The organism is Gordonia sp. Z-3 (genome assembly GCF_036233855.1).
In the GTDB taxonomy this organism is placed as follows: domain Bacteria; phylum Actinomycetota; class Actinomycetes; order Mycobacteriales; family Mycobacteriaceae; genus Gordonia; species Gordonia tangerina.
Genome location: NZ_JAZARS010000003.1, coordinates 57,672 through 173,014, shown reverse-complemented (window position 1 = coordinate 173,014; position 115,343 = coordinate 57,672). Strand labels below are relative to the sequence as shown.

Annotated in this window: 109 protein-coding genes, 4 tRNA genes and 1 pseudogene (2 of these 114 cut by a window edge); 47 read left to right on the top strand and 67 right to left on the bottom strand. The window is 67.3% G+C overall.

Going from position 1 to position 115,343, the window contains the following annotated elements; all coding sequences use genetic code 11:
• The 3 genes in view from ruvB to ruvC are tightly spaced (at most 28 nt apart) and all read right to left on the bottom strand, a layout consistent with a single transcriptional unit that may run on beyond the window.
• A protein-coding gene (gene ruvB, locus VX037_RS04480) for a Holliday junction branch migration DNA helicase RuvB (protein WP_235722107.1) crosses the window boundary here: on the bottom strand, positions 1-911 show its 5' portion. Its footprint begins 178 nt before the window's first position; 911 of the gene's 1,089 nt are visible here — the first part of the coding sequence; the start codon lies at positions 909-911; its stop codon lies off the left edge, out of view.
• A gap of 28 nt (positions 912-939) precedes the next feature.
• Positions 940-1,539 (bottom strand): Holliday junction branch migration protein RuvA, encoded by a 600-nt coding sequence (gene ruvA, locus VX037_RS04475; protein ID WP_235722108.1) that lies wholly within the window; start codon positions 1,537-1,539, stop codon positions 940-942.
• A complete protein-coding gene (ruvC, locus tag VX037_RS04470; RefSeq protein ID WP_287015507.1) occupies positions 1,536-2,204 on the bottom strand; it encodes a crossover junction endodeoxyribonuclease RuvC in 669 nt (222 codons plus the stop codon). Before ruvC ends, ruvA begins: the two co-directional genes overlap by 4 nt.
• Positions 2,205-2,383: 179 nt before the next feature.
• Here ruvC and VX037_RS04465 point away from each other — a divergent pair, with 179 nt between their 5' ends.
• Positions 2,384-3,004 carry a hypothetical protein gene (locus VX037_RS04465; protein WP_328713362.1) on the top strand — a complete coding sequence of 207 codons (621 nt, stop codon included), beginning with the start codon at positions 2,384-2,386 and terminating at the stop codon, positions 3,002-3,004.
• Positions 3,005-3,010: 6 nt separating this feature from the next.
• On the opposite strand, the gene VX037_RS04460 is transcribed toward VX037_RS04465, so the two are convergent.
• The 13 genes from VX037_RS04460 to VX037_RS04400 all read right to left on the bottom strand — a co-directional run bounded on the left by VX037_RS04460 (position 3,011) and on the right by VX037_RS04400 (position 14,471).
• Complete coding sequence (locus tag VX037_RS04460) at positions 3,011-3,763, bottom strand: YebC/PmpR family DNA-binding transcriptional regulator (RefSeq protein ID WP_235722110.1); 753 nt, start codon at positions 3,761-3,763, stop codon at positions 3,011-3,013.
• Positions 3,764-3,859: 96 nt separating this feature from the next.
• Positions 3,860-4,489 (bottom strand): pyridoxal 5'-phosphate synthase glutaminase subunit PdxT, encoded by a 630-nt coding sequence (gene pdxT / locus VX037_RS04455; RefSeq protein ID WP_235722111.1) that lies wholly within the window; start codon positions 4,487-4,489, stop codon positions 3,860-3,862.
• Complete coding sequence (locus VX037_RS04450) at positions 4,486-5,340, bottom strand: acyl-CoA thioesterase (protein WP_235722112.1); 855 nt, start codon at positions 5,338-5,340, stop codon at positions 4,486-4,488. The genes pdxT and VX037_RS04450 overlap by 4 nt, the downstream gene beginning before the upstream one ends.
• A 54-nt stretch (positions 5,341-5,394) precedes the next feature.
• Complete coding sequence (locus VX037_RS04445; RefSeq protein ID WP_235722113.1) at positions 5,395-5,934, bottom strand: helix-turn-helix transcriptional regulator; 540 nt, start codon at positions 5,932-5,934, stop codon at positions 5,395-5,397.
• Between the two features lie 84 nt (positions 5,935-6,018).
• The gene (locus VX037_RS04440; protein WP_328713360.1) at positions 6,019-6,840 is read right to left on the bottom strand and encodes a PP2C family protein-serine/threonine phosphatase; all 822 of its coding nucleotides are present in this window, start codon (positions 6,838-6,840) and stop codon (positions 6,019-6,021) included.
• 26 nt (positions 6,841-6,866) lie between these two features.
• Positions 6,867-7,835, bottom strand: coding sequence for a pyridoxal 5'-phosphate synthase lyase subunit PdxS (gene pdxS, locus VX037_RS04435; protein ID WP_328713358.1), 969 nt, complete (start codon positions 7,833-7,835; stop codon positions 6,867-6,869).
• A gap of 79 nt (positions 7,836-7,914) precedes the next feature.
• Complete coding sequence (locus VX037_RS04430) at positions 7,915-8,451, bottom strand: LemA family protein (RefSeq protein WP_235722115.1); 537 nt, start codon at positions 8,449-8,451, stop codon at positions 7,915-7,917.
• Positions 8,452-8,463: 12 nt separating this feature from the next.
• Positions 8,464-9,588, bottom strand: coding sequence for a glycosyltransferase family 4 protein (locus VX037_RS04425; protein ID WP_235722116.1), 1,125 nt, complete (start codon positions 9,586-9,588; stop codon positions 8,464-8,466).
• Positions 9,585-10,574: a phosphatidylinositol mannoside acyltransferase gene (locus VX037_RS04420; RefSeq protein ID WP_328713356.1), complete on the bottom strand. Its 990-nt coding sequence runs from the start codon at positions 10,572-10,574 to the stop codon at positions 9,585-9,587. The genes VX037_RS04425 and VX037_RS04420 overlap by 4 nt, the downstream gene beginning before the upstream one ends.
• Positions 10,575-10,579: 5 nt before the next feature.
• Positions 10,580-11,278: a phosphatidylinositol phosphate synthase gene (gene pgsA, locus VX037_RS04415; protein ID WP_266062624.1), complete on the bottom strand. Its 699-nt coding sequence runs from the start codon at positions 11,276-11,278 to the stop codon at positions 10,580-10,582.
• Between the two features lie 34 nt (positions 11,279-11,312).
• Complete coding sequence (locus VX037_RS04410; protein ID WP_328713354.1) at positions 11,313-11,864, bottom strand: HIT family protein; 552 nt, start codon at positions 11,862-11,864, stop codon at positions 11,313-11,315.
• Positions 11,857-13,929 (bottom strand): threonine--tRNA ligase, encoded by a 2,073-nt coding sequence (gene thrS / locus VX037_RS04405; RefSeq protein ID WP_328713352.1) that lies wholly within the window; start codon positions 13,927-13,929, stop codon positions 11,857-11,859. Before thrS ends, VX037_RS04410 begins: the two co-directional genes overlap by 8 nt.
• 143 nt (positions 13,930-14,072) lie before the next feature.
• Entirely contained in the window at positions 14,073-14,471 is a 399-nt protein-coding gene (locus VX037_RS04400) for a TIGR02611 family protein (RefSeq protein ID WP_235722371.1), read from the bottom strand.
• Positions 14,472-14,813: 342 nt separating this feature from the next.
• On the opposite strand from VX037_RS04400, the gene VX037_RS04395 reads away from it, so the two are divergent.
• Positions 14,814-16,904, top strand: coding sequence for an FUSC family protein (locus tag VX037_RS04395; RefSeq protein WP_328713350.1), 2,091 nt, complete (start codon positions 14,814-14,816; stop codon positions 16,902-16,904).
• A gap of 48 nt (positions 16,905-16,952) precedes the next feature.
• On the opposite strand, the gene VX037_RS04390 is transcribed toward VX037_RS04395, so the two are convergent.
• Entirely contained in the window at positions 16,953-18,377 is a 1,425-nt protein-coding gene (locus VX037_RS04390; protein WP_266062621.1) for a carboxylesterase/lipase family protein, read from the bottom strand.
• 108 nt (positions 18,378-18,485) lie between these two features.
• Between VX037_RS04390 and VX037_RS04385 the strand changes: the two genes are divergently transcribed.
• Positions 18,486-18,893 carry a YybH family protein gene (locus tag VX037_RS04385; RefSeq protein WP_328713348.1) on the top strand — a complete coding sequence of 136 codons (408 nt, stop codon included), beginning with the start codon at positions 18,486-18,488 and terminating at the stop codon, positions 18,891-18,893.
• 55 nt (positions 18,894-18,948) lie between these two features.
• Here VX037_RS04385 and VX037_RS04380 read toward each other — a convergent pair whose 3' ends face one another.
• Both VX037_RS04380 and VX037_RS04375 read right to left on the bottom strand, forming a co-directional pair.
• Complete coding sequence (locus VX037_RS04380) at positions 18,949-19,419, bottom strand: FABP family protein (RefSeq protein ID WP_328713346.1); 471 nt, start codon at positions 19,417-19,419, stop codon at positions 18,949-18,951.
• An 81-nt stretch (positions 19,420-19,500) separates the two neighbouring features.
• A tRNA-Val gene (locus tag VX037_RS04375) sits at positions 19,501-19,572 on the bottom strand.
• Positions 19,573-19,804: 232 nt separating this feature from the next.
• On the opposite strand from VX037_RS04375, the gene VX037_RS04370 reads away from it, so the two are divergent.
• The 3 genes from VX037_RS04370 (at position 19,805) to VX037_RS04360 (ending at position 20,065) form a co-directional block, all read left to right on the top strand.
• A tRNA-Gly gene (locus VX037_RS04370) sits at positions 19,805-19,877 on the top strand.
• A 22-nt stretch (positions 19,878-19,899) separates the two neighbouring features.
• A tRNA-Cys gene (locus VX037_RS04365) sits at positions 19,900-19,973 on the top strand.
• Between the two features lie 17 nt (positions 19,974-19,990).
• Positions 19,991-20,065: transfer RNA gene (locus tag VX037_RS04360), tRNA-Val, on the top strand.
• A 145-nt stretch (positions 20,066-20,210) separates the two neighbouring features.
• Here the strand turns inward: VX037_RS04360 and VX037_RS04355 are convergent.
• Positions 20,211-21,155 (bottom strand): annotated as a pseudogene (locus tag VX037_RS04355) (alpha/beta hydrolase).
• A 196-nt stretch (positions 21,156-21,351) separates the two neighbouring features.
• Positions 21,352-22,005, bottom strand: a complete 654-nt coding sequence (locus VX037_RS04350) for a TetR/AcrR family transcriptional regulator (protein ID WP_235722126.1) — start codon at positions 22,003-22,005, stop codon at positions 21,352-21,354.
• A 79-nt stretch (positions 22,006-22,084) separates the two neighbouring features.
• Between VX037_RS04350 and VX037_RS04345 the strand changes: the two genes are divergently transcribed.
• From VX037_RS04345 to VX037_RS04335, 3 genes are read left to right on the top strand one after another with little or no spacing between them, the layout of a single operon-like run.
• The gene (locus VX037_RS04345; RefSeq protein WP_235722127.1) at positions 22,085-22,648 is read left to right on the top strand and encodes a VOC family protein; all 564 of its coding nucleotides are present in this window, start codon (positions 22,085-22,087) and stop codon (positions 22,646-22,648) included.
• 30 nt (positions 22,649-22,678) lie between these two features.
• Complete coding sequence (locus VX037_RS04340; protein ID WP_235722128.1) at positions 22,679-23,317, top strand: carboxymuconolactone decarboxylase family protein; 639 nt, start codon at positions 22,679-22,681, stop codon at positions 23,315-23,317.
• A gap of 40 nt (positions 23,318-23,357) precedes the next feature.
• Entirely contained in the window at positions 23,358-23,915 is a 558-nt protein-coding gene (locus VX037_RS04335; protein WP_235722129.1) for a GNAT family N-acetyltransferase, read from the top strand.
• 18 nt (positions 23,916-23,933) lie between these two features.
• Here the strand turns inward: VX037_RS04335 and zapE are convergent, their stop codons facing one another.
• Positions 23,934-24,947 carry a cell division protein ZapE gene (gene zapE, locus VX037_RS04330; protein ID WP_235722130.1) on the bottom strand — a complete coding sequence of 338 codons (1,014 nt, stop codon included), beginning with the start codon at positions 24,945-24,947 and terminating at the stop codon, positions 23,934-23,936.
• A gap of 36 nt (positions 24,948-24,983) precedes the next feature.
• Between zapE and VX037_RS04325 the strand changes: the two genes are divergently transcribed.
• The 4 genes from VX037_RS04325 to msrB all read left to right on the top strand — a co-directional run bounded on the left by VX037_RS04325 (position 24,984) and on the right by msrB (position 29,211).
• Complete coding sequence (locus VX037_RS04325) at positions 24,984-25,799, top strand: dihydrofolate reductase family protein (RefSeq protein WP_235722131.1); 816 nt, start codon at positions 24,984-24,986, stop codon at positions 25,797-25,799.
• A gap of 10 nt (positions 25,800-25,809) precedes the next feature.
• Positions 25,810-27,420 (top strand): alpha/beta hydrolase, encoded by a 1,611-nt coding sequence (locus VX037_RS04320; protein ID WP_372474955.1) that lies wholly within the window; start codon positions 25,810-25,812, stop codon positions 27,418-27,420.
• Positions 27,421-27,490: 70 nt separating this feature from the next.
• Entirely contained in the window at positions 27,491-28,777 is a 1,287-nt protein-coding gene (locus VX037_RS04315) for a glycosyltransferase family 87 protein (RefSeq protein WP_328713344.1), read from the top strand.
• Positions 28,774-29,211, top strand: a complete 438-nt coding sequence (msrB, locus tag VX037_RS04310; protein WP_235722133.1) for a peptide-methionine (R)-S-oxide reductase MsrB — start codon at positions 28,774-28,776, stop codon at positions 29,209-29,211. Before VX037_RS04315 ends, msrB begins: the two co-directional genes overlap by 4 nt.
• A 260-nt stretch (positions 29,212-29,471) precedes the next feature.
• Here msrB and hemQ read toward each other — a convergent pair whose 3' ends face one another.
• Genes hemQ through hemE form a run of 3 tightly spaced genes read right to left on the bottom strand, consistent with a single transcriptional unit; the run spans position 29,472 to position 32,692 of the window.
• Positions 29,472-30,167 (bottom strand): hydrogen peroxide-dependent heme synthase, encoded by a 696-nt coding sequence (gene hemQ, locus VX037_RS04305; RefSeq protein WP_235722134.1) that lies wholly within the window; start codon positions 30,165-30,167, stop codon positions 29,472-29,474.
• 37 nt (positions 30,168-30,204) lie between these two features.
• Positions 30,205-31,608: a protoporphyrinogen oxidase gene (hemG, locus tag VX037_RS04300; RefSeq protein ID WP_328713342.1), complete on the bottom strand. Its 1,404-nt coding sequence runs from the start codon at positions 31,606-31,608 to the stop codon at positions 30,205-30,207.
• A 16-nt stretch (positions 31,609-31,624) separates the two neighbouring features.
• The gene (hemE, locus tag VX037_RS04295; protein WP_287016012.1) at positions 31,625-32,692 is read right to left on the bottom strand and encodes a uroporphyrinogen decarboxylase; all 1,068 of its coding nucleotides are present in this window, start codon (positions 32,690-32,692) and stop codon (positions 31,625-31,627) included.
• Between the two features lie 68 nt (positions 32,693-32,760).
• On the opposite strand from hemE, the gene VX037_RS04290 reads away from it, so the two are divergent.
• Entirely contained in the window at positions 32,761-33,381 is a 621-nt protein-coding gene (locus VX037_RS04290) for a DUF3000 domain-containing protein (protein ID WP_235722137.1), read from the top strand.
• Between the two features lie 16 nt (positions 33,382-33,397).
• Entirely contained in the window at positions 33,398-34,702 is a 1,305-nt protein-coding gene (locus tag VX037_RS04285) for an HRDC domain-containing protein (protein ID WP_287016013.1), read from the top strand.
• A gap of 21 nt (positions 34,703-34,723) precedes the next feature.
• On the opposite strand, the gene dxs is transcribed toward VX037_RS04285, so the two are convergent.
• The 3 genes from dxs to VX037_RS04270 all read right to left on the bottom strand — a co-directional run bounded on the left by dxs (position 34,724) and on the right by VX037_RS04270 (position 40,228).
• On the bottom strand, positions 34,724-36,715 hold the full coding sequence (gene dxs / locus VX037_RS04280) for a 1-deoxy-D-xylulose-5-phosphate synthase (protein ID WP_328713340.1): 1,992 nt from the start codon (positions 36,713-36,715) through the stop codon (positions 34,724-34,726).
• A 173-nt stretch (positions 36,716-36,888) separates the two neighbouring features.
• The gene (locus VX037_RS04275; protein ID WP_328713338.1) at positions 36,889-38,208 is read right to left on the bottom strand and encodes a class I SAM-dependent RNA methyltransferase; all 1,320 of its coding nucleotides are present in this window, start codon (positions 38,206-38,208) and stop codon (positions 36,889-36,891) included.
• A 7-nt stretch (positions 38,209-38,215) separates the two neighbouring features.
• Positions 38,216-40,228, bottom strand: a complete 2,013-nt coding sequence (locus VX037_RS04270; protein WP_266062613.1) for an APC family permease — start codon at positions 40,226-40,228, stop codon at positions 38,216-38,218.
• A 176-nt stretch (positions 40,229-40,404) separates the two neighbouring features.
• Here VX037_RS04270 and VX037_RS04265 point away from each other — a divergent pair, with 176 nt between their 5' ends.
• Both VX037_RS04265 and VX037_RS04260 read left to right on the top strand, forming a co-directional pair.
• On the top strand, positions 40,405-41,070 hold the full coding sequence (locus VX037_RS04265; protein WP_235722374.1) for a potassium channel family protein: 666 nt from the start codon (positions 40,405-40,407) through the stop codon (positions 41,068-41,070).
• A gap of 20 nt (positions 41,071-41,090) precedes the next feature.
• On the top strand, positions 41,091-41,753 hold the full coding sequence (locus VX037_RS04260; protein WP_235722141.1) for a potassium channel family protein: 663 nt from the start codon (positions 41,091-41,093) through the stop codon (positions 41,751-41,753).
• Positions 41,754-41,780: 27 nt separating this feature from the next.
• On the opposite strand, the gene VX037_RS04255 is transcribed toward VX037_RS04260, so the two are convergent.
• Positions 41,781-42,488, bottom strand: a complete 708-nt coding sequence (locus VX037_RS04255; RefSeq protein ID WP_266062612.1) for a DUF3159 domain-containing protein — start codon at positions 42,486-42,488, stop codon at positions 41,781-41,783.
• Positions 42,485-42,862 carry an OB-fold nucleic acid binding domain-containing protein gene (locus tag VX037_RS04250; RefSeq protein ID WP_235722143.1) on the bottom strand — a complete coding sequence of 126 codons (378 nt, stop codon included), beginning with the start codon at positions 42,860-42,862 and terminating at the stop codon, positions 42,485-42,487. Before VX037_RS04250 ends, VX037_RS04255 begins: the two co-directional genes overlap by 4 nt.
• Positions 42,863-42,998: 136 nt before the next feature.
• On the opposite strand from VX037_RS04250, the gene VX037_RS04245 reads away from it, so the two are divergent.
• A complete protein-coding gene (locus VX037_RS04245) occupies positions 42,999-43,709 on the top strand; it encodes an alpha/beta hydrolase (RefSeq protein ID WP_287016016.1) in 711 nt (236 codons plus the stop codon).
• Positions 43,710-43,738: 29 nt separating this feature from the next.
• Here the strand turns inward: VX037_RS04245 and VX037_RS04240 are convergent, their stop codons facing one another.
• Positions 43,739-44,494, bottom strand: coding sequence for a DUF3710 domain-containing protein (locus VX037_RS04240; RefSeq protein WP_235722145.1), 756 nt, complete (start codon positions 44,492-44,494; stop codon positions 43,739-43,741).
• A gap of 5 nt (positions 44,495-44,499) precedes the next feature.
• Positions 44,500-45,033: a dUTP diphosphatase gene (gene dut / locus VX037_RS04235; RefSeq protein ID WP_235722146.1), complete on the bottom strand. Its 534-nt coding sequence runs from the start codon at positions 45,031-45,033 to the stop codon at positions 44,500-44,502.
• Between the two features lie 43 nt (positions 45,034-45,076).
• On the opposite strand from dut, the gene VX037_RS04230 reads away from it, so the two are divergent.
• Positions 45,077-45,661: a DUF3093 domain-containing protein gene (locus VX037_RS04230; RefSeq protein ID WP_235722147.1), complete on the top strand. Its 585-nt coding sequence runs from the start codon at positions 45,077-45,079 to the stop codon at positions 45,659-45,661.
• A 117-nt stretch (positions 45,662-45,778) separates the two neighbouring features.
• Here the strand turns inward: VX037_RS04230 and VX037_RS04225 are convergent, their stop codons facing one another.
• Complete coding sequence (locus tag VX037_RS04225) at positions 45,779-46,078, bottom strand: DUF4193 domain-containing protein (protein ID WP_235722148.1); 300 nt, start codon at positions 46,076-46,078, stop codon at positions 45,779-45,781.
• Between the two features lie 405 nt (positions 46,079-46,483).
• On the opposite strand from VX037_RS04225, the gene cei reads away from it, so the two are divergent.
• Positions 46,484-47,185, top strand: coding sequence for an envelope integrity protein Cei (gene cei, locus VX037_RS04220; RefSeq protein ID WP_266062608.1), 702 nt, complete (start codon positions 46,484-46,486; stop codon positions 47,183-47,185).
• Positions 47,186-47,364: 179 nt separating this feature from the next.
• Here cei and VX037_RS04215 read toward each other — a convergent pair whose 3' ends face one another.
• Positions 47,365-48,273: an inositol monophosphatase family protein gene (locus VX037_RS04215; protein ID WP_328713336.1), complete on the bottom strand. Its 909-nt coding sequence runs from the start codon at positions 48,271-48,273 to the stop codon at positions 47,365-47,367.
• A 183-nt stretch (positions 48,274-48,456) separates the two neighbouring features.
• Between VX037_RS04215 and ppgK the strand changes: the two genes are divergently transcribed.
• Together ppgK and VX037_RS04205 are read left to right on the top strand one after the other, a co-directional pair.
• Complete coding sequence (gene ppgK, locus VX037_RS04210; RefSeq protein ID WP_235722151.1) at positions 48,457-49,248, top strand: polyphosphate--glucose phosphotransferase; 792 nt, start codon at positions 48,457-48,459, stop codon at positions 49,246-49,248.
• A gap of 184 nt (positions 49,249-49,432) precedes the next feature.
• Positions 49,433-50,863, top strand: coding sequence for an RNA polymerase sigma factor (locus VX037_RS04205; protein WP_266062606.1), 1,431 nt, complete (start codon positions 49,433-49,435; stop codon positions 50,861-50,863).
• Here VX037_RS04205 and VX037_RS04200 read toward each other — a convergent pair.
• On the bottom strand, positions 50,851-51,267 hold the full coding sequence (locus VX037_RS04200; RefSeq protein WP_328713334.1) for a DUF952 domain-containing protein: 417 nt from the start codon (positions 51,265-51,267) through the stop codon (positions 50,851-50,853). The genes VX037_RS04205 and VX037_RS04200 overlap by 13 nt on opposite strands.
• A 300-nt stretch (positions 51,268-51,567) precedes the next feature.
• On the opposite strand from VX037_RS04200, the gene VX037_RS04195 reads away from it, so the two are divergent.
• Both VX037_RS04195 and VX037_RS04190 read left to right on the top strand, forming a co-directional pair.
• Entirely contained in the window at positions 51,568-52,542 is a 975-nt protein-coding gene (locus VX037_RS04195; RefSeq protein WP_235722154.1) for a TSUP family transporter, read from the top strand.
• A 266-nt stretch (positions 52,543-52,808) separates the two neighbouring features.
• On the top strand, positions 52,809-53,012 hold the full coding sequence (locus tag VX037_RS04190; RefSeq protein WP_160902505.1) for a DUF7455 domain-containing protein: 204 nt from the start codon (positions 52,809-52,811) through the stop codon (positions 53,010-53,012).
• A gap of 154 nt (positions 53,013-53,166) precedes the next feature.
• Here VX037_RS04190 and VX037_RS04185 read toward each other — a convergent pair whose 3' ends face one another.
• A complete protein-coding gene (locus tag VX037_RS04185) occupies positions 53,167-54,906 on the bottom strand; it encodes a DEAD/DEAH box helicase (RefSeq protein ID WP_266062603.1) in 1,740 nt (579 codons plus the stop codon).
• 394 nt (positions 54,907-55,300) lie between these two features.
• Here VX037_RS04185 and VX037_RS04180 point away from each other — a divergent pair, with 394 nt between their 5' ends.
• Entirely contained in the window at positions 55,301-56,563 is a 1,263-nt protein-coding gene (locus tag VX037_RS04180; RefSeq protein WP_372474956.1) for a YihY/virulence factor BrkB family protein, read from the top strand.
• Positions 56,564-56,585: 22 nt separating this feature from the next.
• Here VX037_RS04180 and VX037_RS04175 read toward each other — a convergent pair whose 3' ends face one another.
• Entirely contained in the window at positions 56,586-56,858 is a 273-nt protein-coding gene (locus VX037_RS04175) for a DUF3039 domain-containing protein (RefSeq protein ID WP_235722156.1), read from the bottom strand.
• A gap of 146 nt (positions 56,859-57,004) precedes the next feature.
• On the opposite strand from VX037_RS04175, the gene VX037_RS04170 reads away from it, so the two are divergent.
• Entirely contained in the window at positions 57,005-57,430 is a 426-nt protein-coding gene (locus VX037_RS04170; protein WP_235722157.1) for a DUF3099 domain-containing protein, read from the top strand.
• Positions 57,431-57,587: 157 nt separating this feature from the next.
• Entirely contained in the window at positions 57,588-58,616 is a 1,029-nt protein-coding gene (locus VX037_RS04165) for a sigma-70 family RNA polymerase sigma factor (RefSeq protein WP_266062601.1), read from the top strand.
• Positions 58,617-58,621: 5 nt separating this feature from the next.
• Here VX037_RS04165 and VX037_RS04160 read toward each other — a convergent pair whose 3' ends face one another.
• Both VX037_RS04160 and VX037_RS04155 read right to left on the bottom strand, forming a co-directional pair.
• Positions 58,622-61,480, bottom strand: coding sequence for a bifunctional acetate--CoA ligase family protein/GNAT family N-acetyltransferase (locus tag VX037_RS04160; RefSeq protein ID WP_328713332.1), 2,859 nt, complete (start codon positions 61,478-61,480; stop codon positions 58,622-58,624).
• Positions 61,473-62,738 (bottom strand): acetoin utilization protein AcuC, encoded by a 1,266-nt coding sequence (locus VX037_RS04155; RefSeq protein ID WP_235722159.1) that lies wholly within the window; start codon positions 62,736-62,738, stop codon positions 61,473-61,475. Before VX037_RS04155 ends, VX037_RS04160 begins: the two co-directional genes overlap by 8 nt.
• Positions 62,739-62,884: 146 nt before the next feature.
• On the opposite strand from VX037_RS04155, the gene VX037_RS04150 reads away from it, so the two are divergent.
• Positions 62,885-63,568: a metal-dependent transcriptional regulator gene (locus VX037_RS04150; RefSeq protein WP_235722160.1), complete on the top strand. Its 684-nt coding sequence runs from the start codon at positions 62,885-62,887 to the stop codon at positions 63,566-63,568.
• Between the two features lie 41 nt (positions 63,569-63,609).
• Here VX037_RS04150 and VX037_RS04145 read toward each other — a convergent pair whose 3' ends face one another.
• The gene (locus tag VX037_RS04145; protein WP_328713331.1) at positions 63,610-64,707 is read right to left on the bottom strand and encodes a DUF4192 domain-containing protein; all 1,098 of its coding nucleotides are present in this window, start codon (positions 64,705-64,707) and stop codon (positions 63,610-63,612) included.
• A gap of 116 nt (positions 64,708-64,823) precedes the next feature.
• Positions 64,824-65,624, bottom strand: a complete 801-nt coding sequence (locus VX037_RS04140) for a hypothetical protein (protein WP_287016024.1) — start codon at positions 65,622-65,624, stop codon at positions 64,824-64,826.
• Positions 65,625-65,830: 206 nt separating this feature from the next.
• Here VX037_RS04140 and VX037_RS04135 point away from each other — a divergent pair, with 206 nt between their 5' ends.
• Positions 65,831-66,877 (top strand): PAC2 family protein, encoded by a 1,047-nt coding sequence (locus VX037_RS04135; RefSeq protein WP_235722163.1) that lies wholly within the window; start codon positions 65,831-65,833, stop codon positions 66,875-66,877.
• Entirely contained in the window at positions 66,874-68,976 is a 2,103-nt protein-coding gene (locus VX037_RS04130) for a DEAD/DEAH box helicase (RefSeq protein ID WP_235722377.1), read from the top strand. Before VX037_RS04135 ends, VX037_RS04130 begins: the two co-directional genes overlap by 4 nt.
• Before the next feature lie 42 nt (positions 68,977-69,018).
• Here the strand turns inward: VX037_RS04130 and VX037_RS04125 are convergent, their stop codons facing one another.
• Entirely contained in the window at positions 69,019-69,948 is a 930-nt protein-coding gene (locus VX037_RS04125) for a hydrogen peroxide-inducible genes activator (RefSeq protein ID WP_235722164.1), read from the bottom strand.
• Positions 69,949-70,075: 127 nt separating this feature from the next.
• Between VX037_RS04125 and VX037_RS04120 the strand changes: the two genes are divergently transcribed.
• Together VX037_RS04120 and VX037_RS04115 are read left to right on the top strand one after the other, a co-directional pair.
• Positions 70,076-70,663, top strand: coding sequence for a peroxiredoxin (locus tag VX037_RS04120; protein ID WP_235722165.1), 588 nt, complete (start codon positions 70,076-70,078; stop codon positions 70,661-70,663).
• A gap of 11 nt (positions 70,664-70,674) precedes the next feature.
• Positions 70,675-71,208, top strand: coding sequence for a carboxymuconolactone decarboxylase family protein (locus VX037_RS04115; protein WP_235722166.1), 534 nt, complete (start codon positions 70,675-70,677; stop codon positions 71,206-71,208).
• A gap of 135 nt (positions 71,209-71,343) precedes the next feature.
• Here VX037_RS04115 and VX037_RS04110 read toward each other — a convergent pair whose 3' ends face one another.
• On the bottom strand, positions 71,344-72,573 hold the full coding sequence (locus tag VX037_RS04110) for an aminotransferase family protein (protein ID WP_235722167.1): 1,230 nt from the start codon (positions 72,571-72,573) through the stop codon (positions 71,344-71,346).
• Between the two features lie 109 nt (positions 72,574-72,682).
• Between VX037_RS04110 and hrpA the strand changes: the two genes are divergently transcribed.
• Positions 72,683-76,594, top strand: a complete 3,912-nt coding sequence (gene hrpA, locus VX037_RS04105) for an ATP-dependent RNA helicase HrpA (RefSeq protein ID WP_328713329.1) — start codon at positions 72,683-72,685, stop codon at positions 76,592-76,594.
• Here the strand turns inward: hrpA and nrdR are convergent.
• Positions 76,587-77,099, bottom strand: a complete 513-nt coding sequence (gene nrdR / locus VX037_RS04100; RefSeq protein ID WP_328713461.1) for a transcriptional regulator NrdR — start codon at positions 77,097-77,099, stop codon at positions 76,587-76,589. The two genes, hrpA and nrdR, sit on opposite strands and share 8 nt — an antisense overlap.
• A gap of 103 nt (positions 77,100-77,202) precedes the next feature.
• A complete protein-coding gene (locus VX037_RS04095; protein WP_235722169.1) occupies positions 77,203-77,490 on the bottom strand; it encodes a LysM peptidoglycan-binding domain-containing protein in 288 nt (95 codons plus the stop codon).
• A 562-nt stretch (positions 77,491-78,052) separates the two neighbouring features.
• Between VX037_RS04095 and lexA the strand changes: the two genes are divergently transcribed.
• A complete protein-coding gene (gene lexA / locus VX037_RS04090) occupies positions 78,053-78,829 on the top strand; it encodes a transcriptional repressor LexA (protein ID WP_287016026.1) in 777 nt (258 codons plus the stop codon).
• Between the two features lie 19 nt (positions 78,830-78,848).
• On the opposite strand, the gene ptsP is transcribed toward lexA, so the two are convergent.
• The gene (gene ptsP / locus VX037_RS04085) at positions 78,849-80,531 is read right to left on the bottom strand and encodes a phosphoenolpyruvate--protein phosphotransferase (RefSeq protein ID WP_328713327.1); all 1,683 of its coding nucleotides are present in this window, start codon (positions 80,529-80,531) and stop codon (positions 78,849-78,851) included.
• Between the two features lie 165 nt (positions 80,532-80,696).
• Here ptsP and VX037_RS04080 point away from each other — a divergent pair, with 165 nt between their 5' ends.
• The 4 genes from VX037_RS04080 (at position 80,697) to VX037_RS04065 (ending at position 85,029) form a co-directional block, all read left to right on the top strand.
• Positions 80,697-81,467, top strand: coding sequence for a DeoR/GlpR family DNA-binding transcription regulator (locus tag VX037_RS04080; RefSeq protein WP_235722172.1), 771 nt, complete (start codon positions 80,697-80,699; stop codon positions 81,465-81,467).
• A gap of 29 nt (positions 81,468-81,496) precedes the next feature.
• Entirely contained in the window at positions 81,497-82,519 is a 1,023-nt protein-coding gene (locus VX037_RS04075) for a 1-phosphofructokinase family hexose kinase (RefSeq protein ID WP_328713326.1), read from the top strand.
• Between the two features lie 66 nt (positions 82,520-82,585).
• Complete coding sequence (locus VX037_RS04070; protein ID WP_328713324.1) at positions 82,586-84,655, top strand: PTS fructose transporter subunit IIABC; 2,070 nt, start codon at positions 82,586-82,588, stop codon at positions 84,653-84,655.
• Positions 84,656-84,768: 113 nt separating this feature from the next.
• Positions 84,769-85,029: an HPr family phosphocarrier protein gene (locus VX037_RS04065; protein ID WP_266062589.1), complete on the top strand. Its 261-nt coding sequence runs from the start codon at positions 84,769-84,771 to the stop codon at positions 85,027-85,029.
• 58 nt (positions 85,030-85,087) lie between these two features.
• Here VX037_RS04065 and hflX read toward each other — a convergent pair whose 3' ends face one another.
• The 4 genes from hflX to VX037_RS04045 form a co-directional block, all read right to left on the bottom strand.
• The gene (hflX, locus tag VX037_RS04060; RefSeq protein ID WP_328713322.1) at positions 85,088-86,596 is read right to left on the bottom strand and encodes a GTPase HflX; all 1,509 of its coding nucleotides are present in this window, start codon (positions 86,594-86,596) and stop codon (positions 85,088-85,090) included.
• A gap of 78 nt (positions 86,597-86,674) precedes the next feature.
• A complete protein-coding gene (gene dapF, locus VX037_RS04055; RefSeq protein WP_328713320.1) occupies positions 86,675-87,598 on the bottom strand; it encodes a diaminopimelate epimerase in 924 nt (307 codons plus the stop codon).
• Positions 87,599-87,621: 23 nt separating this feature from the next.
• A complete protein-coding gene (miaA, locus tag VX037_RS04050; RefSeq protein ID WP_328713318.1) occupies positions 87,622-88,539 on the bottom strand; it encodes a tRNA (adenosine(37)-N6)-dimethylallyltransferase MiaA in 918 nt (305 codons plus the stop codon).
• Complete coding sequence (locus VX037_RS04045; RefSeq protein WP_328713316.1) at positions 88,536-89,294, bottom strand: hypothetical protein; 759 nt, start codon at positions 89,292-89,294, stop codon at positions 88,536-88,538. The genes miaA and VX037_RS04045 overlap by 4 nt, the downstream gene beginning before the upstream one ends.
• A gap of 191 nt (positions 89,295-89,485) precedes the next feature.
• Between VX037_RS04045 and VX037_RS04040 the strand changes: the two genes are divergently transcribed.
• Entirely contained in the window at positions 89,486-90,919 is a 1,434-nt protein-coding gene (locus tag VX037_RS04040) for a DUF349 domain-containing protein (RefSeq protein WP_372512442.1), read from the top strand.
• A gap of 25 nt (positions 90,920-90,944) precedes the next feature.
• Here VX037_RS04040 and VX037_RS04035 read toward each other — a convergent pair whose 3' ends face one another.
• The 3 genes from VX037_RS04035 to miaB are packed head-to-tail and all read right to left on the bottom strand — an operon-like array spanning position 90,945 to position 93,644.
• Positions 90,945-91,433 carry an acyl-CoA thioesterase gene (locus VX037_RS04035; RefSeq protein WP_287016031.1) on the bottom strand — a complete coding sequence of 163 codons (489 nt, stop codon included), beginning with the start codon at positions 91,431-91,433 and terminating at the stop codon, positions 90,945-90,947.
• Between the two features lies 1 nt (position 91,434).
• On the bottom strand, positions 91,435-92,055 hold the full coding sequence (locus VX037_RS04030) for an Rv2732c family membrane protein (RefSeq protein ID WP_235722181.1): 621 nt from the start codon (positions 92,053-92,055) through the stop codon (positions 91,435-91,437).
• Entirely contained in the window at positions 92,055-93,644 is a 1,590-nt protein-coding gene (gene miaB, locus VX037_RS04025) for a tRNA (N6-isopentenyl adenosine(37)-C2)-methylthiotransferase MiaB (RefSeq protein ID WP_442903635.1), read from the bottom strand. The genes VX037_RS04030 and miaB overlap by 1 nt, the downstream gene beginning before the upstream one ends.
• Before the next feature lie 159 nt (positions 93,645-93,803).
• On the opposite strand from miaB, the gene VX037_RS04020 reads away from it, so the two are divergent.
• From VX037_RS04020 to VX037_RS04005, 4 genes are read left to right on the top strand one after another with little or no spacing between them, the layout of a single operon-like run.
• Entirely contained in the window at positions 93,804-94,532 is a 729-nt protein-coding gene (locus tag VX037_RS04020; protein WP_328713458.1) for an amino acid ABC transporter ATP-binding protein, read from the top strand.
• A 1-nt stretch (position 94,533) separates the two neighbouring features.
• Positions 94,534-95,559, top strand: a complete 1,026-nt coding sequence (locus tag VX037_RS04015; RefSeq protein WP_328713314.1) for a glutamate ABC transporter substrate-binding protein — start codon at positions 94,534-94,536, stop codon at positions 95,557-95,559.
• Positions 95,560-95,580: 21 nt separating this feature from the next.
• Positions 95,581-96,264 (top strand): amino acid ABC transporter permease, encoded by a 684-nt coding sequence (locus tag VX037_RS04010; RefSeq protein ID WP_235722183.1) that lies wholly within the window; start codon positions 95,581-95,583, stop codon positions 96,262-96,264.
• A complete protein-coding gene (locus tag VX037_RS04005; protein WP_328713312.1) occupies positions 96,261-97,154 on the top strand; it encodes an amino acid ABC transporter permease in 894 nt (297 codons plus the stop codon). The genes VX037_RS04010 and VX037_RS04005 overlap by 4 nt, the downstream gene beginning before the upstream one ends.
• 30 nt (positions 97,155-97,184) lie before the next feature.
• Here VX037_RS04005 and VX037_RS04000 read toward each other — a convergent pair whose 3' ends face one another.
• The 7 genes from VX037_RS04000 to pgsA (VX037_RS03970) form a co-directional block, all read right to left on the bottom strand.
• Entirely contained in the window at positions 97,185-97,709 is a 525-nt protein-coding gene (locus VX037_RS04000; protein WP_235722185.1) for a regulatory protein RecX, read from the bottom strand.
• A 25-nt stretch (positions 97,710-97,734) separates the two neighbouring features.
• Positions 97,735-98,778, bottom strand: a complete 1,044-nt coding sequence (gene recA, locus VX037_RS03995; protein ID WP_235722186.1) for a recombinase RecA — start codon at positions 98,776-98,778, stop codon at positions 97,735-97,737.
• 244 nt (positions 98,779-99,022) lie between these two features.
• Positions 99,023-99,217 carry a DUF3046 domain-containing protein gene (locus VX037_RS03990; protein WP_235722187.1) on the bottom strand — a complete coding sequence of 65 codons (195 nt, stop codon included), beginning with the start codon at positions 99,215-99,217 and terminating at the stop codon, positions 99,023-99,025.
• A 24-nt stretch (positions 99,218-99,241) separates the two neighbouring features.
• Positions 99,242-100,432 (bottom strand): glycosyltransferase, encoded by a 1,191-nt coding sequence (locus tag VX037_RS03985; protein WP_328713310.1) that lies wholly within the window; start codon positions 100,430-100,432, stop codon positions 99,242-99,244.
• Positions 100,433-100,537: 105 nt separating this feature from the next.
• Entirely contained in the window at positions 100,538-101,353 is an 816-nt protein-coding gene (locus VX037_RS03980) for a PspA/IM30 family protein (RefSeq protein ID WP_235722189.1), read from the bottom strand.
• Positions 101,354-101,456: 103 nt separating this feature from the next.
• Positions 101,457-101,813 (bottom strand): helix-turn-helix domain-containing protein, encoded by a 357-nt coding sequence (locus VX037_RS03975; protein WP_235722190.1) that lies wholly within the window; start codon positions 101,811-101,813, stop codon positions 101,457-101,459.
• Between the two features lie 281 nt (positions 101,814-102,094).
• Positions 102,095-102,772: a CDP-diacylglycerol--glycerol-3-phosphate 3-phosphatidyltransferase gene (pgsA, locus tag VX037_RS03970; RefSeq protein WP_235722191.1), complete on the bottom strand. Its 678-nt coding sequence runs from the start codon at positions 102,770-102,772 to the stop codon at positions 102,095-102,097.
• 139 nt (positions 102,773-102,911) lie between these two features.
• Between pgsA (VX037_RS03970) and VX037_RS03965 the strand changes: the two genes are divergently transcribed.
• Both VX037_RS03965 and VX037_RS03960 read left to right on the top strand, forming a co-directional pair.
• Positions 102,912-103,493, top strand: a complete 582-nt coding sequence (locus tag VX037_RS03965; protein WP_235722192.1) for an amino-acid N-acetyltransferase — start codon at positions 102,912-102,914, stop codon at positions 103,491-103,493.
• Positions 103,494-103,538: 45 nt separating this feature from the next.
• Positions 103,539-103,823, top strand: coding sequence for a YciI family protein (locus VX037_RS03960; protein ID WP_328713308.1), 285 nt, complete (start codon positions 103,539-103,541; stop codon positions 103,821-103,823).
• A 29-nt stretch (positions 103,824-103,852) separates the two neighbouring features.
• Here VX037_RS03960 and VX037_RS03955 read toward each other — a convergent pair whose 3' ends face one another.
• On the bottom strand, positions 103,853-104,848 hold the full coding sequence (locus VX037_RS03955) for a TerC family protein (RefSeq protein ID WP_235722194.1): 996 nt from the start codon (positions 104,846-104,848) through the stop codon (positions 103,853-103,855).
• Between the two features lie 248 nt (positions 104,849-105,096).
• Here VX037_RS03955 and VX037_RS03950 point away from each other — a divergent pair, with 248 nt between their 5' ends.
• Positions 105,097-105,534, top strand: coding sequence for an MmcQ/YjbR family DNA-binding protein (locus VX037_RS03950; protein ID WP_328713307.1), 438 nt, complete (start codon positions 105,097-105,099; stop codon positions 105,532-105,534).
• Positions 105,535-105,548: 14 nt separating this feature from the next.
• Here VX037_RS03950 and VX037_RS03945 read toward each other — a convergent pair whose 3' ends face one another.
• The 6 genes from VX037_RS03945 to thyX all read right to left on the bottom strand — a co-directional run bounded on the left by VX037_RS03945 (position 105,549) and on the right by thyX (position 114,282).
• Positions 105,549-108,536, bottom strand: coding sequence for a DNA translocase FtsK (locus VX037_RS03945; RefSeq protein ID WP_328713305.1), 2,988 nt, complete (start codon positions 108,534-108,536; stop codon positions 105,549-105,551).
• Positions 108,537-108,636: 100 nt separating this feature from the next.
• Positions 108,637-109,269, bottom strand: coding sequence for a TIGR03085 family metal-binding protein (locus tag VX037_RS03940; RefSeq protein ID WP_287016039.1), 633 nt, complete (start codon positions 109,267-109,269; stop codon positions 108,637-108,639).
• 39 nt (positions 109,270-109,308) lie between these two features.
• Positions 109,309-111,252 carry a ribonuclease J gene (locus VX037_RS03935; protein ID WP_287016040.1) on the bottom strand — a complete coding sequence of 648 codons (1,944 nt, stop codon included), beginning with the start codon at positions 111,250-111,252 and terminating at the stop codon, positions 109,309-109,311.
• Positions 111,249-112,157 (bottom strand): 4-hydroxy-tetrahydrodipicolinate synthase, encoded by a 909-nt coding sequence (gene dapA, locus VX037_RS03930; RefSeq protein ID WP_235722199.1) that lies wholly within the window; start codon positions 112,155-112,157, stop codon positions 111,249-111,251. The genes VX037_RS03935 and dapA overlap by 4 nt, the downstream gene beginning before the upstream one ends.
• A 147-nt stretch (positions 112,158-112,304) precedes the next feature.
• Positions 112,305-113,234: an SMP-30/gluconolactonase/LRE family protein gene (locus VX037_RS03925; RefSeq protein ID WP_328713303.1), complete on the bottom strand. Its 930-nt coding sequence runs from the start codon at positions 113,232-113,234 to the stop codon at positions 112,305-112,307.
• A gap of 295 nt (positions 113,235-113,529) precedes the next feature.
• On the bottom strand, positions 113,530-114,282 hold the full coding sequence (gene thyX / locus VX037_RS03920; protein WP_287016043.1) for an FAD-dependent thymidylate synthase: 753 nt from the start codon (positions 114,280-114,282) through the stop codon (positions 113,530-113,532).
• Positions 114,283-114,599: 317 nt separating this feature from the next.
• Here thyX and VX037_RS03915 point away from each other — a divergent pair, with 317 nt between their 5' ends.
• Positions 114,600-115,343 carry the 5' portion of an alkaline phosphatase D family protein gene (locus tag VX037_RS03915; protein WP_328713302.1) on the top strand. 942 nt of this gene lie beyond the right edge of the window, so 744 of the gene's 1,686 nt are visible here — the first part of the coding sequence; it begins with the start codon at positions 114,600-114,602; the stop codon falls past the right edge of the window.

Genomic DNA, 115,343 nt, shown 5'->3' with positions numbered 1-115,343 from the left:
TCTTCGACTGTGGCGGGTTCCTCCCCGACTGCCACCGCGAGCGTCGAGACACCGACCGGCCCGCCACCGAATCCCCGCACCAGCGATCCCAACACGGCACGGTCCAGCCGATCGAAGCCGAGGTCATCGACGTCATAGACGGCGAGTCCGGCCCGTGCGATATCCACGGTGATCACGCCGTCGCCACGGACCTCGGCGTAGTCGCGGACGCGGCGCAGCAGACGATTGGCGATCCGCGGGGTGCCCCGCGACCGCCGCGCGACCTCGGTGGCCGCGTCGTCGCGCAACCGGATACCGAGGATGCCCGCCGATCGGCGCAGCACCTGCACGAGGTCGTCGGTCTCGTAGAACTCCATGTGCGCGGTGAACCCGAACCGGTCACGCAGCGGGCCGGTGAGTGATCCCGATCGAGTGGTGGCGCCGACGAGCGTGAACGGGGCGACGTCCAAGGGAATCGAGGTGGCACCCGGCCCCTTGCCGACGACGACGTCGACGCGGAAGTCCTCCATGGCGAGGTACAGCATCTCCTCGGCAGGACGGGCGATGCGATGGATCTCGTCGATGAACAGCACGTCCCCATCGACGAGGTTGGACAGCATCGCCGCCAGGTCACCGGCGCGTTCGAGCGCGGGCCCGGAGGTCACCCGGATGGCGGCCCCCATCTCGGCGGCGATGATCATCGCCAACGAGGTCTTGCCCAGCCCGGGTGGGCCCGACAACAGGATGTGATCGGGGGTGCTGCCCCGACCCTTCGCGCCATGCAGCACCAGCTCGAGTTGCTCGCACACACGGGGTTGACCAATGAAGTCGGCCAGCGATCGCGGCCGCAGCCCCGCGTCGAAGTCGCCGTCGGCATGCAACTCGTCGGGACTCACCGGGCGATCGTCGGGATCGGGCGAGGTCTCTGTCACGCGGTCTCCCCCGCTGTCACGTGGTCGTTCATCGGCTCTTGCCCATCAGGGCCAACGACTTGCGTAGCACGGTGGAGGCATCGGCATCGGGCTCGTCGGCGAGCACCGCCGTGACGGCCTTGTCGGCCGGTGCGGCGGTGAACCCCAACCCCACCAGCGCTTCGGCGACCTGATCACGAATCGACCCGGCGACCGGCGACGCGGCCACTCCCGCTTGGCCCGCCGTCGGCGCGTCGACCTTGTCGCGCAGTTCCACCACCAGTCGCTCGGCCACCCGTTTACCCACTCCCGGCACCGTGGTCAGTGCCTTGACGTCGGACTCGGCGAGCGCGCGGCGCAGCGAGGTGGGTTCGAGAACCGCCAAGACCGCCATCGCCAGGCGTGGCCCGACACCGGTGACGGTCTGCAGAAGGGTGAACAGCGCTCGCGCATCGGAGTCGGTGAACCCGTACAGGGTCATCGAGTCCTCCCGCACGATCATCGACGTGAGCAAGGTGGCTTCCTCGCCACGACGCACCGCGCCGACCGTCGCCGGCGTCACCAGCACTCGGTAGCCGACGCCCCCACAGTCGATGACGAGGTGATCGAGGGCCACATCCACCACTGGCCCACGCACCGACGCGATCATGCCACTCCCCCGTTCCCGGCTCGGGTCCTACCCGCCTGGCTCTTGTTCGTCTGGTTCGCGGACTGCTGGGCCCGGCCGCTCTGCGTCGCGCCGGGTTGCACTGCGCGTTCCCGACCAGCCTGGGCGATCCGCGACCGGTGTCGTCGGGCCAGCTCGTCGGCACGGCGCTGTGCCTGCGCCATCTTCTCCGTCATCGGCCCCCGCCAGCAGTGGCAGATCGCCAGCGCCAGCGCGTCTGCGGCATCGGCCGGTCGAGGTTTGGTCTGCATCCCCAGAATCCGCGTCACCATCGCAGTGACCTGGGCCTTGTCGGCGCGGCCACTACCGGTGACCGCGGCCTTGACCTCAGATGGCGTGTGAAACCGCACCGGGACGTCGCGCTGTCCTGCGGCCAGCGCGATGACCCCGCCGGCCTGCGCGGTACCCATCGCGGTCGACACCTGATTCTGGGCGAAAACGCGCTCGATCGCGACCACATCGGGTTGGTGCACGTCGAGCCAGTGACAGGCGGCGGTGTACACCGCCATCAGCCGGTCGGCGAGCTCCATGTCCGCGGAGGTCCGCACCACGTCGACGTCGAGCGCGGTGACCGTGCGCCCGCGTCCCGACTCGACCAGCGCGATCCCGCACCGCGTCAAACCGGGATCGACTCCCATCACGCGCACACGCACCTCCGTCACCGCTTCGATGTTCCGAACAGTTGTTCGAGATTCTATCGGCCGCATCCGACACCACCCGCGAACAACACGCAGTGACACGCATGCGCGCCGCACGAACTCGGACCGCACGAGTGCGGACTGCACGAGTGCGGACCGGTGAGCAACACGACACAATGGCGGACGCCATGGCCACCTATGAACCGATCACCCCCGACCGCCTCGAACAGATGTGTGCCGATGTCGCCGAACTCCACTCAGGCATCCACATCATGGCGATCGACGGTGCCGACGCGGCGCGACCGGTCGATCTTGCCGAACGGGTCGCCACCCGGCTCACCACACGGGGTCGTGCTGCGGCCGTCGTCTCGACGGCCGATTTCCTCCGGCCCGCCTCGCTCCGCCTTGAATACGGACACACCGACACCGAGAGTTACCGCACGATCTGGTTCGACCACGATGCCCTACGCCGTGAGGTGATCGACTCCGTCCGCGACCACGGTCGCTGGCTGCCCAGACTCTGGAATGCCCCGCGCGACCGATCATTTCGTGACGCTCCACGTCCGGCCGCCGCCGACCAGGTCATCCTCATTGCCGGCCCTCTGCTACTCGGTTCCGGACTCGACGTCGACACGACCATCGCACTGCTGATGAGTGAGGGCGCCCTGCGCAGACATACACCGCCCGGTATGGCCTGGACGATCCCCGCGCTGCTGGCCGGCGCGGAAGATGCCCCGCGTGCCGACATCGACGTGCGCTACGACCACCCGGACCGGCCGGCCATCCGCATGCGACGGCGTGCGGGATGACGCCGGTCAGGCGTCGAGTTCGGCGAGTACCTCGTCGCTGACGTCGACGTTGCTGTAGACGTTCTGCACGTCGTCGGAGTCCTCGAGTGCGTCGATGAGTTTGAACACCTTGCGCGCGCCCTCGGCGTCCACCGGTACGTCCACCGACGCCCGGAACGCTGCCTCGGCAGAGTCGTAGTCGATGCCGGCATCGACCAGCGCCGTTCGCACCGCGACGAGGTCGGTCGGTTCGCTGACCACCTCGAACGATTCGCCGAGGTCGTTGACCTCCTCGGCGCCGGCGTCCAGTACGGCCAGCAGAACGTCGTCCTCGGACTGCCCGTTCTTCTCCAGCGTGACCACACCCTTGCGGGTGAACAAGTACGCCACCGAGCCGGGATCGGCCATGTTGCCGCCGTTACGCGTCATCGCGGTGCGCACCTCGCCGGCCGCGCGATTGCGGTTGTCGGTCAGGCACTCGATGAGGATCGCCACCCCGTTGGGCCCGTAGCCCTCGTACATGATGGTCTGCCAGTCGGCGCCGCCGGCCTCTTCGCCCGCGCCGCGCTTGCGCGCACGCTCGATGTTGTCGTTGGGTACCGAGGTCTTCTTCGCCTTCTGGATGGCGTCGTACAGTGTCGGGTTGCCGGCCGGGTCACCGCCACCGGTCCTTGCCGCGACCTCGATGTTCTTGACCAGTTTGGCGAACATCTTGCCGCGCTTGGCGTCGATGGCCGCCTTCTTGTGCTTGGTGGTGGCCCATTTGGAATGGCCGCTCATGACACTCCCGCATCCGTATAGACGTCAATGACGAACGTGACCGTGCGATGACGATCCGCCCAACTCCTCGATCTTACCGGTGCGGGTTGTCGAGGCTCACACTCCCGACTCCCGCACCATCTCCACGAAGTAGCGGTGCACTCGGCGGTCCCCGGTCACCTCCGGGTGAAACGAGGTGGCCAGGACGTTGTTCTGCCGGACCGCAACGATCCGGTCCTTCGCGGGCCCCTCGGGCACCCGGGCGAGTACCTGCACGTCGGGCGTGATCGACTCCACCCACGGAGCGCGGATGAACACCGCCCGCATCGGCGGGTCACCCGCGGAATCGGTGACGCCATGGAACTGCAGATCTGTCTCGAAGCTCGCCACCTGACGCCCGAAAGCGTTGCGCCGCACAGTGATGTCCAATGCATCGAGATGACGGGCGTCGGGCCGGGTGTCGAGGATGGTGGTGGCCAGCATGATCATGCCGGCGCACGACCCATACGCCGGCATGCCGGCGGCCAGCCGCTCACGGAGCGGGTCGTACAGATCCAGGACACCGAGCAGGTGGCTCATGGTGGTGGATTCACCACCGGGGATGACGATGGCATCGACGTCGGCGAGTTCTGCCGGCCGTCGGACCGTCACCGGTTGTGCGTCAGCCTCGGACAGTGCCGCCAGGTGCTCACGGACATCACCCTGCAGTGCGAGCACACCGATCCGCGGATTTCCGACGGCGCTCACCGGTCCCGCCGCGCGTGCTGATCGGCCGGCATGTCGCGCCCCGTCCGACTCAGGCCTTCTTGGGTGACGGCGGCGACCATCCGACCCTCCAGATCGAAGATCCGCCCCTGGGTCAACGCACGCCCGGCGTCCGCGGAGGGCGAGGTCTGGTCGTACAGCAACCATCCGTCGGCGCGGAACGGCCGCATGAACCACATCGCATGGTCCAAGGATGCGGCTTGCGGTTCCACCCCCGGATGCGGCACCTTCGACGACCCCAACAGGGTCATGTCGCTCATGTAGGCGAGCGTGCCCACGTGGAACACCTGGTCATCGGGCAACCGACGGCGATGGCGGAACCACACACGCTGCTGCGCGGCGAAATAACTCGAGGTCGGCATCTGCTCGCGCGGCACCAGGCGCAGATCGAACTCCTGCCACTCCTTGAAGACTGCCTTCGCTTCGTCGGACAGCTCGTTCATCTGGTCGGGTAGATCGTCAGGCGACGGAACCGGGGGCATCCGGTCCTGATGCTCGATGCCGTGGTCGGTCCGCACATGAAACGACGCCGACATGGTGAAGATGGCCTCGCCCTGCTGGATGCCGGTCACCCGCCGCGTCGTGAACGACCGGCCGTCGCGAATGCGGTCGACGAGAAACACCGCCGGCAGGTCGGGGTTCCCCGGACGGAGGAAGTAGCCGTGCAGCGAGTGCACCGCGAAGTCGGCGTCGACGGTGCGCGTCGCCGACATGAGAGCCTGGCCTGCGACCTGGCCGCCGAAGGTGCGCTGCAGATGGCTACGGAACGCCGGCCCGCGGTAGATGTCGGTCTCGATCGCCTCGACCTGGAGGATCTCCTCGATGGTTGCCACGGGAAAACAGTATCGCGCGCACCGTCGCGATCTGTTCGGTGCGGTGGGGCCGCGTCAGAGTTCGTCGAGGGTGATCAAGCCATCCTGGACCGCCCGCGCCACCAGGGCCGCCTTTGTCGGCGCCGGCCGACCGACATCGGCGTACTTGGCCCGAATGCGCGTGAGATGGGTGTTCACCGTGCCGAGTGAAATGTACAACGATTGCGCCACAGCGGGTTTCGTCTCCAGCATCAACCAGGTCCGAAGCACCTCGATCTCCCGGACGGTCAGCGTGGGACTCTCGAGACCGGCGGCTGGGGCACCGCACATACAGCGCGACGATCCCACACCGGCCACCGCATCGTCGGTGACCAGCGTCATGGCGGTAGCCTCTCGTGACTCGTGACGCAGGCCGTCGGTGTGCTCAGCCGATCCCGGCAGCGGCATCCGACGCTGCGCGAGCCGCGCGAGCGCCTCCTGCCGCCTGCGCAGAGCCTCGGCTTCGCGACGGGCCTCGCGCGCACCGCCGACCCGATCGGCGCCACGCACTGTGCGATGAGTAGCGGGGCGAACAGCTGCGTGACGTGGCGCGATCTGATGGGCGATGCCGGTCATGATTGTCCTCACTCCTCGTGGGGCAGACGAGGTGTCTGGCCCGCTGTCGTGAGTTAGACGCAGCAGCCCGCCGTGAGGTTCCCGTCAATTTTCGTGGGCATCGACATCGTCGCCGTCGGCGGACGCCGCCCGTACGGCGACGACCACCACCGTCACGTTGTCGTGGGCGCCGAGCGCCAAGGCGGCGTCCACCAGTGCCGCGGCAGCCTTCCCGGCACCGTCGGCGTCGGCGAGGATCTCGGCGATCTCCTCGTCGGGCAGCTCACCGGTCAGACCGTCCGAACACACCAGGAGCGTGTCGCCGGGCAACGCCGGCATCGAGAAGAAGTCGGCCTCGGGCTCCACCATTCCCGCGCCCAGCGCGCGCGTGATCACATTGCGCCGCGGATCGACCCGGGCCTGTTCGGGGGTCAAGAAACCGGCGTCGACGAACTCCTGGACCTGCGAATGGTCGACGGTCAACTGGGTCAGCACCCCGGCCTGCATCCGGTAGGTCCGCGAATCTCCGATGTTGAGCACCAACCAGTGCGGTGCGTGGTCGTGTGTCACCAGCACCGCACCGGTGGCCGTCGTTCCGGCGCGGCGCTCGGTCTCGGTCGCGATCTCACCGATGCGATCCTGCGCCCGGGTGAGGGATTCGATCAGCTCGAGTTGGGTCTGCGTCTGATCGTGCAGGCTGTCGACGTCGGCCAGCGTCAGCAATGCCGTCTCACTGGCGACCTCACCGCTGTCGTGTCCACCCATCCCGTCGGCGAGCAGATACTTCCCCGGCGCGATGAGGGCGGCGTCCTCATTGGCCTCCCGGACCCGTCCCACATTGCACACGGCGGCCCAATCGAGATGCAGGCCGGCCAGGGTGTCGGTGCCGCAGCGGGACTCGTCCCGCACGATGGTCGCCGCGTCCATGATCAGCAGATCCTACGGCAGATCGGCTACCAGCCTCGTTCGGCGAGGCGGTGTGGCTGCGGAATGTCGTCGACGTTGATGCCGACCATCGCCTCACCGAGCCCGCGCGACACCTTCGCCAGCACGTCGGGATCGTCGTGGAAGGTGGTGGCCTGCACGATCGCCGCCGCACGCTGAGCCGGGTTACCCGACTTGAAGATCCCCGACCCGACGAACACACCCTCGGCACCGAGTTGCATCATCATCGCCGCATCGGCCGGGGTGGCGATACCACCGGCGGTGAACAGCGTGACCGGCAGTTTGCCGGCCTGCGCGACCTCGACGACCAGGTCGTAGGGCGCCTGCAGCTCCTTGGCCGCCACGTACAGCTCGTCTGTGGGCAACGACGTCAACCGGCGGATCTCATCGCGGATCTTGCGCATGTGCGTGGTCGCGTTCGACACGTCACCGGTGCCGGCCTCCCCCTTGGAACGGATCATCGCCGCACCCTCGGTGATCCGGCGCAACGCCTCACCCAGATTGGTGGCGCCACACACGAACGGCACCGTGAACGCCCACTTGTCGATGTGATTGGCATAGTCGGCCGGGGTCAACACCTCCGACTCGTCGACATAGTCCACGCCGAGGCTCTGCAGCACCTGAGCCTCCACGAAATGCCCGATCCGCGCCTTGGCCATCACCGGGATCGACACCGCCGAGATGATCCCGTCGATCATGTCGGGATCGCTCATCCGCGAGACACCACCCTGGGCACGGATGTCGGCCGGGACGCGCTCGAGCGCCATCACCGCCACCGCACCGGCATCCTCGGCGATCTTGGCCTGCTCAGCGGTGACCACATCCATGATGACGCCACCCTTGAGCATCTCGGCCATGCCGCGCTTCACCCGGGCGGTACCCTGCCCGACGGTCGGCGCCGGGTCGTGCCCGCCGTGGCCGTTGACGGTGTTCGGGGCGTCCGGTCCGGGAGTGTTCCCTGACTGGAATTGACTCACTGATGTCTCCTGATGTCGTCATTCCGGCACCTGGTGCCGGGTCCGCGTGAGGCGGACTGTCCCACAAGTCTAGGCGAGGTCAGGAACCGCTCGCCGGGGTGACCCGTTCGACGATCTCGAAGAACTGCGGCAGTTCGGCGGTGCCGCCCAGATGCAGCCACACCACGAGCCGACGCTCGGCCAGATTGCGGGTGTCACGCACCGCGTCGTTGTAGAACCGTCGGGCCATCATGATGCGGGTCTCGGCGTCGGCGAGCTCTACCACGAGGCCCTGCGGACGCGACCCGGTGTCGAGTTGGGCGAGCAACGTCGAGACGGCGTTCTCGGCCTGCTCCCGCGAGTCCGGCACAGCATGCTCGGCCTGATCGGCCGCGGCCGCCAGGTCCTGTCCCACCGCCCGGACCTGGTCGTCGTAGCCGGCGATCATCCCGGCTGCGATGGACCGGGCGACCACCGCGCGGCGCGCCAGCGCGGCGTCGAGAGCCTGGCGCGCCAGGTCGACGCGGACGTTGAGCCGGTCAAGTCGGTTCGCGGTCTGGAAGGCCCAGCCGGCGGCGAGCACGACGACGAACACGATCGCCACGATCAGCGCGACGGTCCAACCCGAGATGGTCATTGCGTGCCCTCCCTACTCGGCCACCACGACGGACCCGGCCCCCACGGTCACGGTCTCGTACACGCGCAGGATCTGATCGGCCACCCGCGACCAGTCGTATCGATCGGCGCGACGGCGACCCGCCGCGACGAGTTCGGCCCGCGCATCGTCGTCGGCGAGCAGGTCGACGAGGGCGGCGCCGAGTTCATCGACCGACCCGGTGGAGACCAGACGGCCGGCCCGACCGTCGTCGAGGACCCGACGAAATGCGTTGAGATCGCTCGCGAGGACTGCCGCGCCGGCGGCCATCGCCTCGACCAGCACGATCCCGAAGCTCTCACCGCCCAGATTGGGTGCGCAGTACACGTCTGCCGAACGCAGCGCCCGCGCCTTGGTCTTGTCATCGACCTGACCGAGGAACACCAAACGATCCGCGAGCCCACCGGCACGTCGGCGCAGGGCACGCTCGTTGCCGCCGCCGACGACGAGGACCCGGATGTCGGGGAACTCCGCGACGACAGCGGGTAGCGCACGCATGAGGATGTCGATGCCCTTGCGCGGCTCGTCGTAGCGTCCCAGGAACAGCACGGTGCGACCCGGCCACGGGTAGCCGTCGAGGGGTTCGGCGTCGGCAAAGGAGGCGGCGTCGATGCCGTTGGGGATCTCCACCGCGTCGGAGCCCAACGATTCCATCTGCCAGCGCCTGGCCAGTTCCGAGACGGCGATCTTTCCGGCGATGCGTTCGTGATAGGGCCGCAGAATGCCCTGGAACACCGACAGCCACATCGATCGGGTGGTCGAGGTGTGAAAGGTGGTCACGATCGGGCCGGACGCGACCATCAGCGACAACATCGAGATGCTCGGCGCGTTCGGCTCGTGAACGTGCAACACGTCGAATCCGTACTCGTCGATCCACGCTCGGAGTCGCAGATAGCCGGTCGGGCTGAAGTTCACGCGCGACACCGACCCGTTGTAGGGAATCGCCAGGGCCGGCCCCGCCGACACCACGTAATCGGGAAGCGGGGTCTGCGGCGCCGAGGGCGCCAGCACGCTCACTTCGTGACCGCGTTCGATGAACACCTGCGCGAGCTCGACGACGTGCGCCTGCACGCCGCCGGGCACGTCGAAGGAGTACGGGCAGATCATCCCGATCCTCATCGCCGCCACTCCTCGCGGCCGGTTTCGCGTGTCGGGGCCGCACTGCCCTCGCCTGCGGCCTCGATACGCGCACGCCGCGCCGCCGACCAGTCGGCCTCCCAGAGCGGCTGCAGCATGTGCCAGTCCTGCGGGTGGGCGGCGATGTTACGGGCGAACGCGTCGGCGAGCGCCTGGGTGGCCGCCTCCACCCCGCCGGAGACGTCGATCGGTGCGCCACAGGAGATGCGTGATGTGGGTGGCTCGGTGAACCAGTGGTGGACGGGTAACAGTGCTGCGCCGGTCTCGATGGCCAGCAGCGCCGACCCCGCCGGCATCCTTGTCTTCTCACCGAAGAAGTCCACGGGGACACCGTGGTGCGCCAGATCGCGTTCACCGAGGAGACAGACGATCCCGTTGTCGCGCAGCCGATCGGCGAGGAGCCCGAACGGCGGCTGCTCGCCGCCGCTGAGCGGGAAGATCTCGAAGCCCAGCGATTCCCGGTAAGCGACGAACCGCGTGAACAGCGACTCGGGTTCCAGACGTTCGGCGACGGTGGCGAATCGCCCGTAGTTCTGTACCAGCCAGACTCCGGCCATATCCCAGTTGCCGGTGTGCGGCAGCGTCAGGATCACGCCCTTTCCCCCGGCGAGCGCGGCGTCGACGTGCGCGCGGTCGGCGGGTGGAACGGTGACCGTGGACGCGGTCTGCGCGAGGTCCAGCGCCGGGAGCCGGAAGGCTTCGCACCAGTACCGGGCGTAGGAGCGGACCGCTGCGGCCACCAGGTCGTCGGGCACGTCGTCGGGGTCCACGCCGAGGACACGGGAGAGATTGCGCCGCAGTTGGTCCGGGCCACCGTGCCGTCGTCCGACGATGTTGCCCACGCGGTCGAAGGCTCCGCGCGCCAGTGATTCGGGTGCGTAGCGGACGGCCGCCCACCCGGCTGCATACCCGAGGTCGGACAATCGTGCGCTCAGCGAGATCGTCGAAGGGTTGTGACCGTCCCTCATGGGTGTCAGTGTGCCCCTGCCTCGCGTTGCGTGCCGGTCGGCGGCTCCTCGTCGGAATCCTCGGCATCCTCGGATTCCTGCGCGGCCAACGGAATCAGATCGCGCCCACCCGGCGATGAGTAGATCGACCACATGCGCTGGCCCACCGTGATCACCGACAGCACCGCGAGCACCCACATTGCGACATGAATTGCCCATCCGATACCCAGGCCGGTGAATCCGGTTCCGACGAGCACGATGATGAGTCGGTCCGGACGCTCGATCCAGCCACCGTCGCCGTTGAGGCCGCTGGCCTCGGCCCGCGCCTTCGCATACGAGATGACCTGGGAGGTCACCAGACAGATCAGCGTGGCGACGAGCAGCAGGTCGTGGGGTTCGGTGACCGCACACCACCACGCCAGGCCGGCGAAGATGGCGCCGTCGGCGATCCGGTCGCAGGTGGCGTCGAGTACCGCTCCGAACCGGGTGCCGCCGCCACGCGCCCGGGCCATCGCACCGTCGAGCATGTCGAACATCACGAACAGCCAGATGACCAGGGTGCCGACGAACAGATAACCCATCGGGAACAGCGTCAGCGCGGCGACGATCGTCGCCGTGGTGCCGATGAGGGTCATGATGTCGGGTGTGAGACCGGTGCGCAGGAGGGCCCGACCCAGCGGAAGGGTGACCTTCGACACCGAGGCCCGGCCTCGGATGCTCAGCATCTGCCCGCTCCTTTCCTCCCCCGACCGGCGTGCGTCACGACTGTTCGTGCCAGGCCGCGGCGAGCAGCGAACGGGTGTCGCGCAGCAACTGTGGCATGACTTTCGTCTCGCCGACAACCGTGATGAAGTTCGCGTCGCCGATCCACCGCGGCACGATGTGCTGATGCAGGTGCTCGGCGAGCGATCCACCCGCCGCGTGTCCGAGGTTGAGACCGACATTGAACGCGTTGGGGTTGGAGACCGCTTTGATGGTCCGCAGCATTTTCTGGGTGAACGCCATCAGCTCGGCGGATTCGTCGACGGTCAGCGCCTCGAGATCCGCGACCTGCCGATACGGCACGATCATCGTATGCCCAGGGTTGTACGGGTAGAGGTTGAGCACGGCGTACACAGCCTCGCCGCGCGCGACGATGAGCCCCTCCTCATCCGACATCGTCGGGATGTCGAGGAAAGGATGGCCCGTTGCTTTCTCCGACGGTGGCGGGTCGGCGGTGATGTAGGTCATCCGATGGGGACTCCACAACCGCTGCAGGCGATCGGGATCCCCGGTGCCGCAATCCCGGATCGTGCGATCGTCGTCAGCCATCGGCGGTGCCCGCCCGGTCCGCCGTGTCGATGGCCGCCTCCGTCGGAGAATCGTTGCGTCGCTGCGCAACCCAATCGGTGATGAGCGCCACCGCGGTGTCCACCGACACCCCGTTGACCTGCGACCCGTCGCGGAACCGGAAACTCACCGCGTCGGCGGTCACGTCGCGCTCGCCGGCCAGCAGCATGAACGGGACCTTGGCCTTGGTGTGGGTGCGAATCTTCTTCTGCATCCGGTCGTCGGAGTAATCGACCTCCGCGCGTATGCCGGCAACCTTGAGCCGGTCGATCACCCCCTGCAGATGATCGGCGAAGGCCTCGGCCACGGGGATACCGACCACCTGCACCGGAGCCAGCCAGGCCGGGAACGCCCCCGCGTAGTGCTCGGTGAGGACGCCGAAGAACCGTTCGATCGAGCCGAACAGCGCCCGGTGGATCATCACCGGACGGTGCTTGGCGCCGTCGGCGCCGGTGTACTCGAGTTCGAATCGTTCGGGCTGGTTGAAGTCGAGCTGGATGGTCGACATCTGCCAGTTGCGCCCGAGCGCGTCCTTCACCTGCACCGAGATCTTGGGGCCGTAGAACGCCGCACCCCCTGGGTCGGGCACCAGGTCCAGCCCGGACTCCCGGGCCACCTCGGCCAGGGTGTTGGTCGCGATCTCCCAGGATTCGTCGTCACCGACGAACTTCTTGGGGTCCTTCGTCGAGAGCTCGAGGTAGTAATCGTCGAGCCCGTAGTCGGAGAGCAGGTCGAGCACGAAGGTGAGCAGTGACCGCAGTTCGTCGCGCATCTGCTCGCGGGTGCAGTAGATGTGGGCGTCGTCCTGGGTCATGCCTCGCACGCGCGTCAGGCCGTGGACGACACCGGACTTCTCGTAGCGATACACCGAACCGAACTCGAACAGCCGCAAGGGGAGTTCGCGGTAGGACCGTCCGCGCGACCGGAAGATCAGGTTGTGCATCGGGCAGTTCATCGGCTTGAGGTAGTAGTCCTGGGCCGGCTTGCGGACCGACCCGTCCTCGTTGAACTCGGCGTCGAGCTGCATCGGCGGGAACATGCCGTCCGCGTACCACTCGAGATGGCCGGACATCTCGTAGAGGTGAGATTTGGTGATGTGCGGGGTGTTGACGAACTCGTAACCGGATTCGGTGTGCCGGTGCCGCGAGTAGTCCTCGAGCTCCTTGCGAATGATTCCACCCTTCGGGTGGAACACCGGCAGGCCGGAACCGAGTTCGTCCGGGAAGCTGAACAGGTCCAGTTCGGCGCCGAGTTTGCGATGGTCACGGCGTTCGGCTTCGGCGAGCAGCTCGAGGTAGGCGTCCTGGGCTTCCGACGACTCCCAGGCGGTGCCGTAGACGCGCTGCAGGTCGGCATTGTTCTGGTCACCACGCCAGTACGCAGCCGAACTGCGGGTGAGCTTGAACGCGGCGATGTATTTGGTGGTCGGCACGTGCGGGCCACGACACAGGTCGCACCAGATCGTCTCGCCGGTGCGCGGATTGAGGTTGTCGTAGGCCGTCAGCTCCGCACCGCCGACTTCCATCACCTCGCTGTCGGCGGCGGCCCCCTTGTCGTCGATCAGTTCGAGCTTGTAGGGCTCGCGCGCCAACTCCATCCGCGCGGCGTCCTTCGACGCGTACACGCGCCGCGAGAACCTCTGACCCGACTTGATGATTTGCTTCATCTTCTTCTCGAGAGCCGTCAGGTCCTCGGGGGTGAACGGCTCGGCGACGTCGAAGTCGTAGTAGAAGCCGTCCTTGATCGGCGGACCGATACCGAGTTTGGCGTCCGGGAAGAGTTCTTGCACGGCCTGGGCCAGGACGTGCGCACAGGAATGTCGGATGACGCTGCGACCGGCCTCGGTGTTTGCGACCACGGGCTCGACGTCGGTGTCGAGATCGGGGGTCCAGGACAGATCACGGAGCTGCCCGGCGGCATCGCGGACCACCACGATGGCCTCGGGTCCCTTGTTCGGCAGGTCGTGATCGCGCAGCGCCGTGCCCGCGGTGGTCCCGGCCGGCACGCGAATCGTGGCGGGGGCGGTGACCTGCAGATCGTCGGGCACGAGACGCTCCTCAGCAGTTGTGACACGGGGGTCGTGTCGATGGGCATGGGTTACTCAAGAGATCGTATCTGCGCCGTATCCGACGACCGGGAACCACCCGGAGGCGTCCCAGGAGGCTTTCGGTCAGGACAGTCTGCTTGCGGTCACGACAAGATGGGGCTCGACAGCCAATCGGCGTCGATGTTGAACCATCCGGCGACCATGCCGACCGCGCCGAGCAACCACAGGGTCACTACCACGACTGCGGCGGTGCCCAGCCAGAAGACGGCCTGGACCGACCAATGCTGCCGACCGATCCAGACCATCCAGGCGTCGTACTTGCCACGCGCGAACGTCAGCAGCCGGTGGGCCCAGCCGAACTCCGAGGCAAGGATCCCCAGGCCGACGAACACGATCAGCCACCCCGGACCTGGGTAAGGGATGGCGACGACGCCGCCGGCGAGTACCAGCGTGCCCACGACGCCGATGGCGACCCGGTACCCGAGGTTCAACGTTGGATTCTGCCGGATCACATATCGGCGTTGGCGCGCCCACACTCGCATCTTGGTCGCCACGCCACTCCGTTCCCTCGCCCGTCGGGCCGTCGCGGCCCGCCCTCCTCGTGACACAATCGATCCGCCGGTGCCCGTCTCGTCGATCACGGTCGGCAGATGGGCACCCCGGCGGATCACGGCGTCCAGGATACGTGGCAGTCCACCGGTGCCCCCATGCATGTGGACGCCGCGGCTCGAGTTCGCCGACACGCCGTGAACCCGTCCCGGCGGCGTTAACCTATCGATGTTCACGACAGTTGCCCCACGTCTCCGGGTGATCAACGGGTGGCCATGATGCAGACCGGACCTGACCTGCGCGCTCGCTCCGGCCTGCCCATCGGGCGGTGACCGGTGCTCTCGACTCTGCCGGCCGCGTTCGGCAACCACCTCCGTGTGCACGATCCCGATCACGATGCGCTACGCAGGGCCGTACGTGCCGGACTGATCATTCCGGTGTCATTTGCGCTCGGCCTGGCGGTCGGGGGTGCACAGACACCGTTGTTCGCCGCGTTCGGGTCGTTCGCGCTGCTGGTCTTCGCCGATTTCCCGGGCGACCGACGGGCGCGTGCCACGAGCTACCTCGGTCTCGGCGTCGTGGGCGCAGCGATGATTACCGTGGCCACTCTCGTGTCCCGGTCCGCGTGGCTCGCGGTAACCGCGATGTTCCTGGTCGGCGTGGTCGTGATCTTCGTCGGGGTACTCAGTGCCGCCCTCGCTGCGGCGCAGCGCTCGGTGCTGTTGACATTTGTGCTGCCGGTGGCGACGCCGGCGGCGCCCAGCGCCATCGGCGACCGGCTGCTCGGCTGGTTGATAGCACTGGTGTGTTGTGTTCCCGCCGTGCTCTATCTGCTCGCACCGCGTCATCACGACCGGCTGCGCAGGCAAGCCGCCCGGATGTGTCGCCTGCTCGCCGATCTGGTCACGGGCAACGGCGATCTCGACGAGGCACGCGCGACCATGCGGGATCTCCGGACGAGTTTCCAGGCGACCGCGTGCCGACCGGTGGGCCTGTCGGCCGGTAGCCGGGCACTCGTGCGTGTGGTCGGTGAGCTGGAATGGCTCACCGACCGTCTGACCCTCCCGTCGTCCGGAACCGTGGCGACCGGGTCGTCGCCGGCGACATCGGCACGGATGTTGCGTGCGGCAGCGGCGACACTGGGGGCCGACGGCTCCGAACTCCGATCGGCCATGCGCACTCTCGAGCAGCTGGTGGCAGAGCTGGATTCCGAACGTGACCAGGCCTTCGACGACTTCGCGGCGGCAACCGATCACCGCACGGCAACTGCCGTGCTCGCCTCGCACGCGGTGGATTCTGCGGTGGCCACCGTCGGGCGCATCGTCGCCTGGTCGGGGGCCGCCGATGCGCGAAGAACGATCGACCGGCTCCTCGGGCGGGGGCTGTCCGGCCGGGGCGCCGACGGCCGCATGATCCCGGCTCCATTGGTGTCACCGCACTACACCCGTGGCTATCTGCGCTCGCGGTCGGTGAGTCTGCAAAACAGTCTTCGCGGTGGGTTGGGTCTGGCCGCCGCAGTCGCGGTCACCGAGTTGCTCTCGATACAACACGGTTTCTGGGTCGTACTCGGCACGTTGTCGGTACTCCGCAGTTCCGCGCTCACCACCGGATCCTCGGTGCTGCGCGCCATCGTGGGCACCGTCATCGGGTTTGCGCTCGGCGCCGGGTTCCTCGCGATGGTGGGCACAGGTCCGGTGGCGTTGTGGCTCGCCCTTCCGCCTGCGATCTTCCTGGCCGCCTTCGTCCCAGAGGTGGTGTCGTTCATCGCGGGTCAGGCCGCCTTCACGGTGACGGTTCTGTTGCTGTTCAACGTGATCGACCCGGTGGGCTTTCAAGTCGGGCTGATTCGGATCGAGGATGTGCTGATCGGTTCGGCCGTGGCCGCCGTCGTGGCCGTGCTGCTGTGGCCACGCGACGTCGGTACCGCACTTCGAGCAGGCAGCGACGACGCGGCGGTGGCCTGCTCCCGTTTCCTACTCGCCGCGGTCCGACACATCACCCGCAAGCGGCCGCTCGATACCGCGGTCGTTGCCGACACTTATTCCGCGGCGAGGACGTTCGACGACGACGTACGCCAGTACCTGGCCGAGAACGGCGGCGGACCAGGGGCCCTCACGCCGGTGCTGGATGCCTCGACACGAGTGGTGCGGACCGTACTGGCCGCAGAAGCGATCGGGCGGCTCACGCCCGATTGCCGCGCACCTGCGGGCTCAGGGGTCGGAGAGGCGCTCGAACGGCATGCGGCACAGATCGCCATCTGGCTCACCGAGGGAGGCCGACGACGCGCGTCGGCCTCGGTCGGTGCCGACCTGCTCGATGTGCTCGGTGCCCATCGGGTAGGCGCCGACCTGCTCTGGACCGCAGCATATCTCAACGAACTGGAGTTGTTGTGGGACCATCAGACGCGGTCGGACCGACCGGTGTGAGGACGCCCGCCGGCAGTTGGCCGCCCACCGGCACGGCGTGCGCGAGGATCACACGAAACGCCGCACGCCCTCGCCGCCGCCATGTGCCGGCCACCCCGGGCCACCGGTGCTCGCGAACCTCACCCATGCGTCATGCATGTCGTCGGCGATACGTTGATCCGGCTCGGGTCCGACCAACGCATGGGCCGCGGCGAGATGGTCGAAGACGAACGGGATCTCCACCGCGTGGCCGGCCTGGATGTCGGCCTGCGGACTGCGGTAGCCGAACTCGTACAGGTACGTCGAACCCGTCGGCCGGGATTCGGCGATCTCCGTGGTCGGCGACGAGAAGGCCCGCGCGGTGAGCGCCTCGCTGAGCACATCACCGGCACTCGCCCCGGCAGCGAGCCGAGTGCGGAGATGGTCGAGGCCACCGGGCGCGCGACCCAGGACCGCTGCCGCGCCCTCCTCGGTGACGGCCTGCGCTCCGCCGGTCGCGACCATGAAGAAGCGGAATTCATCGGCATTCCAGCCCGCGAGCAACGGTATGTCGGCTCCGGCACCCGCGGCGATGGCCTGACAGGGAACCGCTGGGAGGACTTCGCCGTCGACGACCGGGAACTGTGACATGATCCCCATACCGACGTCGACGACCGTCGGCCCCCACACCTCCGGGTTCGGGTCGAGCATCAGTTCCAGCGCCACCGTCGATTGGGCGCGCAGCATGTCGTCGACGCCGATACGGCCCAAGGCCTCGACGGACGCATCGACGTCGAGGATCTCCGCGAGACGAGCAGTGACCTTGCGCGCGTCGGTCGGATCGGCCGCGGCAGAACCATTGCCGCTCTGCATTATCGCGCGCCGGAACAGACCGGTGGCCAGTGGCGAGGCCAGCAGTGACGCGATGCTCATCGCTCCGGCGGACTCGCCGAAGACCGTGACGTTGTCGGGATCCCCACCGAAGGCCGCGATGTTGTCACTCACCCACCCCAGCGCGGCGATCTGATCGAGCAGCCCACGATTGTCCGGCGCCCCCTCGATCGATGCGAAACCCGCTGTGCCGAGCCGATAGTTGATCCCGACACAGACGACGCCGTCACGAGCGAACGTGTCCCCGGCATACATCTCGATGCGATTGGAGCCACGCGTGAATGCGCCCCCGTGGATCCACACCATCACCGGCAGGCCGCCCGCGCTCGGGTCCGGGGTCCACACGTTGAGATTCAGATAGTCGTCGCCGAGCACGATCGTGTTGTCGAGCAACGCGGCGATCGGGGCCGGATAGCCGACCTGCGGAGCGGTCGGCCCGTACTCGGTGGCCGGTTGCACTCCGTCCCACGCAGCGGGAGGCGCCGGAGCAGCGAACGCCGCCGCGCCTATGGGTGGTGCGGCGTAAGGGATTCCGAGATAGGCGAAGATCCCGTCGGCACCCAGGCCGCGAACGCGGCCACTGGTTGTGTCCACCGCGGGAGCATCCACGTCAGCACGAGTCATACCGATCGACCGTACGCGACCGTGCCGGTTGTGGTGGCTCATCCTCGGAAGCCGATCCCCGTGGTCGACGCAGGTCTACCGTGGGCTCCAAGGGTGAATGGAGGAGTGATGGCCGACCCGACCACTGCCGTGCGTGATGTCGAGCAACGCTACGACGAGGCGTGGCAGCGGGGTGACCTCGACGGCATCCTCGCGTGCCTCCATCCCGCCGCCGTGCTGGTGAGCCCGCGTGACGAGGTGGCCCGCGGGCACCGTGAGATCCGAGCCGTGTTGGGCCGACTACTCAGCGGCGAGGCCGCCGGATCGTGTCACGAGAGCACCATCGACCGCGTCGAGTTCGTCACCGACGACGTCGCCGTTGTCGACGGGCGGGCGCGGGTGACGGGGGTTGCGCGCTCGCTCGGCGGCGAGGCAGCAGTTGTCGTGCACGGTTTCACCGACGTGCTCGTACGCAGCGACGAGCGGTGGGTCATCTCCCAGATCCGCGCCCATGGTCTGCATTCGCCCGAGCGGTGACGAGACTGCGTACCTGCCGGTCGATGGCGACTTCGGCCCTCTCACCCACCCCGGCTCAGGCGCGGTCCAACTGCGAGGTGAGGTGGTGGGTCATCGGCACACCGACCGCCGCCATCGCGAAGTCGGTGCGCAGGCTGTCGCCGTCGAGCCGATATCGACGTTCGGTTGCCTCCACCGATTTGGCCGTGGCCGTTGCGTTCACGACGCCGGACATCCTGAGTTCGACGACCCCGTCGATGACTTCCAGCGTGCCCGCGCACAGTTCGGTGTGCCCGGTCGGCTGTGCGAGGGTGAGTTCGACGACGCCGTCGGCCGGCACGCGCAGGAATCCGGATTCGGTGTGCAGCGGAACCCCTGTCGCCGAGCGAGTGCGCTGGCGGTAGACCAGGAAGGGTTTGCCGATGTTCTCGACGGTGATCGTCTCGGTGTAATCGAACGATTCGATCGTCGGATACTCACCGCTGCCCGGACCGGTCCAGGTGCCGACGAGAGAGGCGATTGGGGTCAGATTCGGGGCAAGATCCACCCTGCGAGGGTAATGCCGCACCGACGGCGAAACAGTGAGGCCCTCCCCGCAGAAAGCGGAAAGGGCCTCACTGGTCTCCTGTGGTCCCGGCTGGGATCGAACCAGCGACCTTCCCGGTGTGAACGGGACGCTCTTCCACTGAGCCACGGGACCGCGCGAGACGCCGTCGGCGCCTGTGCACGAGGCAGAAGATTACACGCTCACCACTCGCATCCCCAAATCGGCCCGTTGGGTGCGCCGAACATTCTCAAGCGGTCGGCGCCGCACATACGATTGGCCGCCCACAGCACTTTGACCAGGCGATTTGGCGAAGCGCGAGTACGTCGGATAGTGTTCCTCATCGCGTCGAGAGCAACAAAAGATCCACAAGATCGCTCCCGACCACGCGGATGTAGCGCAGCTGGTAGCGCATCACCTTGCCAAGGTGAGGGTCGCGGGTTCGAATCCCGTCATCCGCTCGAGGCGAGTCCTCTCGCATCTGGTGGTGTGGCCGAGTGGTGAGGCAACGGCCTGCAAAGCCGTGTACACGGGTTCGATTCCCGTCGCCACCTCCACACCAATTGCATATCCCGCGCGATTAGCTCAGTGGGAGAGCGCTTCCCTGACACGGAAGAGGTCACTGGTTCAATCCCAGTATCGCGCACCACGAAAAGCCCGCTGCCCCGCAGCGGGCTTTGTGCATCTGAAGGCTGGTGCGGCTCGAGCACCCCGGAAAGGCAACCGGGCCAAGGCCCTCGAGGATGTCGGACCCGACCTGGGGCCCGCCCCCTGACGCGCAAACCTTGAGTGGTTCAGCTCCCGATTCCCAAACCACCCGCGATCGTCGGCCACGCACGATGCAGGTCACGATTCCAGTAGCCCCACGAGTGCAGCCCCGGCCGGAAATCGTAGGTCGCGCTGACACCGGCTCTCTCGGCGCGCGCCTTGAAACCCAACGTGCACTGCAGGACGACACTTTCCAGGAGACCACCAACCGGCGACGCGAGGCCGGCGAGGCCCAGCGACGGGTCCGGCACGCCGTTTCCGCTGGAGATGTAGACGACCTTCCCTCGCAGGGCGGCCACATGAGCGGCAGGATCGTGGGCCGCCCACTCCGAGCCGCTCACCGGGCCCCACATGTTGTCCGGGTTGCCGCCGCGCGTTGCCACGGTCGCGGCGGTCGCCTGTCGGAACTCACTCGATCCCTGGTCGAGGCACCCGCTGAATGCGGCCACCGCCGTGTACAGGTCGGGATGGCGCACAGCGATCGACATGGCGCCGAGGGCGCCCATGGAGAGCCCACCGATGGCGTTCACGCCGCTACCCTGAAAACGCGAATCAATCAGTGGCGGCAACTCTTCGGTGAGAAACGTCTCCCACCGGTTGTTCCCGAGCACCGGGTCGGCCGTAGACCAGTCTGTGTAGTAGGAACCGGTACCGCCGATCGGCAGCACCACGTTGACCGCTTTGTCAGCCATGAACTCGGCGATATCGGTCTAGTAGGTCCAGCCGCTCTGGGTGTAATTGGTGTAGACGCCGCCGTCGATTCCGTCCAGGAGATACCAGGTCGGCCGCTCCCGGTCCCGCCGTGCGGGCACAAGAACCGACACGCGGATCGGTCGATCCATCGCCCGCGAATACACGGTCACCGTCGCGTGGTTAGGGGTCGTCATGGACATCGCGAGTATTCGAGACGGCCCGCGCGCATCGGGTACGGCCGCGGCGGGCCCGCCTGCCCATCCCCCCACGCCGATCATCAAACATGCTGCGACGACCAGAACGGCAGATCTCTGCCACATTGCTTGTCTCCCCCACAGAATCCCGACCACGGCCGGCCACCTCGCGGCCCCCACCGCCGAGATGATCAACGACAGTGAAACACGAATGCGTCGGCTCCGGGGGCAATACGGACATGCAGGCCCCACATGTCAACAGGGCCGACGATCATCCGAGTCAGTTGTCGGTCGCCAGACCCAGAGCGCCCAGGCACATCAGGTCGAGTGTGTCGAGCAGAGCGTCTTCGTCGGCGTCCTCCCCTTGGACGAGCCACAGGTAGAGCGTGTGGTCGACCATCGCCGCCATCGCGCGTGCCGCCATCACCGGATCCAGTGACGCCCGCACCCGACCCTGTTCCTGCCAGTGCGCGATGGCGCCGGCCGTCTTGTCGATCAGCGACGCACGATGCTCGTGGCGCAGGTGCCGGAACTCCTCGTTGAAGGTCGCCACCTGTTCGACGATGGCCATCATGCGAGCATGCCGCCGATACGCCTGGTAATAGGAACGATTGGTGGCGATGAGGCGCTCAGCTGGGGTCATTCCCGGAGCAGACGGTTCTTTGCGATGCACTTCGGTGAACAGCCGGGTGCTCAACTCCCGGAAGACGTCTTCCTTCGACACGAAGTATCGGTAAAAGGTCCCGTAGGAGACACCGGCCTCCTGAGCGATCAACTCCACTCGCGCATCGACGAATCCGATGCGCTCGAATACCCGCTGCGCACCGTCGAGCACGGCGTCGCGCGTGGCCCTGCCCCGCGGCGACAGAGCGTCGACCGGCGCCGGCACACCCGAGGTGCTTCCGGTGGACTTGTTGACAGCGAGCCTGGCCACGAACAAGACTCTTCAGCAAGTTGACATGACAGTCAAGTCATGTCACGGGTCGCCGATCATCTCCGAAAGGACGCTCCACATGCCGACCAACCCCAACTTCGAACTCCGCGGCATCAACCACCTCGCGCTCGTCTGCGCCGATATGCGCAGGACCATCGACTTCTACTCCGGTGTCCTCGGCATGCCCCTGGTGAAGACCCTCGATCTGCCCGGCAACCTCGGACAGCATTTCTTTTTCGACTGCGGCGGCGGCAACACGGTGGCGTTCTTCTGGCTCGCCGACTCGCCGGACGCCGCCCCCGGTATCGCCGCCCCAAAAGGACGCCCCGATGAGGGCGAACTGGCCAGCGCCATCGGCTCGATGAACCACGTCGCCTTTGCCGTGCCGCCCGAGGACTTCGACGACTACCGCAGCCGTCTCGAGGCCGCCGGCGTCGCGGTCAGCCCCGTTCTCAACCACGACGACAGCGCCGCCGGCGTCTCCCGGCATGTACATCCGGGCACATTCGTCCGCTCCTTCTACTTTCAGGACCCGGACGGAGTTCTGCTGGAGTTCGCTTGCTGGACACGCGAATTCACCGACGCCGACGTCGCCCACGAACCGAAGACGGCAGCGGACCGCCGCGTCGCCACCCCCTCCTGAGCCCACCAGAACGCCCACCGAGAGGAACTCATGCCACGCCTGCCCGAGGTCCATCGCGCCGACGTCACCGACGACAAGATCCGGTACTTCTACGACCGCCTGTTCGGCCCCGACAAGGACCCCGCGACCGAGCACGGGACGATCCATGCGACCCCCGGTGATTGGTGGACGGTGTTCGCCAACTCCCCCGAGGTGTTCGGTCACGCAGTTCGCGGCTTTGCGCTCTACCGCAATGCGACACTCGATCCCCTGCTGCGCGAACTCGGTCAGGGCCGCGCGGGTTATGCGCGCGGCAGCCAGTTCGTGTTCTCCCAACACTGCAAGCAGATGCGGTCACTGGGTATGCCCGAGGAAAAGATCGCGGCGATCCCCGCGTGGCAGGTCAGCGATCTGTTCAGCCCCCTCGAACGTGCGGTGCTGGCCTACGCCGACGGTCTGGTGCTCGACGGTGGACGAGTCCCCGACGCGGTCTTCGCCGTGCTCACCGAGCACCTCCCGGCCAACCAGATCCTGGAACTGACCTACATCACCGCGCTGTACGACATGCACGCCACGATGGCCAAGGCACTGCGACTGGAGTTCGACGACGTCCCCGAACGCGTCGCAGAGGTCCGGATACCCGAGGGCGTCAAGGTCGCCGACCTCTCGGCGGATCTGTCCGGAGAGTAGCCGGGCCCGCCTCACCACCGGCGCGGCGTACGCTGCGCATGTGCGAGCGCCCACCGTGATCGAGATCGTCGACGACCCGCGCCACGCCGCGGAGATCGCCACGCTGGCGGCAGCCACCTTTCCGTTGGCCTGCCCGCCCCACTCGACGACCGCGGACATCGCCGAGCACATCCGTGAGCACCTGCAGCCGGCGAACTTCGACCATCACATCACCAGCGCCGACAGTGACGTCGTGGTGGCGCGCGACGGGATCGAGGGACCGGTCATCGGATACAGCCTGGTGCTGCACACCGCGCCGGTCCACCCAGATGTCGCGGCGGTGGTGACGCAACGGCCGGTCACCGAGATCTCCAAGATGTACGTGGCACCGGACCATCACGCCCGCGGACTCACCGAGGCGCCTTCGCACATGCTGATGCAGACCGCACTCGAGGTGTCACGCTCCCGAGGCAGCGTGCTGGCATGGCTTGGCGTCAATCAGGAAAACGAACGCGCACAACGCTTCTACACCAAAATGGGTTTCGCACGGGCCGGAGTCAAGACGTTCGATCTCAACGGCTCCGTCGAGCACGACTTCATCTTTGTTCAGCAGCTGTGAAATCCGCGACGGCCGGCGTCAGACTGCGCTCTCGGCGAACCGCGACAACGCCAACAACCGCGACGTCGCACGCAGGTACTTCTTCTTGTATCCACCGTTGAGCATCTCTTCGGTGAAGATCTCGTCGAGCTTGCTGCCAGAAACGGTGACCGGGATGTTGGCGTCGTAGAGACGGTCGGCGAGAACCACCATGCGCAGTGCCACCGACTGATCGCGTGCGGCGTGCACATCGCTGATGCAGACCAGCGAGACACCGTCGACGAGATCCTTGTACTTCGACGGATGCAGCGTGCTCAGGTGATCACACAACTCATCGAAGTCGTCGAGGGTGGCACCGACGGTCGACTCGGCGAGTTCGGCGAGTTCGGCATCCGAGCGTGGATCGGGTGCCGGCGGCAGATCACGATGCCGGTAGTCGGGGCCGTCCACCCGGATCGTCTCGAACACCGCGGACAACTTGCGGATCTCGCGCAGGAAGTCCTGGGCGGCGAATCGCCCCTCGCCGAGCTGTCCCGGCAGCGTGTTGGATGTCGCCGCGATGGAGACCCCGTTCGTCGTCAACTCGGTCAGCAATCGAGACACCAGCATGGTGTCACCCGGGTCGTCGAGTTCGAATTCGTCGATACAGAGCACCGTGTGCTGTGAGAGTCGTTCGACGGCGTTGACGAAACCGAGGGCTCCGACCACGTGGGTCACCTCGACGAAGGTCGCGAAGGCTTTCGGCTCCGGCATCGAGTGGTAGATCGAGGCCAGCAGATGGGTCTTGCCGACACCGAATCCGCCGTCGAGATAGAGCCCGACGCCCTGCCCGGTCTTCTTGCGGGAGAACAGGCCACCCTTACCGCCACGCACCTTGGCCGCCCGGGCCACGAAGTCGCGCCCCTTGGCGACCGCCTCGGCCTGTGAGGGCTCGGCCGGATCGGGGATATAGGAGTCGAAGCTGACCGAGTCGAACGTCGACGGGGGCACCATCTCGTCGATCAGCGCCTCGGGTGCAACCGTCGGATTGCGGTCGCAGAGTCGTGCGGTCATAAGGGGCAGCGTAACGACCTCGGCCATGATGGAGTCATGTTCGGTCTACAGAAAGCGACCCAGCTCACACCTGCCGATGACCAGGCCACAACCCTGCGGTGGCTCGCCCAGCAGTATGCCTACCCACCGCTTCCCTCCCCTCCGCCCTGCCTGCCCCGACCCTTCGTGCGAGCGAACATGGTCGGGTCCATCGATGGTGCGGTGACAGTGGACGGTCGCTCGGGCGGGCTCGGCGGACCCGGCGACAAGGCGGTGTTCCGTGTGCTGAGAGCACTCGCCGATGTCGTCGTGGTCGGCGCGAGCACCGCGGTCACCGAGGGCTACCGACAACCGTCGGCCGACGACGAGTTCACCGCTGACCGCACCGCGCGAGACCAGACGCCCGCACCCGCGCTGGCGTTGCTGTCGCGGTCGTTGTCGATCCCCGACGACTTCGCGCCCGTGGCTCAGCTGCAGACCCTGGTTCTGACCTGCGCGTCGGCTCCCGCGGACAGGCGCTCGGCCCTGACCGACATCGGCGCGACACTCATCGACTGCGGCGACGACACCGTCGACCCGCACGCCGTCCTCGATGTGTGTGCCGAGCGCGGTTGGGTCCGGGTGTTGACCGAGGGCGGGCCGTCGTTGCTCGGCTCGTTGGCGCAGGCAGATGCGCTCGACGAACTGTGTGTCACCACCGCCCCCGTCGTCGTCGGCGGCGATGCCGGCCGCATCGTCTCCCACCGTGACGCCCTACCGACTCGGCCGATGCGGCCGGTGTCGATCATCACCGACGACGACGGCTACGTCTTCACCCGATGGGCGCGCACACCCACCGAAGACACGTACGGGCACCGCACCGACACCGACTAGGCTCGCGGTCATGCGACGAGCACCCCGGCGGCGGACCCGCGGATCCGAACCGAGGCGCACGGCGATGCCGGCCATCGCTGCGGCGCTGGTGACCGTCCTCGGCCTCGGTGGGTGTGCGGTCGGCCCGGACACCGGACCTCAAGTGGTGCACGGCGGTGGGGGCGGCGGCGAGCAGCCGTCGTCATCGGCGGCACCGACGGGCCTTCCGCCGATTCAGGCGCCACGCAATGACCTCGACTGGACCGACTGCGCACCCCAGACCGCCACCCGGTGGGGTGTCGACCGGCCAGACGGTGTCACGGTGCAATGTGCGGATCTGACCGTCCCCGTCAACCCCTACCGACCCACCGGCGACACCCTCACGGTCGGCCTCACCCGGGCACAGGTGGCGGCCACGCCCGACGACGCGGTGCCCGTCGTGTTGACCTCGGGTTCGGACCTGCCGTCCTCACGGACGCTGCTGATGCTGGCCGCCGGTCCGGGCCGCGCCCTGCTGGAACAGCATCCGGTGGTGGCAATCGACCGCCGTGGGGCACCGACCAGCGGCGAACTGGACTGTATGACCCGCGAGGAGCGGGCCGCGATACGCAGCAACGGCCTGGCCGGCGACGCCGACGCCACCCAGCAGCAACGGATCGACCGGCTGGCCGGGTCGGCCTCATCAGCCGCAGGTGGATGCACCGAGACCCTCGAACCGCATCAACTCGACTTCGGCGAGGCATTCGCCGCCGCCGACATCGAGGCCTTGCGTATCCGGTGGGGCGTCGACCAACTGGCGCTGGCCGGGGTCGGCGAAGGCTCCGACGTCGTCCTCGCCTACGCCGGGAACTTCTCGGGTCGCGCCGGACGCATCATCCTCGACACACCGACCCCGTTCGGCGCGAACGCCCGCGACCGCGCAGCCACCCGCGCTACCGGCGTACAGGCCGCCTTGCGGACCTTCGCCCAGCAGTGCAGCACCGCCGGCTCGTGCCCGCTCGGTGCCGACGGCACGGCCACCATCTCCGATGTCCTCGCCAAAGGCCGGGCCGGCCGGCTCAGCGGATTGTCCGACACGGAGGCATTGTCGGCGATCACCACGGCGGTGGCGCTGGCCCCCGACCGACCGGCCGCGACGACCGAGACCGCCGCGGCGATCGCGGCCGCCGATCGTGGCGACATCGGCGCGCTGACCACGCTGGCCGACCGCGCCGCCGCGCTGCGGCTCACCGACGGTCAGCTGGTCGCCCGCTGCAACGATGTGAGCGGGCCGGTGGGTCAGAACGAGATCCCGGGACTGATCGACGCCTGGAGCAAGCAGAACCCGCTCACCGGCGCCGACACTGCGCTGTCGCTGATGCGATGCAACGCGTGGGCGTCGTCGACGCCTGTGAACCCGCCGAGCGCGTTACCGGTCGACCCACTGGTACTCGACGGTGCCAACGACCCCATCAACGGCGGTGGCGGCGCCCAGGCACTCGGTGGTCTGTTCATCAGGGCCGGCACCACGCCGACGACGGTGAGCTGGGGTGGTCTGGGATATTCGGTCCTCGCCCGTAGTGCCTGCGCAGCCGACATCGTGACGCAGTACCTCGGTGACGAACCACTCGGTGAACCCACCGACCGTGGTTGCCCGAGCTGACTGCGGCGACGCGGCCCGCAACGTCGCAGGGCATGCGGTTTCGGCGCGCTGCTCGTAGTACGGTTCGCGGGTGGCGATTCTCGACAGGTACCTCCATCCGCAGATGACCTTTGATCGGATCATCCCGATGGTGCTGTGGCCGATCTCCATCATGATGGTCTTCCAGCGGTCGGTGATCCTTGCCGTCAACGGTGACCGGACCGACGATTTCCGGCCCGTATATCAGGCCGCCCTGCAGTTCCTCAACGGTCAACCCGTCTACGCCGAGAACCTCGACACCGTCGACCCCCACTACCTGTATCCCCCGTCGGGCACGCTACTGATGGCCCCGATCGCGGTGATCGATCCGGAGCGCTCGCGCTGGCTGTTCATCGTGCTCAGCGTGCTCGCGCTGATCGCCTCAGCCTTTCTGCTGGCCAAACTCTTCGGATTCGCCGGACGCTCGTGGGTCGTGCCGCTGATCCTGTTCTTCTTCTTCAGTACCGAAACCGTGTCCCACACCCTGATCTTCACGAACTTCAACTCGTTCGTGCTGTTGGGGATGCTCGCCTTCATGCTGCTGATGATGCGGCGGCACGACTGGTGGGCGGGCCTCGCGATCGGCGTGACCGTCGCGGTCAAACCGGTGCTGATCCCGTTGCTGTTGCTGCCACTGCTCAACCGTCAATGGCGGGTGCTGGTGACCGGCATCGGAACGCCGGTGATCCTCAACATCATCGCGTGGCCGTTGATCGCCGACCCCAATTCCTTCGTCACCCGCACGGTGCCTTACCTCGGGGAGGCGCGGGACTACTACAACAGCTCGATCGCCGGCAACGGCGCCTACTTCGGGGTCGCCGACTGGCTGGTGCTGCTGCTGCGCATCGCGTTCGTCCTGATGGCGGCGTTCAGCCTGTGGTTCCTCTACCGCTACTACCGTCGCACCGATGAACTGCTGTGGCTGGCGACCTCCACCGGCGTCCTGCTGGTCACTGAATTCCTGGTCGGCGCGCTCGGCCAGGGCTACTACTCGATGCTGCTGTTCCCGCTGCTGATGACCGTCTTCCTGCCCGGTTCGACGATGCGCAACTGGCCGGCCTGGCTGGGCGTCTACGGGTGTATGACCTTCGACTCCTACTACTCCGACGAATGGGACGCCTTCGGCCGGATGCTGGAGTTCAACAAGGTCACCTGGGGCTGGTCACTGTTGATGATCGCGGTGTTCTGCTCGCTGCTGTTCCGCTACCTCGACATGCGACGCGACGGTGTCACGACCCTGTCGGCCGATGCCGGTTCCGGGGCGGTGGACCCCGCGCTGACCGCGCGCACCCGCGACGGTGGCGAGGGCGCCGACACAGTGGCTACCGTGGAGAAATGAGTTCGAACATCCCCGCCGAGTCCGGATCCGTGGATGCCGGTGAGATCACCGACGACCAGTGGCGGCAGCGACTGACCCCGGCCGAGTACCGGGTGCTGCGCCAGGCCGGCACCGAAGCCCCGTTCACCGGCGAGTACACCGACACCAAGACCGTCGGTGTGTACCGCTGCCGGGCATGCGACGCCGAATTGTTCCGCAGCGAGCAGAAATTCGACTCACACTGCGGATGGCCGTCGTTCTTCTCCCCGCTGGCCGGCGACGCCATCATCGAGCGGGCCGACGACTCACTCGGCATGCGGCGTGTGGAGGTGCTGTGCGCCAACTGCGGCAGCCATCTGGGTCACGTCTTCTCCGGCGAGGGCTACAACACCCCCACCGATCTGCGCTACTGCATCAACTCGATCAGCCTGAAACTCGAACCGGCCGAGGAGTGAGCGGGTTCGCCCTTCCGCAAGCTCCAGGGCTCCTCAGGGACCAGGACAGGCTCTTCCGTTGTCCCGCGCTCCCTGACGAACCCGCGAAGAGGCGTCACGGAGGGCTCCTCAATCGACCCCGCCCGCTGATCGAGTAGCCGCCGAGCCCCTGGGCGAGGACGCGTATCGAGATCAGATCAGTGGGTTTCGACACGCGTCGGGCTCGCAAGCTCGCACGCCGCTTCTCAACCAGCGTCGTTACGGTGCACAGCCAGCAGCGCTCAGGGCAGCGCGTCGATCAGTGCGGTCGGCTCGACGCGCGGGCCGGTGAAGAACGGCGTCTCCTCGCGCACATGCATCCGTGCCTCGGTGGCGCGCAGATCGCGCATCAGGTCGACGATGCGGTGCAGCTCGGGCGCCTCGAAGGCGAGCAGCCACTCGTAGTCGCCGAGCGCGAACGACGAGACGGTGTTGGCACGGACATCCTTGTAGGCGCGTGCCGCCTTGCCGTGATCGGCCAGCATCTTGCGACGCTCCTCGTCCGGCAGCAGGTACCACTCGTAGGACCGCACGAACGGGTAGACGCAGATGTAGTTGCCGGGTTCCTCCCCCGCCAGGAACGCAGGGATGTGGCTTTTGTTGAACTCTGCGGGACGGTGCAAGGCGACGTTGCTCCACACGGCGTCGCAGGCCCGACCGAGGATCGTCTCACGACGGAAGCGTGCATAGGCGGCCTGGAGCGCTTCGACCTCTTCGGCGTGCCACCAGATCATGAAGTCGGCATCGGCACGCAGACCCGAGACGTCGTAGATGCCGCGGACCACCACCCCGGAGTCCTCCAGCGACTTGAGGAAGTCGGTGGCATCGGCCTTCGCCTGATCCCGATCGGCGCCCAGTTCGCCGGGCCGCACGGCGAACACCGAGAACATCAGGTAGCGGATGGTGGAATTGAGTTCGGCGTAGTCCAAACGGCTCATGCGTTCATGGTGCCACCGTGACCGCACGCACGATCAGTCAGGTCAGGTCGGCCAGATCCGCGAGCAGCGCAGACACCGCCCGACCGGCCTGGCCGATACAGGCGGGTACGCCCACCCCGGCATAGGCCGATCCGGCGAGCACGAGGCCGCGCGGACGAGCACGCGCCACGTCGGCCATGGCAGCCAGATGGCCAGGTGCGTACACCGGCAGTCCGTTAGTCCATCGCTGCACGTAGGTGGCCCGCACCCGTCCCGAGGGAGCCGGGACGCCCGCGGCCCGGCAGACTTCGTCCAGATCCTCGAGTGCCTCCGCGCGGATCCGGTCGTCGACACCCGCCTCAATGCAGTCGTCGGGGATCGGCGCCCGATACCGGCCAAACGAGGCCCGAACCGACACCGGTCCGTCGTCGTCGGCGAGATGCGCCCACTTGCGAGAGCTGAAGGTGAATGCCTTGGCACGCAGCGTGTCCCCTGTCGCCACGAGCACACCCGAGCGATCCGGCAACACGGTGCCCGGTTCCAGCGCGATCGACACCACCAGCGACGACGCGCGCGGGACGGCCTGCAGCGGCGCCGCCATCCGCGGCTCGGCGCGGCGCAGGAGATGCCCGGCCTGCCAGGCGGGCATCGCGAGCACCACTCCGTCATGGTGGACGTGGCGGTCGCCGTCGACCTCCAGATTCCAGCCACCGTCACCCGGCGCCAGATCGCGGACGTACGAACACATCTGCGGCGCGACCCCGGCCGCCTCGATCAGCGCATCGATGAGGACGGCATAGCCACCCACCAGGGTTCCGAACACCGGTCCGGTACCGGTCGCCTTCGCCGTGAGATCCGTCACCGCGGTCGTCAGATTCGGCGCCCCTTGGTCGAGCGCCGCTGCCAGTGCCGGAAGCGCCTCGCGCACACCGATGTCGGTGGCCAGGCTCGAGTAGACCCCGCCCAACATCGGGTCGACGCTTCGCGCGACCACCGAGGGCCCGAACCGGTCGGCGACCAGGTCTCCCACCGATGGATCATCACCGACCCGCCAGCGCAGTCGCCGCGACGACTCGTCGGCCATCCACTCCACGTCGGCCGGATCCGCCAGTTCGGCCACCGCGTCCGGCGTGGCCGGTATCCCCATCAGCGCGGGCGTAGGCAGCGGGTGAAGGCGCCCGCCTGACCAGATCGCCGGTCGACGCGGCGTGGGTGCCACAACCCGGTCGCCCAGACCCAGTTCACCGACCAGGTCGACGGCTTCGGGCCGCCGGACGATGAACGCCTCGGCACCCACGTCGACCGCTCGCCCACCGACATCGAGGGTCCGCACCACACCACCCGGGATGGTGCCGGATTCGTAGACGTCGATGTGCACGTCGTCACCGAGTGCCTGCCGAACCCGGTAGGCCGCCGTAAGGCCGGATATCCCGGCGCCGATGATCGCGATGCGGGCGGTCATGACGTCGCGTCGGGCATCAGAGGCTGTGGACGAGCTCGACCGCGCGGGTGATCACATCGGGGTCGGTACTCGGCAACACGCCGTGGCCCAGGTTGAAGATGTGCCCGGTCGCGCCCGCGCGCACCGCGCGGTCCCCGTCGGCGACGACTCTGCGGACCTCACGTTCCACCACGTCAGACCCCGCGAACATCAACGTCGGGTCGAGATTGCCCTGAACCGCCTTGCCCGGGCCGACGCGGCGTACCGCTTCGTCGAGCGGCACGCGCCAGTCGACGCCGATCACATCGGCCCCGGCCTCGGCCATGGCTCCGAGCAACTCGCCAGTGCCCACTCCGAAGTGGATGCGCGGCACGTCGTGGTCGGCGACCTCGGCGAAGACGCGGGAACTGTGGGGGGCGACGTAGGTCTGATAATCGGCGAGTGACAGCATGCCCGCCCACGAGTCGAACAGCTGCAGTGCGTCGATCCCGGCATCGAGTTGGACCCGCAGGAAGGTGATCGTGATGTCGGCCAGACGCCCCATCAGTGCGTGCCAGGTCTCCGGATCGCCGTGCATGAGTGCCTTGGTGCGCTCGTAGTGCCGGCTCGGACCACCTTCGATCAGGTACGAGGCCAACGTGAACGGCGCACCGGCGAAACCGATGAGGGCGGCCTTGTCCGGCAGTTCGTCGAGAATCAGCTCGATCGCATGCGCGATGGCACCCACCGAGTGCTCCTCGAGCCGCGGCAGATTCGCCACGTCGGCGGCGTCCCTCACCGGGTTGGCGATCACCGGTCCGGTACCGGCGACGATGTCGAGATCGATGCCGGCCGCCTTCAACGGCACCACGATGTCGGAGAACAGGATGGCCGCATCCACATCGTGTCGACGGACCGGCTGCATGGTGATCTCGCAGACCAGTGCCGGGTCGAAGCAGGACTCCAGCATGCCGTGGTCGGCGCGGATGGCACGGTACTCCGGCAGCGATCGACCCGCCTGCCGCATGAACCACACCGGCCGACGTTCCGGGGAGGCGCCGCGGGCCGCGGCGACCAGTGGGAGATCGTGTGCGCGACGGGCGCTGGAACGTGTTGTCTCGGACATCGCCTCTACTCTGCCACGTCTCGGCGCGCCTCCTACCACCGTGGGGCCACCGGACCTACCGTCGAGGCGTGACCTCTTCGGGAGCTCCGACGGAGCCTGCTGACTTCCGCGCCGCGGTGTCGTCATTGCATGCCGCGCGGATCCGACCGGAAATCGAGGTCGGACCGATCCGTCCGCCACAACGTCTCGCCCCGTACAGCTACGCGGTCGGTGCCGAGGTACGTAGCGCCGGCGACGCCGACGACGTACCGGTGGATTCCACGGGTAGCTCGTTCGGGCGGCTGATCCTGCTCTACGACCCCGCCGGCCAGGAAGCCTGGAACGGGACCATGCGGATGGTCGCCTACGTGCAGGCCGAGGTGGAGGCCGCGCTGGCGATGGACCCGCTGCTGCCGGAGGTGGCATGGAGCTGGCTGTCCGACGCGCTCGGCGTTCCGACCGGTGAGACCTCCGGGCACGCGCCGGCGAGCGGGGTGGCGGTGACCGCACTCGGCGGCACGGTGACCTCCACCACCTCGGTTCGCTACGGCGACATCGCGGGACCGCCGCGCGCCCACCAACTCGAGCTGCGCGCCTCATGGACCGCGGGGGGTCTGGAACTGGCCGGACACCTCGAGGCGTTCTGCGAGGTGTTGTCGTCGGCCGCCGGTCTGCCACCCTCGGGTGTCACCGAACTGGGCCCGGCCTGATTCGGTGGCGGGTCCGATGACGAGCGGCGACGAGACGACCGGACCCTCTGATCCGACACCACCGGAGGCGGTGACCGAACCCCTCCTCCGTCCGGCCGAGGGCGTGCCGCCTGTGCTGACCAGCGCCGCCGAGTTCGCTGCGGCTGCCGAGTCCATCGCCGCCGCACATGGGCCGATCGCGGTGGACACCGAGCGCGCCTCCGGCTATCGCTACTCCCAACGGGCCTACCTGATCCAGATCCGCCGCACCGGTGCGGGCACCTTTCTGCTCGACCCGATCGAGGAGCCTGCCGCGCTGGCGCCGGTCATCGAAGCGCTGGACGGACCCGAGTGGGTCCTGCATGCCGCCGACCAGGACCTGCCCTGTCTGCGCGAGGTCGGCTTCGTCTGCCGCGAGCTCTACGACACCGAGTTGGCCGGACGCCTACTCGGCCTGAGCAAGGTGAATCTCGCCGCGATGGTGGCCGAGTTTCTCGGCCTCGGGCTCGTGAAGGGCCATGGCGCCGCCGATTGGTCGCGGCGGCCGCTACCCGCAGACTGGCTGAACTATGCCGCCCTGGACGTGGAGGTCCTCGTCGAGCTGCGCGACGCGATGGATGCCGCCCTCGCCGCCGCCGGAAAGGACCAGTGGGCGCGCGAGGAGTTCCGGTTCGTGCTGGAGCGGCCACCTGCTCCCCCACGTCCCGACCGCTGGCGCAAGACGTCGAACATCCACACGATCAAGAACGTCCGGACCCTGGCCGCGATCCGCGAACTGTGGACCGCTCGTGAGGAACTCGCGCAACGTCGAGACGTCGCACCCGGGCGGGTACTGCCCGATTCGGCCATCGTCACCGCCGCCACCGCCAACCCCACGTCACAAGCGGAACTCACGCGCCTGCCCGTGTTCGGGGGTCCCCGCCAACGCCGCCAGGCCCACATCTGGCTGCGCGCGCTGGACCGGGCCCGGGAGCTCGCTGATGCCGACCTGCCGCCGCGCCGGTCCCCGACGACCGGACTTCCGCCGATCAATCGGTGGGATCAGCGCAATCCCGACGCGGCGGCGCGGGCCGCGCGGGTACGTCCCGTGATCCGAGAGATCGCCGAAGCGCACCAGGTGCCGACGGAAAACCTGCTCGCCCCCGAGGTGGTGCGGCAATTGTGCTGGGAGGGTGTACCTCTGCCGGCCACCGCCGCGTCGGTTGCTGCCCGCCAGGCTGACGAGGGAGCCCGTCGATGGCAACGCGATCTGACCGCAGCTGCGATCGCAGAGGCACTCAACAGCGTCGACGTCGAGCCCTCCGCCACGAACCAGACCCCCGACGCCGAACGCCGCGACTGAAACACTCGGCCTCGGGCGGCGTCAGCCGTCGGCCTCGGGGGCGGCCGACACATCCGACTGGGACAGCTCGGATCCGGACAGCTCGGACTCGTCCAACTCGCTATCGGCCGAGTCCCTCGCCGAGTGCATCTCGGCGACGGTCGCGGTGATGGTGCGCGCGAGATCCTGGGCGGTGAGACCGAAACCGGAGAGCAGTTGTCCGCGGGAGGCATGTTCGACGAACCGTTGCGGAATGCCCCGGTGATGCACCGGGACCGCGACGCCGGCGTCGGACAGCGCATCACTGACCGCCGACCCGACTCCGCCGCGCACACCGCTGTCCTCGAGAGTCACCACCAGTCGATGACGTCGGGCGAGATCGGCGATCGACCCCGGGACCGGTAGCACCCAGCGCGGGTCCACCACAGTTGCGTCGATGCCCTGCCGTCCGAGCCGCTGCGCAGTGTCCACCGCGAGACCGCAGAAGGCACCGACCGCGACGATGAGCACATCGCCGGCCGCCGCACCGACACCCGGCGCCACCCGATGCAGCACGTCAACGCCGTCTTCAAGGCGCTCGACCGCCCGGATATCTTCGGGCACAGCGCCTTTGGAGAATCGCACGGCGGTCGGGCAGTCGCTGACCGCGAGGGCTTCGGCAAATTCCTCGCGCAGCCGCACGGCGTCGCGCGGCGCGGCGACCCGTAGGCCGGGCACCAACGACATCAAGGACAGATCCCACATGCCGTGATGGCTGGGGCCGTCGGGTCCGGTGATACCGGAGCGGTCCAGCACCAGGGTCACCGGCAGCTTCAGCAGCGCCACATCCATCAGCAACTGGTCGAAGGCGCGGTTGAGGAAGGTGGAGTAGATCGCGACGACCGGATGGAGCCCACCGAGCGCCAGCCCCGCGGCCGAGGTCATCGCATGCTGCTCGGCGATCCCGACATCGAACATCCGGTCAGGGAACTTCTCGCCGAACGGCGTCAGACCGGTGGGACCGGGCATGGCCGCGGTGATCGCGACGATGTCGTCGCGGCGCGAGCCGGCCTCGATCAACGCCGCGGAGAACACCGAGGTCCAGTCCTGTGGCGACACGCTGGTGGCGCGTCCGGTCCGCGGATCGATGATCCCGGTTGAGTGCATCTGGTCGGCTTCGTGGTTCTCGGCGGGCGCATACCCCATCCCCTTCCGGGTGACGGTGTGCACGATGACCGGGGCACCGAATGCCTTGGCCTGCCCGAACGCCGACTCCAGTGCCGCGATGTCATGACCGTCGACCGGGCCGACGTACTTGATGCCCAGGTCGGTGAACATTGCCTGCGGGGAGAGCAGATCTTTGAGGCCGCTTTTCATCCCGTGCAGTACCGCGTACGCGGGTTCGCCGACCACCGGCAACTGCTTGACCGCGCGACGACTCTCGTCGAGGAAACGCTCGTAGGCCGGCTGCAGCCGCAACCCGGACAGGTGGCGGGCCAACCCGCCGATGGTGGGGGCATAGGACCGGCCGTTGTCGTTGACCACGATCACCACCGGTCGGTCGCCACCGGCGATGTTGTTCAACGCTTCCCAGCACATACCGCCGGTCAGCGCGCCGTCGCCGACGACGGCCACCACGGTCCGGTCAGCAGAGCCGGTCAACTCGAAGGATTTGGAAAGGCCGTCGGCGTAGGACAGTGCCGCCGACGCATGTGAGGACTCGACCCAGTCGTGCTCGCTCTCGGCGCGCTCCTGGTAGCCGGTGAGTCCGCCCTGCTGGCGCAGCCCGTCGAAACCGTCCTGCCGGCCGGTGACGATCTTGTGGACATAACTCTGATGTCCGGTGTCGAAGATGACCGGGTCGCGGGGGGACTCGAACACGCGGTGCAGCGCCAACGTCAGTTCCACGACCCCGAGATTGGGGCCGAGGTGCCCGCCGGTCGCGGACACCTTGTCGATGAGGAACGCCCGGATCTCGGCGGCCAGAGTGGTCATGTCCTCCGGCGACAGCGCCTGCAGATCGGTCGGCGAACCGATCTTCTCGAGCACGCCCATCGAGTCCTCCATCACATCCGTCGATTCAGATCAGCACGCCGGGCTGATGGCGTGCGTTCCATCGGGCGCTGTGGCCTCGATGGCTTTCCCGACAGTCTACGGACCGGACCCGGATCGTCGGATTCACGCCGACCGCCGCGCGCCCGTCGGATTGATCACACGCGGGTGGCGCGTCACCGTCGGCGATGTGCGGGCACCAAGGCGGCGATGACCTCGACGTGATGGGTCAACGGGAACGCGTCGAACGCCCTGATCTCCTGCACCCGATATCCCTGGTCACCGAAGAGGGCCAGATCGCGAGCGAATCGCCCGATGTCGCATCCCACGTGCACGATCACATCCGGATCGGCATCGGCGACCACACCGATCACTGCCGCGCCGGCACCGGTGCGCGGCGGGTCCAGGATCACCACGTCGGGGGTCGGCAGTTGCGCGGCCACCGTCGCCACCTCACCGCGATGCACCTCGACGATGCCGTCGTCGAAGGTGGCCTCGGCAGCAGCGAGGGCGGCCGCGTCGGAATCCACGACATGCACCGTGGCCACCGACCCGAGGTCCGCCCTGCCTGCCACATCGATCATCGCTCCCGCCAACACACCGGCCCCGCCGTACAGATCCCACACGACACCGTCCCCGCAACCGCCCGCCGCTGCGACCAGGTCCACGACCGTCTGCCCGTACGTCGCGGGGGCGGCGCGGTGGGCCTGCCAGAAACCGGTCACGGGGATCTGCCAGATCCGGTCGCCGACACGATGTGGCGCGGTGGCCGAACCCTCGACCACGCGTTGCGCGCGGGGCTGCTCACGCCGCCGCCGCGTCGCCTGCGCCGCGCCGCGGGCACCACGGCGTGCACGCCGCACCGGCCGGGGAGGGGCGATTTCGATGATGTGGCGCCCACCGTCCATATCGGCGACGATCGCGAGGTCACCGCCCGGGGTCAGCTCGAGATCGTCGAGTCCGGCGAGCATCCCGGCCTCCGGGGCCGCACACGAATGGCCGGCGACGATGCCCGAGCCGTGCCGGGCGTGCATGCCCGCGCGGCCGGCGGAATCGATGCCGAGACGGGTCCGTACCCGCCAGCCGGTGCCGCTGTCACCCAGACCGGTCACCGGTGTGGACGCGATGCCGAGGTCGTCGAGCGCGTCAGCGCCGAATCCGCCGATCCGACCCAACGCGTCCCGCACGACCTGTGCCTTCAGGTCACGCGCATGCTCGACCGAAACGAACGCGAGGTCACAACATCCGGCACCGTGTCGGGCGGCATCACAGATCGGCTCGACCCGGAAGGGCGAGGGTTCGATGATCTCAATGACCTCGGCTCGAACGAAGCGCTCCCGGCTGTCGTCGACGATCCGAGCCCGGACCAGTTCACCCGGGATCGCATCCCGGACGAAGACGACCCGACCGTCGAGTCGACCGACCGCCTCGCCACCGTTGGCCGGACGGTCGGGCCGCAGCACGATCTCGCGGGCATCGTCGTCGGTTGTGCTCACCGTGCTGTCACCGGTCGTCGAGGTCGCTGCCCAGGGCCCGGCGCGTGTCCCCCGGCGCCGAGTACTCGAGGTCACGATTCTTGAGTCGGATCGACGAGTTGAGCTGCCACGGCACAGACGTGACCATGACGCCCGGTTCGAACAGCAACCGTGTCTTGAGGCGCAGCGCCGACTGGTTGTGCAGGATCTGCTCCCACCAATGCCCGACCACGTATTCGGGAATGAAGACGGTGATCACGTCGCGCGGCGATTCGCGACGCACCCGACGTACATAGTCGATGACCGGGCGGGTGACCTCCCGGTACGGAGACGCAATCACCTTCAGCGGCACCGAGACCTCACTCGCCTCCCACTGCGATACCAGCTTGCGTGTATCGCGGTCGTCGACGTTGACGGTGATCGCCTCCAGGACGTCGGGTCGCGTTGCCCGGGCGTAGAGCACGGCGCGACGGGTGGCCAGATGCAGCGTGGAGACCAGCACGATCGAGTGGGTGCGGCTGGGCAGCACCGAATCCTCGTCGGCCCGCTCGAGTTCGCGCTGCACGGTCGAATAGTGCAGGTGGATCAGCTTCATCAAGACGAACAACACCACCATCGCGAGGATCGCGATCCAGGCGCCCTGGGTGAACTTGGTCACCAGCACCACCACCAACACGGTCGCCGTCATCACCAGGCCGACAGCGTTGATTACCCGCGACCGCTGCATCCGGTGGCGCGCATGCGGGTCGGTCTCGGTCCGCAGGTGACGTGTCCAATGTCGAACCATGCCCGTCTGGCTGAGCGTGAACGAGACGAACACCCCGACGATGTAGAGCTGGATCAGCGACGTGACCTGCGCGCCGAACGCGATCACGAAGACCATCGCGGCGACCGCGAGGAACACGATGCCGTTGCTGAAAGCGAGCCGATCACCGCGGGTGTGCAGCTGACGCGGCAGGTACCGGTCCTGCGCGAGCACCGAGCCGAGCACGGGGAACCCGTTGAATGCGGTGTTGGCGGCCAAGATCAGGATCAGTGCGGTGACGGTCGCGACAAAGTAGAAGCCCGGCGTGAACGAGTCGAACACCGCATGTGCCAGCTGGGCGATCATCGCCTTCTGCTGATACCCCTCCGGGGCGCCGATGAGATCCTGCTCCGGGTTCTCGACGTACTTGGCGCCGATCTGCTGGGCGAGCAGGACGATACCCATCAGCAGCGTGATGGAAAAAGCTCCGAGCAGCAGCAGTGTGGTCGCCGCGTTGCGGGACTTGGGTTTCCGAAAGGCCGGAACGCCGTTGCTGATGGCCTCCACGCCGGTCAACGCGGCACATCCGGAGGAGAACGCCCGGGCGATCAGGAACACGAAAGCGATACCGACGAGGTGGCTGTCCTCCGCGCGGATCTCGAAATCGGCCGTCTCGGACTGGATGTCCTCACCCAGCACGAAGATCTCCAGGAATCCCCAGATCAGCATCGCGGAGACACCGAAGATGAAGGCGTAGGTGGGGATCGCGAGTACTGCCCCCGATTCCTTGATCCCGCGCAGGTTGACCGCGGCGAGCAACGCGATCGCGGCGACACTGAACCACACCTTGTGTTCGGAGACGAACGGGATGGCCGAGCCCACGTTCTCGGCGGCCGACGCGATCGACACCGCGACGGTGAGCACATAGTCGACCAGCAGCGCGCTGCCCACGGTGAGTCCGGCGTTGGGACCGAGGTTGACCGTCGCCACCTCGTAGTCACCGCCACCGGACGGATAGGCGTGCACGTTCTGCCGGTAGCTGGCCACCACCACGATCATCACGACGGCGACCGCTACTGCCACCCACGGGGTGAAGACCAGACCACTGAGTCCGGCGATGGACAGCACCAGGAAGATCTCCTGCGGTGCGTAGGCCACCGAAGACATCGCGTCGGAAGCGAACACCGGCAGCGCGATGCGCTTGGGCAGCAGGGTGTGACCCAGTTTGTCGCTGCGGAACGGGCGGCCGAGCAGAATCCGTTTGGTCGCTACGGACACCTTGGACACGGTGGACACCAGGCAACACTAGAGCGTGTAGTAGACAAAGGCCACAAGGGACCGGCCGCATCGATCCGGCCACCACGGATGTGTAACGTCGTCGCCCGACACGTCGGTGTGCGCGGTAGGTTCGATGGGTCCGTACCGCGCTTGCATCGTCGTCGCGGGATGTCCGCACAGTCGGAAGGGTGCACGTGCAGGTAGTCATCATGGGGTGCGGTCGCGTGGGTTCATCGCTGGCGATGGCCATGCAGAAGCGGGGCCACGACGTCGCGGTCATCGACCGTGACGAGTCGTCGTTCATCCGGCTGAGCCCGCAGTTCGTCGGCACCACCGTGGTGGGCGTCGGCTTCGACCGGGATGTACTGACGCGCGCGGGTATCGAGAAGGCCGACGCGTTCGCGGCGGTGTCCTCCGGGGACAACTCCAACATCATCTCCGCGCGTGTCGCGCGGGAGACCTTCGGGGTCGAACGCGTCGTCGCACGCATCTACGACGCCAAACGCGCGCAGGTCTACGAACGGCTCGGCATTCCCACCGTCGCCACCGTGCCGTGGACGACGGAGCGATTCGTCTCGGCGCTCGGCGAGACCTCCACCACCATCGAATGGCGAGATCCGTCGGGGTCGTTGGTCATCGCCGAACTCGAGGTCGACGAATCCTGGATCGGGGTGAAGGTCGGCAAGTTCCAGGAAGAGACCGGTGGGCGGATCGCCTTCCTGAACCGACTGGGGAACCCAATCCTTCCTGACGCGAAAACCGTTGTGCAGCAAGATGACCTCATCTATGCGGCGATCCCGACCGAGCAGCTCGATGCCGCTCGCGCCACTGCCCGGTCCCCGCGGATCACATCCGACTGACTCAGCTGAGGGAGAAGACGATGAAGGTTGCCATCGCCGGTGCGGGCGCGGTCGGGCGCTCGATCGCGCGGGAGTTGCTGGTCAACAGGCACGAGGTGACGCTGTTCGAACGCAAGTCGGCCCATATCGATCCCGGAGCCGTGCCCGACGCGAACTGGGTACAGGCCGATGCGTGCGAGCTCAGCAATCTCGAACGGGCCGAGCTGCAGACCTATGACGTGATGGTCGCGGCCACCGGCGACGACAAGGCGAACCTCGTGGTGAGCCTGCTCGCCAAGACCGAGTTCGCAGTCAATCGGGTGGTGGCACGTGTCAACGACCCCCGCAACGAGTGGTTGTTCGACGAGGACTGGGGCGTCGACGTCGCCGTCTCGACCCCCCGTATCCTGGCGTCCCTGGTCGAGGAGGCGGTGTCTGTCGGAGACCTGGTGCGTCTGATGACGTTTCGTCAGGGACAGGCCAACCTGGTGGAACTCACCTTGCCGGCCAACACACCGCTGGCGGGTAAACCCGTTCGCAAACTCGCGCTACCCCGCGACGCCGCACTCGTGACCATCCTGCGCGGCGGTCGGGTCATCGTGCCGCAGAACGACGACCCGATCGAGGGCGGCGACGAATTGGTTTTCATCGCTCCGGCCGAGGCGGAACCGGCGCTCTACGAAGCGATGCGCCTGGGTAACTGAACCGATCGAGGAGACCCGGCGCCGGGGTCAGTGCCGGCCGGTGTCGGTCTCGGCGACTTCGGGATCGGACTGCTCGTCGGCCACGATCCGATCCTCCTCCTTGCTCGCGCGGCGCACCAGCAGCACCGTCGCCAGCACCGCCAGCGCGGTCAGCGGCCACCCCATCGCGATCCGGGAGACCGCAAGCCAGCCGGTGCTGCCGTGATCGTAGAGTTCGGATTGCGTCAGATATCGGGCGGCGAAGACCAGTGCCCAGAAGGCCGTTGCGAGATCGTAGGCACGCAAGGTCTTGCGGTGTCGGCGCCAGTCCATACCCTCGCCGCTGATGAGATTCCAGATCACACCCACCAACGGCCACCGCACCAGGATCGACCCCACGAACACGATCGCGTAGGCCAGCGTGGTCCAGATGCCGAACAGGAAGTAACCCTTGGCGTCGCCGGTCCGGTAGGCGATGAACACACAGATCGCGACCCCGATCAGACCGGAGATCGCCGGGTTCAAGGGTTCGCGGCGGAGTAGCCGGATCACGAACACGGCCAGCGCCGCGATGAGCGCCGCAACGATCGCCGCCGTGAGTCCCCACGCGGAGTTGACGGGCACGAAGACGACGATGGGCACCGTCGAATAGATCAGCCCGGATACGCCACCCATCTGTTCCAGCACAGACGGGCGAACATCGGATTCGGGTGCGCCACCGAGTGTGGGTTCCGACGGGTCTGGCGACGACGTCATTCGTCGTCGGGGCCCTGGAGTTCGTAATACGGGTTGTAGATGAGCTTGGTGCCGTCATGTTCGGCCAGTCGGCCCCGCACAGTGATCTTGCGGCCCGGTTCGATCCCCGGGATCCGATTGCGACCGAGCCATTTGAGCATCACGGTGTCCGACCCGTCGAAGAACTCCGCTTTGACGCCGACCTTTGCCGCACGTGAGCAGGTCTCCACTGACCGCAATTCGCCGTGCATCGTTACCTCGTCGCCACGACAGCACTCCGCGGCGCGCTGGGCGCCGGAGGCACGCGACTCCTCGGCGATCTCCACGGCGTCGGCGTCGCCGAGATCTTCGGTCAGCCTGCGGGTCAACCGCTTCAGGTAGCCGGTGGTAGGCATCGCACCCTCCCCTTGGGTGACGCGTCTCTCGTCGAGACATTGGTGAAACATTGTGGGGCGGATTCGCCGACCCTGCTTACAGTCGCCAGCGTAATCCCGTCCGTACTCTGGGTACAACGTCGGGCATGATCATGACATGCCCGCGACACGCCCGCCGGTTCGCCCGGTTGCGCAGAAGCTCGTGGCCATTCCCGGAGCCGGTTCGGACGCCGATTTCGTCCACCGGGCATTCGGCCCCGCCGCCGCTCGATGCGGATTGACACTGGTGGCGCTCGAACCCTCGACCGACCTCGTGGACGGACATCTCCGACGCCTCGACGAGGTGGCGGCGACGTCGGGTCCGCTCGTGGTCGGTGGGGTGTCGATCGGCGCGGCGATCGCGCTGGCCTGGGCGTTAAACCACGACTGCGCGGGAGTGTGGGCGGCGTTGCCGGCATGGAGTGGGGACCCCGCAAAGGCTCCGGGGGCAGCGGGGGCGGCGGCCACGGCCGCGGCCCTGGCACGTGACGGTCTGGAGACGACGATCGCGGCGATGGCAGCGTCGAGCCCGCCCTGGCTGGCGACCGAGCTGAGCCGGTCATGGCGCGCGCTGCATCCGGCGCTCGGCGGCCATCTGACCCAGGCTGCGCAATTCCACGGGCCGACGATGACCGAGATCTCGACACTGTCGGCGCCGCTCGCGGTGACCGCGGCCGTCGATGACCCGGTTCACCCGCTGGCGGTCGGTCGCTCCTGGGTGCGCGCGGCACCGCGTGCGGTGCTGAACGAGGTGACCCTCGACGAGTGGGGCAACGATCCGTCGACGCTCGGCTTGCGCTGTGCCCGCGGGTGGCAAACGCTGCGCTGATCACGTCCGGGCACGGCGAATCGGGACGATCAGCCTCGCCGGTCGCGCCGGAGGCGCTGCATCGCCGAACCGGATGAGCGCGGCATCGGTTCGGGGTCGTCGGACTGCGGCTGCGCGATGTCGGGCGCAGACGATTGCGGAGCGGCGCCGGGCGTCGACTCACCCTGCGAGCCGGCCTCCTGTTGTTGCGCCATCTGCTCTTGTGCCGCAGCGACCTGCTCCGCCAGCACCGGCGGCAACACCACCGGCAGCGGGTCGCGCGGCGGAAACGGTTCCGTGCCGCGGCGCACCACCGACTCGGCCAGCACCGCGCGCGCCAACCTGCCCAGTTCATCGGCGCGGTCATCGGGTCCGCTGGCGACGCAGCGGACCATCCACCGCGGCCCGTCCACACCGAGGAAACGATGCACGCCGCCGGGCACGGTGGCGACCACCTCCCTACCCCAGTGGCCATCCTCAACCGCCACCGACGCACCCTCGTCACGCAGCGACTCGGCGAGCTCGCGCACCACTTCGCGCCACAGGCCCGGTGATTTCGGTGCCGCGAAGGCGCTGACGTTTATGCGCCCATGTGGCGTCACCAGATAAACGGCTTCCGGCTGATGATCGGCCGACATCTCGACAGTCACCTGACCACCCTCGACCACCGGGACCAACACCGATCCGAGGTCGAGATGGGAGTTCCCGAGCTCCTCGGCCGGCGTCGTCAGCGCTTCGATGTCGTACGGCCCCTGGGCGGTGCCGATGCGCAGGTCGCCGTCGGTGTCATCGTCGTTGGCTGCCATGTCGTCTACTCCTCGATGTCACGTGTCGTCGGGTGATCCGATCCGCGGTCACCATCGGGTGCCGCCGCGGCCAGAATCGCGTGTCCACCGCTGGAACCGTGTCCGCCGAGTCCACGGCTGGTCTCGTCGAGCTCGTCTACCTCGACGAAGTCCGGTAACTCGACGCGCTGCACGAGCAACTGCGCGATCCGGTCTCCGCGGGTGATCACGATCGACTCGTCGGGGTCGAGGTTGATCAGGCACACCTTGATCTCGCCGCGGTAGCCGGCATCGATGGTGCCCGGGCTGTTGACGATGGACAGGCCGGCGCGTGCGGCGAGCCCAGACCGCGGATGGACCAGCCCGACCGTGCCGATCGGCAACGCCACCGCGATCCCGGTACCGACCAGCTGCCGCCGACCGGGCGGCAACTCGAGGTCGATCGTCGAACACAGGTCGACACCGGCGTCGCCGGCATGCGCGCGGGTGGGCACAGGAATGTCGGGGTCGAGTCGGCGGAGGGCGATCGGTTCGCTCGCGTCGCCCCGATCGTTTGTCACGGTGGGAGAATTCGGCGCCACGAGGGCAGACTACGCTGGTCGCGTGACTCCCCCTGAAGCAGCTGATGATCCGGCCGGTCGTCCCTCCGGCGACGGCCCAGGTGAGTCGAGAAATGGCGCGCAGCACCCGGCGACAGAACGCCATCCGGCGTCGGACCGGTTCGCCGAACGCCTGAGGGTGCCCTGGTGGTGGTGGCTGGCCGCCGCCGTGGTGACCGGCGTCGTCGGCTACGAGATTCAGCTGTCCGCGCACCGGTCGGCGTGGAGTGTCGCAGGCTACGTCGTGGTGGGCGTGTTGTGTGCCTCGGTGCTGTGGTCGATGGGGCGGGTCTCGGTCCGGGTCACCGCCGAGCGGGAGCTACACGCCGGTCGGGCGCGCCTGCCGCGCGGCGTCATCGCACGCGGCGCAACCGTGCCGGCGACCGCCAAGAGTGCCGCACTCGGTCGACAACTGGATCCGGCCGCGTTTCTCATGCACCGCGCCTGGGTGAAGACGATGGTGTTGCTCGTGCTCGACGACCCGGACGACCCCACCCCGTACTGGCTGGTGTCCACGCGCGACCCGGCCGGACTGCTCGCCGCGCTCGACGTGCCGGACGCCGCCGCCGAGGCCGGTATCGCCGACTGACCCGGCGGGGATGAACAAGAGGGCGGGATAAACGACGGGGCGGGCCCGATTTCGGTCGACCCGCCCCATTCATTCTGGGTGCATTTGTGGTGCTGAGCCGCGAGTCTGCGGCGCTCGTCAGGCGCAGTCCACGCAGATCCGCGAGTTGCCGTTCTCCCGCGCCAGCCGGCTGCGGTGATAGACGAGAAAGCAGCTGGTGCAGGTGAATTCGTCGGCCTGCTTCGGGATGACCCGAACCGAGAGCTCCTCGCCCGAGAGATCGGCGCCGGGGAGTTCGAAGGATTCCGCGGTGTCGCCCTCATCGACGTCGACGGCAGCCGACTGCGCCTCGCTGCGGCGGGCCTTCAGCTCCTCGAGCGAGTCCTCGTTCAGATCCTCGGTGTCTGTGCGACGTGGCGCGTCATAATCAGTAGCCATTGTGTGCCTTACCTATGTGAGAGTGTGCGAGCGCTCTCGGTTGTCCAGGCTTGTGGCCGGACAAACGTAGGTGCGCGGACCCGCCGGGATTGTCTTGCCGTCGGGCGTCACTTCAACGTCATGACCGGTGCAATTCGTTACCCAGGACCCTGCAGATCGGAGTGATTTTCGTCACATCCGACTCGCATGCCTTCCGTCTTCTTCGGAGGGCGGGCGCCCGAAGCCTAGTGCACCGATGCCGCTGGGTCAACGGCGGAGCCATTCGGATCATTCCCTGGCGTGTTCCATCGGCGAAGCCGGCCCGTTGGGCCGAGACAACGGGTCCACCGGCCTGTCTACGCCGAGCGCCGGCGCCGACCCTCTAGAGTGGTGCCGCAGGTCGAGGTGAGAAGGAGCCGATTCGCGGTGGTGTCGCAAATTACCGGGGGAACATCGGTTGACGCCAGAGGTCGTCCGTTCCGGCGGCGCCGGGCACGTCCGGCGATCATCGCCGCAGTCGTGCTGCTGGTGGCCGCGGTGATCACGTGGGCGGTGGCATTGGGCGAATCGGGGCCCGCCGCGATCCCCACCGCATGCAACCAACCGACACCCGCATCAGCGGATCCGTCCGCTCCGCCCCCGGCGACTCCGGCCGCGGAGCCGCCGGAGCTGGCCGCGGCCGACCGGGACGAGATGCTCGAGGTGACCCCGGCGGCGCTGTCCACCTTCCAGGTCCGTGTGCTCAACGCGTCGTCTCAGCGCGGTGCCGCCCGGTCGGTGTCCGATGACCTGACGGCCCAGGGCTTCACCCCGGTCGCCGATGCCCCGTATGCCGACGACACCGTGTATCCCAATCGCGACCTGGCGTGCTATGCGCAGATTCGATTCGGGCCGGCCGGCCAGTCCGCCGCCGCGGCGGTGTGGCTGGCACTACCCTGCGCGCAGCCCGTCCTCGACGGCCGAACCGACAATTCCGTCGATGTCGCGCTCGGCGAGTACTACGAGGCCCGGGAACAATCCCAGGACGCGCAGGCCGCATTGGAGGCTCTACGCTCGGCCGATCCGAAGAACCCCCAGACCGGTGCGGACCCCGGTCTCGTCAAGGCAGTGCACTCCTCGTCCTGCTGACCGCCCTCGACCGAGCGGCCAGTCCCACCTACCCGAGCGTTGACTGGGCACCATTTCCCGTTGACTGGGCACCATTTCCCGTTGACTGGGCACTGGGTAGCGCAGAGCCACCCGACGTCGACTCCGGCCTTCCGCGCACTCGACCAGAATCAGCGCCCTCGACGCGGTGGAGCGCGTCCCTAGTGTCCCGCGTCGGCGGACATGGTCCTGCGTGCCCCGAGTCGGTCGAGAACCTCGATGAAGTCGTCGGCGATGCCGGGCGCACACGCGATAGTGACGTGACCGTCCGACGAGCGCGAATCCGGTGGCGGGGTGTGCACCACTGCGCCCGCCTCGGCGGCGATCAATCCGCCGGCCGCCCAGTCCCACGGGCTCAATCCGTGTTCGAAATGCGCATCCACCGCACCACTTGCGACCATGCACAGATCCAAGGCGGCCGCGCCGACCCGCCGCAGATCACGAACCTGCGGCAGCAACTCGGCGACGATGGCCCCTTGCTCGGCCCGACGGCGCGCGTCATAGGAGAAACCCGTCGCGACCAGGGCGAGCTCGACACGATCGATCGGGTTACAGGCCAGCGCAATCGGCCCGGTGCCGGCGTCGAGGCGTGCACCTGCGCCGAGCGACGCGGAGTACGTGATCGCACGCGCCACATCCACCACCGCACCGGCAACCGAACGACCGTCCACCTGGGCGGCAACCGAGACCGCATAGGCCGGGATGCCGTACATGAAGTTCACGGTTCCGTCGATGGGGTCCACCACCCAGCGCACTCCGGACGGCACATCGACCGAGCCACCCGCTTCCTCGCCCAACACCTCGTCGCCGGGCCGGCGTGCGCGCAATTCGGATCGGACGAGCTGTTCGGTCTCGGTGTCGGCGAGCGTCACCGGATCAGTGGGCGTCGATTTGGTGCTGACGGCCGGCGCCTGGGTGGATCGGTCCGATCCGGTATCGACCGCGCCGGGGTCGTGACCGGGCCGGGCGCCGAACAACTCGGATCGCCGGACCCGGACATGGGCGGCGGCACGTTGTGCCACATCGATTGCGACACGCTCGAGTTCGTCGAAGCCGGGATCATCGGTCACGCCACCATGTCAGCACACCGACACCGGCCGCGTCGCGGCGGGATGAGCGGTGAACACCGGGACCGGCAACGATGACGAGTTGGTGTCGACCACAGCGTCGCGTCCGCGCGCTGGATAGCCTAGGTCGCACACGATTTCCCCGAGTACGGGGAACCCGACGGTTCGATCAGAGAGGACCCGGACATGAGCGATGCCGAGGCAGCGAGCACCGAGACAGCCACCCCCACCAACCTCGGATTCGGCGTCGACGTCGGTGGTTCCGGAATCAAGGGCGGCATCGTCGACCTCGACAGCGGCGAGCTGGTCGGCGAGCGCTTCAAAGTGCTCACACCTCAGCCCTCGACGCCAGAGGCCGTGGCCGGCGGTGTGGCCGAGGTCGTCGAACACTTCGGGTGGACCGGACCGGTCGGCATCACCCTGCCCGGCGTGGTCACCGACGGCATCATGCGCACCGCAGCCAACATCGACAAGGGCTGGATCGACACCGACGTCTACGAGCTGTTCAGCTCGCATCTGGGGGGTCGGCAGGTCTCGGTGCTCAACGACGCCGACGCCGCCGGGATGGCCGAGGACCGCTACGGTGCGGCGGCCGATGTGGACGGCGTCGTGATGCTGCTGACTCTGGGCACCGGCATCGGCTCGGCGATCCTGATCGACGGCACGCTGGTACCCAACACCGAGCTCGGGCACATGATCGTCGACGGCAAAGAAGCCGAACACCGGGCGTCGTCGAAGGTGAAAGAAGACAAGGGCTGGAGCTATGAGAAGTGGGCCGGCAAGGTCTCCAAGGTTCTCGAGGCCTACGAAGTTCTGTTCTGGCCCAAGGTCTTCGTGATCGGCGGTGGTATCAGTCGCAAGAGTGACAAATGGGTGCCGTTCCTCACCAACTCGACACCGGTCGTGCCCGCGACGTTGAAGAACACCGCGGGTATCGTCGGCGCGGCGATGGCGGTGACCGCCGGGCTACGCGCCTGACCGCCTCGTGGAGGTGATCGGGGCGGATCGCGACGTGGCCTGACCAGGGCTTTGCCACATGGTGCGAGGCGATGTCGTTACAATGGTCCACACCGGTCATCGCGCACCGAGAAATCAAGCCCCTGATCCGCGTCGGCGTGCGCCGCCGTCGGTGGATACACGAGTCAGTTCCGAAAGGTTGTACGTGGCAGCCACCAAGACCCGACAGGCCGACGTCGACGAATCGACAGACGCAACTACCGCCACGGAGCCTGCGCCGGCCCAACGGACCGCCAAGAAAGCCGCCAAGAAGGCCACCGCCCGCAAGGCACCCGCGAAAAAGGCAGCAAAGAAGGCGGCGAGCAAGCGCGCCCCGAAGAAGGGCACCAAGCCTGCCGAATCCGACGGCGAGTCGACCGAAGATCTCGACGACAGCGGCACCATCGACGACATCGATGGTCCCGATACCGAACTCGGCGACGATGTCGAGATCGACGACATCGAGGTCGACGAGGACGATGACGCCTCCGACGACGACTCCTCCGATGATGACGAGGACGACGACACGGCCGACGCCGAGACCGCACCTGCGGCGACGAAGGCCACCGGCACCAAGGCCAAAGCGGACAGCAAGGAGAAGACCTCCGGTGACTTCGTCTGGGACGAAGAAGAATCCGAGGCACTCCGCCAGGCCCGCAAGGACGCCGAACTCACCGCGTCGGCCGACTCCGTCCGCGCCTATCTGAAGCAGATCGGCAAGGTCGCCCTGCTCAACGCCGAGGAGGAGGTCGAACTCGCCAAGCGCATCGAAGCCGGCCTGTTCGCAACCGAGCGGCTGCGCCGGATCGTCGATTCCGGCGAGAAGATCAGCACCGCCGCCAAACGCGACCTGAACTGGATCTCCCGCGACGGAAACCGTGCCAAGAACCACCTGCTCGAGGCAAACCTCCGGCTCGTGGTGTCGCTGGCCAAGCGCTACACCGGTCGCGGTATGGCGTTCCTGGATCTCATCCAAGAGGGCAACCTCGGTCTGATCCGCGCCGTGGAGAAGTTCGACTACACCAAGGGCTACAAGTTCTCCACCTACGCGACGTGGTGGATCCGGCAGGCGATCACCCGTGCGATGGCCGACCAGGCACGCACCATCCGCATCCCGGTGCACATGGTGGAGGTCATCAACAAGCTGGGCCGGATCCAGCGCGAACTGCTCCAGGATCTCGGCCGCGAGCCCACCCCGGAGGAGCTCGCCAAGGAGATGGACATCACGCCGGAGAAGGTGCTGGAGATCCAGCAGTACGCGCGTGAACCGATCTCACTGGACCAGACGATCGGCGACGAGGGCGACAGCCAACTCGGTGACTTCATCGAGGACTCCGAGGCCGTGGTCGCGGTGGACGCTGTGAGTTTCACCCTGCTGCAAGACCAGCTGCAGTCGGTGCTGGAGACGCTGTCCGAACGCGAGGCCGGTGTGGTCCGGCTACGCTTCGGCCTCACCGACGGCCAGCCACGGACCCTCGACGAGATCGGTCAGGTCTACGGCGTGACGCGCGAACGTATCCGCCAGATCGAGTCGAAGACGATGTCGAAGTTGCGGCACCCGTCGCGGTCGCAGGTGCTGCGCGACTACCTGGACTGATCTCGGCTTGATGGGTCCGGATCCGACCCGGAGATCTTCGTCACGAACGCGGGCGGTGCGAAAGCACCGTCCGCGTTCGCCTTATATGGGTGTACTTCGATGACGGCATCGACCGGCAAGGCGCCGTAGAGATGGGGGAACCGCATCCCCTCGGGATCAGACGGCACTCCCGGTTCCCAGACGACCGGCGCCGACAGCCGGTCCGGGTCGATGACGAGCAGCACGAGATCGTCGCGTCCGGCATACAGCCGGTTGGCCGGGAGATGGACCTGAGCGGGCCCAGAGAGGTGGATGAACCCGACTTCGGCGAGCGACGGCGGTTCGTGAGATCCGGCCCGGCGCGACTGCTCCCATTCGACGCGGGCACACAGGTGCAGCAGCACAGGCTCGGAGTCGACATTCATAGGTCGTTGCTTAAACCATCCGGCAGCCGGATTGTCAAGAGTTGTGCGCGGTCGGATTCTCCCGACCGCGCCAAATGCACGAATCGTGTCTGTCTGCCCTTACGATTCTCCGCATGCTGGTGACCCGACGAGCCATCGACCTCCTGAGGGTGGCGTCGATGCTGTGTCTGCGGCGCCGCGGCCCGATCTGATCGAGATGCCGCGGCGCGTACCCCATCGCGCCAGCGTCTGCCAGGGTTTCCCGGCTGCCGGTGCGTGTCCGCACAACCCCGAGTCATTTGAACCGAAAGTTCTCATCGCATGCGCACCATCGTCCTGATCGGCCTGGTCGGTCTAGCCGCTCAACTCGTCGACGGCAGCCTCGGCATGGCCTACGGCGTCACCACCACCACCCTGTTGTTGGCCATCGGGGCCAACCCCGCCGCCGCGTCGGCCACGGTCCACCTGGCCGAGATCGGGACCACACTCGTGTCCGGGGTATCGCATTGGCGCTTCGGCAACGTCGACTGGAAGGTCGTCCGACGCATCGCCCTGCCCGGCGCAATCGGCGCGTTTCTCGGCGCGACCGTGTTGTCGAATCTCTCCACCGAGGCTGCGGCTCCGCTGATGGCCATCATCCTGTTGCTGCTGGGTCTCTACATCCTGACCCGGTTCACCTTCCAGGGCATCCCGCGTCAGCATCTCGGCAAGCCGCTGCGCAAGCGGTTCCTGTCCCCGCTGGGACTCGTCGCCGGTTTCGTCGATGCCACCGGTGGCGGCGGTTGGGGGCCCGTCGGCACCCCGGCCATACTCGCCAGCGGGCGACTCGAACCGCGCAAGGTCATCGGTTCCATCGACACCAGCGAGTTCATCATCGCGGTGGCCGCGAGTCTGGGCTTCCTGGTGAGTCTGGGCTCGCAAGGGATCAACTTCGCGTGGGTCGGCGCGATCCTGGTCGGTGGAATCATCGCTGCCCCGATCGCGGCCTGGCTGGTCCGGCACATCCCGCCGCGACTGCTCGGTGCCTCGGTCGGTGGTCTGATCGTGCTCACCAACACCCGCAGCCTGCTGCGCAGCGATCTCGTCGACGTCCCGTCGGCCGCACAGACCGGCATCTACCTCACGATCATCGTGCTGTGGGTGGCCGCCTTCGCGTACTCGCTGCGGGAGTACCTGCGTGACCGCGAGAACGAGTCGTCGGACGCCGTCAGTCGGCTGCGTGCCGAGCAGGCCGAGGCTGTGGAGCACGAACCCGATGAGGCCGCTGAGCCGACCGGTACCCCGGCCGTGGGCTGATGCGACTTCGAGCGCACATGGTCGACGACGATGTCCTGGGCTCGTGTGAGCGTTGTCTCAGCACACGTAAACTCGGATTGAGCGCGTGTTGCCGCTGGAGCAGCACGTGTTAACGGTGAGTGACGACACACCCGGGCGACCCGCGGAACAATACGAAACGCTCATACGTCTGAAAGGGTGAGGGTGACGCATCAGACCGATGTGTCGGCTCACGAAGGGAAAGGCGACCGGCAACGACGCCACCGCCGGACCGGGACGGAGGAACTATGTCAGACACAGCCACCACAGCCCCGATCTCCATGCCGCTGACCGCCGCCGATCGCTGTGATCGTTGCGGAGCGGCCGCCAAGGTGCGGGCTGTACTGCCCGCCGGTGGCGAGCTTCTCTTCTGCCGCCACCACTTCAACGAGCACGAGGCCAAGCTCGTGGAGCTGTCCGCAGTCGTGGAGTCGAGCGAAGAATTGGTCTGAATCGTCCACACGATGTCGCGACCCGGTCGGAGTGATCCGGCCGGGTCGCTGTCGTATCACCGTCGAATGGGCACCGTTTCCTCGAGTGGGCGCCGTTTGTCGTCGAGTGGGCGCCTCTTGTCGTCGAGGTTGCGCCCAACCGCGGGTACCTGATTCAGCGCCACTCACGCAGCGCGGAGATCCGCTCACGGAGTTGCTCGGCGGTGGCCATCGCCGTGGGTGGACCACCGAGACGCTCGCGAAGTTCGTTGTGAACCATGCCGTGTGGCTTACCGGTGCGATGGTGGTGCATCGCGACCAGCGTGTTGAGCTCCTTGCGCAGGGCGTGCAGATTCTCCCCGGTCGGGCGCGCAGGCGCAGCGGTCTCGATCACCTGGGCAGGACCGGCCGCCGACCGCTGTGACACCTGCTCGGCCTGCCGTTTGCGAAGCAGCTCACGCACCTGATCGGCATCAAGGAGCCCTGGTAGACCCAGATAGTCCTCTTCCTCGTCGCTGCCCGAGAACGTCGCCGTCCCGTAGGAGGCGCCGTCGAAGATGAGTTGGTCCAGTTCAGCGTCGGCGTGCAGCGACTGGAAGGCCTTCTCGTCCTCGCCTTCTTCGTCCTTTTGCTTGTTGGCATCGATCAACAGCGCGTCATCGAGGCCGTCGCTGTCCCTATGTGGTTTACCCAGGACGTGATCGCGTTCGGCCTCCATCTTGGAGGCCAGGTCGAGCAGCACCGGAACCGACGGCAGGAACACACTGGCGGTTTCGCCCGGGCGCCGGGAACGGACGAAGCGACCGATCGCCTGAGCGAAGAACAGAGGCGTCGACGAGCTCGTCGCGTACACGCCCACCGCCAGCCGAGGCACGTCGACTCCCTCGGACACCATGCGCACCGCCACCATCCACTCGTCGCGCGATGCCGCGAACTCGGCGATACGTGAGGACGACTTGGGATCGTCGGACAGCACCAGCGTCGGCCGGGTACCGGTGATCGCGGTGAGTAGTTCCGCGTAGTCGCGGGCGACGGTCTGGTCGGTCGCGATGACCAACCCGCCGGCATCGGGCATTCCGCCGGCGCGAAGCTGTCGCAGCCGCGTGCTGGCGGCCTCGAGTACCGACGGAATCCAGTCCCCATGCGGGTCCAACGCGGTCCGCCAGGCGCGGGCGGTGTGTTCGGCCGACAGTGGCTCACCCAACCGCGCCGTGAACTCCTCCCCCGCGCTGGTACGCCAGCTGGCCTGCCCGCTGTACGCGAGGAACATGACCGGACGGACGACGCCGTCGGCGAGTGCGTCGGCGTAACCGTAGGTGTGATCGGCCACCGACCGCAGCACCCCGCCCGGCTCGGGCTCATACGTCACGAACGGGATGGGCGAGTCGTCGGAACGGAATGGCGTTCCCGTCAGCGACAGGCGGCGGGTGGCGTCGGAGAAGGCCTCGCGAATCGCGTCTCCCCACGACTTCGCGTCCCCGCCATGGTGGATCTCGTCGAGGATCACCAGCGTGCGCCTGTTCTCCGTGCGCACCCGGTGCCGCGACGGGTGCGCTGCGACCTGCGCATAGGTCAGCGCCACACCGTGATAGTCCGAACTGGTCTGTCCGGTTGCGTTGCGGAACCTCGAGTCCAACGCGATGCCCACCCGGGCGGCCGCCTCGGCCCACTGGTGCTTGAGGTGTTCGGTCGGGGCCACCACGGCGATCTGCTCGACGGTGCGGTCGTCGAGGAGCTCACGCGCCACGCGCAGGCCGAACGTGGTCTTACCCGCACCCGGCGTCGCGACGGCCATGAAGTCGACCGGTCGGCGGGTGAGGTATTTCGTCAACGCCCGCCGCTGCCACGCGCGCAGTGGCGGACCTGGGGGGATGGTTGCCTCTTCGGCTGCCGTGCCGTCGGCTGCTGAAGTCACTCGTGCACTGCTCCTGACACCTGGTCTGACCGGACTGTCCGTTCGGGACACATTCGGGACATGAAATGTCCCCTCGGGGTGAGAACCGTCGGAGGGGACGCGAGCAATGGTACTCCGGACCACCGAGCGGCTACCCGATCGACTCGCGCAGCGTCCCGGACGGGTGGTGAATCGACGACGGCACACCACCGGGGGCCCGGTTGCCCCGTTTCGTCGCCGGATCAGGGATGCTGGAGCCATCAGCAGTCGAAACCGGAATCCCGTACCGATCACCGAGGACACCACGTCGTCGGCAGGTACTCCCTATCCGGCATCGGCGGCCCCGATCCCACCCGACCGATCGCGACCGCGTCGACGTCCGGCCCCGTCACCGACGCCACCGGATGGCCCGCCGATGGCTGCGACGCCGACCACCCCGATAGACGACACCCATCCCACCCGCCCCCTGGCGGCCCGGCCGGGCATGGACCGGTCTCGACCACAGGCCGCTCCCCCGGCCGCGGCACCACCGGACGGCCCGGAGCCGGCGACTCCCGACACGGACATGCCGGACTCGGGCACGGGGACAAGGGCGGGGCGTTCCCATGCCGATCGAGGCGTCGACGACCCGGCCGCCGAGACACCGCCGTCGGTCGGTCGACCTGTGCTGCCGAATCTGCACCGCCTGGTGTGGCGCACCATCGTCAAGGCGTGGGACGACGGCATCGTGGGTTGGGCGGCCCAAGCCGCGTTCTGGCAGGCACTGTCGCTACCGCCACTACTGCTGGGTCTGCTCGGCAGTGTCGGCTACATCGCCGGCTGGTTCGGTCCGGACACGGTCGACGTCATCTACGAACGCATCGTGGCCTTCGCCGACCGCACGTTCTCCGCCAACGTCGTCGACGAGATCATCCGACCCACGGTCGACAACGTCCTCGGCCGTGGCCGGGTGGTCGTCATCTCGGCGGGCTTCGTGATCTCGCTGTGGGCCGGGTCGTCGGCGGTGTCTTGTTTCGTCGCGTCGATCGTGCGCGCCCACGGACAGCACGAGGTCCGCAACCCCGTATGGCAACGATTCTTCGCGCTGTTCGTCTACATGGGATTCCTGGTGGCGTCGGTGTTCGTGTTGCCGCTGGTCGCCCTCGGGCCCAATTACCTCCACGAGATCGTGCCGGACTCGTGGGACCCGATCGTCACCCACCTGATCGATTTCGGCTACTTCCCGTTCGTGGCCGTACTACTGCTGGTCATGCTGACCACGCTCTACCATCTGGCGCTGCCCAACCCGCTGCCGTGGCACCGGCTGGTGGGCGGAGCGGTGGTCGCCGGGATCTTCTTCTGGGTCGCCAGCTACATACTGCGCATCTACCTGACCGAGCTCACCCGCGCCGGGTACAGCTATGGCGCGTTGGCGACGCCGGTGGCTTTCCTGCTGTTCACGTTCTTCCTTGGCTTCGCCATCGTCGTCGGCGCCGAGTTCAATGCCGCGGTACAGGAGTTCTGGCCGGCGAAACCGCCCGTGTCGGCGCAGATGCGCGATTGGGTTTCGTCGCAGACCGCGGAGGTGACCGGTCAACTCAAGACGTTGCCCGACCGGCTGGCGTCCGGACCGATCCGGCGGGGGCGTACGGCCGGGCCGTCACGCCGGCCGCCTCCATCGCCACCGACCTCGGAGTGAGCCGGCCGCACGCCAGGCGAGCTCACTCCCCTTTGCGCATCCGGCTGTAGATCTTCTTGCATTTCGGGCAGACCGGCGATCCGGGTTTGGCCGAGCGGGTGACGGGGAATGTCTCACCACACAAGGCCACCACGTGATTTCCCATGACCGCGCTCTCGGCGATCTTGTCCTTCTTCACGTAGTGGAAGAACTTGGGGCGATCGTCGTCGCCGTGGTCGGTGGTGTCGGCATCGGGTCGTTCGTCGACGTCTGTCCGCTCGTCGAGGTCCGGCCGCTCGATTGTCTCAGTTCCCATACCGACCATTGTGCGCCACGACGACGGGCGAGGGACAACGCCGAAAGGGGTACAGCTCCGAATGACCTACATGAGACCTCGATCGGCGAGTTCGATTCGGATGGCCCGTCGGTGCATCCGCCGCGGCGAAGTGGGATGGTGGACGTATGAGCAGACAAGGATCATCGGGGCACCGTACCGACCCCCAGACCTTTCTGATCACCGGTGCGCAGCAGTCGCTCGACGATCAGCACCGGGCTCGTGTGCGCAAGTATCTGACCCTGATGGCGTTTCGTGTGCCGGCGCTGGTGATCGCCGGAATTGTGTACAGCGCCACCGGAAACGGACTGCTCGCGCTCGCCATCGTCGCCGCGTCCATCCCGATTCCATGGGTCGCGGTCCTCATCGCGAACGACCGGCCGCCGCGCAAGCGTGGCGAGGTGGCGCAATACAAATACGGCGTCGATCACTCGGTGCTCGGCCCGGCCGGGATCGAGGGGCATCGGCAGACCCTCGATCCGACGATCGTCGAGGGCACCGCCGAGTCGTCGGACGAACCGTCGCGCTCCGATCGCGATCGTCGTTCCCACTGACCGACACTCTCAGCAACTTCTCATGTACTCGGCTGCATCTGCCGGGAAAAGCGCTGGTCACACCACCCACGGTCGACGCCGGGGGTCGGCGTCCCCGGGAACTTTCCCCTACCCGTTCGCGTTGAACCGGGTGTACGCACTCACGTCAGGAGGCCGAATGTCACGCTCGACAGTTGCACGCCCGACCACGACCACTGCAACCACGACCACTGGAGTAGCCGACGATCCCGCACGCATCCGTCCGGCGATGACGGAGCAGGATCTCGACGCGCAGTCCCCGGCAGCTGATCTTGTTCGCGTCTATCTCAACGGCATCGGTCGCACCGCACTGCTCAATGCCGAGCAAGAGGTCGAACTGGCCAAGCAGATCGAGGCCGGCCTCTACGCCAAGCATCTGCTGGCCACCAAGAAGCGACTCTCGGCCACCAAGAAGCGCGACCTCGCCGTGATCGTTCGCGAGGGCGAGTACGCGCGTGCGCACCTGCTCGAGGCCAACCTCCGCCTCGTGGTGTCGCTGGCCAAGCGCTACACCGGACGCGGGATGCCGTTGCTCGATCTCATCCAGGAAGGCAACCTGGGTCTGATCCGTGCGATGGAGAAGTTCGACTACGCCAAGGGGTTCAAGTTCTCCACGTACGCGACCTGGTGGATTCGTCAAGCGATCACCCGCGGTATGGCCGATCAGAGCCGCACGATCCGGCTCCCGGTCCATCTCGTGGAGCAGGTGAACAAGCTCGCCCGCATCAAGCGTGAACTTCATCAGCAACTCGGCCGTGAGGCCACCGACGACGAACTGGCCAACGAGTCGGGCATCCCGGCGGAGAAGATCGCCGACCTCCTCGATCACAGCCGTGACCCGGTGAGCCTCGACATGCCTGTGGGCAATGACGAAGAGGCGCCGCTCGGAGACTTCATCGAAGACGCTGAAGCGACTTCGGCGGAGAATGCGGTGATCGCCGGCCTGCTGCACTCCGACATCCGGTCGGTGCTGTCCACTCTCGATGAGCGCGAACAGCAGGTCATCCGGATGCGCTACGGACTCGACGACGGCCAACCGCGCACACTCGATCAGATCGGTCGGATGTTCGGGTTGTCCCGCGAACGTGTGCGGCAGATCGAGCGCGAGGTCATGGGCAAACTGCGTCAGGGCGAGCGCGCCGAACGCTTGCGCGCGTACGCCAGCTGATTTACCTACGCCAGTCGTCTCGGTCCGGTGTCCGCGCGTGTGGGCACCGGACCGATTCGTATCAGGGCGTTGAGCACCGCCGCACCGTCGGGCGAGGCCAGGATGGGGTCGCAGTGCACCTCGCGTACCTCGGGAATGTCATCGACCAGCGTGGATATGCGCACCAGCAAGTCCGTGAGCGCCGACCGGTCCACGGGTGGCTCGCCGGCGTACCCGGCCAGCAAGGGCGCCGACCGCGGTTCGTCGATCAGTTCTTCGGCGTCGAGCGGCGTCAGGGGTGTCGCCCGATAGCCGTGGTCACCGAGCAGCTCGAAGGTTCGCCCGGACAGTCCGAACGAGATGAGCGAGCCGAACGAGCGGTCGTCGCGCACCCGGATCATCGTGCCGATGCCCTTGGGTGCCATCTTTTGGACGTGTAGGACCTCGTCGCCGGTCAATTGGCTCAGCTCGGAGAAGGCGGTGATCACCGCCGTCGCATCGGGCAGATCGAGCCGCGCGCCTTCCCGGTCGAGTCGGCCGCGCCAGGTCGCCGAGGTGGCCTTGACCGCGACCGGGAAGCCGAAACGTTCGGCGGCCGCGGCCGCCTCGTGCATCGTCGACACCTCCGCGAAGGGCACCACGTCGATGCCGTAGGAGCGCAGGAGCGTTGCCGACTCGACCGGCCCGAACGCGCGCGTGGCCTCCGCGTCTGCGTCGTCACCCATCGCTTCGCGCACGAACATCCGCGCACCCTCGGGGTCGGTGCCGTCCGGACGGTGGATCTCCGGTTCCGGGCGTTGCCGCCACCGCGCGTACTGCCACGCCCGCACCAGCGCATTGGCCGCTCGCTCCGGGCTGCCGTAGGACGGGATCGAACCATTGGCCGGAAGACCGTTGTGGCCGGGCTTCATCAGCCCCGGCGGGATGCCCTCGACCGCCAGGAACGTCGTCACGATGGGTTTCGGGCCATCGGCGTCGGGTGTGTTGGCCGCCGCCATCAGCGCACGCGCATGCCAGTCGGCGTCCACCGCCACCGGTGGCACGAACACCACGATCACCGCGTCCACGGCCGGGTCGCGCATCGCGTCGGTGACCGCCGATTCGAACTCGTCTTCGCTGGCTCCCGCCCCGAGGTCGATCGTGTCGGTCACCGTCAGTCCCCCGCCTCGGGCGGTGTCGCCCGCCAGGCTGCCCAGGACCGAGGAATTGCCGATGATCCGGGTGCGCGGACCGCGCGGCAGCGGCTGGTAGGCAAACAGTGTCGCGCAGTCGAATAGTTCGGAGATCGTGTGCACTTGGATCACGCCGGCCTGTTCGAGCACCATCTGCGCGATCCGATCGTCCAGGCTGGCCGCCGACGACCGTTCGGCACGCGCGGCGGTCATCGCACCCTTACCCGACTTCACCGCGACAATCGGCTTCGATCGAGACACCCGTCGCGCGATCCGGGAGAACTTGCGTGGGTTTCCGAAGCTCTCCAAGTAGAGCAGCACGACATCGGTGTCGGTGTCGGAATCCCAGTACTGCAACAGGTCGTTGCCCGAGACGTCGGCGCGGTTACCCGCCGACACGAACGTCGACAACCCGATCTGCCGGCGCGCCGCGGTGTCGAGGATCGCGATCCCCAGAGCGCCGGACTGGCAGAAGAAGCCGACGCGACCAGCGGCCGGAATCCGCGGTGCCAAAGTGGCGTTCAGCGCGATCGACGCGCTGTTGTTGGCCACCCCGAGCGCATTCGGACCGACCAGCCGCATCCCGTGCTCCCGCGCCTGCTCGACGAGACGCCGCTCGCTCTGCAGTCCGGCCGCACCACTCTCACCAAAACCCGAGGACACCACGACCAGCGTGCGCACGCCTTTGACCAGACAATCGTCGAGGACGTCGTCGACGACTGCTGCCGGCACCGCGACGACCGCGAGGTCGACCGGATCCGGCACGGCCCGCACGGTGGGATAGGCCCGGATACCGCGGACCGACGGCGGCCGCGGGTGAGCGTGCTGCCGCCCGCTGCGCCGCGTGTGGCCGTGGCCGGGCGCGAGCGCGTCCGCATCCGAATCCGCCTCCGGCTCCTCGGGTCCGGGACCGTTGACCGGGAACACGGGCCCGGTGAAGCCACCGGCGATGATGTTCGCGAGCAACGCATTGCCGACCTTCTTCGGATCGGTGGACGCGCCGATGACGGCCACCGAGGACGGTCGCAGCAGGTTGGCGACGCTGCGGGCCTCCGACGCCCGCTCACGGGCGTTGCGGACCGAGAGGAGCGCCTCGGTGGGGTCGATCAAGAACTCCACATGCACCGTGCTGCCGTCGAAGTTGCGTGACAACTGGTAACCGGCGTCGCGGAACACCGCGACCATGTTCGGATTCTCGCTGAGCACCTCGGCCTCGAAACGGGTGAAGCCGTTCTCGGCGGCGGCGCCGGCGAGATGTTCGAGAAGAATGGGTCCGAGTCCGCGGCCCTGATGGTCGTCCGCGACGACGAAGGCCACCTCCGCCGACTCCGGTTTGCCGTCGAATCCGAGGCCCTCGTACAGGCCGATCGCGATGATGTCGCCACCGAGAACGGCGACGAGCGCTACCCGCTTCTGGTAGTCGACGGTGGTCATCCGGGCCAGCTCCCGGGGCGGCAGGGTCGGAGTCGGTCCGAAGTACCGCATGTACCGGGTGCGCTCGGAGAGCCTGCCGTGGAAGCGGACGACACGGTCGGCATCGTCGGGCACGATCGGCCGCAGGTGGACGACACCGCCGTCGGAAGCCAGCACGTCGGCGATCCAGTGTCGCGGGTAATCCCAGGGATCACGCTGTCGCGACGGTTCTGCGAGGTTCGCTGCGGCGACGTGCGCTGCCGGCGATGCCGACTGGTCGGTCTGATCCTGCTCAGTCACGGGGGTCCTCCGGATCGAGTCCGTGCAGCGGGTACACGGCGCGGCGGGTGGCGAGGATGGCCCGGTCGGTCTGGCGCTGCGCGGCTCCGGTGATGCCCTCGGGTGGGTCCTGCCCGGTGTCACCGTCCCAGGCGATGTAGTCGACATCGCCGCCGTCACCCATCACACCCACCGGCGGCTGGGAGTAGTCGGTGTGCACGGTCTCGGCGATCTGTTCGGCTGTGGCATACCACGATTCGTTGATCGCGGTGTCGGTGTCGACATCCCGATCGAGTACCACGGCCAGCAGGTGGGTCCAACTGCGTGGTACCACGTTGACCACCCCGTAACCGCCTCCGCCGACGGCGATCCATCGGCCATCGCAGTATTTCTCGGCAAGGTCGCGCATTGCCTGCATCGCGGCTCGCTGGCCGTCGACGGTCAGCGCGAGATCGGTCAACGGGTCCGCCCGATGGCTGTCCACGCCGCACTGGCTGATCAGGATCTGCGGCCGGAACTGGTCGAGCACCGACGGAACGACGGCGTGAAAGGCGCGCAGCCAGAGCCGATCGGACACCTCCGGCATCAGCGCGATGTTCACTGCTGAACCGGCCGCCGCGCCGTCACCGACCTCGGTGGGCCAACCGGTGCCGGGCCACAGGGTGGCCGGATGCTGATGCAACGACACGGTCAGTACGCGTGGGTCGTCGGCGAACTCGACCTGCACACCGTCACCGTGGTGGGCGTCGATGTCGACGTACGCGATCCGGTCGTACCCGTTGTCCAGCAGCCAGCGGATGGCGATCGCGCAATCGTTGTAAATACAGAAGCCGGCGGCGCGAGCCTTCATCGCATGGTGCATACCGCCGCCGATGTTGACCGCGCGCCGCACCGATCCGGAGCCGACGGCCTGCGCGGCCGCCAGGGTTCCGCCGACCAGCAGACGGGCGGCCTCGTGCATCCCCTCGAACACGGGGTTGTCGGCGTCGCCGAGGCCGAACAGTCTCTCGAGCAGCGGACCGGCCAACGATGCCGTGCCGGATCCGACCGCTCGCACGGCGTCGATGTACTCGGTGGAATGGACCACTGTCAACGCCGAGTCGTCGATCGCCAGGGGTGCGCGGCTGTCCACTCCGTCGAGGACCCCCAGGCTCTGCGCGAGCGTCATGGTCAGCGCCAGCCGGACCGGATTCATCGGGTGGGTGTGGGCCCACTTGTAGGTCAGGAAGTCCTCACTCCAGATGACTGCCGCCGCTTCGTCGCCCGTGCTCCGCGTCACGGTTTCAGGCTAGGGCATGTCCCTCGATTCCACCGCGAGGAATCGAGGGAGTGGTGTGTGCGCGGCAACCGACGGTGACGACACGCAGGACCCGAACCGGTGGGCAGGTCAAGGTACCCTTGGGACAGACGAAGGGACTGCGTACCGTGAACGATCTGGTTGACACCACCGAGATGTACTTGCGGACGATCTACGACCTCGAAGAGGAAGGCATCGTCCCCCTGCGCGCACGTATCGCCGAGCGGCTCGAGCAGAGCGGCCCGACCGTGTCACAGACGGTCGCCCGCATGGAGCGGGACGGCCTCTTGCATGTGGCCGGCGACCGGCACCTTGAACTCACCGAGAAGGGCCGCGAGCTCGCTGTGGCGGTGATGCGCAAGCACCGGCTAGCCGAGCGGCTGCTCGTCGACGTCATCGGTATGCCCTGGGACCAGGTCCACGAGGAGGCCTGCCGCTGGGAGCACGTCATGAGCGAGAATGTCGAGCGGCGTCTGCTGGCCGTGCTGGACAACCCGACGACATCGCCGTACGGCAATCCCATCCCGGGTCTGGACCAGCTGGGCATGGACAAGGCTCCGGCCACCGACGGCGCCACCCGCCTGTCCGACCTTCCCCAGGGCGATCCGGTGGTCGTCATCGTCCGGCGGCTGTCCGAGCACGCCCAATCCGATGCGGCGCTGATCAGCGATCTGCGTGAGGCCGGCGTGGTGCCCAACGCCCGCGTGACGGTGACCATCAGCCCCGGCCGCGCCGTGGTGAACTCCCCCGGTCACGACGGTCTCGAGCTGGCCGAGGACATGGCACACGCGGTGTTCGTCGAGAAGGTCTGAGTTTCGGTTCCACTCAGGTCCCCGGCGATGACACGGCCCGGTCAGCTCACCTCACGGTCGACGCTGGGCCCGGGCATCGCGACACCGAGCGAATCGGCGACGTCGTAGCCCATCGGGATCATCTCCCGCATCGCGGTGGGGTGCATCCCGCCGCGCAGCGCCGTGTCGAGCAGGTCCGCCAGATGCCACTGCGGGTCCGCGCCCAACGCATGATCAAAGGCGACGCCGGCGTATCCGCCTTCGCCGTTGACGTAGTGCAGATGCCCGAGCATCGTGGCCGCGCTTGCGGACCTCGAGCCCCTCAGCCGCCGGGCGAGTTGGCGCCACAGGGCCTCCGCGGCGTGGCGCAGATCGGTGACCGCGAGCACGAGGGCGGCATCGCGGACCTGCAGCCGCAACAACGCATCGCCGAGGAGCGTGACCGCGGCGCAATCGAGTTCTGGTGGGTGGCGAGGCGACGCGAAGGCGATCACGTGCCCGACCAGCTCACGCAACAGCACTCCGTCGTCGATGTCGTCTATCTCGTCGATGCCGTCCCCGAACTCGCGGTGCGGGCCCACGCAATGAGGCAACGGCCGCAACATCTCCTGCATCTCCGAACGTCGGGCGAGCACTCGCCGGCCGCTCTCGACGGCATGTCGGACAGCCGTCGGACTGGTGTGTGGGTCGGCCATCCGCCCCCGCAATGCTCCGGCGCGCGTCAGCGGTATATACGTGCCGGCGGTTTGCGGAGCGTCCCACACCCGCTGCCAACGCGCATTGTCGGCGAACTGCTCGACCACGAATCCGGCAACGGCACCACCGATCCCGGCGAAACACCGGTCCGCGGTCACGCACACCCGTCGGTACCGATCGTCTCCGATCGGATACCGATCGTCGGCGATCACCAGGATGACGGCGTGTGCTTGCTCGCGCGCGCAGATCTCCGCGAGTCCGTCGAGGACCGTGACCAACGGTGCCGCGAGGTCGCCGTTCTCGTCGAAGATCAGGTCGTGACGCATGGTGGTCCGCACGGTGTGCGGGTCGGCTCCGAAGGCAAGAACGATCAACGATCGTTCGGGGATGAATCCGAGGAGGCCGGGTAGTGCCGTCAGGAGCGACGACGGGGTGAGCGGGCGTGGGCGCTGTGAGGTCGACATGACCCCATCCTCAGGTGATTCGGAGCATGCCCACGCCCCCAATCACCTGCTGTGCACAACCGAATCGGTCCTCCACAGGTGGCCTTCGGCTCGGCGGTCGCCCAGGCCGATCGCCGTCACCCGAAGGCAGCAGTGATCGCCGAGTCGAACAATGCGTCCAGCGATGCCCCGGCCTCGGCCGACATCTCGTCCGCGCCCTGGTGCCGGTACTCGACGATCACCCGGATCCCGTCCTGCTGCGCCATCAGACCAGTGGTGCCGGTGATCAGGGGCGACTCGGCACCGCCGGTGGTCATCGTCCGCCGCAATGCGGCGGTCTGGTTACCGGACCGGTTCGGCGCCGGCAGCACCTCGGTGGTGACGACAGTGACCGCGGTCGGCGCGGACCCGGTGACCGTTCGTGGGCACCGACGTGCCAGTCCGGTCACCTGATCGAGCGAGTCGTCGACGTGCACGACGGCCGAGGTGAACGTGGCCGTCGAGGTGGCCGGGTCGGGGCCGACGATCACAACGGCGCCGTCCGGAGAGATCAGCCGGGGCGTGCATTCGGCCGGGGTGACGCTGCCGTGCAGGGGGCGCCCGGAGAGATCGGCCAGCGCTGCCGGGACGGCGGGTGCGGGCAGCCGGGTCGCGGTGTGATCCGGGAAGTCTGCCGGCGCGAGCGAGCGGGAGGTGAGATCCTCACTTCCACCGGCAGTTGCCTGGCCATCGACCGAACAACCCGCCGTAAGCAGTGCGAGCGCAAGCAGTGCGAGCGCCGCAAGAAGGACCGGACCCCGGCCACCGCGCCGCCGGGGTTGCCCGAACTCGACCCGGTCCAGCTCGCAACGCCCCGCTTCCGACGTTGGGCGGTCGGGCCGGTCACGCTCGGGTGACACGACACGCAGCGCAGACGACGCACGACGCAGCCATTCCATCACAACGACCTACTGTGCCACCGTCTACTCTCCGGGACCGGTCACGACACCCGCAGCCTCGGGTGCCACCCGGGAATCCTCATCCCGGTCGTGGTGTTGAAACCGGTGACAGCAGCCATGGGAGGTGGCGGACCGGCAGCGCGTGATTGGCCCCGGGGACCACCGATGCGAGACACTTGAGACAACCGACACGAGGAGGCACGACCATGGACGAGCGGCCCGCCGAGCACAGCGCGCTGTACTCGCTGGAGTTCCCCGCGCCCCAGGTCTCCAATGACGAGGGCACGGGGCCGGTACTGGTCCACGCGCTCGAGGGCTTCGCCGATGCCGGCCATGCCGTCGCGCTGGCTGCGCGGCATCTGCGTGACGCGCTTGACTCCGAACTCGTCGCGACCTTTTCCACCGACGAATTGATCGATTACCGGTCGCGGCGGCCCACCGTCACCTTCGACGGGAACACCTTCACCGATATCGAGATGCCGTCGCTGACGATGCACGCGATCCGGGACACCACCGGACGCCCTTTCCTGCTTCTGGCCGGTTCCGAACCCGATCTGCGTTGGGAACAGTTCGTCGAAGCGGTGCGCAGGCTGGTGGAACACTTCGGTGTCACCGATGTCATCGGGCTCAACGCGATACCGATGGCGGTGCCACACACGCGCCCGGCGTCGCTCACCGCACACGGCAACGAGCCCGACCGGCTCGGCGACCTGCCGCGGTGGGGCTCGGAGATGAAGCTTCCGGCGAGCGCGTCGATGCTGCTCGAGCTGCGGATGAGCCAGCACGATCATCGCGCGTCGGGGCTGTCGGTGCATGTACCGCACTACCTGTCGCAGACCGACTATCCGGCTGCGTCTGCGCGACTGCTGACTGCGGTCGGCGAACTCACCGGCCTGCAGATCCCGGTCGCCGCACTGGACAACGCCGCCGCCAAGGTACGCGAACAGGTAGACAAGGAAGTCGACGGCAACGCCGAGATCGAAGGCGTCGTCCAAGCCCTCGAGTCGCAATACGACACCTTTGCCCAGGCTCAGGCCCAGCGAGCCTCGCTGCTGGCGGCAGAGGCCGACCTGCCGACCGGCGACGAACTCGGCGCGGAGCTGGAACGTTTCCTGGCCCAGCAGACCGGCGACGGTGACGTCGGACAAGGAGGCCAGGGACCGGGCGCGAACGGGGAACCGGGCCGCGAAGATGCGCCGGACGACGATGAACCGGGCGACGACGGACCGGGCGGTTCGCCATCGCCGATCTGAGCGAGACGACCACCCGGCACCTCGTACCCGTCGACGACGAGGACACCGCATTCGAGGTCTTCGCTGGCTGGTGGGATGAACGTGGGATTGCGCTGTACCCCCACCAAGAGGAATCGCTGCTGGAGTTGATCTCAGGCAACAACGTGATCCTCGCGACCCCGACCGGCTCGGGGAAGTCGCTCGTGGCGGCCGGCGCCATCTACTTCGCCCGCTGCCGCGGGGAACGCGCCTATTACACGGCGCCGATCAAGGCGTTGGTCAGCGAAAAGTTCTTCGACCTGTGCGCGACCTTCGGCGCCGACTCTGTCGGGCTGTTGACCGGCGACGCCGCGGTCAACGCGAACGCCCCGATCATCTGCGCGACGGCCGAGATCGTGGCAAATCTGGCCTTGCGCGACGGCGACCGCAGCGACATCGGCGCACTGGTCGCCGATGAATTCCATTACTACGGCGAGCCCGACCGTGGTTGGGCCTGGCAGGTGCCACTCGTCGAACTCCCCAACACCCAGTTCCTGCTGATGTCGGCGACCCTCGGCGACACCTCGTTCTTCGTCGACGATCTGCAGCGGCGCACCGGCCGCGACACCACCGCGGTCACCGGTACCGAACGGCCCGTACCGCTCGATCACAGCTACGCGATCACGCCGATCCACGAAACAATCGAGAATCTCGTCACCGCCGGCCGCGCACCGATCTACGTGGTGCACTTCACCCAGGCCGCCGCCGTGGAACGCGCGCAGGCGCTGATGTCGGTGAAGATCGCCGACAAGGCCGATCGCGCCGCGATCGCTGAGGCGATCGGAGACTTCCGATTCCATACCGGATTCGGTGCGACACTGTCGAAACTGCTACGGGCCGGCATCGGCGTCCACCACGCCGGCATGCTCCCCCGCTACCGCCGCCTCGTCGAGCGTCTCGCCCAGCAAGGGCTACTGAAGGTGATCGCGGGCACCGACACCCTCGGCGTGGGCATCAACGTACCCATCCGGACGGTCCTGTTCGCCGGGCTCAGCAAGTACGACGGCACCCGGGTGCGCCGGCTGCGCGCCCGCGAGTTCCACCAGATCGCCGGTCGAGCGGGTCGTGCCGGATTCGATACCGTCGGTTATGTGGTGGCGCAGGCCCCCGAGCACGATGTCGAGAACGCACGCGCCGTCGCCAAGGCCGGCGATGACCCGAAGAAGCTTCGCAAACTCGTCCGGAAGAAACCGCCAGAGGGCTTCGTGTCGTGGGGCGAGAAGACCTTCACCCAGCTCGTCGACGCTCCGGACGAACCATTGCGATCCCATTTCCGGATGACCACGGCCATCCTGATGGAGGTGCTGGCACGGCCGGGCGACTGTTTCGCGGCCTTGCGGCATCTACTCGAAGACAACCACGAACCGCGCAGTCGTCAGCTCCGACAGATCCGCCACACGATCGAGTTGTTCCGCGGCTTGCGAGATTCCGGCATCGTCGTACAACTCGACGCCCCGGACGCCGACGGAAAGAACGTCGCACTCTCGGTGGATATGCCGGAGAACTTCGCGTTGACCAACCCGCTCTCGTCGTTCGCGCTGGCGGCGTTCGAGATCCTCGATCCCGACTCGTCGACGTACGCTCTCGATGTCATCTCGATCCTGGAGTCCACCCTGGAGGATCCACGGCAGGTGTTGTTCGCCCAGCGTAAGGTGGCTCGCGACGCCGCGGTCGCCGAGATGAAGGCCGACGGTATCGCGTACGAAGAACGCATGGCACGGCTGGAGGAGATCACCTGGCCGCGCCCGCTTTTCGACGAGATCGAGTTCGCGTTCTCCGTCTACCGGCGCGGACACCCATGGGTGGCGTCCTCTCCACCGTCGCCGAAATCGGTGCTGCGCGAGATGCTGGAGCGCTCGATGACCTTCACCGAACTCATCTCCGGCTACGGCCTCGCCCGCAGCGAGGGAGTGGTTCTCCGCTATCTGTCTGACTGTTATCGGGTTCTGCGCCAAGGTCTTCCGAACACCGTCAGCACCGACGAGATAGCCGAGATCACCGAACACGTGGGCACGATGGTGCGCTCGGTGGACTCCAGCCTCGTCGACGAATGGGAGCAGCTGACCCACTCGGAGGCCTGAATCGCAGCGCCGCGGTCCGGACCGAGCCCCCTGGGCCGCGACTCACCTGTCGACCACCGCGTCCCGGGCCACCACGTCGGAAATGACGTCCGCCAATGCGCGGTAGGCGTCTGCGCGAGAACTCGACTCACGAAACACGAGCCCGATCCGTCGGCCGGGCCGTGGCCGCGCAAACATGGCGGTCGCCAGGCCACCGCCGCCGGTCTCGACCGCCACCGCGGTCTGCGGTATCAACGTCACACCGAGACCGCCTTCGACACACTGGACCGCCGTGGCCAGCGATGCCGCGCGCGTCTGCCCGACCTCGGGCCGCACGCCGGCCAACCGGCAGACCTCCAACGCCTGATCGCGCAGACAGTGCCCTTCGTCGAGCAACAACAACGGTAGATCGGCGAGTTGGTCCGGATTCACGCGTTTGCGCCCGGCCAGCGGGTGATCATGGGGCAGGGCGAGGACAAAATCTTCGCGGTACATCGGGATCTCGCCGAGGCCGGATTCATTGGTGGGCAACGCCATGACGGCGACGTCGAGTGATCCCTCTCTCAGCTGACCCACCAACCTGGTGGTCTGGTCCTCCACCACCTGCACGCCGAGCTCGGGTAGCCGATCGGCCAGTTCGCGCAGCACAGCGGGCAGAATGTACGGCGCCACAGTGGGAATGAGTCCGAGCCGCACCGTCGACGCCAGCGGGTCACCGTTACCCGACGCCGCCGAGACCAGTTCGTCGACCGCATCGATCACCGCGAGCGCCTTGGGTAGCAGACGCTGGCCTTCGGGCGTCAAGAAGACACGCCGGGTGGTGCGTTCGACGAGTTGTAGCCCGAGCCCCGCCTCGAGGCCACCGAGACCCTGCGACAAGGTTGGCTGGCTGACACCAAGATTCGCAGCGGCAGAACCGAAATGGCGATCCTTGGCGATCGCGGCGAATGCGCGCAACGCAGCGATCGAGGGCTGATAACTCTTATTGGGCATACCTATCAATATAGTGTGTATCATCACGTTTCACTTTCGCCGAGATTTCGGCACGATAGTGCATGTCTGACGAAATCCTTCGCGCAAGACAACAGAATCACCGCCACATAGAGGAGCGACTCAACCCATGCCACTGTTGACCATCGGCGACCAGTTCCCGGCCTACAACCTCACCGCGGTCATCGGCGGCGACCTCTCGAAGGTGAACGCCCAGCAGCCCGACGACTACTTCACCACCGTCACCAGCGAGGACCACCCCGGCAAGTGGCGCATCGTCTTCTTCTGGCCCAAGGACTTCACCTTCGTGTGCCCGACCGAGATCGCTGCGTTCGGCAAACTCGAGGACGAGTTCGCCGACCGCGACGCACAGGTGCTCGGCGCCTCGGTGGACAACGAGTTCGTGCACTTCCAGTGGCGCGCGCAGCACGAGGATCTCAAAACCCTCCCGTTCCCCATGCTCAGTGACCTGAAGCGTGAACTCGCCTCCGCAGCAGGCGTTCTCAATGCAGACGGCGTCGCCGACCGCGCCACCTTCATCGTCGACCCGAACAACGAGATCCAGTTCGTCTCGGTGACGGCCGGATCCGTCGGACGCAACGTCGACGAGGTGCTGCGCGTTCTCGACGCGCTGCAGTCCGACGAACTGTGCGCATGCAATTGGAAGAAGGGCGATCCGACGCTCGACGCCGGCGAACTGCTGACCGCAAGCGTCTGAGAGGACAGCACATGAGCATCGACAATCTCAAGGAAGCACTTCCGGAGTACGCCAAGGACCTCAAGCTGAACCTCGGTTCGCTCGCCCGGTCCACCGAGCTCACCGAGCAGCAGCTGTGGGGCACCTTCCTCGCCACCGCCGCGGCTGCGCGAAACCCGCAGGTGCTCAACGAGATCGCGAGCGAGGCCGCCGACGTTCTTTCGGCGGAGGCGTACAACGCGGCGCTCGGCGCCGCATCGATCATGGGCATGAACAACGTCGCCTACCGGGCCAAGAGTTTCCTCGGCGACGATTACGCTGGAGTCCGGATGGGCCTGCGGATGAACATCATCGGCAACCCAGGCGTCGAGAAGGCCGATTTCGAGCTGTGGAGCCTGGCGGTATCCACCATCAACGGCTGTCACGACTGCACCAGCGCCCACGCCGACGTGGTACGCAAGGCCGGGCTGACCAAGGAGCAGGTCTGGGAGGCCGTGAAGGTCGCCGCAACCATCGAGGGCGTGGCGCAGGCCCTGACGACCACACAGGTCCTGACCGGGGTCTGACTCCCCTCGCCGTCGCAGCAGGCCCGGTCGCCCTCGCGGGTGGCCGGGCCTGCTGTTCATCTGTGCCGTACTGGTCTGTGCCGTACTGGTTTGTGCCGTGCTCGTCGGCGCTGTTTCGCGGATGCTCGTGGCAGCTCAGGACAACGCCGCGCGCATCCGCTCGGCCAGTTCACCGACCTCGTCGGTGGTCATGACGAAGGCCGGGGAGATCTGCAAGGCGCCCTGACCGGCGGCCCGCCCGCTCACACCGTGCTCGCGCAACCGGCCCACCATCGGCAGCGCCTGCGCCGGATCGGCGAGCTGCACCGCGGTGACCGCACCCAACCCGGTCCGCACTTCGGCGACAGCGTCCAACTGCGCCAACGGGCTCAACAGCGCGGCCAGATCCGCCTCCAGCCGCGCAGCCTCCGCCAGCAAACCTTCGCGTTCGATGATGTCGAGGTTGGCCATCGCTGCCGCCGCGGCCCCGGCGTGCCCGCCGTAGGTGTAGCCGTGCCTCCACCAGGTGCCGCCGGCGTAGAAGGGCTCGGCAACATGCGGTGCGATGAACACCGCCCCCATCGGGACGTACCCCGACGTCAGCCCCTTCGCGGTGGTCATCATGTCCGGCGCCAGATCGAATCGCGACGAGGCGAACCATGACTGCCCACCGATGCGGCCGAAACCGGTGACCACCTCGTCGGCGACGAACAACACATCGTGATCGCGGCAGATCTGGCGTACCTCGGCGAGATATCCCTCCGGCGGCAGATAGATCCCGCCGGCACCGATGATCGGCTCACAGAAGAACGCCGCGACCCGCTCCGCCCCGACTCGCTCGATCAGACCGAGCAGGCTCTTGGCGTTGTCCCACTCCACGGTCTCCGCATCCGCCATCAGCTCCCCGTAGCCCTCGCGGTTCACCCCGATTCCGGCGAGCGCGGTTCCGGCGACGTGCATTCCGTGGTAGGCCTTGGTGCGGCCGACGACGATGTTCTTCTCCGGCTTGCCCACCTCGTGCCAGTACCGCCGGGCCAGTTTGGCCGCGGTGTCCACCGAATCGCTGCCACCGGAGGTGAAGAAGATCTTGCTACCGGCTACCGGAGCGATCCCGGCCAACCGTTCGGCGAGCTCGGCGGTCACGTCCGCGGTGAGGTCACCGAAGCCGGAGTAATGCGCGAGCCGGCCCAGCTGGTCGGCCACGGCGTCAGCGACCTCGGTGCGCCCATGGCCGATGTTGGTGAACCACAGACCGGCGGTCGCGTCGAGGTACTCGCGTCCCTGTCCGTCCCAGATCCGGGTACCGCTTCCGCGGGTCACCACGAACGGTCCGTTCGCGGTGACCGATCCCATGTCGGCGAATCCATGCCAAAGTGAGCCTGCCATGGCTCAATCATGCCGGTCGTCGGCATCGCCGGAGGACGCAGGTCGTCCGGCGCCGATGATGCGGACGTGCGCGACCCCACTCGTGGCCACCCCATATCCTGTATGCATCATGTCCGCACCGACTTCCGCAGACCGCCGCGCGCTGCTCGACACGCTCGATGAACTGACCATCGTCGATGCACACCGGCTGCGCCGCCGGATCGACAAGCTCGGGCGCCATCCCGGGGCCACGGCTTGGCAGCGGCTCGCCGCGGACGTGGCTTCGGCACAATCACGTGTGGACCGACGGCGCGCATCGCTCCCGCTACTCGAGTTCCCGCCCGAACTGCCCATATCCGAGGCGCGCTCCGACATCGCCGGCGCCATCGCCGAGCATCAGGTGGTGGTCGTGGCGGGCGAGACCGGTTCGGGTAAGACGACGCAGCTTCCCAAGATCTGTCTGGAACTCGGCCGTGGAGTGCGCGGCGCGATCGGGCACACCCAACCTCGCCGGATCGCGGCGAGTTCGGTGGCGCGTCGCATCGCCGACGAAACCGCGTCGCAGATCGGCGACGCAATCGGCTACTCCGTGCGCTTCACCGACCGTGCCGGCGCCGACACCATGGTCAAGGTCATGACCGACGGCATCCTGCTCCGCGAGATCGCCGGCGACCCGTTGCTGCGCAGCTACGACACGCTGATCATCGACGAGGCCCACGAACGCAGTCTGAACATCGATTTCATCCTCGGCTACCTCCGCCGGCTGCTGCCCCGACGCCGCGATCTCAAGGTGATCATCACCTCTGCCACGATCGAGCCGGATCGGTTCGCCCGGCATTTCGCGGACGCCGTCGACGGCGCAGAGGTGCCGATTCTCGAGGTGTCCGGTCGGACCTACCCCGTGGAGGTCCGCTATCGGCCGTTCGGTGACGCACGCGACCCGGACAGTGACCATCGCGACCTCGATCAGGCACAGGCGATCGACGCCGCGGTCGGCGAGTTGTGGTCCGGTCGGCGCAGCGGCGACATCCTGGTGTTCCTGCCGACCGAACGTGACATCCGCGAGACGGCCGATGCACTGCGGCATCGTGCCTCGGCCGGAGCCGAGATCGTGCCCCTGTTCGCCCGTCTGTCCATCGCCGATCAGCAACGGGTGTTCGCGCCGTCGTCGGGACACCGCATCGTGCTTGCCACCAATGTCGCCGAGACCTCGTTGACCGTCCCGGGCATCCGCTACGTGATCGACACCGGCACCGCGCGAATCTCCCGCTACTCCACCCGGTCCAAGGTGAACCGACTTCCGGTGGAAGCGATCTCACAGGCCAGTGCCCGCCAGCGTGCGGGACGGTGCGGCCGCGTGGCGCCGGGCGTGTGTATCCGGCTCTACGCGGAGGAGGATTTCGACGCCCGCGCCGCGTTCACCGATCCGGAGATCCTGCGCACCAACCTCGCCGCGGTCATCCTGCAGATGGCCTCCTTGCGCATCGGCGACGTCTCGCAGTTCCCGTTCGTCCAACCCCCGGACGCTCGCGCAATCCGCGACGGCATGGCCGTGCTCACCGAGCTCGGCGCAATACACGAGACGCAACGCGACGACCACGAACCCGTGCTCACCCAGGTCGGCCGCCAGATGGCCCGCATCCCGGTGGATCCACGACTGGCCCGCATGCTCATCGCGGCGCGTGACGGCGGGTGTCTCGACCATGTTCTGGTCATCGCCGCGGCGCTGTCGATTCCTGATGTGCGCGAGCGCCCTGCCGACCAGCGCGAGGCAGCCGACGCCGCTCACCGGCGGTTCGCCGTGCCGGGCTCGGAGTTCCTGGCCCACCTCGAGCTCTGGTCGTATCTGACCGAGCGCCGCAAAGAGCTGTCCGGGAATCAGTTCCGGAGACTCTGCGAACGCGAGTTCCTTCACTTTCTGCGGATCCGGGAATGGCAGGAACTGCATCGACAGCTGACCCGGGTGGTGACCGACCTCGACTGGCCTGTTCCGGCAACCGAACGCGATGCCGATGCCATCCACCGCGCCATCTTGGCCGGCCTGCTGGGCAACATAGCCGTGCGGCAGGGTGATTCACGCGAATACCTGGGCGCACGCAACACCACCATGGCGATCTTCCCGGGTTCGGCGCTGGCCCGGAAGCCGCCCGCGTTCCTGATGGCCGCCGAGCTCGTGGAGACCTCCCGGCTGTTCGCGCACACGGTGGCAGCGATCGATCCGCTGTGGGTCGAGCAACTCGCCGGAGATCTGGTCCGCCGCAGCTACAGCGAGCCGCACTGGTCGGCGAAACGTGGCGCCGCGTTGGCCTACGAGCGGGTGACGCTCTATGGCGTTCCGCTGGTGGCACGACGCCGGGTGCAGTTCGGGCCCATTGATCCACCGACCGCACGAGAGATGTTCATCCGTCACGCCCTCGTCGAGGGTGACTGGCGCACCGAGCACACGTTCTTCCACAACAACCGTGCTCTGCTCGAGGCCGCGGCCGATGTGGAACACCGTGCACGGCGTCGCGATGTGGTGATCAGCGAACAGCAACTGTTCGACTTCTACGACGCGCGTATCGGCGACGAGGTCGTCTCGGCCCGACATTTTGACAGCTGGTGGAAGAAGGCCCGGCGCGCGCAGCCAGACCTGCTCGATCTCCGCCCGGAGGATGTGGCCACCGACGTCGCTGTCGCCGACACAGACTTCCCCGGCGCCTGGCAGCAGGGCGAAACCCGCCTCGAGCTGCGGTACCGGTTCGAACCGGGTGCCCCCGATGACGGTGTCACCGTGGTGATCCCGCGGCCGCTGCTCGACCATGTGCGGCCGGCAGGCTTCGACTGGTCGGTTCCGGGCCTGCGCAGCGAGCTCGCGACCGAACTCGTCCGGTCACTCCCCAAGTCGCTACGCAAGTCGATGGCGCCGGCGCAGCGTTTCGCCGATCTCGCGTTGTCCCGATTGACACCGCGCGCCGAGCCCCTCGTCGCCGGCCTCGCCCGCGAACTGTCGACGATCACGACCATGACGGTGTCTCCCGACGACTTCGCACCCGAGCGGATTCCACCCCACCTCACGATGAATTTTGCCGTGGTCGACCGTGACGGCACCGTGCTCACGACCGGGAAGTCGCTGCACCGGCTGAAGCAGGAGTTCGACGGGTCGCACGAGGCCGCCCGGCCCGTCGAGGTCGTCACGGACTGGACCGCCACCGGCATCGGCGAGCTACCGCCCACGGTGACGACAACTGTTGCCGGACAGCAGATCACCCATTATGTGGGACTCGACGCTGTTCGTGACGCAGCCGGCCGGACGGTTGGGGTGACCCGTGTCGAGCTGAGCACCGAGGCCGAACGCGACCGCCGTCACAGCGCAGCGGTGGTGGCACTCCTCGACCTGACCATCCCACCGCTGACCCGCAAGATCACCGCGACCCTTGATGCCGCCGGTCGGTTGGCGATGAGTCAGAGCCCCTACCGCGATGTCGAACATCTCGTGGGCGACTGCACCCGACGCGCCATCCGCGACCTCGCGGCAGACCGGAACCTTCGTGCCGTGCGATCGGCGACCGAATTCCGGCGACTCCGCGACGATCTGCGCCCCCGGGTGGCGCAACAGGCTCCCGATTACTTCACCCTGAGCGTTGACGTGCTCCGCCGCGTGGCCCCGCTGCGCGCGCAGATGGACCGGCTCAGCGGCTCGGTGGCCGCCGATGACGTCGCCGAGCAGTTGGACAATCTGGTCTTCGACGGATTCGTCGTCGCGACCCCGCACGACCGCCTTGTCCATGTGCCGCGCTACCTCGAAGCCGCAACCGTTCGCCTCACGGAGTTGCCCGCAGCTGCCGGCCGCGACAGTACCGCCCTGGCATCCATCGATCGTGTTGTGACGCATTGGAATCAGCGTGCAACGCACCTCGCTGCGGCGCGCCGGGATGCGTTCGACGAACACGCGCACTGGCTTGTCGAGGAACTGCGGGTCGGACTGTTCGCGCAGCGGTTGGGCACCGCACGGCCGATCTCGGAGAAGCGGGCGATCCGCGCCCTCGATCAGTTCAGTTGAGACCGTCGGTGACGCTGACCCGCTCATCAACCACCCCGGAATCGGCCTCGGAGCGGTGGGTGAGATTGCCCTGCAGGTCGTCGATCTCTCGCTGAAAGTCCTCCAGCGAGTCGAATGACCGGTAGACCGAGGCGAAGCGCAGATAGGCCACCTCGTCGAGATCACGCAGCGGACCGAGGATCGCCAACCCCACCTCATTGCTGGGAATCTCGGCCGATCCCGATGCGCGGACCGCATCCTCGACCTGCTGGGCCAACTTGGCGAGCGCGTCCTCGGCGACGTCTCGGCCCTGGCAGGCCCGACGAACCCCGCGCATCACCTTCTCCCGACTGAACGGCTCGGTGACCCCGTTGCGTTTGGCGACCGACAGCACGGCACTCTCGACGGTGGAGAATCGGCGACGGCACTCCGCACACGAACGGCGCCGTCGGATCGCCTGCCCCTCGTCGGCGACACGCGAGTCGATGACCTTGGTGTCTTCGTTCTTGCAAAACGGGCAGCGCATGTCGTCCTCACGCACGTCTCTGGACACACCGGCGCACCGGTCACCCGTCACGCCGTGCCGGTTCCCGGCCGGACCCTGTGCCATCGAGGATACCGTCAGGCCCTCAGCTGTATGCGGGTGCGATCAAAGCCTGCCCCACCCGCAGGCCGGAGCCGGCGAGTTTGTTGCGTTCGACGATCTGCTCGATGACGGCCTGGCGTGGCACATCCGGCGCGATGCGATCGGCGATGGAGCTCAACGAATCACCCTGCCGCACGTGGACCACCTCGGTCCCGGTAGGGCTCGGTTTCACCGACGCGGCATAGTTGGAGCCGACGATGGCGACCGCCCACACCAGCACCGCGAGCGCCCCACCGAGCACCACGGCTGCGGCCGTCGCGCGTCGACGCACGAACCTACGGTCGACTCCCGGCGACGCACAGCTCGTCCCCGACACCCGTGCCGCCGGGGCACCGGACCCGCCCGGTCGACGCCTCGTGGGCCCGGTGGAGTCATATCGCCCCCGCCGCCGCGGTCGGGAGACATGCCCGGCCGGGACTCTGTCGCGCGTCGGGACGTCTGCAGGGCGCCCGGATGCCGGGTGCATCGGGGGCGCAGCCGGTGCGTACTGCGTCTGCCGATGAAGGGTCGCTGTGCTCATCGTGTCCTCCTGGGAACGAGTCGGATCGAACCTCGGGCGCCTCTCGAACGCACGTCGCTCATGTGTTCGAGAGAACGCATGTTCGATTTGTAGCACGTGGGTCCGACAATGTCTCGACACACGTCGAACACATGTTTGAACATGTCGAAATGTTCGGCTACTGTCGGCGACATGGTGACGTGCGTGGATGGGCCCTGAACAGCAGTTCCGAACCAGCCGAGCAGTTTCCCCGAACAGACCAGCAGTTTTTCGATCCAGACCGGCAACCCGTAATCGGCCGCTGCCGGTTTCGGCGACAGGAAGGACTCGACCGATGAGCGACAAAGCCGGCGGGCGGCGCGGCGCGTCCCGCGGGATCAGCAGCAAGCCGAAACCCGAGGCGCAGGCGCCGACCGGAGCCGATCCGGAGGCATCGGATAGCGCGGTCGCCGATCCGGAAGTCGTCGAGGCTAGCCTGACCCCTCGTCAGCGAGGCGTGCTCGAGTACATCCGCGCCTCGGTCCGCGAGCGCGGTTATCCGCCGAGCATCCGGGAGATCGGCGATGCCGTCGGCCTCACCTCGACGTCGTCGGTGGCCCACCAGCTGCGGACCCTGGAACGCAAAGGTCTACTCAAGCGCGACCACAACCGCCCACGCGCGGTCAACATCCAAGACGGCGACCAGCACATCCCACCGGGCGGTACGGCCGCATCCGGCGATGGCGCGCAGCTGCCCACCCCGACGTTCGTACCGGTCCTCGGCCGGATCGCCGCGGGTGGACCCATTCTCGCCGAGGAAGCCGTCGAGGACGTGTTCCCGCTACCCCGCGAACTCGTAGGTGAGGGCTCACTGTTCCTGCTCCGCGTGGTCGGCGAGTCGATGATCGACGCGGCGATCTGCGACGGCGACTGGGTGGTCGTACGCCAGCAGAGTGTCGCCGACAACGGCGACATCGTGGCAGCGATGATCGACGGCGAGGCCACGGTCAAGACCTTCAAGCGCAAGGACGGCCACGTCTGGCTGATGCCGCACAACGATCTGTTCGACCCGATCTCGGGCGATGACGCCGCCATTCTCGGCAAGGTCGTCACCGTGATGCGCCGGGTCTGAAACCGAGCGGGCCGGCCGCTCAGCCGACCACTGCGCCGGCCAGCACCGCAGTCGCAGCAGCACGAGCCGCGGCGGGTTCCGCCGTCGCCAGGGCAGCCTCGGCGGCCGCACGACATTGCTCGACGGTCACCTCCGCGAGCCTGGCGCCGACCGCGGCCGAGGCCGCGGGCGCAGTCGACAGGGACGTGACCCCGAGTCCGACCAGCACACACGCGAGCAACGGATCGGCTGCCGCCTCGCCGCAGACCCCAACGGGTTTGTCGGCGGCCTGACCGGCACGCGCCACGCCGGCGATAAGGGTGAGCACCGCGGGCTGCCAGGGATCGGTGAGAGCGGCGAGCTCCGCCGACATCCGGTCGGCGGCCATCGTGTACTGGGTCAGGTCGTTGGTTCCGATCGACACGAAGTCGACCTCCGCCAGGATCGATTCGGCGAGAATCGCTGCCGCCGGCACCTCGATCATCACACCGGCGATCAGTCCGCGTCGGCGTACCTCCCCGGCGAACTCCGCGGCCTCGGTCGCCGAGGCGATCATCGGCGCCATCACCCACGGCGTCGGTTGACCTCCGTCGGCGGCTGCCGCGATCGCGTCGAGCTGGGCCGCCCGGATGCCCGGATGAGCATCGACGATCCGGTTGCCACGCACGCCGAGAGCCGGATTGGTCTCCTCGATCTGCGTGACGAACTTCAGCGGCTTGTCGGAGCCCGCATCGAGGGTCCGGATCACCACCTTGCGCCCCTCGAAGGCGTCGAGCACCTCGCGATAGAGCCGCGTCTGCTCCTCCACCGAGGGCTCGTCCGCGCGGTCGAGAAACGCCAACTCCGTGCGGAACAGGCCGACACCCTCTACCGGGTGGGAGGTCGCCGACCGGGCCGACGTGCCATCGGCGACATTGGCGAGGACCGCGATCGGTCGCCCGTCGGCGGTCACTCCCGGTCCGGCCCAGGCCGCCACCAATTCCGCCATCCGCCGGCTCTCGGCCACGCGCGCGGCGGCGTCGTCGGGATCCGGCTCGACCTCCAGGGTGCCCGCGGTACCGTCGACCAGCACCGTCGTCCCGGCGGCCACCTCACCGAGGCCGGATACCGCCACCACACACGGAATCCCGAGTTGTCGCGCGATGATCGCGGTGTGACTGGTCGGGCCGCCCAGCCGTGTGACCAGCGCGGTGACCTTTGTCGGGTCCAGTCCCGCCGTGTCGGCCGGAGCAAGATCGTCGGCCAACAGCACAGACGGTTCGGCGGGTTCCGGAACCCCGGGTTCGGGGACTCCCAGTAGTTCGGCGACCACGCGGTCCCGGACATCGTTGAGATCCGTGACGCGCTCGGCCATGAGGCCGCCGAGTTTGGTGAACATCGCCGCGAACTGGTCGGTCGCGGCGACCGCTGCCGCCGGCGCTGCCGTCCCTGTCGTGATGAGTTTCGAGGCCGCGCCGGTCCACCCGCGGTCCTCGGCGAGACCCGCCGTCGCCGACAATACCTCCGCCGCGGCACCCGAGGCGTGTGATGCCCGCTCCCGCAGCCTCCCCGCGACCGCGGCCGCCGCGTCGGTGAACCGCTTGATCTCCACGTCGCGTTCGTCCTCGAGGACGGGGGCGGCGACGGCCGGGTCGTACACCGGACGCTCACCCGGCCAGATCGCGGGCCCGTAGGCGTGTCCGCCGACGACCGGCGTTCCGTTCAGTACGTGTGTGTGCTCCACCGAGATCCTCACTTGTCCGACGGGCTGGGCCACGGTGTGCCGCCACGATCTACTGGTCACCGTTGTGATCCAAGTTACAAGAAAACCTTGACTTGTCAACATAAACAGGCGTAAACACAGATATACCCACATCCAAAGCCAATCAAATCAACAGACGAGGACATCGTGTACGCGGAAGAACGTCAGCAGGCGATCGCCAACCAGGTACGGGTCAACGGCCGCGCCTCGGTCACCGCTTTGGCCTCGCTGTTCGACGTGACGAGCGAGACCGTCCGCCGCGATCTCGCTGTGCTGGAACGCAACGGACACCTCCAGCGCGTCCATGGTGGCGCCGTACGTCCCGGCGCGACGCCGGTCGTCGGCGAACAGGGCATCGACGAACGCCTGATGTCGCACACCGACCAGAAGCTCGCGATCGGTGCGGCCGCGTCGCGCTTCCTCCCACCCGACGGCGGGTCGGTGTTCATCGACGCCGGCACCACCACCTACCAGGCCGCCCTCGCACTCCCCCGTGACCGCCGACTGACGTTGATGACCCACAGCATTCCCATCGCCGGCGCCCTGGCCGCACAGGGCGCCGAGACCCTGCATGTGCTCGGCGGCCGAGTCCGCGGACTCACCCAGGCGATGGTCGGCGCCGACACCGTCGCCGCACTCGAACGGCTGCGCATCACCACGGCCTTCGTCGGCACAAACGGCATCAGCATCGCCCACGGCCTGTCCACCCCGGATCCGGACGAGGCAGCGATCAAGTCGGCGATCGTCCGTTCCGCCCACCGCGTCGTCGTTCTGGCGGACTCGTCGAAGGCGGGCCATGAAGATCTCACGTCCTTCGCCGCGCTCGCCGACATCGACGTACTGATCACCGACACCGGTATCGACCCCGACTTCGCGGGGGCACTCGCCGACCACGGCATCGAGACGGTGATCGCGTGATCACCGACCACACCACGGAGAGGGAATCCATGACAGTCCCCCACCCGGCTTCGGCCGCCGGCCGGGTCGACCCCGGCCGTACGCCGGCGATCGTGACCGTGACAGCAAATCCGAGTCTGGACCGGACGCTGGAACTGACCGCGCCGTTGAGCCATGGCGCGGTCCAGCGTGCCAGCAGCGTCCGCACCGAACCGGGCGGCAAGGGCGTCAACGTCGCCCGGGTGGCATCCGCTGCGGGTATCGGAACGCGGGCACTGCTCCCGGCGCGCGCCGGTGACCCGCTGCTCGCGGCGCTCGACTCGGTCGCGTTGCCCTACCTGACACTCGCGATCGACGGTGAGGTCCGGTCCAACGTCACCATCGTCGACCCCGACGGCACCACCACGAAGGTCAACGCACCCGGTTTCGTGCTCGACGACGCGTCGGCCGCCGAACTGACCGAGCTGGTCCTCGCCAATGCCGGCGATGCCCGCTGGGTGGCGTTGTGCGGCTCGCTGCCGCCGGGGCTGCCGCACAACTGGTACCGCACGGTCGTCGACGCACTTGCCGATACGGGTTGCCGGGTGGCGGTGGACACCTCCGGCGCTCCGCTCGCCGCGGCGGTCACCGGGCCGGTCGATCTCCTCAAGCCCAATGAGGAAGAGCTCGCCGAGGCCACCGGTGTCGACGCGGCGGAGTTGTCGACGGCATCTGCGCGTGGCGACCACGCTCCCCTGATCGCCGCCGCCACCGTGCTGGCGCACCGCACCGGGGCGGCGATCCTCGCCACTCTCGGCGCCGCCGGCGCCCTGTTGGTCACCTCGACAGGCGCATGGTTCGCGACCCCACCGCCCATCGTGCCGCGCAGCACCGTCGGCGCCGGCGACGCTGCCCTCACCGGTTATCTCATCGCCGAATGCAGTGGTGCCGAGGAACCCGAACGGCTCCGGATGGCCGTGGCGTACGGCTCTGCGGCCACCGCTCTGGCCGGCACTCAACCGCCCTATCCCGATCAGATCGATCCGGACAACGTCTCCGTCACCGACCTCACCGGGGCCGCCAGTGCAGGTTGACGATCCCCTTGCGTTGACACCGAAGCAAATCCACCTTCCGACAAGCACCCGCACGAAGGAAAACCCATGTCAGAACAGATCATCACCCCACAGACGGTGAGCCTCGACGTGGACGCCGGCGACGACCCGGCGGCCGTGATCGGTTACCTCGCCGATCGGCTGGCCTCGGCCGGCCGCACCACCGACGCCACCGTGCTGGCCCGCGGCGCGCTCGATCGCGAGGCCAAGTCCGCCACCGGACTGCCCGGCGGAATCGCGATCCCGCACGCGCGCGCCGCGTCGGTCACCGCAGCCTCCCTCGCGATGGCGCGCCTGTCGCGAAAGGTCGACTTCGGCGCCCCGGACGGTCCCGCCGACCTGGTGTTCCTCATCGCCGCACCCGAAGGCGGCGCCTCCGAGCACATGAAGCTGCTCAGCTCGCTGGCCCGGTCGCTGGTGCGTCCGGAGTTCGTCGACTCGCTGCGGGCGGCCGACAGCGACGAGCGCGTCGTACAACTCGTCGACGAGGCCATCAACCCGCAGCCCACCCAGACGCCGGCGGCGACATCCACGGTGGCGCCCCCCGAGACAACGCCCACGGCACCAGACGCCGGCGACGCCGACCGACGGCCGTCTGTCGTGGCGATCACCGCCTGCCCCACCGGTATCGCCCACACCTACATGGCCGCCGACGCACTCAAGTACGCGGCCGAACGCGCCGATGTCGACTTCCACGTGGAAACCCAGGGTTCCTCAGCGACCACCTCGTTCGATCCCCAGGTCATCGCCGATGCCGACGCCGTGATCTTCGCCACCGATGTCGGGGTGAAGGGCAAGGATCGTTTCCGCGGCAAACCCGTGGTCGCCTCGGGCGTCAAACGCGCGATCAACGAACCCGACGCGATGATCGCCGAAGCGGTTGCCGCGTCGAAGAATCCGTCGGCGACCGTGGTCAGCGGCGCCGCCGACGACGACGGCGCCGAAACGGAGTCATCCGGGACTGCGGGCGTCGGTCTCGGCGGCCAGGTCCGACAGGCGCTGATGACGGGTGTGAGCTACATGATCCCGTTCGTCGCGGCCGGCGGCTTGCTCATCGCATTGGGCTTCCTGCCCTTCCTCGGCGGTTACGAGATCGCCAACAGCACCCTCGATGAAGCCGGCTCACTGTCCGACGGCGCTTTCATCGCACTGAACAACAGTCTCTGGGACCTCCCGGCCGGCGGACTCGGCCAGTACATCGGCGCCGTACTCTTCGCAGTCGGCTCGCTGGCCATGGGCATGCTGGTCCCGGTGTTGGCCGGCTACATCTCGTTCGCCATCGCCGACCGACCGGGCATCGCGCCGGGATTCGTGGCCGGCCTGGTCTCGGTCGCCGTGGGCGCGAGCTTCATCGGCGGACTGGTCGGCGGCCTCATCGCCGGTGTCGTGTGCTTGTGGATCGCCCGGATCCCGTTGCCGCAGTGGGCACGCGGACTGCAACCGGTGGTCATCATCCCACTGCTGGGCAGCATGGTGATCGGCGTGCTGCTCTACATGCTCCTCGGCAAGCCGCTGGCCTGGGTGACCGATCAGATGACCGACGCACTCAACAGCATGTCGGGAGGCTCCGCGGTGGTGTTGGGCGTGGTCCTCGGCCTGATGATGTGCTTCGACCTCGGTGGACCCGTCAACAAGGCGGCCTATCTGTTCGCCACCACCGGCCTGGCCATCGGCGGACCCGCACAGCTGCAGATCATGGCGGCGGTGATGTGTGCCGGCATGGTGCCGCCGCTGGCCATGGCACTGGCCACGGTGCTGCGTCCGCAGCTGTTCACCGAGCCCGAGCGTGAGAACGGCAAGGCCGCATGGCTGCTCGGCGCCTCGTTCATCTCCGAGGGAGCCATCCCGTTCGCCGCCACGGACCCGTTCCGGGTGATCCCCTCGATGATGGCCGGCGGAGCGCTCGCGGGCGGCCTGGTGATGGCATTCGGTGTCGAACTGCGCGCACCGCACGGCGGTATCTTCGTGTTCTTCGCCATGAACAACTGGATTCTGTTCCTCGTCGCCCTGGCCGCCGGAACCGTCCTGAGCGCGTTCGCCGTCATTACGGCCAAGCAGTGGCATGCGAACCGGCAACACGCCGGACGCTTCGAAGACGTCCAAACCGTCCCCGCCTGAGCGCTGTTCGGGCAGACTCAGTCGACATCGACCGCAACATTTCCGACCGCGACAATCCCGACTGCAACGCCCCCGGCTCGAGATTTGAACCCACAAGCAAAGGAGTATCACCAATGCCCAGCACCACAGTCACCGTCGGCTCGGCCGTCGGCCTGCACGCCCGTCCCGCGACGATCATCGCCGAGGCGGTGGCCGACACCGGCGCCACCGTCACTCTGTCACTCGAGGGCGGTGACCCGGTGGATGCCGGTTCGGCGCTGATGATCATGACCCTGGGGGCGGAGAAGGGTACCGATGTGGTGGTGACCGCCGACGATCAGAGCACCCTCGACGCGATCGCCGCACTTGTCGCCAAGGATCTCGACGCGGACTGACCGCAACGTCGACCACGGCCCCGTCGCATGACCTGCGGCGGGGTCGTCTGCTGTCCGGTCAGGCCCGCAACGGCTCCAGGATGCCCGCGAACGCGGCGGGGACCCGGACCCGCATGGTGGTGCCGTCGGCGGTGTGCTCGCTGGTCAGCACCTCACCCTCCCCGTGGATACGCGAGATGAGGTCGCCACGGGTGTAGGGCACGTCGATGGTCAGTTCCACGTCGGACCGACCGATGAACTCGCGCACCCGCTCGAACAGTTCCGGCAAACCTTCGCCGGTGCGCGCGGACACGAAAACCGCGTCGCCGAGCGCGCCCCGCAACTCCGCCATCCGGGTGGCATCGATTGCGTCGATCTTGTTGACCACCAACAGTTCGGGCGGCGCGGTGGCACCCTCCTCGGCGACGACCTCGTTGATGACGCGGCGCACCGCGGAGATCTGCTCGACCGGGAACGGGTCGGCACCGTCGACGACGTGGAGCAGCAGATCAGCGTCCACCACTTCTTCCAGAGTCGACCGGAACGCCTCGACCAGCTGTGTGGGCAGATGTCGGACGAACCCGACGGTGTCGGTGAACACCACTGCTCGACCATCATCGAGTGTGGCGCGGCGGGTGGTCGGATCCAGGGTGGCGAACAGCGCATCCTGCACCAGGACACCCGAGCCGGTCATCGCATTGACCAGGCTGGACTTACCCGCGTTGGTGTAGCCGGCCACGGTGAGCCGCGGAATCTCGTTGCGCTCGCGGGCCGCACGCATCACCGTGCGGGACTTCTTCATCGCGCGGATCTCGCGGCGCAACTTGGCCATCCGTTCGCGAATCCGCCTGCGGTCGGTCTCGATCTTCGTCTCACCCGGTCCACGCAGACCGACACCACCGTTGCTGCCGGCACGACCGCCGGCCTGCCGCGACATCGACTCACCCCAACCACGCAGTCGCGGGAGCATGTATTCCATCTGTGCCAGCGACACCTGGGCCTTGCCTTCCCGCGAAGTCGCGTGCTGCGCGAAAATGTCGAGGATCAGCGCGGTACGGTCGATGACTTTGACCTTGACCACCTTCTCCAGGGCGGTCAGCTGTGCCGGGGTGAGTTCACCATCGCAGATCACCGTGTCCGCACCCGTCTCCAAGACGGCCGCGCGCAGTTCGTCGGCCTTTCCCGAACCGATGTAGGTGGCCGAGTCGGGCCGAGAACGTCGCTGGATCAACGCGTCGAGTACCTGCGAGCCCGCGGTCTCGGCCAGCGCGGCGAGTTCGGTCATGCTGGCCCGGGCCTGGGCGGCGGTGCCCTCGGTCCAGACGCCTACCAATACCACCCGCTCGAGGCGCAGTTGGCGGTACTCGACCTCGGTGACGTCGGTGAGTTCGGTGGAGAGACCGGCGACACGCTGCAGAGACGCGCGTTCCTCGAGCTGGAGCTCACCGGTGGTCGGTCGGGACAACCCCGCCAAGATGTCGTGCCCGGCGGTGCCGTCATCGGATGCGTCGGGCAGGTCGGCCAGATCGGAGTCGGCCAGATCTCGGTTGGCCGGACGAGGTGGTGGTGTGATTGCTGATTCTGTCATGGGTGACATCCATGATGTCACGCCCGACGTGCGGGAAGCATCCCGTTTTCCGCGCGGTGGCCGGACGTGGTGCCGCGGTCAGCTCGCGGGCCGATCCCATCCCGGCCGCAGGTGGCCTTCGGCGACCAGCATCGACGGGCCACGGAGATGGGAACCGTCCGCCCGGATACCCACCTCGACCCGACCTCCCGGCACGGTGATGCACAGCGTGCCCGCCGACTCACCCTGGTGTGCCAGCACTGCGGCACCGGCAGCCACCAGACCGGTCCCGCAGCTCCGAGTCTCCCCGACACCGCGTTCGAACACCCGCATCGACGCCGGTAGCCGGCCCTGGCCGTCGGGGGTGCCGGGGGCGGTCACGATCTCGACGTTCGCGCCGTGCGCGAACGCGCCCGGCTCGAGGACCACCCCGTCGGAGAAATCGATGGCCGCCAGGTCGGTCGCGGTCAGATCCGGTACCACGCAGGCCAGGTGCGGGTTGCCGACGTCGATCATCACACCGCGATAGACGTCGTCGCCGATTCGCACCAGCGAGTCGCCGTCGCGGCGGACCGTCCCCATCTCGACGGTGACGTCGGCGTGGACGGCGTCGTGGGCATGGACGACAACCGGTCGAGCGCCGGCGCGTGATCCGACCGTGAAGCGGTCCGCGGCGACCAGACCGGAGGCGCGCAGGTGATGGGCGAAGACCCGCACCCCGTTTCCGCACATCTCGGCGATGGAGCCGTCGGCGTTGCGATAGTCCATGAACCAGTCATCGGGCGCGACCCCATCCGGGAGGGCGTCGAGCACTCCGCGTTCCACCAGTGCGGCCGACCGCACCACCCGCAGCAGACCGTCCGCGCCGATTCCACGCCGCCGGTCACACAATGCCGCGACGTGGGCTTGGGTCAGGTCGAGGTGTGCCGCCGGATCGGTCAGGATGACGAAATCGTTCTGGGTCCCGTGGCCCTTGACGAAATGCAGGGCGGGCGTCTGGTCACCCGAGGTTGTGGCCGTCACCCCACCAGCGTACGAGGCGAAGCCTAAGCCTCCACAATCCGCAGGGCTTGCGCCGGCACATCGTCCTGGGCGGCGTCGAGCCAGGTGATGCGGTGGTCGCGTCGAAACCATGACCGTTGCCTGCGGACGTACCGGCGCGTGCCGATGAAGGTCAACTCCTCGGCGGTGTCCATGTCGTACTCGCCGTCCAACGCGGCGAGGACCTGCGCATAGCCGATGGCTCGGGACGCCGTGCGCCCCGAGCGCAGACCGGCCAGACACAACTGCGCCACCTCGTCGACGAGGCCGAGCGCGAACATCTGCCGGGTGCGCACCCGGATGCGTGCGTCGAGATCGGCGGTGTCCCGGTCGAGGGCCAGGATGCGCGTGTGCCAGCGTGGCTCCCCGATCTTCGGCGCCGACGCCGCGAACGGCGCGCTGGTCAGTTCGACCACCTCCAGGGCCCGCACGATACGCCGACCGTCGGTGGCGAGAATGGATGCGGCCGCGTCCGGATCCACCTCGGCCAGACGCCGGTGCAGCGCCGCGACACCGATCTCATCGAGCAGCGCCTCGTACCGGCCACGTACCTGCGGATCGGTCGCGGGGAACCGCCAGTCGTCGAGCAGGCCCTGGATGTACATCATCGATCCGCCGACGAGGACCGGCACCCGTCCCGCGGCCCGCACGCGGTCGACGTCGGCTCCGGCGCCACGTTGGTGACGCGCGACGGTGGCGGTCTCGGTCACGTCGAGCACGTCGATCTGATGATGAGGGATGCCGCGGCGGTCGGCGACGGGCACCTTCGCGGTACCGATGTCCATCCCGCGGTATTGCTGCATCGCATCGAGGTTGACGATCTCGCCGCCGACGTGTTCGGCGATGTCGAGGGCGAGATCGGATTTGCCGCTCGCCGTCGGACCCACGATCGCGATCGGAACGGGCCCGCTGGAACCGGTCATCGCGGCGTCCACGTGACCACCGTGTAGCCGACCCCGAACGGCGCATCGCGATAGGCGAGCCGCGAGGCGAACTGCCGACCCGAACACAGTGCGGCGGCGACCTGCCACGCCGGACGGCCCGCGACACCCGCGTGCGCACATGCCGTCGGGTCCAACGCCGCGAGCGTGTCGGTGTCGGCAGCCGCCAGGGCTTGGTCGATGCGTCGCTGCATGTCCACCGCACCGGGTCGCAGGCCGCCACCAGGTGCTCGCGCCGACAGTGCGGTAGCGCCGTCGGCCACCACCAGCACCCCCACCCGACCGGGATCGGCGTCTATCCGCCTCCGTAGTTCGGCGCCCACCCGCGTACAGTCGGCCGGCAGGGCATCGCGCGCCACCGTGACCGGTTCGACGGCCTCGATGCCGGACTCGGCACGTAACCACCCCGCGATCAGCATCGACAGCGGCAGATCCGACGGCGACAGATCGAGCGTGTCCTTGCGTGCGGTACCGGACTGAACCGCGACAGCGGCCGGACGGCGCAGTGTCACCGCCATGGGCACCCCGAACCGTCCGAAGTCGCCGTCCACCCCGATCTCGGCCGCCGAATCATCGTCGCGCGCGCCGATCGCCACGAACTCTGTGGCCGCGGCGGCCAGTTCCCGACCGGCCGTGCGGGTCGCTTCCCGTACCGCCTCGGTGTCGGTGGCGCCCGGCCCCGCGACCTGTGGCACCAGCAGCGGAGCACTCGGGACGAAGACCACGGACGCCAGCACGTTCACGACGCTAGTCGACCCGTTGGGCCACCAGCGCACCGCGTCCGGCCGCAATGTCACCGCAGCGCCCACACGGCACACCCTGACCTGGTTCAATGGGGGCAGCCTGTGGCGTCGGTACGTCGGTGCAGGCCTCGACGTGACGGCAGCCGTGGCGCGCGGCATCAACCTGCGGGAGAGGGCACCTGCACATGACGAATCCGACAGATCCCACTCCAGCCGATCCGGGGGGCGCCGATCCGGGGCGTGTCGAGCCCGCGGCATCCCGACCCGCCGAGCCGACCGCGCCGACCCCGGGCCCGCCCAAGCCGCATCCGATGCCCAAGCCGGGCCCCAAGCCCGGACCTCGCCCCGGGCCGCGCCCACGCGCCGCCGATGTGCACCCGGTGCCCACGCCTGTACCGTGCGGCGACCCGCACGAGTTCGGCCGAATCGACGCCGACGGTGTGGTGTGGCTGAAGACCACCGACGGCGAGCGTCAGATCGGTTCCTGGCAAGCAGGTTCCATCGAGGATGGACTGGCGCATTTCTCCCGCAAGTTCGATGACCTCGCCACCGAGGTGGAGATCCTCGAGGAACGTCTGGCGGCACGGTCGGGTGATCCACGCAAGGCGCAGACCGCCGCGCGCCATCTGCTCGATGCGCTACCGACCGCCGCAGTGATCGGTGATGTCGCCGCCCTCGAGCAGCGGCTGACGGTGATCGTGGGCAGCGCCGACGAGGTGGCCGACTCGATCAAGGCCGAACGAGAGCAGGCCCGCGCCACGGCCATCGCCCGCAAGGAGGCGTTGGCCGCCGAGGCCGAGGACATCGGCGCCGAATCCACCCAGTGGAAGGTGGCCGGGGATCGGTTGCGGGCCATCCTCGATGAATGGAAGTCCATCAAGGGTGTCGACCGCAAGACCGACGATGCGTTGTGGAAGCGCTACGCGAAGGCGCGTGACGCGTTCAATCGGCGGCGGGGCGCCCATTTCGCCGAGCTCGACCGTGAACGAGCGGGCGCGAAGGCCCGCAAGGAAGAGCTGATCACGCGCGCCGAGGAACTGTCCACATCCACCGATTGGGGCGCCACCTCGGCACGCTTCCGTGAACTGCTCACCGAGTGGAAGGCCGCCGGACGCGCACCGCGCGACGCCGACGACGCTTTGTGGCAGCGGTTCAAAGCCGCCCAGGACGTGTTCTTCTCGGCCCGCAACGCCGCCACGTCGGAGCGCGACAACGAATTCGCGGCAAACGGGGCCGCGAAGCTGGCACTGTTGGAGCACGCCGAGAAGTCCATCGACCCGGCCGCCGACCTCGATGCCGCGCGACGCGAATTTCGCGCCTTCCGCGACCAGTGGGACGAGATCGGCAAGGTTCCGCGCGATCAGATGGGTTCACTCGAGGGACGCGCACGCGCCCTCGAGAAGCGCATCCGCGACGCGGAAGATGCACAATGGCAGCGAACCGATCCGGAGGCACAGGCGCGCGCCGCACAATTCGCCGACCGCGCCGCGCAACTCGAGGATCAGGCCCGCAAGGCCGATGACCGTGGCAAGGCCAAGGACGCCGTGAAGCTTCGGGAACAGGCTGCGCAGTGGCGAGAGTGGGCAGACGCCGCAGCCAGCGCCATCGCCGACCGCTGAGGGACGCACGCCGGGCGGTCGGCGCTCAGTTCGTCGACCCACCCGACGTCGTTTCGTCCGTCGTCGAGCCACCTGCCGTCGACACGGTCAGGGCACGCAGGATCGTCACGGCGGATTCCGGGAGCGGTCGGGACCGGCGAGTGGAGTCGTCGAAGGCGACGATGACGGTCGTGGCAGTCGCCACGCACGTATCAGCCTGGAATATGCCCTGTTCGAGCACGATGGAACTGCGACCGAGTGAGGCCACGCGGGTACCGACAACGATGTCACCCGGCCAGGTCATCTCGGCACGGAAGTCCAGCTCGAGCCGAGCGATCACGAATGAGGTGCCGGGCCCGGCCAGCGGTGCCTGCGGGTCGTAGAGCACCGCCACCCGCCCGGATTCGAGGAACGTCGCGAACACGGCGTTGTTGACATGACCTTGGCGATCGGTGTCGGCGTACCGAACCTTTTCGGTGACGTGCGCGCGATAATCCGCGACGCTCGGAAGTCTGCCGGATGTGTGCTCGCCCACGTCAGGCGTCGCGGTCCGGCTTGAGCTGCAAGGATCGCGCCACCGCGTCGCGCGTGGCCGCCTCTTTGCGCCGTTGTTCCTCGAGCGCCAGATGGTAGGTGCTACGGGCCCAGACGACACGCGCCCAGTGGAAGGTCAGCACCAGAACGGCGAGCCAGCCGATGATCAGTCCGATGCCCACCCCGGACGGTGGCTCGATGCCTCCGACGCCGGGAGTGTTGCGTGACCACCACGCCAGCATGCCGGCCACGCAGGCGACGGCGTTGCCGCACAGCGCTATCCACGCCAGCAGCCACCGTCGGGTCAGCAGGGCGAATGCCGACACACCGATGCCGAAGATCGTCAACAGGTAGACGAACACCTCCGAGGTGATGGTGACGCGTTCGGCGTCGGCGTCCGGGGCGAAGGTGAGCACCTCGATCCCACTGGCGGTACCGGTGTGCGGCAACACCATCGACAGCATCGCTACCAGCACACCTACCGCGACGACCACCGCACGCATACCGGGATCGATCTCCCCGGCGACCTTACGTTCAGCTCGACGCAGATCGCTTTCGTAGGCGGCGAGGCCGCCGGCGGCGTCCTGACCGTGGTCGACCTCTTGGTCCTTGTCGGCAGTCATCAGCCGCATCCTCCTGAACATCCCACGCCGACCGATTCTGCGGGCGCCGCTCCGATACCGGGCATCCCCAGCCCCACCCCGACCGGTGCCGTCGTCGGCATCCGGCTGGCAGCATGGGCGTCCCCGGCCCGGGTCCGCCGATGACTGTCGACCCCGGCGTCGGCGATCAGATGGTGCGGAGCAGCGCCGGTGACCCGGGTGGTCACCACGTCGCCCGGACGGATCGTCTCGTCGTCGCCGTGAGGTGCCGGCGCGAAGTGCACCAGTCGACCGTCGCGAGCGCGCCCGGTGCGACGTCCGGTGTGGGCCGACTTGCGGCCCTCGTCGGCCACCACCAACAGCTCCACCTCGGTACCGAGCAACTTCTGATTCTCCGTGAGGCAGATCTGTTCCTGTAGATCGATGAGTCGGCGATACCGCTCCCCCACGACCTCCGGCGGAACCTGGTCGGGCATCGTCGCGGCCGGGGTACCGGGCCGCGGTGAGTACTGGAAGGTGAATGCGCTCGAGAACCGTGCGGCGGCAACCACATCCAGTGTCTGCTGGAAGTCCTCTTCGGTCTCACCGGGGAATCCGACGATGATGTCGGTGGTGATGGCCGCATGGGGCATCGCTGCTCGCACCTTCTCCAGGATGCCGAGGAACTTACGTTGCCGATAGCTGCGGCGCATCGACTTCAGAACACGGTCGGAACCCGATTGCAGCGGCATGTGCAGCTGTGGGCAGACGTTGGGTGTCTCGGCCATGGCATCGATGACGTCATCGGTGAACTCGGCCGGATGCGGCGAGGTGAACCTGACACGCTCGAGACCATCGATCTCACCGCAGGCCCGCAGCAGTTCGGCGAAGGCACCGCGGTTACGCGGTTGGTCCGGATCGGCGAACGACATACCGTAGGCGTTCACGTTCTGACCCAGCAGGGTCACCTCCAGCACACCCTGCTCGACCAGCGCCGACACCTCGGCGAGCACGTCACCGGGGCGACGGTCGACCTCTTTGCCACGCAGCGACGGCACGATGCAGAAGGTGCAGGTGTTGTTGCATCCCACCGACACCGACACCCACCCGGAGTACGCCGAGTCCCGCTTGGCGGGCAGCGTGGACGGGAAGCGTTCCAGCGACTCCAGGATCTCGACCTGCGCCGACTCGTTGTGACGGGCTCGTTCGAGCAGCGCGGGCAGCGAACCGATGTTGTGGGTGCCGAACACCACGTCCACCCAGGGCGCCTTGCGCAGCACCGAGTCCTTGTCCTTCTGCGCCAGGCAGCCACCGACGGCGATCTGCATTCCCGGCCGCTCGGACTTCACCGGCGCGAGGTGCGAGAGATTGCCATAGAGTTTGTTGTCGGCATTCTCGCGGATCGCGCACGTGTTGAACACCACGAGATCGGGGTCGTCGCCGTCGTCGGCCTTGACATACCCGGCGTCTTCGAGCAGTCCGGCGATGCGTTCGGAATCGTGCACGTTCATCTGGCAGCCGTAGGTCCGCACCTGATAGCTGCGGCCACTGCCCGCGGACACGTCGTCGGCCAGGGCCGCCCGGACACCCTTCCGAGCGGCAACATGCCGATCGGACAACTCGATACTCACGGCTTCCAGGGTACGGGCGTGGGCAAATCGGTCCCAAATACGCGCACGGTTCACCGATGAACAGGACGAGTCGCATCCATCACACTAGTGTGAGCCACTATGACCGAATCGCCGACGGACGACTCCACAACGGCCGGGCCCACCTCCCGGACACAGCCGATGATCGCGATGAAGAACGTACAGAAGCACTTCGGTGATCTGCATGTGCTGCGTGACATCGATTTCGAGGTTCCGGCCGGACAGGTCGTCGTGGTCCTCGGCCCGTCGGGATCGGGCAAGTCAACGCTGTGCCGCACCATCAACCGCCTGGAACCGGTCGACAGCGGCGTGATCGAGGTCGAGGGCCGCACGCTTCCCGACGAGGGCCGCGATCTGGCCCGGCTACGTGCCGACGTGGGGATGGTCTTCCAGTCCTTCAACCTCTTCGCCCACAAAACAATCCTGGAGAACGTGACCCTCGCTCCGATGAAGGTGCGTAAGAAGAACAAGGCTGACGCGAACAAGCGAGCACTCGAACTTCTCGAACGGGTCGGGATAGCAAGCCAGAAGGACAAATACCCGGCCCAGTTGTCGGGTGGTCAGCAGCAACGTGTGGCGATCGCCCGGTCGCTGGCCATGGACCCGAAGATCATGTTGTTCGACGAACCGACCTCGGCACTCGATCCCGAGATGGTCAACGAGGTTCTCGACGTCATGGTGTCGCTCGCCAAGGAGGGCATGACCATGCTCGTGGTGACCCACGAGATGGGTTTTGCCCGCAAAGCAGCCGATCGCGTCATCTTCATGGCCGACGGCGCGATCGTGGAGGATTCAGATCCCGAAAGCTTCTTCTCGCAACCGAAGTCCGAACGCGCACGAGATTTCCTTGGAAAGATCCTCGGTCACTGAGATGAACAGATCACCAGTGACATCGCGCAGACGTGTACCGCGCACCTCCACCCTCGGCCTGTTGGCGGTAGTTGCTGCCCTCCTGGCCGCGACACTCGCGGGATGCGGCAGTTCTGAGCCGCGCAATCTCGTCGACTCGATACGCGAGGGCACCGTGGTGCTCGGAACAAAATACGATCAGCCCGGCCTCGGCATCCGAAACCCCGACAAATCCGTGACCGGGTTCGATCCGGCGGTCTCGACCTATGTGGTCAACAGCATCGCCGATTCCCTCGGGGTGGAGCACCCGGAGATCCAGTGGCGGGAGACGCCATCGGCACAGCGCGAGACGCTCATCAAGAACGGCGAGGTCGACATGATCGCGGCCACCTATTCGATCACCTCGTCGCGCGCGAACGAAGTCGATTTCGCCGGTCCGTACCTGATCAATTACCAGGGTCTACTGGTCCGCGATGACGACGATTCGATCACCACGCTGACCGACCTCAACAAGGGCAAGAAGCTGTGCTCGGTCACCGGCTCCACGTCCGCTCAGAACGTGAAGGCGCAGCTTCCATCGGTCCAGCTCCAGGAGTACGACTCCTATTCGAGTTGTGTGGAGGCGCTGCGGCGCGGCAAGGTCGACGCGTTGACCACCGACGAGGTCATTCTCGCCGGGTATGCCAACTTCTTTCCCGACGAATTCAAACTCGTCGACATGAACTATCCGCAGGACGCCTGCGTGAAGGACGCCCTCAAGACAGCGGGTACCCCGTTCTCCACCGAGTACTACGGAATCGGCCTCGCGAAGGACAGCCCGGAGGTCGTCACCGCGGTCAACGAGGCCCTGGACGAGATGATGCAGCCGGGTCCCGACGGGACGTCCCCGTGGGATGCGGCGCTGCGTGACGCCATCGGCGACGAAGAGGTCGACCGGATGATGGCCCGCGCCGAGGAGCTCGATTCGCAGTACGAGTTCACGCCGACACCCGGGGACCTGGAATTCCTGGAATCGGAACCCAGACCGTGCCCACCGGGCCTGAGCTGACGAGGGAGGTGGAGCACCGACATGAGTGAACTCTGGGCGGATATGGGGCCACAGCTGTGGCCGGCTTTCTGGGTGACGCTGAAACTCACGTTCTTCTCGGCGATCGGGGCGCTGATCTGGGGCACCCTGCTGGCTGCGATGCGGGTGTCGCCGGTTCCGGTGATGCGCGGATTTGCCGACGTGTACGTCAACGTGGTGCGCAACACCCCGTTGACACTGATCGTGCTGTTCTGCTCGATCGGCCTTTATCAGAACCTCGGTCTCGCGCTGGCACCCGACAACGAGAACTTCATCGAGAACAACAACTTCTGGCTCGCCGTGCTGGCGTTCATCCTCTACACGGCGACCTTCGTGTGCGAGACCCTCCGGTCGGGCTTCAACACGGTGCCCCTCGGGCAGGCCGAGGCGGCGCGTTCTCTGGGTCTCACCTTTCCTCAGGTCTTCGGGATCATCGTGCTGCCGCAGGCGATTCGGTCCGTCATCGGCCCGCTGGGAAGCGTGCTCATCGCGCTCACGAAGAACACCACGGTGGCCTCGGTGATCGGTGTCGCGGAGGCATCGCTGCTGATGAAGGAAGAGATCGAGACGTTTTCTGACCAGATCATCGCGGTGTTCGCGATCATCGCCATCGGATTCATGATCATCACGCTGACGGAGGGATTCGTGTTCGGTTACCTCGCCAAGCGTCTGGCGGTGAAGCGATGAGCGCCAACGCCACCGTCCTCTACGACGCACCAGGCCCCAAGGCACGACGCCGCAACGCGATCATCGCCGTGGTGTTCATCACCATCCTGGTGGCGGTCGCGGCCTACGTGATCTACGTTCTGGCCGGCAACGATCAGCTCACCGCGGACAAATGGAACCCGTTCGTCAAGTCGACGACGTGGACCACGTACATCCTGCCGGGGTTGTGGGGCACTCTGAAAGCAGCCGCCCTGTCGATCGTGTTCGCGCTGATCTTCGGTGCGGTGCTCGGCATCGGGCGACTCTCCGACCACACCTGGGTACGCGCCGTCTCCGGACTGATCGTCGAGGTGTTCCGTGCGATCCCGGTGCTGATCCTGATGATCTTCGCGTACTACCTGTTCGCCGACTACGCGATCTTCCCGTCGTCACAACTGGCCTTCGCGGCGGTGGTCACCGGGCTGACGCTGTACAACGGCTCGGTGATCGCCGAGATCATTCGTTCGGGTATCAATTCGTTGCCGAAGGGTCAGACCGAGGCATCGCAGGCCCTGGGCTTGCGCAAGAGTCAGATGATGCGGGTGATTCTGCTGCCGCAGGCGGTGACCGCGATGCTGCCCGCCCTCATCTCGCAGATGGTGATCGCACTCAAGGACAGTGCGCTCGGTTATGCCATCGGCTATGTCGAGGTGGTCCGCTCGGGCATCCAATCCGCGTCGTACTACGGCAACTACCTCCCGGCGCTCGTCGTGGTGGCCATTGTGATGATCCTCATCAACTTCGGATTGTCGTCGTTCGCCACCTTCCTCGAGGCGCGACTGCGTGGTGGGCGACGAAAGACCGCCGTGGCCGACCACGAGGAGGCCGACCAGGCCGCCGCCGAGAACATGCCAACCTTCGGCAAGAAGTAGCGCAACCGGATTCGGTGTCGAGCCGATCGATCAGTCCGTCGAGGTGGTCACTGCATCCAGCGATTCGGTGACCACCTCGATGGCCAGGGACTGGGCATACCCACGGCGCATCAGCATGCCGACGAGCCGACGGAACACGGCGTCACGCGATGCCGGGTCTTCCTGAAGTCGATCGACCTGACTCGGCGTGAGCTTCTTGGCGATCAGGTCGGTGGCCGCCACACGCTCGTCCTCGGGGTCGAGGTCGGCCAGGGCGGACTCCACGATGCCGGCGTCGATTCCCTTTGCCCGCAGTTCCTGTCGTAGCGCGACGCGTCCGCGTGCCGAATGGGCATGCCGCGAACGCACCCACTCGGCGGCGAAATCCTCGTCGTCGATGAGATGATGTTTGTCGAGCCGGGCCATCACCTCGTCGACGGTGTCGCTGTCGAAGCCTTTCCGCGCGAGCCGGTCGATCATCTCGTGGCGGGAACGAGCTCGGACCCCGAGAAGACGGAGTGCCGCATCCCAGGCGCTGGGTCCGGTTCGTTCCTCGGGGTCCGAAGTGGTGCTCATCGGTGGTATCCGAACGTCGGTGATATCAGAACTCCACCGGCGCCGGAGCGACGTCGTCGGCATCGACCACCGCGCCGATACCCAGCTTCTCCTTGATTTTCTTCTCGATCTCGTCGCGGATGTCGTCGTTCTCGATCAAGAACTTGCGCGCGTTCTCCTTGCCCTGACCGAGCTGATCGCCCTCGTAGGTGAACCACGATCCGGACTTGCGGATGAATCCCTCGGCCACACCCATGTCGATCAGCGAGCCCTCCTTGCTGATGCCGTGGCCGTAGAGGATGTCGAACTCGGCCTGTTTGAACGGCGGGGCAACCTTGTTCTTGACGATCTTCACTCGCGTCCGGTTACCCACCGCATCGGTGCCATCCTTCAGCGTCTCGATCCGTCGCACGTCGAGACGGACCGAGGAGTAGAACTTCAACGCCTTACCGCCGGTGGTGGTCTCCGGCGAGCCGAACATCACCCCGATCTTCTCGCGCAGCTGGTTGATGAAGATGGCCGTGGTCTTGGAGTTGCTCAGCGCTGAGGTCATCTTGCGCAACGCCTGGCTCATCAATCGCGCCTGCAGACCCACGTGACTGTCACCCATCTCGCCCTCGATCTCCGCACGCGGCACCAGCGCGGCCACGGAGTCGATGACCAGGATGTCCAGCGCACCGGAGCGGATCAGCATGTCGGCGATCTCGAGAGCCTGCTCACCGGTGTCGGGCTGCGACACCAGCAGCGCGTCGGTGTCCACCCCGAGCTTGGCGGCGTAGTCGGGATCGAGCGCGTGCTCGGCGTCGATGAACGCCGCGATCCCGCCCTGCGCCTGGGCATTGGCGACCGCATGCAGCGCCACGGTCGTCTTGCCCGACGACTCCGGGCCGTAGACCTCGATGATCCGGCCACGCGGCAGACCGCCGATGCCGAGCGCCACGTCGAGCGAGATGGAGCCGGTGGGGATCACCTCGATCGGCTGGCGGGTCTCCTCGCCGAGTCGCATGACCGACCCCTTGCCGAAGCTCTTGTCGATCTGGGCGAGGGCCAGATCGAGTGCCTTCTCCCGATCCTGCGGTGCTGGTGCCATGAGATTCTCCTCCGAACTCTGACCGGTGGCCGGTCGTGGATGTGGTGGTCTGCTGAAGTTGCTGACGTGATGTGCACGCTAGCCACGGGGTCTGACAAGTTTGCTGAACAGGCCGGGGACGGCTGCTCTCGGTTCGTGGGTTGGCTCGTGTCCCGTGGTTATGACGCACCGGAGGCGAGCGCGGTTCCTTCTGGATTCAGAATGGACGAACATGTGTTCGATGGCAAGCGTGACACGCCTGCGATCACCAACGGTGGCGCGGGACGTCGAAATCCCGGCAGATGGCCACCCATACGTCGCGCGGGTCGATCCCGTCGTCGATGGCCTGCGCCCCGGTCCGACCGCCGAAATCGATCAGCACGTGGTCGAGAAGGATCGAATCGGCCGACTGTGCGCCGAATTCCTCGGTCATCAGCTCGGTGAACTCGGTGAGACGCATCGCCGTCAGCCTACGCGAAGCCGATCACCCGTCCGATCGGGCAGCCATCCGACCCAGCAGCCACTGCACGATGCGGACCGGATCGGCGACCTCCCGCGCCGAACCCGACGCCTGTGCGGCCGCGGCGGCGAATCCCGGATCGGACAGCACCTGCCGCACCGCGGCCGCCATCGACCCGACATCCAACGGCCGAACCAGCACACCACTGCCCTGCCGCCGGACACGATTGGCCAGTTCCCACTGATCCCCACCACCGGGCACCGTCACCACCGGCACGGCGGCCTTCAATGCCTTGGCCAACATTCCGTGTCCGCCACCGCAGATCGCCAAGGTCGCGTCGGTGAGCACCTCGTCCTGGCGGGCGGTGCCCACCGTCACCTGCGCCGTCGGTTCGACCCCGTCGGGGATCTGCAGCGCAGAGACCACCACCCGCACCGAAAGATCGGCGAGTTCGCCGGTCAGCGCCGCCAGAGACGTCGACACCATGTCCGCCGCACCGGTGACGGCGGTGGACGGCGCCACGAGCACCACGGGTCCGTCGCCCACGGGTCGATCGAAGACCGCGTCGGTGGGTTCCCACAGCAATGGGCCGATCAGATGTGTGTCGGCGGGCCAATCCGGTCGCCACACCTCCAGGGCAGGAAGAGTGGCCACCAAACGTGCGATCGGTTCCTCGCTGGGGCCGGACAGTCCGATCGTCGCCCGCGACCGGGCTCGTTGCCGTTCACCCGACCGCACCGAACGCGCCGTGGCCGCACGCATGGCCGTGTCGCGCAGGCGACCCACCCGGCCCACGCCCGGTTCGAGACCGGCCCCGATCGGCGGGCGACCGGCCGACGCCCGGTACAGCGGGTGCGGCGACAACTCGATCCACGGAACACCCGCCAATTCGGCCGCCCACGCTCCGCCAACGGTGATCACATCGGAGATGACCAGGTCGACGCATGTGGTGGTGAGGATCGGCGCCAAGGCCGACGCTATCCGCGCTGCACGGTGGCTCAATTTGGCGCCGGCATCGGTGTCGTCGTCGGTGGGGAGTGCGGCCAGTCCGGGTAGTACCTCGACACGGACGTCCCGGGTCCCGGCGTCTGCGCACCACCGCGCACCGGTGTACACGACAGCCTCGATCCCCGCGGCGGTCAGCCGCTCGGCGAGTGCGAACGCCGGAAACGCATGCCCGGCATCAGGTCCCGCGACGATGGCGACTCGTGCCACAACCCTCCTCGGCGGGAACTCGGATTCGAACACCGACCGCACACGACGACGGCCCCCCACGTCGGTAGGAGGCCGTCGGTGCGGTCATGCTCAGATGTTCGTCTGTCAGTTGCCCGTTTGGGGGGGCTGTTCGGTGCCCGGCTGCGCGGTCGGCTGCGCCGGCGCGGCGGTTTCGGCCGATCCCGAGGACGGCAGCGCGCCGCCGGACATGCTGGCGCGGATCTGTTCGAGACGCGCATGGCCGGCCATCTGGACCCCGGCTTGTTCGACCTCGTGCATCCGCCCCTGCACCGAGTTGCGGGCGAGATCGGCCTGGCCGAGTGCGTTGGCGTAGCGGCGTTCGATCTTGTCGCGGACCTGATCGAGGTTGGGTGTGTTACCCGGCACCGACAGTTCGCTCATCTGGTTGAGCGACGCACTGACCTGCTCCTGCATCTTCGCCTGTTCGAGCTGGCTGAGCAGCTTGGACCGCTCCGCCAGCTTCTGCTGCAGCATCATCGCATTGCGCTCGACGGCCTGTTTGGCCTGTTCAGCTGCCTGCAACGACTGATCGTGGAGCACCTTGAGATCCTCTACGCTCTGCTCGGCGGTGACGAGCTGCGCGGCGAAGGCCTCTGCGGCGTTGGTGTACTCCTGAGTCTTCTGCGTGTCACCGGCCGAGCTGGCCTGATCGGCCAGGGTCAGCGCCTGGCGCGTGTTGGCCTGCAGCTTCTCGATCTCCTCGAGCTGCCGGTTGAGTTTCATCTCCAGTTGTCGCTGGTTGCCGATCACGGAGGCGGCCTGTTGCGACAGCGCCTGATGCTGTCGTTGCGCATCCTCGATGGCCTGCTGGATCTGGACCTTCGGATCCGCGTTCTCGTCGATCTTCGCGTTGCCGAGTGCCATCAGATAGCGCCACAACTTCACGAACGGGTTCGCCATACTTGCGTCAACTCCATAGTCCGGTATTCGCCTGCGGTGTGTAACCAATCTAGCCGTTGTGGCCGACGCGGGGCGACGGGTCGGGTCGGTTCGACAACCGACCTCACGCCGCTGCCAGTGCCGCCTCGGTACGACCACCGGGGCCGGGGATGACGACCTTCGCATCGAGCACACCCATCTCGCCCGCAGCCACCGGGTCCGTGGAACCGACGAGGTGTTCGTCGCCGGCGGGCAGCATCGCGTGCCCTACGTCGAGCAGGAGTTCGGCGATCTCGACGTCGAGCGCATCACAGATGGAGGCCAGCAGTTCGCTCGACGCCTCCTTCTGACCTCGCTCGACCTCCGAGAGATACCCGAGGCTGACCCGGGCATCGGTGGACACCTCACGCAGGGTCCGGCCCTGCGCGGTGCGCACCCGGCGCAGGCTGTCTCCCAGCGCCTCACGCAGTAGCACTGCCATCGAGGTCCTCCTCACTGCTTACCGTCCGCGACTGCTCACCGGCCGTACTGCACATCGTGACGACTCTGCACATCATGACATCGGGTGGTTCGTGACGTCCGACGTGTCCATGACGTCGGATCGGTTCGACGCCCCGGGGTACACCACATCAACGCGTCGACCCCGCGGCGAGTTCCGCCGACCTCTCCGCCGTCCGTGCCACGACAGTAGTCGAAGTTCACCGCCGCTGCCGCACTGCGCACCGCGAGCCGATTGCGCCAGGGGCGAACACGCCGGGCGTGTCAGTCGGGCGTCCTCGCGCGCCCCTCATCGGTCCGACCGGCGAGCGAGCGTCGGCGCAGGACGAGCGCCTGCCACACGTAGTCACCGCCGGTGAAGACGGTGGCGATCACGGCGGTCCCCATGGTCACCGCGGCCGCCACATGCCACAGTCCGGCCAACGGCAACAGATACAGCCCGATGGCCACCGCCTGCAGCAACGTCTTGAGCTTCCCACCGCGACTGGCCGGGATGACGCCGTGGCGCAGAACCCAGAACCGCAGGGCGGTGACCCCGAGTTCACGGATGAGGATCACGATGGTGACCCACCACGACAGATCTCCGAGGATCGACAAGCCCACCAGTGCCGAACCGATGAGCGCCTTGTCCGCGATCGGGTCGGCCATCTTGCCGAAGTCGGTGACGAGACCGCGCTCGCGGGCCAGGCGGCCGTCATAACGATCGGTGATCGCGGCGATGCCGAAAATCACTGCGGCCGCGATGCGCCAACCGGTGTCGTGACCGCCGCCGAGAAACAACGCCACAATGAAGACCGGGACGAGAACGATCCGGAAGACGGTGAGCGCGTTGGCGATGTTGACGACCGGAACCGGGTCGACCGGGTCGGTGATGTGATCGGGACCGCGCCCGGCATTCGCGAGACCGCTCTCCTCGACTGCACGACGCACACGATCGGTCATGATGCCCGGATCCGTTGTGGTTGCGTCGGTTGTGGCCGCACGCTGACCCGACGATACTGCTCCCACACGATGCCAGCCTATCTGGCCGATGTCGCCGGTCCGTGCGCCCGGGTCACGTTCGCGACTACTCTGTGATGCCATGCCTCCTGTCGCCCCCGAGCCGGCGTCGTCGCCCGCGGACCCCACATCGTCGGAATCGAGTGCGGCGGGCCCGGACTCGGCCCGCGCGGTGGCCATCCGCCGGGCCCGTACCTCCGATGTCCCGCGGATCAAGGAACTCATCGATCAGTACGCCGGGCGGATCCTGCTCGAGAAGAACCTCGTCACGCTCTACGAGTCGGTCCAGGAGTTCTGGGTCGCCGACATCGACGGTGTGGTGGTCGGGTGCGGTGCACTGCATGTCCTGTGGGCCGACCTCGGCGAGGTGCGCACGGTCGCCGTCGACACCGGGTATGCCGGCCGCGGCATCGGCCACCGACTGGTCGCCCGGCTGATGGATGTCGCACGTGAACTGCAACTGTCGCGCGTGTTCGTGCTCACCTTCGAGACGTCCTTCTTCGCGCGGCACGGCTTCGCCGAGATCGACGGGACGCCGGTGACCCGGGAGGTGTTCGAGGAGATGTGCCGCTCCTACGACACCGGCGTCGCCGAGTTCCTGGACCTGAGCTATGTCAAGCCCAACACCCTGGGTAACACCCGCATGCTGGCCGCGCTCGACTGATCCGACCGCACCGATCCGACCGCACTGAACCAACAGGAGTCGACGATGACCATCTTCGCCGTGCACTACACCTACGAACCCGCCAAGGCTGCCGACCGCGACGAACACCGGCCGCTGCACCGCGAATGGCTCGGTGAGGAGTTCCGCGCGGGCAACGTACTGGCCTGCGGCCCCTACCCGGACGGCTCCGGCGCGCTGATCCTCATCCAGGCCGCGTCGCTCGACGCCGCCGAGGCGTTCCTGGCCAACGACCCGTTCAACGCGCACCGGGCCGTCGACGGGATCCGAGTGGTGGAGTGGACCGAGGTGTTCGGTCCGTTCGGTTCCTGATACGTCAACGGCACCGGCGCCGCGTTGGGTCAGGTCTCCGAGGACTCCGACTGTTTCGGCTTCTTCGAACTCATCAGGCTTGCGACGGTGGTGATGACCAGCGTCAGCACGATGACCCCCAGCGACACCGGGGTGGTGATCTCGGGCACCGACACGTGCTCACCGCCGTTGATGAACGGCAGGGTGTTCTCGTGCAGGGCGTGCAGCACCAGCTTGACGCCGATGAACGCCAGGATGAACGAGAGTCCGTAGGACAGGTACACCAGCCGGTCGAGGAGCCCCCCGAGCAGGAAGTACAGCTGTCGCAGCCCCATCAGCGCGAACGCATTCGCGGTGAACACCAGGTAGGGCTCCTGGGTCAGGCCGTAGATAGCCGGGATCGAATCCAGGGCGAACAGGATGTCGGTGAACCCGATCACGATCAACACCATCAGCATCGGTGTCGCCATCCGCTTGCCGTTGACGCGTGTGAACAGCTTGTCGCGGTCGTAGTCGTCAGTGGTGCGCAGACGGCGCTTGACGAAGCGTTCCAGCCGGGTTTCGCGCTGCTCCTCGTGGTCGACCGGGTCGTCGCTTTCCCGGACGAGTTTGATCGCGGTGTAGATCAGGAACGCACCGAACAGGTAGAAGACCCATGCGTAGGCGTTGATGGCAGCAGCACCGACCGCGATGAACAGGCCGCGCAGGATGAGTGCCATCACGATGCCGAGCAGCAGCACCTTCTGCTGATACTCCTTGGGCACCGCGAACTTCGACATGATGATGACGAACACGAACAGGTTGTCGACCGACAACGCCTTCTCGGTCACATACCCGGCGAAATATTCGCCACCGTAGGTGCTTCCCCACTGCCACCACACGAAGAGTCCGAACAGGATGGCGATGCCGATGTACACGGCCGACCACGAGCCCGATTCCTTCAGCGATGGGGCGTGTGGCACCCGGACGTGGGCGAAGAAGTCGAAGACGAAGAGTCCGGCGATCACCACACAGGTGACAATCCAGACGGTTGACGAAACATCCATGCGAGCGATCTCCTCCAGCGCGCAGCACAACGGTTGCGATGCCAGAGGTCTCTCCCGCCGGTACACCGGACGCCCACCACGTACGTGTGCGCTCCGGGAGCCGACCGACGAACCCGGGACGGTCCTGACGACGATGATCCGCATCGTCGGCGGGACGCGGCCGTATTGACGGGGACGCCGCGAGGTCGGGGATACTCCCCTCTTCGATCGTCGACCAGCCTAGTACACCCACGCGTACGGTTGCATCCATGGCGCCTGCATCCGGGTCGGCCGGGACGCGTCCGGCGTCGGTGGCCGACATCCACACGACTGCCCGGGGCATGCCACATGTGACCGATGCCGGCACCCATGCCGACCGGCCGGTCTACCAGGTCGGCGGCAAGTCGTTCGTGTTCTTCCGCACTCCCCGCCCTGATGCGGTCGACCCGGTGACGGGCGAACGCTACGACGACGTGGTGGTCATCTGGGTCGCCTCGGAGGCAGACAAACTCGCGTTGGTGCAGCAGGATCGGTCACCGTTCTTCACCACGAACCATTTCAACGGACATCTGTCGGTGTTGTTGCGCACGTCAAGGGTTTCCGAGGTCACTCGGGACGAACTCACCGAGATCATCCAGGACGCCTGGCTGAGCCGGGCATCGGCGCGCCGGGCCGCCACGTGGCTGGCCGAGCACGGTCTCGACTGACCGACGCCGAGCCCTCAGGCCTGTTCGCCGGAGTCCGCGCCGCCGGTGATCGAGGTGATCACCCCGGCCAAGTCCTCCGGCTTGACCAGGACCTCCCGTGCCTTCGAGCCCTCGCTGGGGCCGACAACGCCGCGGGTCTCCATCAGGTCCATCAACCGGCCCGCCTTGGCGAACCCGACGCGCAGTTTGCGTTGGAGCATCGAGGTGGAGCCGAACTGGCTCGACACCACCAGCTCGATCGCCTGTAACAGATCATCGAGGTCGTTGCCGATGTCGCCGTCGATTTCCTTCTTGTCGCCGGCCTTCGCGGTGGTGACACCCTCGGTGTAGTCAGGGTCGCTCTGTTCGCGAGTGAAGTCGACGACCGCCTGAATCTCTTCGTCGGTGATGAACGCGCCCTGCATGCGGATCGGCTTGTTGGCCCCCATGGGCAGGAACAGCCCGTCACCCATGCCGATGAGTTTCTCCGCGCCCGGCTGATCGAGGATGACGCGTGAGTCGGTGAGCGACGAGGTGGCGAAGGCCAGCCGCGACGGCACGTTGGTCTTGATCAGTCCCGTCACCACGTCGACCGAAGGACGCTGGGTGGCCAGCACGAGGTGGATACCCGCGGCGCGCGCCTTCTGGGTGATGCGCACGATCGCATCCTCCACATCGCGGGGCGCGGTCATCATCAGGTCGGCGAGCTCGTCGACGATGGCCATGATGTACGGGTAGGGCTTGTAGACGCGTTCACTGCCCAGCGGAGTGGTGATCTCGCCCGAGCGCACCTTGGCGTTGAAGTCGTCGATGTGGCGCACCCGCGACGCCTTCATGTCCTGATAGCGCTGCTCCATCTCCTCCACCAGCCAGGCCAGCGCGGCGGCAGCCTTCTTCGGCTGGGTGATGATCGGCGTGATCAGGTGCGGAATCCCCTCGTACGGAGTCAATTCCACCATCTTCGGGTCGATCAGGATCATCCGCACGTCCTCGGGGGTGGCGCGGGTGAGCAACGAGACGAGCATCGAGTTGACGAAACTGGACTTACCCGAGCCGGTGGAACCGGCGACCAGCAGGTGCGGCATCTTCGCCAGGTTCGCGCTCACGAACTCACCTTCGATGTCCTTGCCGAGACCGATCACCAGCGGATGGGTGTCCTTGCGGGTCTTGGGCGCCTTGAGCACATCCGCCAGACGCACCATCTCCCGGTCGGTGTTGGGCACCTCGATACCGACCGCAGACTTGCCGGGAATCGGAGCCAGCAGACGCACGTTGTCGGTGGCGACGGCGTAGGCGATGTTGCGCTGCAGGGCGGTGATCTTCTCCACCTTGACGCCCGGCCCGAGCTCGACCTCGTAGCGGGTGACGGTGGGACCGCGGGTGTAGCCGGTGACCGCCGCGTCGATCTTGAACTGTTCGAGCACCCCACCGATCCGGTCGATCATGTCGTCGTTCGACCGGCCACCCTGTTTCGGGGGGTCACCATCGATGAGCAGCGACGACGGGGGCAGGTGGTATTCACCGTCGACGACCCGTTCGACCAGACCGCCGCCCGGCAGTTCGTCGGCTTCCGGCTCGGCCGGTACCGGAGCACTCGGGGTCGGCGCCGGCGTGCTCCGCTCGGCCTTCGCACGAGATCGTCCGCTCGTCGACACCGACGGTTCGGGACGACCGATCTGTTCGGTGACCTCGTCGTCGAGGGGAACGGTCGTCGCGGCGGCGAAGTCGGCGGCGTCGACGTCGGGATCAGCCGGTCGACGCCGTCGGCGACTGCGCGATGCCGGTTCGGCGTCGGGCGGATAGTTGTCATAGGGATCGGCGGAGTATCTGCCCCGGCCGTCGAGGACCTCGGTCGGCTCCGGGTCCCGGTTGTCCACCGGATCGGCGAACTCTGCGGCAGTGTCGACCTCGTCGTCCAGGTCATCCCACGGCGCGACATCATCCTCTAGCGCAAGGTCGCCGCCCAGACCCAGATATCCGACGACCCCGTCGGCGACCTCACGCACGGTCTTACCGCTCAGGATCAGGCACCCGAACGCCACACACAGCACCAGAATCGGCACCGAGATCCACGCGGTGACGCCGTTGGTCAGCGGCGTCCCGACCGCGAAGCCCAAGAACCCACCGGCCGCCGAGCGACCCGGGAGGTCCTCGGGAGCACCTGCGACGAGGTGGATGAGTCCGAGGACGGGGAGCACGATCAGCAACCCCGCACCCAGGTAGCGCGCTCGCTCCGATGGGTTCGGCGGACGCCGCATCAGCATGATCGACACGGCGACCAGCGCCAGCGGCACCACGACCGACACCCCGCCGACGGCGGCCCGGATCAACGCTTCGATGAACGCCCCGACCGGACCGGCCGCACCGAACCAGACGCTGGCGCCGACGAGCAACCCGGCGGCGAGCACCGCGAGTGCGGCGCCGTCGCGTCGGTGGGTGTGTCCGCTGAGATCACGCGCCGCGCCGGCCACCGGCCGTCGATGGGCCTGCGAGCGGCGACCGGATGTCTCGTCGACGATGGGCCCGTCGAGATCGAACCCGTCGTCGACGACGTCGTCGCCGGAATCGGAGACATCGTCATCGAGGAATCCATCGTCGGTCAGGTCGTCTTGCTCGTCACGACGTCCCGACTGCGTTCCCCCGCCGGCGCGGGCGATACTCCCCACCCCGCGCGCCATCAAAGACCACCCCGCCCCGAGACCTCGTCCCACCGCCGACGCACCGCTGGCCGCCACCGACCTCCGATGGATGTCGGCCGACGCGTCGGCCTGCCGCGACGCACCCGCGCGCTTCGATGTCCCAGTGGTGCGGGCATCAGACGGGCGCCGCGAGCTGCCGGAACGGACGGTGCCGGCGGTGGCGCGCGCCGGCGCGCGCCGTCCGCTGGTGCTACGCGCCGTGCGAGCGCCCGTCTTCGCACTTCCGGCGGTCGCCCGGGTCCTGCTCGTGGTCGACCTCGCGGTGGTCGCACCCGTCTTCGCTGCGCCCTTCTTCTGGGCACCGGCGGTTGCTTTCGAAGCCATGCGGACAGACTAGTCGCCAGACGCCTCGCCAGTCACATGGGCAACACTGGCAACGCGCTCGCGTGTCGGATTCGTAACCGATCGGTGTCGGCGGCCGGGTTCACAGCCCCCGTTTGGCCGTCTGCACCGCCGAAACCGCCTGCTCATCACCATCGAAGACCACGTTCACCGGTGCTCGACCGAAGGCGAAGAGCAGCAGTTCACCTGGGTTGCCCACGACGACGGCCTCGGGCCCGGTGCCTACGGTCACCACATCGCGGCTGTCGCGTGTTCGGAGGGTGACGCGAGCCGGGCAGCTCTTGAGGGTCATCCTGCTCATCGACTTGGCCGGTGCGATCAACGCCTCCTGCAACTCTGCGGAGATCTCGCGCGGTGTCCAGGTCTGATCGGGTCGGGCGGCACCGCGCAGGACGTCCTCGTGGTGGACGAACATCTCGGCCAGGTTGGCCCATCGGTCGACCACCTTGAGCGGCGAATAGAGCGGAGGTCCGGCGGCCAACTGGGCCAGCATGTCGTCCCACGAGCCTGCCGCTGCGGCGGCACGCACCTTCTCGGTGTGGCCCGCGAAGGCCGGGATCATGATGCCCGGTGCGGTGTCCGGGCGGCGCTCCCGGACGACCAGGTGGGCCAGCAGGTCCTTGGCCGTCCATCCGGCGCAGAGCGTGGGCGCATCGGGCCCGACCGACCGCATCGTATCGACCAGGGCAGCTCGTTCTTCTTGTGCGAAGGTCACCGGTTCACCCTAACGAACGCTCGGCGCCCGCACCCGAGCTCAGGAACCGACGGCGAGTACGGTCGGCACGATCATCGGTCGCCGGCGGTAGGTTTCGGCGACCCAGCGACCCACGGTGCGTCGAATGGTCTGGGCGATTCGATGGGCGTCGGTGATGCCTTCCGCGGCGAGCGCGTCGAGTGCCTGGTCGACGAGATCCGCGGCCGCCTTCAGGGCGTCCGGGTCGTCGGAGAAGCCACGCCCGGACACCTCCGGGGCGGACACCGCCCGGCCGGTGGTGGCATCGATCGCGATCGTGATCGAGATGAATCCGCCCTCACCCAGCACCAGACGTTCCGACAGCGTCGACTCGCCGACGTCGCCGACCGACAGGCCGTCGACATACACGTGCCCGACCGGCACGCGACCGGTGATCGCTGCGCGCCCGTCCACGAGGTCGACCACCACGCCGTCCTCGGCGAGCACCACCCGGTCCTCGGCCACACCGGTGGCGACCGCAAGCGCCGAATTGGCGCGCAGGTGCCGCCATTCACCGTGCACCGGCATGACATTCGACGGCCGGACTGCGTTGTACAGGTACAGCAACTCGCCCGCCGACGCGTGCCCGGACACATGGACCTTCGCGCTCTGCTGGGTGATCACGGTGGCGCCACGCTTGGCGAGCCCGTTGACCACGGCGAACACCGAGTTCTCGTTGCCCGGGATCAGCGACGACGCCAACACCACCAGATCGTCGGCCCGGATGTTGATCTGACGATGTTCGCCACGGGCCATCCGCGACAGCGCCGACAACGGTTCACCCTGCGAACCCGTCGATATCAGCACCAGCCGGTGATCCGGCAGCGTGGCAGCGGTGTCGAGATCCACCAGGACGCCGTCGGGCACCGACAGGTAGCCGAGATCCTGGGCGATCTGCATGTTGCGCACCATCGATCGCCCGACGAAGCAGATCCGACGGTTGTGGGCGTGCGCGACGTCGACGATCTGCTGGATGCGGTGGACATGGCTGGCGAAGGACGCGACGATCACGCGCTGTCTGGCCCGACCGATCACCTGATCGAGGACTCCGCCGATCTCGCGCTCCGGGGTGACGAATCCCGGCACCTCGGCGTTGGTCGAGTCCACGAGGAACAGGTCGACGCCTTCATCACCGAGCCTGCTGAAGCCGGCCAGATCGGTGAGGCGGCCGTCGAGTGGCAACTGGTCGAGTTTGATGTCGCCGGTGTGGAGCGCAACGCCCGCGCCCGTGCGGATCGCCACGGCTATCGCGTCGGGGATGGAGTGGTTGACCGCGAAGTACTCACACTCGAAGGGACCGTGCGTGGTCCGCTCTCCCTCGGTGACCTGCACGAGCTTCGGCCGCAGGCGATGCTCACGACACTTGGCCGCCACCAGCGCCAGAGTGAACTTGGAACCGATGACGGGAATGTCACTGCGCAGCCGCAGCAGGAACGGCACGGCGCCGATGTGATCCTCGTGGCCATGGGTCAGGATGATCGCGTCGACGTCGTCCATCCGGTCTTCGATGTAGGTGAAGTCCGGCAGGATCAGGTCGACACCGGGTTGTGCGTCCTCGGGGAACAACACACCACAGTCGACGATCAACAGCCGACCGTCGTACTCGAACACCGTCATGTTGCGGCCGATCTCGCCGATCCCGCCCAGCGCGACTATCCGCAATCCGTGGCGGGGCGCCCGCGGCGGTGTGCCGAGACGGTCGACGGCCGGCACCGCAGCCGGCTGTGGTTTCTGCTGGCCGCGAGTTCGGTTGTCGGCGCGGCGATCCCGACGCTCGTGGCGGCCGCCACCACTCCGCGACGCTCCGGTCTGTGGTCGTTGTGTCTGCCCAGCAGCGTGTTTCGGCTCGGTGCCGGTGGTTTCTGGGCTGGTGGCCTCTGGGCTGGGCGTCGGCGGATCGACGGGCGCGGCCGGGGGCCCGGCCTGGCGACGTGCGGATCGGCGACGACGGGTGGGTTCGGTCATCGGTCGAGAACACCTGCCGCCCGCAGGTCCGCGATCAACGCTTCGATCTGTGGGCCACCGGCCGGAACCTGCGGCAGTCGTGGCGCCCCGACATCGAGTCCCAAGAGCTGTAGTGATGCCTTGACCATCGTCACCCCACCGAGCCGGCCCATGGCGTTGACCAGCGGCAGCATCGAGGTGTTGATTTCGCGTGCGGTGCGCACGTCGCCCTTGTCGAAGGCGATCTGCATCTCGCGCAGACGATCAGCCACGAGGTGGCCGATCACACTGACGAAACCGGTGGCCCCGACCGACAACCACGGCAGATTGAGCGCATCCTCTCCCGACAGGTACTCGAGATCTGTGGAGGCGATGATGCCGGCCGCCGAGTGCAGGTCACCCTTCGCGTCCTTGACGGCTTTGATCCGCGGGTGCTCGGCGAGGGCGAGCATCGTCTCGTTGGCTATGGGCACCACCGACCGCGGCGGGATGTCGTAGAGCAACACCGGCAGGTCCGTGGAATCGGCGATGGTCCGGAAGTGCGCCAGCAACCCGGCCTGCGGAGGCTTCGAGTAGTAGGGCGTCACGACGAGCAACCCATGCGCGCCCACCTTCTCCGCCTCGACGGAGAAGCGGACACTCTCGGCGGTGTCGTAGCTTCCGGCTCCCTGGGTGATCCGAGCGCGGTCACCAACCGCATCGAGCACCACACGCAGCAGTTCGAGCTTCTCGGGCACCGTGGTGGTGGGCGACTCACCGGTCGTGCCGGAGACGATCAGTCCGTCACACCCCTTGGAGACCAGGTGATCCGCGAGTTCCGCAGCCTTGTCCAGATCCAGCGCACCGTCGGGGGTGAACGGGGTCACCATCGCCACGGCGATGGTCCCGAACGGGTGGTCCTGCGGCTGGTCTGCGCCTGCGTTCATGGTGCTCAAGGCTACCTTCTCTCCAGGGCGCATTCGCGTGTGGGCGCACTGTGTCGCGACGGGTCGACCCGCGGATGCCAACGGCGAGGTCACGCCCCTCCATCACCCGCGGGTCGGGCGCTGTCACCAGGTGCTCTGGGTCGCGGTTCAGGTCGCCGGGCGGGGCGTCGGGACCGCGTCCGGGATCTCGAGGATTCGGCCACCGTGGGTCAGTACGAACAGGCTGTGCGGCGCGAACCGGGTGCCGTTCTTTCCGACGACGAGTCCGGCCGGCAATAGTTCATCGGTCATCAGCACGCAGGCCGATTCGCCGTCGGCCGAGATCCGCCACACCTGCCCCGCACCCCATGCGGCCACATACAGGTTCCCGGCGCCATCGCGCTTGACGTCGTCGAGGTGTGCCAGTGCCAGGCTCGCCGGTGGACGCCAGTAAACCCGCCCGCGACCGGTCGTCGTGTCGATGGCGATGACCTTGGCGTCGAGGGTGAAGGTCTCGGTGACATACAGCGTCTTTCCGTCGGCGCTCACGGTCCCGCCATTGGTACCGCTGCCCTGATAGAAGCCCTTGATGACGTGTCCGTTGGGCAGGATCTTGTCGAGCGATGCCGCGAGGTCGTTCGAGGCGTAGATGCTCCCGTCCGGTCCCCTGGTCAGTCCGTTGCCCTGCGAGACCAGCTGCCGCGCGTAGGCGTGGAAACCCCCGTCGTCCGGGTTCATGCTCAGCAACTGTCCGCTGGGAATGAACTGGCTCAACGGTGCAAGTGTGGTGACGCCGTTGCCGACCACCATCCGGCCGTCGTCGTTGTTCAGCACCCCGAGCGGGAACAGCAGAAACGGATTGATCACGTGGGTGCGCCCAGGCGTGTCCATCCGATGCACGTTGGAACCGAGCCAGTTCGAAACGACAAGGCGACCCTCGTCGTCGAAATCACCGCCCTCGAAGGTCGCCAGATCGGTGGTCAGGACCTGTGGTGGTCCCGCGTTCGGACACGACGGCATCGAGGCGGCCTGATGCGTCGCCGCAGTCGGTGCCGCGGTGGCGTTTGCCGCGACACCTGTCGCGGCGACCGCCGCCACGCATCCGGCTGTGAGCGAAACCGCCAGGCGATGTATCGCCTGGCGGGCGCGCCGCGTGCCGGTCGAATGAATTCTTGCGGTCGAATGGATCCCTGACGTGAACACGGCTGAGTTCCTCCCCCTGGGTACTGCCGCATGAGCGATGAATGCGCCGCTCTCCGGCGGCGCCCACCGATTTGATGCCCGGGATCGATCTCTCACTCGAACTCGACGGCACATCCGGACGACAGTCGAGTGAACGATCCGCCACCGGTATGTGGCCGACCACACAATGGCCCCGCGATGTGGTACGCGGTCAGCCCTCGAGCACGAACGGAGAGGTGGCGACCTCGGTGCCATCGGGGAGGGTGCTGATCTCGAAGTCACCGAAAACCGTCGGCGCCACCCGCATCAGGTGGCGCAGGCACTCCACGGCGAGCTGCCGGATCTCGACATCGGCGTGCTCGGTGGCGCGCATACCGACGAAATGCCGCCATGCCCGATAATTGCCGGTCACCACGATCTTGGTCTCGGTGGCGTTCGGCAACACCGACCGCGCTGCTTGTCGTGCCTGTTTGCGGCGCAGGATCGCATTGGGCACATCGGCGAATTTGGCTTCCAATGCGTCGAGCAATTCGCTGTAGGCCTTGCGCGAGGCGTCGGTGGCCTCGGTGAAGAGCGCCTCGAGTTCGGTGTCACCACGAATTGCCGGGGGCGCCACCACGTTGGCGTCGTGTTCGGGCACGAACCGCTGCGACAGCTGCGAGTAGGAGAAATGCCGATGGCGGATCAGTTCGTGGGTGCACGAGCGGGAGATCCCGGTGATGTAGAAGGTGACCGACGCGTGTTCGAGCAGCGAAGTGTGGCCGACTTCGAGGATGTGGCGCAGATATCCCGCGTTGGTGGCGGTCCGGGGGTTCGGTTTGTCCCAACTCTGGTAGCACGCGCGGCCGGAGAACTCGACCAGCGCTTCCCCACCCTCGGCGTCGGTGGTCCAGTCGACGTCCGGCGGCGGGGTGAACTCGGTCGCAGCCACCATCTGAACCTTCAGCGGCACCAACTCGGACACGTCTGCTCCTCACCACGTCTGCACGATCCGCACCCTGAGGGGACGGGGCGTCGATTGTCCCCCAGTATCGGGCGTCGGGCAGCGCAGTTCGCCACCGGGTCCGGACGAGATCGTCGCCGGGCGGAGTTCACCACGTCACATTCCACCGAACGGCCAGGTGAACGTTCGGCGACGAGGTGGCAAAACACCCAGCAGGTCAGATGACCCGTTGTCCCGATCGCTCGCTACCGCCGAGCAACATGGCGCATGATGTTCGGCGATGTGTCAGTAGCGCCTGATCCGGCCCCGCCGGAAGTGGCGCCCGATGTGGGGGAATCATGTCCGTTCAGTCATCCAGTCAGAATCATGAGCGGGCCGCCACCTCGCGCCGGGCCTTCCTCCGGACCAGTGCCGTGGTCACCGGGGCTGCGGCACTTCCGGTCGTGGCCGGCAGAGCGACTGCGGCCCCGGCATCTACTGCGGTCTTCGCACATGGGGTCGCTTCCGGGGACCCGCTGCCCGATGGGGTCATCCTCTGGACCAGGGTGACCCCGACCCCCGCAGCGCGACCGGGTTCGGGCCTCGGTCCGGCCACCGGGGTCACGTGGGAGGTCGCGCGCGACGACTCGTTCGCCACGGTCGTCGCCTCTGGCACCGTCACCACGGCGGCGGGCACCGACCACACCGTGAAGGTCGACGTCGCCGGCTTGGCCGCGAACACCCGATACACCTACCGATTCCGAGTGACGTCCGGCCCGGCAACCGGAGCGATGTCCCCCGTGGGATACACCCGGACCGCGCCCGCGCCCAACGCCGACGTGAGCCGCGTCCGGTTCGGCGTGGTCTCGTGTTCCAACTGGGAAGCAGGCTATTTCGGGGCGTACCGTCATCTCCGCGCTCATCGCGACCTCACCGCGGTCGTGCACCTCGGCGACTACTTCTACGAATACGAGAGCGACGGATACACCGGCAAGTCCGGAGTGGTGCGCGCCACCTCCCCCACCAACGAGACCGTGACCCTACGCGATTATCGGATGCGGCACGCGCAGTACAAGACCGACCCGGATCTCGCCGAGCTACAT

Bases quoted from the DNA above. Each gene is read 5' to 3' on its own strand.
- zapE (WP_235722130.1), bottom strand. From the start codon at position 24,947: ATGACCGCACGACTCTGCGACCGCAATCCGACGGTTGCACCCGAGGCG.
- dxs (WP_328713340.1), bottom strand. From the start codon at position 36,715: ATGGGCGTGCTCGAGAAGATCGGTTCGCCGACCGATCTGCAGGCGCTG.
- VX037_RS03950 (WP_328713307.1), top strand. From the start codon at position 105,097: ATGGCGCCTGCATCCGGGTCGGCCGGGACGCGTCCGGCGTCGGTGGCC.
- VX037_RS04445 (WP_235722113.1), bottom strand. From the start codon at position 5,934: ATGACCGGCATCGCCCATCAGATCGCGCCACGTCACGCAGCTGTTCGC.
- VX037_RS04145 (WP_328713331.1), bottom strand. From the start codon at position 64,707: ATGTCGACCTCACAGCGCCCACGCCCGCTCACCCCGTCGTCGCTCCTG.
- hrpA (WP_328713329.1), top strand. From the start codon at position 72,683: ATGTCCGCACCGACTTCCGCAGACCGCCGCGCGCTGCTCGACACGCTC.
- hflX (WP_328713322.1), bottom strand. From the start codon at position 86,596: ATGACAGAATCAGCAATCACACCACCACCTCGTCCGGCCAACCGAGAT.
- VX037_RS04190 (WP_160902505.1), top strand. From the start codon at position 52,809: ATGTCAGACACAGCCACCACAGCCCCGATCTCCATGCCGCTGACCGCC.
- dapA (WP_235722199.1), bottom strand. From the start codon at position 112,157: ATGAACGCAGGCGCAGACCAGCCGCAGGACCACCCGTTCGGGACCATC.
- lexA (WP_287016026.1), top strand. From the start codon at position 78,053: ATGAGCGACAAAGCCGGCGGGCGGCGCGGCGCGTCCCGCGGGATCAGC.
- VX037_RS04460 (WP_235722110.1), bottom strand. From the start codon at position 3,763: ATGAGCGGCCATTCCAAATGGGCCACCACCAAGCACAAGAAGGCGGCC.
- VX037_RS04070 (WP_328713324.1), top strand. From the start codon at position 82,586: ATGTCAGAACAGATCATCACCCCACAGACGGTGAGCCTCGACGTGGAC.
- VX037_RS04030 (WP_235722181.1), bottom strand. From the start codon at position 92,055: ATGACTGCCGACAAGGACCAAGAGGTCGACCACGGTCAGGACGCCGCC.
- VX037_RS04040 (WP_372512442.1), top strand. From the start codon at position 89,486: ATGACGAATCCGACAGATCCCACTCCAGCCGATCCGGGGGGCGCCGAT.
- hemE (WP_287016012.1), bottom strand. From the start codon at position 32,692: ATGTCCGAGACAACACGTTCCAGCGCCCGTCGCGCACACGATCTCCCA.
- VX037_RS04320 (WP_372474955.1), top strand. From the start codon at position 25,810: ATGCGACGAGCACCCCGGCGGCGGACCCGCGGATCCGAACCGAGGCGC.
- VX037_RS04255 (WP_266062612.1), bottom strand. From the start codon at position 42,488: ATGACGTCGTCGCCAGACCCGTCGGAACCCACACTCGGTGGCGCACCC.
- VX037_RS04140 (WP_287016024.1), bottom strand. From the start codon at position 65,624: ATGGAATGGCTGCGTCGTGCGTCGTCTGCGCTGCGTGTCGTGTCACCC.
- msrB (WP_235722133.1), top strand. From the start codon at position 28,774: ATGAGTTCGAACATCCCCGCCGAGTCCGGATCCGTGGATGCCGGTGAG.
- VX037_RS04195 (WP_235722154.1), top strand. From the start codon at position 51,568: ATGCGCACCATCGTCCTGATCGGCCTGGTCGGTCTAGCCGCTCAACTC.
- VX037_RS04420 (WP_328713356.1), bottom strand. From the start codon at position 10,574: ATGAGGGACGGTCACAACCCTTCGACGATCTCGCTGAGCGCACGATTG.
- VX037_RS04000 (WP_235722185.1), bottom strand. From the start codon at position 97,709: ATGAGCACCACTTCGGACCCCGAGGAACGAACCGGACCCAGCGCCTGG.
- VX037_RS03960 (WP_328713308.1), top strand. From the start codon at position 103,539: ATGACCATCTTCGCCGTGCACTACACCTACGAACCCGCCAAGGCTGCC.
- VX037_RS04410 (WP_328713354.1), bottom strand. From the start codon at position 11,864: ATGGCTGACGACGATCGCACGATCCGGGATTGCGGCACCGGGGATCCC.
- VX037_RS04110 (WP_235722167.1), bottom strand. From the start codon at position 72,573: ATGGCAGGCTCACTTTGGCATGGATTCGCCGACATGGGATCGGTCACC.
- VX037_RS04120 (WP_235722165.1), top strand. From the start codon at position 70,076: ATGCCACTGTTGACCATCGGCGACCAGTTCCCGGCCTACAACCTCACC.
- ppgK (WP_235722151.1), top strand. From the start codon at position 48,457: ATGAGCGATGCCGAGGCAGCGAGCACCGAGACAGCCACCCCCACCAAC.
- VX037_RS04115 (WP_235722166.1), top strand. From the start codon at position 70,675: ATGAGCATCGACAATCTCAAGGAAGCACTTCCGGAGTACGCCAAGGAC.
- VX037_RS04175 (WP_235722156.1), bottom strand. From the start codon at position 56,858: ATGGGAACTGAGACAATCGAGCGGCCGGACCTCGACGAGCGGACAGAC.
- VX037_RS03945 (WP_328713305.1), bottom strand. From the start codon at position 108,536: ATGGCTTCGAAAGCAACCGCCGGTGCCCAGAAGAAGGGCGCAGCGAAG.
- VX037_RS04385 (WP_328713348.1), top strand. From the start codon at position 18,486: ATGGCCGACCCGACCACTGCCGTGCGTGATGTCGAGCAACGCTACGAC.
- VX037_RS04010 (WP_235722183.1), top strand. From the start codon at position 95,581: ATGAGTGAACTCTGGGCGGATATGGGGCCACAGCTGTGGCCGGCTTTC.
- VX037_RS04015 (WP_328713314.1), top strand. From the start codon at position 94,534: ATGAACAGATCACCAGTGACATCGCGCAGACGTGTACCGCGCACCTCC.
- VX037_RS04260 (WP_235722141.1), top strand. From the start codon at position 41,091: ATGAAGGTTGCCATCGCCGGTGCGGGCGCGGTCGGGCGCTCGATCGCG.
- VX037_RS04075 (WP_328713326.1), top strand. From the start codon at position 81,497: ATGACAGTCCCCCACCCGGCTTCGGCCGCCGGCCGGGTCGACCCCGGC.
- VX037_RS04340 (WP_235722128.1), top strand. From the start codon at position 22,679: ATGCCACGCCTGCCCGAGGTCCATCGCGCCGACGTCACCGACGACAAG.
- nrdR (WP_328713461.1), bottom strand. From the start codon at position 77,099: ATGCGCTGCCCGTTTTGCAAGAACGAAGACACCAAGGTCATCGACTCG.
- miaA (WP_328713318.1), bottom strand. From the start codon at position 88,539: ATGACCGGTTCCAGCGGGCCCGTTCCGATCGCGATCGTGGGTCCGACG.
- VX037_RS03955 (WP_235722194.1), bottom strand. From the start codon at position 104,848: ATGGATGTTTCGTCAACCGTCTGGATTGTCACCTGTGTGGTGATCGCC.
- VX037_RS04250 (WP_235722143.1), bottom strand. From the start codon at position 42,862: ATGCCTACCACCGGCTACCTGAAGCGGTTGACCCGCAGGCTGACCGAA.
- VX037_RS04285 (WP_287016013.1), top strand. From the start codon at position 33,398: ATGACGAGCGGCGACGAGACGACCGGACCCTCTGATCCGACACCACCG.
- VX037_RS04240 (WP_235722145.1), bottom strand. From the start codon at position 44,494: ATGGCAGCCAACGACGATGACACCGACGGCGACCTGCGCATCGGCACC.
- VX037_RS04125 (WP_235722164.1), bottom strand. From the start codon at position 69,948: ATGCCCAATAAGAGTTATCAGCCCTCGATCGCTGCGTTGCGCGCATTC.
- VX037_RS04225 (WP_235722148.1), bottom strand. From the start codon at position 46,078: ATGGCTACTGATTATGACGCGCCACGTCGCACAGACACCGAGGATCTG.
- hemG (WP_328713342.1), bottom strand. From the start codon at position 31,608: ATGACCGCCCGCATCGCGATCATCGGCGCCGGGATATCCGGCCTTACG.
- VX037_RS04165 (WP_266062601.1), top strand. From the start codon at position 57,588: ATGTCACGCTCGACAGTTGCACGCCCGACCACGACCACTGCAACCACG.
- VX037_RS04020 (WP_328713458.1), top strand. From the start codon at position 93,804: ATGATCGCGATGAAGAACGTACAGAAGCACTTCGGTGATCTGCATGTG.
- VX037_RS03975 (WP_235722190.1), bottom strand. From the start codon at position 101,813: ATGGCAGTGCTACTGCGTGAGGCGCTGGGAGACAGCCTGCGCCGGGTG.
- VX037_RS04245 (WP_287016016.1), top strand. From the start codon at position 42,999: ATGCCCGCGACACGCCCGCCGGTTCGCCCGGTTGCGCAGAAGCTCGTG.
- VX037_RS04325 (WP_235722131.1), top strand. From the start codon at position 24,984: ATGTTCGGTCTACAGAAAGCGACCCAGCTCACACCTGCCGATGACCAG.
- VX037_RS04430 (WP_235722115.1), bottom strand. From the start codon at position 8,451: ATGACCATCTCGGGTTGGACCGTCGCGCTGATCGTGGCGATCGTGTTC.
- ruvA (WP_235722108.1), bottom strand. From the start codon at position 1,539: ATGATCGCGTCGGTGCGTGGGCCAGTGGTGGATGTGGCCCTCGATCAC.
- VX037_RS04005 (WP_328713312.1), top strand. From the start codon at position 96,261: ATGAGCGCCAACGCCACCGTCCTCTACGACGCACCAGGCCCCAAGGCA.
- VX037_RS03965 (WP_235722192.1), top strand. From the start codon at position 102,912: ATGCCTCCTGTCGCCCCCGAGCCGGCGTCGTCGCCCGCGGACCCCACA.
- VX037_RS03990 (WP_235722187.1), bottom strand. From the start codon at position 99,217: ATGCGTCTCACCGAGTTCACCGAGCTGATGACCGAGGAATTCGGCGCA.
- VX037_RS04065 (WP_266062589.1), top strand. From the start codon at position 84,769: ATGCCCAGCACCACAGTCACCGTCGGCTCGGCCGTCGGCCTGCACGCC.
- VX037_RS04400 (WP_235722371.1), bottom strand. From the start codon at position 14,471: ATGCGAGTGTGGGCGCGCCAACGCCGATATGTGATCCGGCAGAATCCA.
- VX037_RS04180 (WP_372474956.1), top strand. From the start codon at position 55,301: ATGGCTGCGACGCCGACCACCCCGATAGACGACACCCATCCCACCCGC.
- VX037_RS04135 (WP_235722163.1), top strand. From the start codon at position 65,831: ATGGACGAGCGGCCCGCCGAGCACAGCGCGCTGTACTCGCTGGAGTTC.
- VX037_RS04390 (WP_266062621.1), bottom strand. From the start codon at position 18,377: ATGACTCGTGCTGACGTGGATGCTCCCGCGGTGGACACAACCAGTGGC.
- VX037_RS03935 (WP_287016040.1), bottom strand. From the start codon at position 111,252: ATGACCGAACCCACCCGTCGTCGCCGATCCGCACGTCGCCAGGCCGGG.
- pgsA (WP_266062624.1), bottom strand. From the start codon at position 11,278: ATGCTGAGCATCCGAGGCCGGGCCTCGGTGTCGAAGGTCACCCTTCCG.
- VX037_RS04465 (WP_328713362.1), top strand. From the start codon at position 2,384: ATGGCCACCTATGAACCGATCACCCCCGACCGCCTCGAACAGATGTGT.
- VX037_RS04200 (WP_328713334.1), bottom strand. From the start codon at position 51,267: ATGAATGTCGACTCCGAGCCTGTGCTGCTGCACCTGTGTGCCCGCGTC.
- VX037_RS03980 (WP_235722189.1), bottom strand. From the start codon at position 101,353: ATGGCGAACCCGTTCGTGAAGTTGTGGCGCTATCTGATGGCACTCGGC.
- hemQ (WP_235722134.1), bottom strand. From the start codon at position 30,167: ATGAGCCGTTTGGACTACGCCGAACTCAATTCCACCATCCGCTACCTG.
- pgsA (WP_235722191.1), bottom strand. From the start codon at position 102,772: ATGACCGATCGTGTGCGTCGTGCAGTCGAGGAGAGCGGTCTCGCGAAT.
- VX037_RS04425 (WP_235722116.1), bottom strand. From the start codon at position 9,588: ATGAGGATCGGGATGATCTGCCCGTACTCCTTCGACGTGCCCGGCGGC.
- VX037_RS04440 (WP_328713360.1), bottom strand. From the start codon at position 6,840: ATGGACGCGGCGACCATCGTGCGGGACGAGTCCCGCTGCGGCACCGAC.
- VX037_RS04170 (WP_235722157.1), top strand. From the start codon at position 57,005: ATGAGCAGACAAGGATCATCGGGGCACCGTACCGACCCCCAGACCTTT.
- VX037_RS04345 (WP_235722127.1), top strand. From the start codon at position 22,085: ATGCCGACCAACCCCAACTTCGAACTCCGCGGCATCAACCACCTCGCG.
- recA (WP_235722186.1), bottom strand. From the start codon at position 98,778: ATGGCACCAGCACCGCAGGATCGGGAGAAGGCACTCGATCTGGCCCTC.